At 33.9% G+C, this 115,343-nt stretch carries 112 protein-coding genes and 3 pseudogenes (1 of these 115 cut by a window edge); 77 read left to right on the forward strand and 38 right to left on the reverse strand.

Going from position 1 to position 115,343, the window contains the following annotated elements:
* Positions 1-113 precede the first annotated feature (113 nt).
* From AB4865_RS08165 to AB4865_RS08200, 8 genes are all read left to right on the forward strand, one after another.
* Entirely contained in the window at positions 114-839 is a 726-nt protein-coding gene (locus tag AB4865_RS08165; protein WP_372472788.1) for an acyl-[acyl-carrier-protein] thioesterase, read from the forward strand.
* A 70-nt stretch (positions 840-909) separates the two neighbouring features.
* Entirely contained in the window at positions 910-1,122 is a 213-nt protein-coding gene (locus AB4865_RS08170; protein WP_372472789.1) for a hypothetical protein, read from the forward strand.
* Between the two features lie 95 nt (positions 1,123-1,217).
* Positions 1,218-1,661, forward strand: a complete 444-nt coding sequence (locus tag AB4865_RS08175) for a DUF4268 domain-containing protein (RefSeq protein WP_372472790.1) — start codon at positions 1,218-1,220, stop codon at positions 1,659-1,661.
* A gap of 4 nt (positions 1,662-1,665) precedes the next feature.
* Positions 1,666-3,492 (forward strand): POTRA domain-containing protein, encoded by a 1,827-nt coding sequence (locus tag AB4865_RS08180; protein ID WP_372472791.1) that lies wholly within the window; start codon positions 1,666-1,668, stop codon positions 3,490-3,492.
* 198 nt (positions 3,493-3,690) lie between these two features.
* On the forward strand, positions 3,691-4,245 hold the full coding sequence (locus tag AB4865_RS08185) for a TlpA family protein disulfide reductase (RefSeq protein WP_372472792.1): 555 nt from the start codon (positions 3,691-3,693) through the stop codon (positions 4,243-4,245).
* A 3-nt stretch (positions 4,246-4,248) separates the two neighbouring features.
* Positions 4,249-5,001 (forward strand): triose-phosphate isomerase, encoded by a 753-nt coding sequence (gene tpiA, locus AB4865_RS08190; protein WP_372472793.1) that lies wholly within the window; start codon positions 4,249-4,251, stop codon positions 4,999-5,001.
* Between the two features lie 10 nt (positions 5,002-5,011).
* Complete coding sequence (gene rocD, locus AB4865_RS08195; RefSeq protein WP_372472794.1) at positions 5,012-6,250, forward strand: ornithine--oxo-acid transaminase; 1,239 nt, start codon at positions 5,012-5,014, stop codon at positions 6,248-6,250.
* A 220-nt stretch (positions 6,251-6,470) separates the two neighbouring features.
* A complete protein-coding gene (locus tag AB4865_RS08200) occupies positions 6,471-7,085 on the forward strand; it encodes a hypothetical protein (protein WP_372472795.1) in 615 nt (204 codons plus the stop codon).
* 546 nt (positions 7,086-7,631) lie between these two features.
* On the opposite strand, the gene AB4865_RS08205 is transcribed toward AB4865_RS08200, so the two are convergent.
* The 11 genes and pseudogenes from AB4865_RS08205 to AB4865_RS08255 all read right to left on the reverse strand — a co-directional run bounded on the left by AB4865_RS08205 (position 7,632) and on the right by AB4865_RS08255 (position 20,474).
* Positions 7,632-8,135 (reverse strand): NUDIX domain-containing protein, encoded by a 504-nt coding sequence (locus AB4865_RS08205; protein ID WP_372472796.1) that lies wholly within the window; start codon positions 8,133-8,135, stop codon positions 7,632-7,634.
* Positions 8,132-8,416, reverse strand: a complete 285-nt coding sequence (locus AB4865_RS08210) for a type II toxin-antitoxin system RelE/ParE family toxin (RefSeq protein ID WP_372472797.1) — start codon at positions 8,414-8,416, stop codon at positions 8,132-8,134. The genes AB4865_RS08205 and AB4865_RS08210 overlap by 4 nt, the downstream gene beginning before the upstream one ends.
* On the reverse strand, positions 8,409-8,600 hold the full coding sequence (locus AB4865_RS08215) for a hypothetical protein (RefSeq protein ID WP_372472798.1): 192 nt from the start codon (positions 8,598-8,600) through the stop codon (positions 8,409-8,411). Before AB4865_RS08215 ends, AB4865_RS08210 begins: the two co-directional genes overlap by 8 nt.
* A gap of 119 nt (positions 8,601-8,719) precedes the next feature.
* Positions 8,720-10,516 carry an acyl-CoA dehydrogenase family protein gene (locus tag AB4865_RS08220; protein ID WP_372472799.1) on the reverse strand — a complete coding sequence of 599 codons (1,797 nt, stop codon included), beginning with the start codon at positions 10,514-10,516 and terminating at the stop codon, positions 8,720-8,722.
* Between the two features lie 245 nt (positions 10,517-10,761).
* A complete protein-coding gene (locus AB4865_RS08225) occupies positions 10,762-11,943 on the reverse strand; it encodes an acetyl-CoA C-acyltransferase (RefSeq protein ID WP_372472800.1) in 1,182 nt (393 codons plus the stop codon).
* Between the two features lie 126 nt (positions 11,944-12,069).
* Complete coding sequence (locus AB4865_RS08230; protein ID WP_372472801.1) at positions 12,070-14,460, reverse strand: 3-hydroxyacyl-CoA dehydrogenase NAD-binding domain-containing protein; 2,391 nt, start codon at positions 14,458-14,460, stop codon at positions 12,070-12,072.
* 213 nt (positions 14,461-14,673) lie between these two features.
* Positions 14,674-16,220, reverse strand: a pseudogene (locus tag AB4865_RS08235) (Rne/Rng family ribonuclease).
* A gap of 246 nt (positions 16,221-16,466) precedes the next feature.
* Positions 16,467-16,757, reverse strand: a complete 291-nt coding sequence (locus AB4865_RS08240; protein ID WP_372472802.1) for an HU family DNA-binding protein — start codon at positions 16,755-16,757, stop codon at positions 16,467-16,469.
* Between the two features lie 218 nt (positions 16,758-16,975).
* Positions 16,976-18,571: a G-D-S-L family lipolytic protein gene (locus AB4865_RS08245; RefSeq protein WP_372472803.1), complete on the reverse strand. Its 1,596-nt coding sequence runs from the start codon at positions 18,569-18,571 to the stop codon at positions 16,976-16,978.
* Between the two features lie 11 nt (positions 18,572-18,582).
* Positions 18,583-19,830, reverse strand: coding sequence for an OmpP1/FadL family transporter (locus AB4865_RS08250; protein ID WP_372472804.1), 1,248 nt, complete (start codon positions 19,828-19,830; stop codon positions 18,583-18,585).
* Positions 19,831-19,904: 74 nt separating this feature from the next.
* Positions 19,905-20,474, reverse strand: coding sequence for a hypothetical protein (locus AB4865_RS08255; RefSeq protein WP_372472805.1), 570 nt, complete (start codon positions 20,472-20,474; stop codon positions 19,905-19,907).
* 336 nt (positions 20,475-20,810) lie between these two features.
* Between AB4865_RS08255 and AB4865_RS08260 the strand changes: the two genes are divergently transcribed.
* The gene (locus AB4865_RS08260; protein WP_372472806.1) at positions 20,811-21,290 is read left to right on the forward strand and encodes a TolC family protein; all 480 of its coding nucleotides are present in this window, start codon (positions 20,811-20,813) and stop codon (positions 21,288-21,290) included.
* The gene (locus AB4865_RS08265) at positions 21,277-22,098 is read left to right on the forward strand and encodes a TolC family protein (RefSeq protein WP_372472807.1); all 822 of its coding nucleotides are present in this window, start codon (positions 21,277-21,279) and stop codon (positions 22,096-22,098) included. The genes AB4865_RS08260 and AB4865_RS08265 overlap by 14 nt, the downstream gene beginning before the upstream one ends.
* Positions 22,099-22,216: 118 nt before the next feature.
* Here the strand turns inward: AB4865_RS08265 and AB4865_RS08270 are convergent, their stop codons facing one another.
* Both AB4865_RS08270 and pyrE read right to left on the reverse strand, forming a co-directional pair.
* Entirely contained in the window at positions 22,217-22,609 is a 393-nt protein-coding gene (locus tag AB4865_RS08270; RefSeq protein WP_372472808.1) for an SRPBCC family protein, read from the reverse strand.
* A gap of 144 nt (positions 22,610-22,753) precedes the next feature.
* Positions 22,754-23,395: an orotate phosphoribosyltransferase gene (gene pyrE / locus AB4865_RS08275; RefSeq protein ID WP_372472809.1), complete on the reverse strand. Its 642-nt coding sequence runs from the start codon at positions 23,393-23,395 to the stop codon at positions 22,754-22,756.
* 8 nt (positions 23,396-23,403) lie between these two features.
* On the opposite strand from pyrE, the gene AB4865_RS08280 reads away from it, so the two are divergent.
* The 3 genes from AB4865_RS08280 to AB4865_RS08290 all read left to right on the forward strand — a co-directional run bounded on the left by AB4865_RS08280 (position 23,404) and on the right by AB4865_RS08290 (position 26,036).
* Positions 23,404-23,991: an NUDIX hydrolase gene (locus AB4865_RS08280; RefSeq protein ID WP_372472810.1), complete on the forward strand. Its 588-nt coding sequence runs from the start codon at positions 23,404-23,406 to the stop codon at positions 23,989-23,991.
* Positions 23,992-24,281: 290 nt separating this feature from the next.
* Positions 24,282-25,451 carry a proline dehydrogenase family protein gene (locus AB4865_RS08285; RefSeq protein WP_372472811.1) on the forward strand — a complete coding sequence of 390 codons (1,170 nt, stop codon included), beginning with the start codon at positions 24,282-24,284 and terminating at the stop codon, positions 25,449-25,451.
* 132 nt (positions 25,452-25,583) lie between these two features.
* Positions 25,584-26,036, forward strand: a complete 453-nt coding sequence (locus AB4865_RS08290) for a DUF4442 domain-containing protein (RefSeq protein ID WP_372472812.1) — start codon at positions 25,584-25,586, stop codon at positions 26,034-26,036.
* A gap of 30 nt (positions 26,037-26,066) precedes the next feature.
* On the opposite strand, the gene AB4865_RS08295 is transcribed toward AB4865_RS08290, so the two are convergent.
* Complete coding sequence (locus AB4865_RS08295; RefSeq protein ID WP_372472813.1) at positions 26,067-26,846, reverse strand: copper resistance protein NlpE N-terminal domain-containing protein; 780 nt, start codon at positions 26,844-26,846, stop codon at positions 26,067-26,069.
* A 169-nt stretch (positions 26,847-27,015) separates the two neighbouring features.
* Here AB4865_RS08295 and rfbC point away from each other — a divergent pair, with 169 nt between their 5' ends.
* The 25 genes and pseudogenes from rfbC to AB4865_RS08420 all read left to right on the forward strand — a co-directional run bounded on the left by rfbC (position 27,016) and on the right by AB4865_RS08420 (position 50,606).
* Positions 27,016-27,564 (forward strand): dTDP-4-dehydrorhamnose 3,5-epimerase, encoded by a 549-nt coding sequence (gene rfbC, locus AB4865_RS08300; protein WP_372472814.1) that lies wholly within the window; start codon positions 27,016-27,018, stop codon positions 27,562-27,564.
* A complete protein-coding gene (rfbD, locus tag AB4865_RS08305) occupies positions 27,565-28,413 on the forward strand; it encodes a dTDP-4-dehydrorhamnose reductase (RefSeq protein WP_372472815.1) in 849 nt (282 codons plus the stop codon).
* Positions 28,414-28,426: 13 nt separating this feature from the next.
* On the forward strand, positions 28,427-28,768 hold the full coding sequence (locus AB4865_RS08310; protein ID WP_372472816.1) for a phosphomannose isomerase type II C-terminal cupin domain: 342 nt from the start codon (positions 28,427-28,429) through the stop codon (positions 28,766-28,768).
* A gap of 12 nt (positions 28,769-28,780) precedes the next feature.
* Positions 28,781-29,769: pseudogene (locus tag AB4865_RS08315) on the forward strand (SDR family oxidoreductase).
* A gap of 59 nt (positions 29,770-29,828) precedes the next feature.
* Entirely contained in the window at positions 29,829-31,118 is a 1,290-nt protein-coding gene (locus AB4865_RS08320; protein ID WP_372472817.1) for a nucleotide sugar dehydrogenase, read from the forward strand.
* A gap of 130 nt (positions 31,119-31,248) precedes the next feature.
* Complete coding sequence (locus AB4865_RS08325) at positions 31,249-32,235, forward strand: mannose-1-phosphate guanylyltransferase (protein WP_372472818.1); 987 nt, start codon at positions 31,249-31,251, stop codon at positions 32,233-32,235.
* A gap of 89 nt (positions 32,236-32,324) precedes the next feature.
* The gene (locus tag AB4865_RS08330) at positions 32,325-33,560 is read left to right on the forward strand and encodes an oligosaccharide flippase family protein (RefSeq protein ID WP_372472819.1); all 1,236 of its coding nucleotides are present in this window, start codon (positions 32,325-32,327) and stop codon (positions 33,558-33,560) included.
* A 30-nt stretch (positions 33,561-33,590) separates the two neighbouring features.
* Entirely contained in the window at positions 33,591-35,393 is a 1,803-nt protein-coding gene (asnB, locus tag AB4865_RS08335) for an asparagine synthase (glutamine-hydrolyzing) (RefSeq protein WP_372472820.1), read from the forward strand.
* Positions 35,394-35,395: 2 nt separating this feature from the next.
* The gene (locus AB4865_RS08340) at positions 35,396-35,911 is read left to right on the forward strand and encodes a DapH/DapD/GlmU-related protein (RefSeq protein WP_372472821.1); all 516 of its coding nucleotides are present in this window, start codon (positions 35,396-35,398) and stop codon (positions 35,909-35,911) included.
* A 21-nt stretch (positions 35,912-35,932) separates the two neighbouring features.
* On the forward strand, positions 35,933-37,219 hold the full coding sequence (locus tag AB4865_RS08345) for a hypothetical protein (RefSeq protein WP_372472822.1): 1,287 nt from the start codon (positions 35,933-35,935) through the stop codon (positions 37,217-37,219).
* Between the two features lie 35 nt (positions 37,220-37,254).
* Positions 37,255-38,316 (forward strand): glycosyltransferase, encoded by a 1,062-nt coding sequence (locus AB4865_RS08350; RefSeq protein WP_372472823.1) that lies wholly within the window; start codon positions 37,255-37,257, stop codon positions 38,314-38,316.
* Between the two features lie 137 nt (positions 38,317-38,453).
* Positions 38,454-38,882 (forward strand): acyltransferase, encoded by a 429-nt coding sequence (locus tag AB4865_RS08355; RefSeq protein WP_372472824.1) that lies wholly within the window; start codon positions 38,454-38,456, stop codon positions 38,880-38,882.
* 3 nt (positions 38,883-38,885) lie between these two features.
* A complete protein-coding gene (locus AB4865_RS08360; protein WP_372472825.1) occupies positions 38,886-40,049 on the forward strand; it encodes a glycosyltransferase in 1,164 nt (387 codons plus the stop codon).
* The gene (locus AB4865_RS08365; RefSeq protein WP_372472826.1) at positions 40,050-41,111 is read left to right on the forward strand and encodes a hypothetical protein; all 1,062 of its coding nucleotides are present in this window, start codon (positions 40,050-40,052) and stop codon (positions 41,109-41,111) included.
* Between the two features lie 74 nt (positions 41,112-41,185).
* Positions 41,186-42,343 carry a glycosyltransferase family 4 protein gene (locus AB4865_RS08370; RefSeq protein ID WP_372472827.1) on the forward strand — a complete coding sequence of 386 codons (1,158 nt, stop codon included), beginning with the start codon at positions 41,186-41,188 and terminating at the stop codon, positions 42,341-42,343.
* Between the two features lie 96 nt (positions 42,344-42,439).
* Positions 42,440-43,630, forward strand: a complete 1,191-nt coding sequence (locus AB4865_RS08375) for an ATP-binding protein (RefSeq protein ID WP_212901298.1) — start codon at positions 42,440-42,442, stop codon at positions 43,628-43,630.
* A 39-nt stretch (positions 43,631-43,669) separates the two neighbouring features.
* Positions 43,670-44,275 (forward strand): sugar transferase, encoded by a 606-nt coding sequence (locus AB4865_RS08380; protein WP_212901297.1) that lies wholly within the window; start codon positions 43,670-43,672, stop codon positions 44,273-44,275.
* Entirely contained in the window at positions 44,275-44,886 is a 612-nt protein-coding gene (locus tag AB4865_RS08385) for an acetyltransferase (RefSeq protein ID WP_372472828.1), read from the forward strand. Before AB4865_RS08380 ends, AB4865_RS08385 begins: the two co-directional genes overlap by 1 nt.
* A 61-nt stretch (positions 44,887-44,947) precedes the next feature.
* Positions 44,948-46,075: a DegT/DnrJ/EryC1/StrS family aminotransferase gene (locus AB4865_RS08390; RefSeq protein WP_372472829.1), complete on the forward strand. Its 1,128-nt coding sequence runs from the start codon at positions 44,948-44,950 to the stop codon at positions 46,073-46,075.
* Positions 46,076-46,168: 93 nt separating this feature from the next.
* A complete protein-coding gene (gene rpsF / locus AB4865_RS08395; protein WP_372472830.1) occupies positions 46,169-46,510 on the forward strand; it encodes a 30S ribosomal protein S6 in 342 nt (113 codons plus the stop codon).
* 5 nt (positions 46,511-46,515) lie between these two features.
* Positions 46,516-46,812: a 30S ribosomal protein S18 gene (gene rpsR, locus AB4865_RS08400; protein WP_372472831.1), complete on the forward strand. Its 297-nt coding sequence runs from the start codon at positions 46,516-46,518 to the stop codon at positions 46,810-46,812.
* 82 nt (positions 46,813-46,894) lie between these two features.
* Positions 46,895-47,338: a 50S ribosomal protein L9 gene (rplI, locus tag AB4865_RS08405; RefSeq protein ID WP_372472832.1), complete on the forward strand. Its 444-nt coding sequence runs from the start codon at positions 46,895-46,897 to the stop codon at positions 47,336-47,338.
* 103 nt (positions 47,339-47,441) lie between these two features.
* Complete coding sequence (mnmA, locus tag AB4865_RS08410) at positions 47,442-48,638, forward strand: tRNA 2-thiouridine(34) synthase MnmA (RefSeq protein WP_372472833.1); 1,197 nt, start codon at positions 47,442-47,444, stop codon at positions 48,636-48,638.
* A 262-nt stretch (positions 48,639-48,900) separates the two neighbouring features.
* Positions 48,901-49,350 carry an adenylyltransferase/cytidyltransferase family protein gene (locus AB4865_RS08415; protein ID WP_372472834.1) on the forward strand — a complete coding sequence of 150 codons (450 nt, stop codon included), beginning with the start codon at positions 48,901-48,903 and terminating at the stop codon, positions 49,348-49,350.
* A 317-nt stretch (positions 49,351-49,667) separates the two neighbouring features.
* Positions 49,668-50,606, forward strand: coding sequence for an NAD(P)H-dependent flavin oxidoreductase (locus AB4865_RS08420; protein WP_372472835.1), 939 nt, complete (start codon positions 49,668-49,670; stop codon positions 50,604-50,606).
* 201 nt (positions 50,607-50,807) lie between these two features.
* Here AB4865_RS08420 and AB4865_RS08425 read toward each other — a convergent pair whose 3' ends face one another.
* On the reverse strand, positions 50,808-52,022 hold the full coding sequence (locus AB4865_RS08425) for a porin (protein ID WP_372472836.1): 1,215 nt from the start codon (positions 52,020-52,022) through the stop codon (positions 50,808-50,810).
* Between the two features lie 130 nt (positions 52,023-52,152).
* Here AB4865_RS08425 and prmA point away from each other — a divergent pair, with 130 nt between their 5' ends.
* From prmA to AB4865_RS08465, 8 genes are all read left to right on the forward strand, one after another.
* The gene (gene prmA / locus AB4865_RS08430) at positions 52,153-52,992 is read left to right on the forward strand and encodes a 50S ribosomal protein L11 methyltransferase (protein WP_372472837.1); all 840 of its coding nucleotides are present in this window, start codon (positions 52,153-52,155) and stop codon (positions 52,990-52,992) included.
* A 12-nt stretch (positions 52,993-53,004) separates the two neighbouring features.
* The gene (locus tag AB4865_RS08435; protein ID WP_372472838.1) at positions 53,005-53,277 is read left to right on the forward strand and encodes an ATP-dependent Clp protease adaptor ClpS; all 273 of its coding nucleotides are present in this window, start codon (positions 53,005-53,007) and stop codon (positions 53,275-53,277) included.
* 59 nt (positions 53,278-53,336) lie between these two features.
* Positions 53,337-54,239: an EamA family transporter gene (locus tag AB4865_RS08440; protein ID WP_372472839.1), complete on the forward strand. Its 903-nt coding sequence runs from the start codon at positions 53,337-53,339 to the stop codon at positions 54,237-54,239.
* A gap of 81 nt (positions 54,240-54,320) precedes the next feature.
* Positions 54,321-55,445, forward strand: a complete 1,125-nt coding sequence (locus AB4865_RS08445) for a cysteine desulfurase family protein (RefSeq protein WP_372472840.1) — start codon at positions 54,321-54,323, stop codon at positions 55,443-55,445.
* A 178-nt stretch (positions 55,446-55,623) separates the two neighbouring features.
* Complete coding sequence (locus tag AB4865_RS08450) at positions 55,624-56,802, forward strand: AIR synthase related protein (RefSeq protein ID WP_372472841.1); 1,179 nt, start codon at positions 55,624-55,626, stop codon at positions 56,800-56,802.
* A 13-nt stretch (positions 56,803-56,815) separates the two neighbouring features.
* Positions 56,816-57,217: a Holliday junction resolvase RuvX gene (ruvX, locus tag AB4865_RS08455; RefSeq protein ID WP_372474894.1), complete on the forward strand. Its 402-nt coding sequence runs from the start codon at positions 56,816-56,818 to the stop codon at positions 57,215-57,217.
* A gap of 35 nt (positions 57,218-57,252) precedes the next feature.
* Entirely contained in the window at positions 57,253-58,740 is a 1,488-nt protein-coding gene (locus AB4865_RS08460; RefSeq protein ID WP_372472842.1) for a malate:quinone oxidoreductase, read from the forward strand.
* Between the two features lie 32 nt (positions 58,741-58,772).
* A complete protein-coding gene (locus AB4865_RS08465; RefSeq protein ID WP_372472843.1) occupies positions 58,773-58,952 on the forward strand; it encodes a hypothetical protein in 180 nt (59 codons plus the stop codon).
* A gap of 105 nt (positions 58,953-59,057) precedes the next feature.
* Here AB4865_RS08465 and AB4865_RS08470 read toward each other — a convergent pair whose 3' ends face one another.
* The 3 genes from AB4865_RS08470 to AB4865_RS08480 all read right to left on the reverse strand — a co-directional run bounded on the left by AB4865_RS08470 (position 59,058) and on the right by AB4865_RS08480 (position 61,931).
* Positions 59,058-59,510, reverse strand: a complete 453-nt coding sequence (locus tag AB4865_RS08470; protein WP_372474895.1) for an HAEPLYID family protein — start codon at positions 59,508-59,510, stop codon at positions 59,058-59,060.
* Between the two features lie 292 nt (positions 59,511-59,802).
* Entirely contained in the window at positions 59,803-61,089 is a 1,287-nt protein-coding gene (gene metK, locus AB4865_RS08475; RefSeq protein ID WP_372472844.1) for a methionine adenosyltransferase, read from the reverse strand.
* 170 nt (positions 61,090-61,259) lie between these two features.
* On the reverse strand, positions 61,260-61,931 hold the full coding sequence (locus tag AB4865_RS08480) for a DUF2490 domain-containing protein (protein WP_372472845.1): 672 nt from the start codon (positions 61,929-61,931) through the stop codon (positions 61,260-61,262).
* 73 nt (positions 61,932-62,004) lie between these two features.
* Between AB4865_RS08480 and AB4865_RS08485 the strand changes: the two genes are divergently transcribed.
* The 19 genes from AB4865_RS08485 (at position 62,005) to AB4865_RS08575 (ending at position 79,663) form a co-directional block, all read left to right on the forward strand.
* Positions 62,005-62,892 (forward strand): YihY/virulence factor BrkB family protein, encoded by an 888-nt coding sequence (locus tag AB4865_RS08485; RefSeq protein WP_372472846.1) that lies wholly within the window; start codon positions 62,005-62,007, stop codon positions 62,890-62,892.
* Between the two features lie 28 nt (positions 62,893-62,920).
* Positions 62,921-63,052, forward strand: a complete 132-nt coding sequence (locus AB4865_RS08490) for a hypothetical protein (protein WP_372472847.1) — start codon at positions 62,921-62,923, stop codon at positions 63,050-63,052.
* A 4-nt stretch (positions 63,053-63,056) separates the two neighbouring features.
* Positions 63,057-63,434, forward strand: coding sequence for a GLPGLI family protein (locus AB4865_RS08495; protein WP_372472848.1), 378 nt, complete (start codon positions 63,057-63,059; stop codon positions 63,432-63,434).
* A gap of 671 nt (positions 63,435-64,105) precedes the next feature.
* Positions 64,106-64,246, forward strand: coding sequence for a hypothetical protein (locus AB4865_RS08500; RefSeq protein WP_372472849.1), 141 nt, complete (start codon positions 64,106-64,108; stop codon positions 64,244-64,246).
* Between the two features lie 239 nt (positions 64,247-64,485).
* Positions 64,486-64,725 (forward strand): hypothetical protein, encoded by a 240-nt coding sequence (locus tag AB4865_RS08505; protein WP_372472850.1) that lies wholly within the window; start codon positions 64,486-64,488, stop codon positions 64,723-64,725.
* Between the two features lie 243 nt (positions 64,726-64,968).
* Positions 64,969-65,538, forward strand: coding sequence for an L-threonylcarbamoyladenylate synthase (locus tag AB4865_RS08510; RefSeq protein WP_372472851.1), 570 nt, complete (start codon positions 64,969-64,971; stop codon positions 65,536-65,538).
* A complete protein-coding gene (locus tag AB4865_RS08515) occupies positions 65,538-66,977 on the forward strand; it encodes a CCA tRNA nucleotidyltransferase (protein ID WP_372472852.1) in 1,440 nt (479 codons plus the stop codon). The genes AB4865_RS08510 and AB4865_RS08515 overlap by 1 nt, the downstream gene beginning before the upstream one ends.
* A gap of 5 nt (positions 66,978-66,982) precedes the next feature.
* A complete protein-coding gene (locus tag AB4865_RS08520; RefSeq protein WP_372472853.1) occupies positions 66,983-67,981 on the forward strand; it encodes a heme A synthase in 999 nt (332 codons plus the stop codon).
* Between the two features lie 46 nt (positions 67,982-68,027).
* Entirely contained in the window at positions 68,028-68,249 is a 222-nt protein-coding gene (gene yidD, locus AB4865_RS08525; RefSeq protein WP_372472854.1) for a membrane protein insertion efficiency factor YidD, read from the forward strand.
* A 103-nt stretch (positions 68,250-68,352) separates the two neighbouring features.
* Entirely contained in the window at positions 68,353-69,294 is a 942-nt protein-coding gene (gene lgt, locus AB4865_RS08530) for a prolipoprotein diacylglyceryl transferase (protein WP_372472855.1), read from the forward strand.
* A 135-nt stretch (positions 69,295-69,429) separates the two neighbouring features.
* Positions 69,430-70,524 carry a redox-regulated ATPase YchF gene (gene ychF / locus AB4865_RS08535; protein WP_372472856.1) on the forward strand — a complete coding sequence of 365 codons (1,095 nt, stop codon included), beginning with the start codon at positions 69,430-69,432 and terminating at the stop codon, positions 70,522-70,524.
* A 457-nt stretch (positions 70,525-70,981) separates the two neighbouring features.
* Positions 70,982-71,437, forward strand: coding sequence for a hypothetical protein (locus tag AB4865_RS08540; protein WP_372472857.1), 456 nt, complete (start codon positions 70,982-70,984; stop codon positions 71,435-71,437).
* Between the two features lie 781 nt (positions 71,438-72,218).
* Positions 72,219-74,006 carry a DEAD/DEAH box helicase gene (locus tag AB4865_RS08545; protein ID WP_372472858.1) on the forward strand — a complete coding sequence of 596 codons (1,788 nt, stop codon included), beginning with the start codon at positions 72,219-72,221 and terminating at the stop codon, positions 74,004-74,006.
* A gap of 79 nt (positions 74,007-74,085) precedes the next feature.
* Positions 74,086-74,778: a hypothetical protein gene (locus AB4865_RS08550; RefSeq protein ID WP_372472859.1), complete on the forward strand. Its 693-nt coding sequence runs from the start codon at positions 74,086-74,088 to the stop codon at positions 74,776-74,778.
* Between the two features lie 146 nt (positions 74,779-74,924).
* Positions 74,925-76,178 (forward strand): dihydroorotase family protein, encoded by a 1,254-nt coding sequence (locus AB4865_RS08555; RefSeq protein ID WP_372472860.1) that lies wholly within the window; start codon positions 74,925-74,927, stop codon positions 76,176-76,178.
* Entirely contained in the window at positions 76,178-76,504 is a 327-nt protein-coding gene (locus tag AB4865_RS08560) for a hypothetical protein (RefSeq protein ID WP_372472861.1), read from the forward strand. The genes AB4865_RS08555 and AB4865_RS08560 overlap by 1 nt, the downstream gene beginning before the upstream one ends.
* 233 nt (positions 76,505-76,737) lie before the next feature.
* Positions 76,738-77,379: an alpha/beta hydrolase gene (locus AB4865_RS08565; protein WP_372472862.1), complete on the forward strand. Its 642-nt coding sequence runs from the start codon at positions 76,738-76,740 to the stop codon at positions 77,377-77,379.
* Positions 77,380-77,840: 461 nt separating this feature from the next.
* Complete coding sequence (gene aroC / locus AB4865_RS08570; RefSeq protein WP_372472863.1) at positions 77,841-78,899, forward strand: chorismate synthase; 1,059 nt, start codon at positions 77,841-77,843, stop codon at positions 78,897-78,899.
* Between the two features lie 2 nt (positions 78,900-78,901).
* Positions 78,902-79,663, forward strand: a complete 762-nt coding sequence (locus AB4865_RS08575; protein WP_372472864.1) for a TIGR02757 family protein — start codon at positions 78,902-78,904, stop codon at positions 79,661-79,663.
* Between the two features lie 45 nt (positions 79,664-79,708).
* On the opposite strand, the gene AB4865_RS08580 is transcribed toward AB4865_RS08575, so the two are convergent.
* Genes AB4865_RS08580 through AB4865_RS08590 form a run of 3 tightly spaced genes read right to left on the reverse strand, consistent with a single transcriptional unit; the run spans position 79,709 to position 81,691 of the window.
* Positions 79,709-80,317, reverse strand: a complete 609-nt coding sequence (locus AB4865_RS08580) for a GNAT family N-acetyltransferase (RefSeq protein ID WP_372472865.1) — start codon at positions 80,315-80,317, stop codon at positions 79,709-79,711.
* Between the two features lie 23 nt (positions 80,318-80,340).
* Positions 80,341-80,682 (reverse strand): hypothetical protein, encoded by a 342-nt coding sequence (locus tag AB4865_RS08585; RefSeq protein ID WP_372472866.1) that lies wholly within the window; start codon positions 80,680-80,682, stop codon positions 80,341-80,343.
* Between the two features lie 52 nt (positions 80,683-80,734).
* Positions 80,735-81,691, reverse strand: a complete 957-nt coding sequence (locus tag AB4865_RS08590; RefSeq protein WP_372472867.1) for an FKBP-type peptidyl-prolyl cis-trans isomerase — start codon at positions 81,689-81,691, stop codon at positions 80,735-80,737.
* An 80-nt stretch (positions 81,692-81,771) separates the two neighbouring features.
* Here AB4865_RS08590 and AB4865_RS08595 point away from each other — a divergent pair, with 80 nt between their 5' ends.
* The 3 genes from AB4865_RS08595 (at position 81,772) to AB4865_RS08605 (ending at position 86,048) form a co-directional block, all read left to right on the forward strand.
* Complete coding sequence (locus tag AB4865_RS08595; RefSeq protein WP_372472868.1) at positions 81,772-82,146, forward strand: RNA-binding S4 domain-containing protein; 375 nt, start codon at positions 81,772-81,774, stop codon at positions 82,144-82,146.
* Between the two features lie 94 nt (positions 82,147-82,240).
* Positions 82,241-84,820: a DNA gyrase subunit A gene (gyrA, locus tag AB4865_RS08600; protein WP_372472869.1), complete on the forward strand. Its 2,580-nt coding sequence runs from the start codon at positions 82,241-82,243 to the stop codon at positions 84,818-84,820.
* The gene (locus tag AB4865_RS08605) at positions 84,807-86,048 is read left to right on the forward strand and encodes a tetratricopeptide repeat protein (protein WP_372472870.1); all 1,242 of its coding nucleotides are present in this window, start codon (positions 84,807-84,809) and stop codon (positions 86,046-86,048) included. Before gyrA ends, AB4865_RS08605 begins: the two co-directional genes overlap by 14 nt.
* A gap of 52 nt (positions 86,049-86,100) precedes the next feature.
* Here AB4865_RS08605 and AB4865_RS08610 read toward each other — a convergent pair whose 3' ends face one another.
* A complete protein-coding gene (locus tag AB4865_RS08610; RefSeq protein WP_372472871.1) occupies positions 86,101-86,496 on the reverse strand; it encodes a DUF937 domain-containing protein in 396 nt (131 codons plus the stop codon).
* 217 nt (positions 86,497-86,713) lie between these two features.
* On the opposite strand from AB4865_RS08610, the gene AB4865_RS08615 reads away from it, so the two are divergent.
* From AB4865_RS08615 to AB4865_RS08630, 4 genes and pseudogenes are all read left to right on the forward strand, one after another.
* Positions 86,714-89,470, forward strand: coding sequence for a 2-oxoglutarate dehydrogenase E1 component (locus AB4865_RS08615; RefSeq protein ID WP_372472872.1), 2,757 nt, complete (start codon positions 86,714-86,716; stop codon positions 89,468-89,470).
* Between the two features lie 290 nt (positions 89,471-89,760).
* A complete protein-coding gene (gene odhB / locus AB4865_RS08620) occupies positions 89,761-90,975 on the forward strand; it encodes a 2-oxoglutarate dehydrogenase complex dihydrolipoyllysine-residue succinyltransferase (RefSeq protein WP_372472873.1) in 1,215 nt (404 codons plus the stop codon).
* A 292-nt stretch (positions 90,976-91,267) separates the two neighbouring features.
* Positions 91,268-92,567, forward strand: a pseudogene (locus AB4865_RS08625) (glycosyltransferase family 4 protein).
* Between the two features lie 60 nt (positions 92,568-92,627).
* Complete coding sequence (locus AB4865_RS08630) at positions 92,628-93,149, forward strand: hypothetical protein (protein ID WP_372472874.1); 522 nt, start codon at positions 92,628-92,630, stop codon at positions 93,147-93,149.
* 85 nt (positions 93,150-93,234) lie between these two features.
* Here AB4865_RS08630 and AB4865_RS08635 read toward each other — a convergent pair whose 3' ends face one another.
* From AB4865_RS08635 to lipA, 14 genes are all read right to left on the reverse strand, one after another.
* On the reverse strand, positions 93,235-93,591 hold the full coding sequence (locus AB4865_RS08635) for a DNA primase (protein ID WP_372472875.1): 357 nt from the start codon (positions 93,589-93,591) through the stop codon (positions 93,235-93,237).
* A 192-nt stretch (positions 93,592-93,783) separates the two neighbouring features.
* Entirely contained in the window at positions 93,784-94,758 is a 975-nt protein-coding gene (locus tag AB4865_RS08640; protein ID WP_372474896.1) for a deoxyhypusine synthase family protein, read from the reverse strand.
* 4 nt (positions 94,759-94,762) lie between these two features.
* Positions 94,763-96,169, reverse strand: a complete 1,407-nt coding sequence (locus AB4865_RS08645) for an arginine decarboxylase (RefSeq protein WP_372472876.1) — start codon at positions 96,167-96,169, stop codon at positions 94,763-94,765.
* A gap of 522 nt (positions 96,170-96,691) precedes the next feature.
* Complete coding sequence (aroB, locus tag AB4865_RS08650; protein WP_372472877.1) at positions 96,692-97,765, reverse strand: 3-dehydroquinate synthase; 1,074 nt, start codon at positions 97,763-97,765, stop codon at positions 96,692-96,694.
* A gap of 250 nt (positions 97,766-98,015) precedes the next feature.
* Complete coding sequence (locus AB4865_RS08655; RefSeq protein ID WP_372472878.1) at positions 98,016-98,561, reverse strand: hypothetical protein; 546 nt, start codon at positions 98,559-98,561, stop codon at positions 98,016-98,018.
* Positions 98,551-99,831 (reverse strand): ABC transporter permease, encoded by a 1,281-nt coding sequence (locus AB4865_RS08660; protein ID WP_372472879.1) that lies wholly within the window; start codon positions 99,829-99,831, stop codon positions 98,551-98,553. The genes AB4865_RS08655 and AB4865_RS08660 overlap by 11 nt, the downstream gene beginning before the upstream one ends.
* Positions 99,832-100,109: 278 nt before the next feature.
* Positions 100,110-100,736, reverse strand: coding sequence for an ABC transporter ATP-binding protein (locus AB4865_RS08665; RefSeq protein ID WP_372472880.1), 627 nt, complete (start codon positions 100,734-100,736; stop codon positions 100,110-100,112).
* An 80-nt stretch (positions 100,737-100,816) separates the two neighbouring features.
* On the reverse strand, positions 100,817-101,551 hold the full coding sequence (locus AB4865_RS08670) for a DUF4197 domain-containing protein (protein WP_372472881.1): 735 nt from the start codon (positions 101,549-101,551) through the stop codon (positions 100,817-100,819).
* A 193-nt stretch (positions 101,552-101,744) separates the two neighbouring features.
* Entirely contained in the window at positions 101,745-103,403 is a 1,659-nt protein-coding gene (menD, locus tag AB4865_RS08675; protein WP_372472882.1) for a 2-succinyl-5-enolpyruvyl-6-hydroxy-3-cyclohexene-1-carboxylic-acid synthase, read from the reverse strand.
* Between the two features lie 443 nt (positions 103,404-103,846).
* A complete protein-coding gene (locus tag AB4865_RS08680; protein ID WP_372472883.1) occupies positions 103,847-104,131 on the reverse strand; it encodes a hypothetical protein in 285 nt (94 codons plus the stop codon).
* Positions 104,132-104,294: 163 nt separating this feature from the next.
* Positions 104,295-104,873 (reverse strand): glutathione peroxidase, encoded by a 579-nt coding sequence (locus tag AB4865_RS08685; protein ID WP_372472884.1) that lies wholly within the window; start codon positions 104,871-104,873, stop codon positions 104,295-104,297.
* 27 nt (positions 104,874-104,900) lie between these two features.
* Positions 104,901-105,482, reverse strand: a complete 582-nt coding sequence (locus tag AB4865_RS08690) for a PhnA domain-containing protein (RefSeq protein ID WP_372472885.1) — start codon at positions 105,480-105,482, stop codon at positions 104,901-104,903.
* A 67-nt stretch (positions 105,483-105,549) separates the two neighbouring features.
* Entirely contained in the window at positions 105,550-106,590 is a 1,041-nt protein-coding gene (gene gap, locus AB4865_RS08695) for a type I glyceraldehyde-3-phosphate dehydrogenase (RefSeq protein WP_372472886.1), read from the reverse strand.
* An 81-nt stretch (positions 106,591-106,671) separates the two neighbouring features.
* Positions 106,672-107,541, reverse strand: a complete 870-nt coding sequence (gene lipA / locus AB4865_RS08700) for a lipoyl synthase (protein WP_372472887.1) — start codon at positions 107,539-107,541, stop codon at positions 106,672-106,674.
* Between the two features lie 188 nt (positions 107,542-107,729).
* Between lipA and AB4865_RS08705 the strand changes: the two genes are divergently transcribed.
* The 5 genes from AB4865_RS08705 to AB4865_RS08725 are packed head-to-tail and all read left to right on the forward strand — an operon-like array spanning position 107,730 to position 113,509.
* Complete coding sequence (locus AB4865_RS08705) at positions 107,730-110,159, forward strand: YfhO family protein (protein WP_372472888.1); 2,430 nt, start codon at positions 107,730-107,732, stop codon at positions 110,157-110,159.
* 35 nt (positions 110,160-110,194) lie between these two features.
* On the forward strand, positions 110,195-111,205 hold the full coding sequence (gene porQ / locus AB4865_RS08710) for a type IX secretion system protein PorQ (RefSeq protein WP_372472889.1): 1,011 nt from the start codon (positions 110,195-110,197) through the stop codon (positions 111,203-111,205).
* Entirely contained in the window at positions 111,205-111,894 is a 690-nt protein-coding gene (cmk, locus tag AB4865_RS08715) for a (d)CMP kinase (protein WP_372472890.1), read from the forward strand. The genes porQ and cmk overlap by 1 nt, the downstream gene beginning before the upstream one ends.
* Before the next feature lie 43 nt (positions 111,895-111,937).
* Positions 111,938-112,294, forward strand: coding sequence for a hypothetical protein (locus AB4865_RS08720; RefSeq protein ID WP_372472891.1), 357 nt, complete (start codon positions 111,938-111,940; stop codon positions 112,292-112,294).
* Between the two features lie 12 nt (positions 112,295-112,306).
* Entirely contained in the window at positions 112,307-113,509 is a 1,203-nt protein-coding gene (locus AB4865_RS08725) for an NAD(P)-dependent oxidoreductase (protein ID WP_372472892.1), read from the forward strand.
* 313 nt (positions 113,510-113,822) lie between these two features.
* On the opposite strand, the gene AB4865_RS08730 is transcribed toward AB4865_RS08725, so the two are convergent.
* Positions 113,823-114,857 (reverse strand): hemin-degrading factor, encoded by a 1,035-nt coding sequence (locus tag AB4865_RS08730; protein WP_372472893.1) that lies wholly within the window; start codon positions 114,855-114,857, stop codon positions 113,823-113,825.
* 30 nt (positions 114,858-114,887) lie between these two features.
* On the reverse strand, positions 114,888-115,343 hold the 3' portion of the coding sequence (locus AB4865_RS08735) for a heme ABC transporter ATP-binding protein (protein ID WP_372472894.1). The gene runs 318 nt beyond the window's last position; 456 of the gene's 774 nt are visible here — the last part of the coding sequence; its start codon lies beyond the right edge, outside the window; it ends in the stop codon at positions 114,888-114,890.

Below are 115,343 nucleotides of genomic sequence, written 5' to 3' on the forward strand. Positions count from 1 at the left end.
ACACAGCAACCTATGTTTTCTTTCAAAGCGAAGTATCTTTGTTTTTTATAGTCTGCTCCATAGAAGCAATCTGTTAGTAACCAAGCTCCGTTAGGAGCGACCCATTAGTTAGAATGAAAAAGTTAAAATATACCGAAGATTGGAAAATAAATTTTCCACAATGTGACATCAGTTCACGGTTGAAAATCACAGAAATAAGCAATATTTTTCAAATCATAGCCAACAATCACGCCCATTTGTTAGAAATGGATTACCGACAGATGAGTGCCTACAATCAAGCGTGGGTGCTATCGGCTATGAGAATAGAATTGGAAAAACTTCCCACTTGGAATCAGACCATCAGCAATCACACATGGATACAAGAATATATCGACGGTAGAGCCATTCGAAATTTTGTGCAAAAGCACAACGACAAACCCTTTGCGAGTTTGTCCAGTCTTTGGGTGGTTATCAATACCGAAAAACGCAGACCTGAACCTTTGGCTGTTGATATCAGTGGCATTGAATTTTTTCCCCATGAAAAAGTAACACAATCGCCCATTCAACGTTTGAATATACAATTGGAAGCTCAAGAGATTCAACAACGCAAAGTTCTATATTCAGATTTGGATGTAGTAGGACATGTAAACAATATCAAGTACATGGAGTGGTGCTTGGATTTATTGCCCATAGACTTTCACCTAAAGAAAAAAATTAAAGCCATTGATTTGAACTACCTACGCGAACTAAACTTTGGCGCTGAAGTAACCATCTATCAAACCCAACAAGAAGATGGGATATATTTTTACATAAAAAAAGCCGAAACCATCGTTTTTGCGATGAGAGTAGAGGAGAGGTAAAATTTATCGAAAGAAGAAAAAAAATCAAAAAATAATAGTAAATTTGTAAAAATATTTAAATAAACACACAATGGAATTTACAGAAAACTTCAAAAAATCAAACAATTTTAGAATAGAAGGTCAAATGTTGTATATTATTGACGAAAACGGAAAAGAATTAGAACTTTTCGTAGGTTTTGACGTATTGACAGCAAGATGGTCAGAAGAAGGACGTTTAATCGTAGTATCTACTGGAGGAAATGTACGTTCGTATGAAAATGAAACAGAATACATCTCAATCTAAAGATAAATAATAATTGTTTGTAATACAATAAAATAATCACATTAGCTGTTTGAAAAGCAATACTAACGATTTCAAACAGCTTTTTTTATGAAATTATGTACAGTAAAGAAGAAGTAAGATTACTCAAAAAAAAGTTTTGGACAGATTTTGCATCGGCATATCCAAAAAAATGGTTGTTATTTGATACAAAAATCAAAGATTTTGCTTTTAAGTTTTATGTTGATAACAAAAAGGCTCAAGTAGCTCTTGAAATTGAACCCAAAGACGAAAATCTAAGAAAAATCTATTACGAAAAAATAGAATCTTTACGTACATTGCTTTGGGAAAATCATGTACCAGATGCTATTTTAGAACGAAATTATCATCTAGACAACGGCAAATGCATTAGTCGTATATGGGTAGAAATGCCCAATGTATCCTTGCACAAACCCGATACCTGGAAACAAATTTTTGATTTCTTTTATAAAGAAATGACCAATTTCGAAGAGTTTTACGAAGAATATTCAGATTATATCAAAGACCTCGAACTCAATACGTAATATTATGAAGGTAAAGATTTTCATCCTCATTTTCTTTGCGTTGCTCTTTTCAACAAAGAGTACGGCTCAGTATGACGATTCTTTACCTTCAGATCAGTACATGGACTCCTTTGTACGTGCTCCACGTACTACCAAAATAGGCAAATTGTTAAAAAAATACACCTATAGAATACCCAATAAACCATTGACAAGCAAGCCTAAAGCCTCACAAGAAGTACAACCAGATTACGTGGTACAAAACGGAAAAGTGATACGTAATATCATCATCAACAGTTACGATCCCTTTGGAGCTAATTTTAAAAATCCCAATCGTAAAACCAATAAATTTGAAAAAATAGGAAATGTTCTACATGGTAAAACGAAAAATTTTACCATTCGAAACCTCCTGTTGTTCAAAAAAAACGACACATTTTCTGCTGATAAAATAGTAGAATCCGAACGATTGTTACGTAGTTTGGGTTACATACGCACAGCAGAAATTTCTATAGATTCTACTTATGTAAGCAAAGATTCTGTTGATGTGATCATCAATACACTCGATGCATGGGCAATTTATGCAAACGGTTCTATGTCCACTTCTTCTTTACGACTCAATACCTATACGAGAAATTTTGTAGGTTTAGGTCATTATTTTTCAGTACAATACCGTACCCGATTTAAAGAAGATCTTCATGGGTATAATTTTCGTTACATCATCCCAAATATAGCAAAACAGTACATAACGTTTCACACGCAATACCATAAGGATTTAGGCGGAAATTATAATAAGTTTATTCAACTCAACAGAGATTTTTATTCCCCATTAGCAAACTGGGCAGGAGGTATCTATCTCGCTCAGACTTTTTACAGAGATTCAGTACCTGATCTGACCAATTCGTATTTTATCAATCAAGATTTTAAATACAACGAATACAATACGTGGGCAGGTACAGCCATACCAATTTCTGAGAAACAAGACATCAACAATCGGGTAAATTTGTATATAGCTGCAAAATACAATCATCGAAAATATACTTCAGAACCCAATTTGTATTACGATCCATACAATCATTTTTCAGACCATCAGTTGCTATTATTTGCAACAGGAATCAACTCGTATTCGTATAAAAAAGAACGCTATCTCTTTTATGACAATAGGGTAGAAGACATTCCAGTAGGAAAGCGACTGAGATTTACGTATGGTTTTCAGTGGAAAAATCAGCAAAAATTACCTTATTACAGTTTGTCGTACACTTATGCAAACCAGTATTCGTTTGGATATATCAGCAATACGTTGCAGTACGGAACTTTCAGACAAAATCAACAAAATACCCAAGGCGTATTTCGAGCAGAAACACTATATTTTTCTCATTTACAACAATTGGGCAATTGGAAATTTAGACATTTTATTTACCATGATTTTGTCTATGGAATCAATCGACTTGATTACGAAAAGGATCGAATCAGTATCAACGGACATCACGGGATTACAGGCTTTTCGAGCTATCATCTCAGAGGTACTCAAAAGACTACACTCACTTTGCAAACACAGAGCTATTCTCCTTATTCCCTTATGGGATTTAGGTTCAATCCCTTTATAAATCTGTCCGTTGGAATGATCAATTCGCATCAGTCACAGCTCTTTAAAAATGAGCCTTATACAAAAATAGGATTAGGCGTCCAGATTACCAACGATTATCTAACCCTTAGTAGGTTCAATCTGTCCATTTCCTATTTCCCACACATCCCCGATAGAGGATATAATATATTTGAATTTAATAAATTGCGAAATGATGATTTCAATTATCACCATTTTCAAATCGGCGAACCCAACTCGGTTCCCTATCACTGATTTGGGCGTGCCCCGCCCTATATTCTCAACGGTGTTAAAGGGCGGGTCGCGTCGTCCGCTGTATCTTTTGTGTTGGCTATCGCCTCCACAAAAGGATGTCGCTCCCATCGCTCACGCGTAGAAAGATTTTAGTTTAGCATTTTTTATATTTTTAATATTACGATTTAAACCCTATCTTTGTAGAAATAAAGATTTACCATGAAAAAAATACTATTTGCAGCATGTATGGCTATTACAATGATAGCATGTAAAGACAAAAATACCACGCAAACTTCAGATAATACAGAAATAGAGCAAACTATGAATGCTGAAAAACACTATTTTTCTGACGAAACCAATCGAGAAATTCTCACCACATTGGAGGGAAATCAACTTTCTTTCGAGGAAATTATCAATCAACAAAAAGGAAAATTGACCGTAGTAGAAATTTGGGCAAGTTGGTGTCCTGATTGTATCAAAGGCTTTCCAAAGTTGGAAGAATTACAAGAAAATTTCCCAGATTTAAACTTTGTTTTTGTTTCATTAGACAAAACTCCAGAAGATTGGAAAGCAGCTATTGAAAAATACAACTTGAAAGGAAACCATTTTTATATCCAACAAAAAATGAAAGAATCATTCGGAACATCGGTTGCTCTGGATTGGATTCCTAGATATATTTTGGTGAACAAAGACGGAAGTATCATCAATTTCAAGGCAATTACCGCAGACGAAGAAGCCTTTATCAACGATATTAAAGCACATTACAACAATTAATTTATGAGACATACCATTGTAGCGGGTAACTGGAAAATGCACAAAAATGCAGCAGAAACTCAGCAATTTGTAAACGATTTAATCGAAAATATGCCCAACGGAAAAGAAGTGGAAGTAATCATTGCTCCACCTTTTACCAATTTATTAATTGCAACCCAAACTTTAGAGCATACCAATATAGGAGTAGCTGCTCAGAATATGCACCAAGCAGAAGGCGGTGCTTTTACGGGCGAAATTTCTGCCGATATGTTGAAAAGCGTAGGGGTAAATACTGTAATTTTGGGTCATTCGGAAAGAAGACAATATTTCAAAGAAACCAATGCTTTGTTGGCAAATAAAGTAGATACCGCTTTGAGACACAATATGCGCGTAATTTTCTGCGTAGGAGAAGAGCTAAACGACCGCAAAAACAAGCAACACCTCAATGTGGTGTATTATCAATTGAAAGATTCTTTGTTTCACTTGCCAAAATCGGCTTGGAACAACATTGTTTTGGCTTATGAACCTGTATGGGCAATTGGTACAGGCGAAACAGCAACACCCGAACAAGCCCAAGAAATGCACCAATACATCAGAGAGCAAATCGCTATTCAATATGATAAAGAAGTGGCAGAAAACACTTCAATTTTGTACGGAGGTAGCGTAAAACCAGAAAATTCTAAAGAGATTTTCTCAAAACCAGATGTTGACGGCGGACTCATAGGAGGTGCTGCCTTGAAAGTAGAAGATTTTGTAAACATTATAAACAACGGATAATTAATAAATTATGAGTACAAATTTATCATCACAACAATTAATAGAATTAGAAAACCAATACGGAGCCCACAATTATCACCCACTACCTGTGGTTTTGTCAAAAGGTGAAGGAGTATTTGTATGGGATGTAGAAGGTAAAAAATACTACGACTTTTTGTCGGCATATTCTGCTGTAAACCAAGGACATTGTCATCCAAAATTGGTTGAGGCTATGACCAAACAAGCTCAAACTTTAACATTGACATCTCGTGCATTTTACAACGACAAATTGGGTGTTTACGAAGAAAAAATCACAAAATTGTTGGGATTTGACAAAGTATTGCCAATGAACTCAGGAGCTGAAGCGGTAGAAACAGCTATCAAATTGACGAGAAAATGGGCTTACGAAGAAAAGCAAATTCCAGAACAACAAGCCGTGATTGTGGTTTGTGAAAACAATTTCCATGGGCGTACGACTACGATTATCTCGTTTTCAAACGACCCAGAGGCAAGAAAAAATTATGGACCATATACAGAAGGGTTTATCCGCATTCCGTACAACGATGTCAACGCATTGAAAGAAGTATTGGAAAATAACAAAAACATTGCAGGATTTTTGGTAGAGCCTATCCAAGGAGAAGCTGGGGTTTATGTGCCAAACGAAGGATTTTTGAGCGAAGCCAACAAATTGTGTAAAGCTCACAATGTGTTGTTTATCGCAGACGAAGTACAAACAGGTATTGCTCGTACAGGAAAAATGTTGGCAGTACAGCACGAAAACATTCAACCAGATGTGTTGGTATTAGGAAAAGCTTTGTCAGGTGGTATGTATCCAGTATCTGCGGTATTGGCAAACGACGAGATTATGAATGTAATCAAGCCAGGGCAACACGGTTCTACATTTGGAGGAAACCCATTGGCGGCGGCAGTTGCCATTGCAGCTTTAGATGTAGTAATTGACGAAAAATTGGCAGAAAACGCCGAAGAATTAGGACAATTGTTTAGAGCCGAATTGAACAAATACATCGAAACTTCAAACATTTGTACTTTGGTAAGAGGAAAAGGATTGTTGAATGCCATTGTAATCAACGACAGCGAAGAAAGCGACACCGCTTGGAACATCTGTTTGCGATTGAGAGACAATGGATTATTGGCAAAACCAACCCACGGAAACATCATTCGTTTTGCACCACCATTGGTAATGAACAAAGAGCAATTGCTAGATTGTGTTGCGATTATCACCAAGACTTTGAAAGAGTTTGAGAAATAAGAAGATGATTTAATTTTTTTGTAGTTTGACAAACTTGTAGAGATACTGAGCCTAGCCGAAGTATAAGTTTGTCAAACTTTTTTTAAAAGCGTAATTTAATTTTTTAAAAACAATGAAAACTTATGCGGTTGATGATATAAAAAATCTTAATGAGTTAGTTTCTATTATAGAAAAGTAGAATGAATTTAATAAAGATACAGTGGTCTTTTCATATATTGAATTGAATAAAAGAAATTTTAATTTTAATAGTGATTTACATCATCATATAAATGGATTTTGTTTTTCATCCAATATAAATGATATTAATGATTTTGCAATAAAATATTTAAGTGATTTTGTATATGAGGAAAGCATAATTATCAAGAATGATGCGAATTCTACTACAAAAATCTGTTCAAAAAATTCAGCTAAAAACAAAGTAAATAATATTGAAGTTGCTTCAAATAATCAAGAAACAAATTATATACAACAACATAGTTCTATTAATTTGAAATATCCAGCATTATTGACTATTAGTAACATTTTTAGGATATTAGGTTGGATTTGTGCTTTTCTAACGGTTGTTTTCTTTTTAAAAAGTTTGATAAAAGAAATCGAAATAAGTGAAAGGTTAAATAAAGAAACAGATATCTTGTTACAATTTGTATTTTTGTTCATCGGAGGATTTTTTACATTCGTACAATTTGCCATATCCGAACTCATCAAAGTATTTTTTTTGATTAGTAATCAAAAAAATACTACTATGAAACAATTTTTATACTATGATTTTGTCTTTGATATACAATTGTTTAGAAGCACAAAACTAAAAAGAACAATTAGAAGATTTCTTTTATAAAAAAATATAATACAACAATCAAAAGTCCTTCAACAATGGGAGCAATCTTCTGAGAAAAACGAAGAGTATTACATTGCAGCTTTTAATTTTTATGTAGATAAAAATTTCAATGAAGATATTACAATTGATATTCTAAATCGATGTTTTACCTTACAAAATGATGGGTATTGTACAGTTTGGACAAGTTCATTTGATTTTTATACAACGGATGCAGAAGTCGAAAATGCTCTCAAAGTCATTGAACAAGGAATTAAGTTGTATCCCCTTCGATTAGATTTGTGTTAAAGGAAAATTCATTTGTATTGGTTGACAAATGATTATTATAATGTTACAAAAGAATTGATTCGTTTATTGCAATTTTCCTACAAAAATAAAGTTTTCTGGTTGTGGGAAAATAATGTAAAACTAAAAAATAATCAAAATGTTTATCTCAAACTGATATATTTGTACCAAACTACTCTGATTATCAATTATCAGAATTGTACGAAGAAAACCACTAAAGAAAAACCGTTTGTCTGTATAAGTCAGATAAACGTTTTTTTGGTTTTAATACTCTTCGAAAAACATTTTTTGAGATTCAAATGCAATTTTTTCTATCGGAATATTATTTGCATCAATCCAAACAATTTCTGAAACTTCAGATAGCTCTAAATCGACTGAAAATTTTTCATTAACTTCATATTCATAAAACAAATCCAAAGTATTGTAATTTATATTTTTGTAATGATAAACATTTGGCAATGTTTTGATTAATATTAGTTTTGTTTTATCAATCGTAATGTTTAATTCTTCGAATAGTTCTCTTGCACAAGCCGATTCGGCTGTTTCTTTAGGATCGACAAATCCACCAGCTAAATCCAATTTACCTTTGGCAGGATTTTGATTTCTACGGGTGAATAGAATTTCATTACCACATTTTACGATTACAGCCACAGCAGGTGCACAATTGTGATACAAAACAAACTCACACGAGTTACAGGAAAATTTTCTATCGTTTTCAAAGACTAAGGTTTCGTTTCCACACTGTGGACAATATTTTAAGTGTTTCATAAGGTTCGATTTTCAAAATTTTGTTTTCCAATAATTGCAATTATTTCGACCTCATCATTTTCAAGTTTGAAATAAATGGTATTGGATTTACAAACACAATATCTGTAATTTTTATACTGATAATCAGGAAAGATAAATGGATTTGAAGCAATTCTTTTAAATTCTTCTAATAATAAATCATAGTAATATTCAGCTTGAATTTCACCAAAAGTTTTTACTCCACATTGATAAATTCGATACAAATCTTCTTTAGCATCTTTATTTAAAAAGTAATTATACATTGTTTAATCTCCTTTTAAATTCCGCTGACATTTCTTCTTTGGTTTGAAATTCTGCTCTTCCACTTTTTTCAGCTTTATCCACTTTCTTTTTCACATAGTTGTGATAGGCTTCTTCCGAAACAAATGTAGGTTCTTCTTCGTAAATAGAGTACGCTTCTATTCCGTGTTCTTTTAATACTTCCACAGCCATTTGGTGTTGTTCTGCAGTAATATCATGTTTTAATTCTATGGTTTTTATGCGATAACTGTTTTTACAAAGATAATAAAAAACTGCCCGATTTCCCAGGCAGTTTTTATAATTTATTAATAACAATATCTATTTTCCTTGATAACTTTATCAGCGATGATTTCACGCAATTCGATAACATTTGGATAGTTGTCGTATTTTGTAAATCTACGCAATCCCATCAACATCATGCGTTGTTCGTCGTCTGTTGCAAAGGAAACGATTCCTTCTTTTCCGCGTTGTGCAATGATTTCTACGGCATTATAGAGATACAATTTTGCCATAGCGATTTGCTCTTTTGCCGCTTCTTCTCCTTTTGATTTTGCCATTTTTTCGGTGCGTAAAATTGTAGATTCCGCCATATAGATTTCAATCAAAATGTCTGCGGCTGCCAATAACAACTGTTGGTGATTTTCCAAATCCATTCCGTATTTTTGAACAGCCGAACCTGCGACCATCAAGAAGGCTTTTTTCAGTTTTTTCAACATTGCCTTTTCTTCTGCAAACAATTTGTCGTAATCTGGTGTAGAAAAATCTGGAATTCCCATCAATTCTTCTCCTACAGCCATTGCGGGTCCTAACAAATCTACATGTCCTTTCATTGCTTTTTTGATGAGCATTCCCACAGTAAGCATTCGGTTGATTTCGTTCGTTCCCTCGTAAATACGAGTAATACGAGCATCACGCCAAGCGGCTTCCATCGGAGTATCTTCCGAAAATCCCATTCCTCCAAAGATTTGCAATCCTTCATCTGAACAATTTTGTGCATCTTCTGATACAGCAACTTTCAAAATCGAACATTCAATAGCAAATTCTTCCACACCTTTCAATTCTGCCTCTTGATGATTGTTTCCTGCGGCCAATCGTGCATTGATTCTCTTTTCAATAGCACCTGCTGCACGATAACTGGTAGATTCGTCGGCATAAAGTGAAGTAGCCATTTCAGCAATTTTCTTGCGAATGGCTCCAAAATTTGCAATTGGCTGATTGAATTGAATGCGTTCGTTGGCATATTCTACCGCTTTTGTAATGATTCTCCTTTGTGAATCCAAACAACCCGCTGCCAATTTAATACGACCAACATTCAAGGCATTCATTGCAATTTTAAATCCTTCGCCACGACCTGCCAACATATTTTCTACTGGTACTAATGTATCATTGAAAAATACTTGTCTTGTAGAACTTGCACGGATTCCCAATTTGTGTTCTTCTTCTCCCAATGTGATTCCGTTGGGATTGTTTGGATCGTATTCTACAATAAATCCCGTGATGTTTTTGTCGTCTTCAATTCTTGCAAAAACAATCATCACATGACAAAAACCAGCATTGGAAATCCACATTTTTTGTCCGTTAATCTTATAATGTTTTCCATTGGCTGTCAATTCAGCTTTGGTTTTTCCAGAATTTGCATCCGAACCAGCACCAGGTTCTGTCAAACAGTAAGCTCCAAACCATTCGCCACTTGCCAACTTAGGCACATATTTTTGTTTTTGTTCTTCTGTACCGTAAAGTGTGATAGGCATCGTTCCAATACCTGTGTGAGCTCCGAATGCTGTTGAAAACGACCCCGAAGCACCTGAAATATAATCACAAGTAAGCATTGTAGATACAAATCCCAATCCCATACCTCCATAATTTTCTGGTACAGCTACACTCAAAAATCCGAGTTCACCTGCTTTTTTCATAACCTCTACCGTAAATGCATAGTCTTTACTTTCAAAACGGTGTTTGTTTGGCCATAATTCTTTATCCACAAACTCAGTGAGGGATTCTTTCATCATGATTTGCTCTTCTGAAAAATCCTCTGGAGTAAAAGTATTTTCTGCTAATGTCTCTTTTACAATAAATTGACCACCTCTTGTTAAGTTTTCCATAGTTGCACCCTATCCCCCAAAGGGGAAAACCTGCTAGGGTAAACAGGGTTTTAAAGATTATTTATTTTTTAAATTGTGTGAAAAATCTATTTAATTATTTTCACGCTGATTTGAAATGATTTTTAATTATTTTTTCTATCAAAAATTTAAACAGTTCAATTAATATATCTGCATCATCTGCTAAAATTAAATAAGCGTGATATCAAAAAAAATTATTATCTGCGTGAAACTTGAAGGAGGGGTTTTTACAACAATTCAAAAATCCCCGCTGTACCTTGTCCAGTTCCTACACACATCGTTACCATTCCGTATTTGTTACCACGGCGTTGCATTTCGTCAAACAATTGTACCGATAATTTTGCTCCTGTACAACCTAATGGATGCCCTAAAGCAATGGCACCTCCGTTTACATTGACAATTTCTGGATTTAAATCCAATTCCTGAATTACCGCCAATGATTGTGCTGCAAAGGCTTCGTTTAATTCAATTAGCACAATATCATTTTGATTCAAACCGGCTTGTTTCAATGCTTTTGGAATGGCTTTTACTGGACCAATTCCCATAATTCTCGGTTCGACCCCTGCTGAGGCAAAAGTTACCAATCGTGCGATGGGTTCTAAATTGAATTCTTTTACCATTTCTTCCGACATAATCAATACGAAAGCAGCTCCGTCTGACATTTGAGATGAATTTCCTGCTGTAACTGTTCCATCTGCGGCAAAAACAGGTTTCAACTTTCCTAAGGCTTCTAAATTGGTATCGGCTCTTGGTCCTTCGTCTTGTGAAACAACATAGGATTTAGTTTCTTTTTTACCTTGCTCGTTTACAAAAGTTTGTTCAACCGTAATTGGAACAATTTGCGATTGAAATTTATTTTCTTGTATGGCTTTCAATGCTTTTTGATGCGATTGAAAGGCAAATTCATCTTGGGCTTCTCGTGAAATATTGTATTGTTTGGCAACAGCCTCTGCTGTGAGTCCCATTCCCCAATAATAATCTTCATTTCCTTTGGAAACTGTCTCATAATTTGGCGTTGCACGGTATCCTCCCATCGGAATAAAACTCATCGATTCTACTCCTCCTGCAATGATACAATTTGCCATTCCTGATTGAATTTTTGCCGTTGCCAATCCGATGGTTTCCAGTCCTGATGCACAATAACGATTGACCGTTACTCCTGGTACATCGGTTACTTTCAATCCCATAAGGGAAATCAATCGTCCTACATTCAACCCTTGCTCGGCTTCTGGCATGGCGTTTCCTACCATTACATCGTCAATACGGGTTTTGTCGAAATTAGGTAATTGATTCATCATAAAATCAATGGTTTCAGCTGCCAATTCATCGGGCCTTTTGAATCGGAACAAACCTTTTGGGGCTTTTCCTACAGCTGTTCTGTATGCTTTAACTATGTATGCGGTTTTCATATTTCTTAATGTATTAGGTATTAGCTATTAAGTATTAGTTATTAAGTATTAGCTATTAAGTATTAGCTATTAAGTATTAAGTTTTTTTCAATTCTTAACACTCTGTACTTAATACTTTTTACTTAACTAATTTCTCAACGGTTTTCCTTTTGTCAGCATGTGTTGGATGCGTTCCAAGGTTTTACGTTCGGTACACAATGATAAAAATGCTTCCCTTTCAAGGTCTAACAAATACTGTTCTGATACCAAAGTTGGTTCAGACAAATCGCCTCCTGCCATAACATAAGCCAGTTTATTTGCAATTTTTTTGTCGTGTTCTGAAATGTAATTTCCTACGGTCATTCCATCTGTTCCTACAAAAAACGCTCCTAAGGCTTGTTTTCCTAATACCAAAATATCCTTGCGTGGTATCGGCTGTGTGTATCCTGCCTCTGCCATCAACAAAGCGTGTTTTTTGGCTTCGGCTATCTGACGATCTTTGTTTACAACTACAATGTCTTTTCCTTTTTGTAAATAATTTAAATCAAAAGCTTCATAAGCCGAAGTAGCCACTTTTGCCATTCCTATGGTCAAGAAATGTTCTTGAATGACATTGAGTTTTACATCGTTTTTCTTAAACAAATCCGAAGCTCTCAACGCCATTTCTTTCGAACCTCCTCCGCCTGGAATTACTCCAACTCCAAATTCTACCAATCCGATGTAAGTTTCGGCGGCAGCTACAGCTTTGTCGACATGCATTGTCAATTCGCAACCTCCACCCAATGTCATTCCGTGTGGTGCTGCAATCACAGGAATTGCTGAATACCTCAATCGCATCATCGTCTTTTGGAAGGCTTGGATAGAGAAGTTCAATTCGTCGTATTCTTGCTCTACCGCCATCATAAAAATCATTGCCAAATTGGCTCCCACCGAGAAATTTGCCGCTTGATTTCCGATAACCAATCCATCGTAAGATTGTTCTGCAATATCAATCGCTTTATTGATTCCGCTGATGACACCGCCACCAATAGAATTCATTTTTGAATGGAACTCTAAATTCAAAATTCCATCACCTATATCAAACAAGGTTGCGTCTTTATTGCCCCAAACTTTTTTAGTTTTGCGGATATTATCCAAAATAATAAAGGCATCTTGTCCTGGTATTTTTTTGTATGATTTGCTTTCGATGTGATAAAAATAGGTAGCCCCATCTTTTACCGTATAAAACGATTTACAACCAGCGTCCAACATTTCTTGTACCCATTTTGCAGGTGTTTCGTTGACATCTTTTATATATTGCAATGCGGTTTCTACACCGATTGCATCCCAAATTTGAAACGGTCCGTGTTCCCATCCAAAACCAGCTTTCATAGCGTCATCGATTTTGTACAAATCGTCTGATATTTCAGGAATTCTATTGGACACATAGGCAAACAATCCTGCAAAAGATTTTCTGTAAAATTCCCCCGCACGGTCGGTAGAATTGGTCAAAACCTTATATCGGTCTATCACTCGATCGATGTTTTTTGTAGCTTCTAAAACAGAAAATTGAACTTTTTGTTTAGGTTTGTATTCAAAAGTATTCAAATCCAGTGCAAGAATATCTTTTCCTTCTTTTTTGTAAAATCCTTGTTTGGTTTTATTTCCCAACCAGTTATTATCCATTATTTTTTGGATAAAATCGGGCAATTTAAACAATTTGTGTGCTTCGTCTGTAGGGCAATTTTCGTACAATCCATTGGCCACATGCACCAAAGTATCCAATCCCACCACATCTACCGTACGGAAAGTAGCCGATTTGGGTCTTCCGATGACTGGACCTGTCAATTTGTCGATTTCTTCAACCGAAAGATTCATTTCTTTTACCAAGTGAAACAAACTCATAATTCCATAAATTCCGATGCGATTTCCTATAAACGCTGGAGTATCTTTGGCGATAACGGAAGTTTTTCCAAGGAATTTTTCACCATATTCATTCAAAAATTCCAAAACTTCAGGTTTGGTTTTCGAGCCAGGAATTACTTCAAACAATTTCAAATAACGCACAGGGTTGAAGAAATGTGTTCCACAGAAATGCTCTTGAAAATCCTCACTGCGACCTTCGCTCATAAATTGAATAGGAATTCCCGAAGTATTGGAAGTAACCAATGTGCCTGGTTTTCTGTATTTTTCGATTTGTTCGAACACCGATTTTTTGATATCCAATCGTTCAACCACCACTTCGATAATCCAATCAACTTCGCTGATTTTATGCAAATCGTCTGTTGTATTTCCAACAGTAATTCTATTGGCAAATTTTTTATCGTAAATCGGCGAAGGATTTGATTTTAGGGCATCGGCTAAATTTTGAGAAACGATTCGATTTCTCACTACTTTATCTTCCAACGAAAGTCCTTTTTTTTCTTCGATTTCGGTCAATTGATTAGGAGCAATGTCAAGAAGAAGTACTTCTACACCAATATTGGCAAAATGACACGCAATACCCGAACCCATGATACCCGAACCGATTACTGCAACTTTTTTGATTCTTTTTTTCATAGTTATAGATTATAAAAATAGTATTCGTAATTTGTGAAAAGAAAGAAATAATAGCAGTATTATTTCATCTTTCTCAAATTTAATGAAAAAAAGTTAGAAAATAAATAGTGTAATTTGAAATATTAAAAAAAATGATGATATACTATGTAAAATAGTAGTGAAGAGGACAAAAAAACCAGTTTTATTAATTTAAAACTGGTTTTTAGTAAATAATTATTCGATTATGTTTCCTTCTTTATCGAGGAAATGATATTCTAAATAAGTGTAGGCATCACGAGGCACTACTTTAATCCATTTTTTGTGTTCAAGGAGCCACTTGGTACGGATAGAAAACAAGCCTTTAGTAATATATGCAGCCACAAATGGGTGTGCATTGAGTACTACATTTTTATGCTCTTTGATGATTCTTTCAAGGTCAGACGAGATTTTGTCAATCACTAAAATAGGCGCTTCGATTTCACCGTTTTCGTTGTTGGGATTTTCCTCTTTAGTTTTGATGTTTACTTCAGGTCTCACTCTTTGTCTAGTAATTTGTATCAAGCCAAATTTACTAGGAGGCAAGATTTTGTGTTTTGCTTTGTCATCGCTCATTTCTTCTTTGAGATGGTCGTAGAGTATTTTTCTATTATCAGGATTTCCCATATCAATAAAATCTACTACGATGATTCCTCCCATATCACGCAAACGCAATTGACGGGCAATTTCGGTTGCAGCGATTAAATTTACCTCAAGAGCAGTTTCTTCTTGAGATTGAGCTTTGTTGGAGCGGTTTCCACTGTTTACGTCTATGGCATGAAGGGCTTCGGTGTGTTCGATAATCAAGTAAGCACCTTTGCTCATAGATACGGTTCTACCAAAAGAAGTTTTGATTTGTCTTTCGATATGATATTTTTCGAAAAGCGGTACTTCTTTGTTGTTGTAATGTTTTACGATGGAAACTTTAGAAGGGGCTATTTCTTGCAGATAGTCCTTCGTTTGATAGTATAAATCTTCATCATCAATATGTATTCCTGTAAAAGAGTCGTTAAAGACATCTCGGAGGATAGAAGAAGCTCTGTTTACCTCTCCAAATACTTTTGATGGATGATGTGCTGTAGTCAATCTGTTGCATAATAAACACCATTTGTCATACAATTGCTGTAAATCTTTTTCTAGTTCTGCAACATGTTTGCCTTCGGCTACTGTGCGAATGATGATTCCAAATCCTTTGGGTTTGATAGAAGAAATCATTTTTTTAAGTCGATCTTTTTCTGCTTTTGAATCTATTTTTTGTGAAATAGATATTCTGTCTGAAAAAGGTACTAATACTAAGTATCGACCTGCTAATGATAGTTCAGAACTGATACGAGGAGCCGTTTGGTAGAGATAGGTTCTTTGACCAATTGTACCAAAATAGATTGGTTGGCACTCAATACATCAGATATTTTACCATCTTTGTCGATTTCTTCTTCAAAAGTGAAATTTTTTAATGAATAATCACGCAGTTTGCTCGAAGTAACCAATTTGGTAAACTTCATTAAAGAGGGTAGGTTAGGGCCTAAATCATGATAATGAAGAAAGGCATCTTTTTCAGAACCCACATTTACAAAGGCAGCATTGAGACCAGGTACGGCTTTTCGGATTTTTGCAATGAAAATATCACCAACCTGAAATCCTTTTTTGTCTTCGTTATCTCTGTGGAGTTCTACTAATTTTCCTTCTTTTAACAAGGCAAAATCTACAACATTTGAACTAGCTCTGATGATTAATTCTTTGTTCATCTGTCGTATGTTTTGATTATAAAACTATCTATGTGATAGTAATTCTAAGAACGTTATTCAAACTATGTTTCTAATTTTAGTAAGAAGTATTTTCCTACGTTTAGAAAAACGAAAAAGTAGTTTTAAACTACTTTTTCTTTTTGTGACGATTAGCTCTTGCTCTTTTTTTACGTTTGTGAGTAGCTACCTTATGTCTTTTTCTTTTTTTACCACTTGGCATAATACTATATTTTTTAAGTTAATAAATTATTTTACAGTTGTTTTAGTTTTTACACCCTCCATAAATACTTTCGCTGGTTTGAAAGATGGAATGTTGTGTGCTGGTATTTTGATTGAAGTGTTTTTAGAGATGTTTCTTCCGATTTTTTCAGCTCTAGTTTTGATAATAAAACTTCCAAATCCTCTTAAGTAAACATTTTCTCCGCTTTCTAAAGCTCCTTTTACTTCTTCCATGAACGATTCTACTGTAGCTTGAATATCATCTTTTTCAAGTCCTAATTTTTGAGAAATTTTAGCTACGATATCTGCTTTTGTCATTTCTGATATAATTAATGTTAATAATTTTTTTATTTTTCGGATTGCAAATATATGATATATATTATTTATAATCAATAGGAAATGATAAAAAATATTAGAAATTATTTTTTTTGTGTTTTTTCCTATTGTTTCAGTTACAGTAGATTGTCATTATTATAAAAGAAAAAGTGGCTATTATTGATATATAACCACTTTTTATATTTCATAAAATCAATTAATTAGTTTGATGTAATGATTTTGATTCCTGGATAATTTGCTACTAATACTCTTGGTAGATTTGCTTTGTATTTTTCATTGATTACTTTGATTACTTCGTTTGCTACAAAGGCATAACCTCTCGCATTTGGATGAATTCCGTCTAAAGAAAACAACACAGTATTCATATTTGCTTGACCTTGGAAGTAATTTGCTGTATATCTTTGACCATCTCCAGTGTAAATTCCAGATAATAAATTTCTCATAATTGCATTCATATCTGCTACAGCCAAATCTTTTTGCGAAGCTATTGTTCTGATGATGTTATTATATGAGTTCGTCGCTGTTTCTACTGACAAACGTTCTGATGCTGTCAAGGTAAATTGATCTCTAAGAGGATAAGTAACTCCATGTACTCCAAAAATTTCTTTGTACTGTTCAGGCAGTAATGACAATTCTGGTGCTACTGTTTCTACAACTCCTATGATATTCATAGCTCTTAATACAATCAAATCTTGTTCTGTAGCATGTCTTGCTTGACCGTACAATTGTCCTAAAGTTGTTGCAAAAGGAGCCAATTGTGGAATCTGACTAGCAACAGCTTTAATTTGATTGGTCAAATCTGGTAAAGTTTCATCGATAATCAACAATGGATTTGCTCCTGTCAATGAATATTCTTGAATACGATCACCAGCTCCTAAGCTCGTTAATACCATTTTTAATGGAGTAAACAAACGAGAATTAAGATTGTTGATATTTGTTTCGCCACCAGCTCTTTCAGGAGTAATCACATTGTATGGAATCGTTGTAAAATACGGAATAGATGTTACATCTGGAATAGTTGCTACTACACCTTTTGCACCGTTGGTAGTCAATGTATTGATTATAGTGTTGTATGCATGTGCAAAAACATTTGGATCTGTAATATCATTAGGCCCATACGATGCTACATTCAGATTTCCTGTTTGATCAACACCAATTCCTCCTGATATAGCGTAAAACAATACGTCATTAGAACCAATCCAGTTGGTAAAAAAGGTAGGATTTTGCGAAGCAGCATCACCTAAGATAGTAGCTGTTTCTGAAGTAGCATGTCTTACGAAGTATGGATTTGCTGTACCAGTTGCTAATCCGGCCAGATTTCCGTAACCAGTTGCTAAAAGATGAAAAGATTTTGCACCAGGTACTCCCATATTGTTATAGGCTTTCTTTTGCAAGTTTGTCAATTCTATAGTAGGTGTCCCCGAAACATTTACAGCAGAAGATTGTCCACCATTCATTAAAATAGTCATACGAGTAGTTCCTATTATATTTCCACCAAGAACCAAACCTCCGATATCATTGATATCTTCTTCAAAAGAAGGTTGAGTAAATTCTCCACCACCCACTACTTTCATTTGAGCAGCCAATATGTTTGGGAAAGAAAACTTTTGTCCCGAACGGAACACAGTTCCATCCATATATCCAGCAGTAAGCGAATTTCCTACGGCTACATAGGTTGAAAAATCCGCTTCTCCACTATAGTAGGTTTGCTCATTAATTGGATCTTCAAACTCTGGCTTACAAGCTGTTGTAGCCAAAATTGCTGATAAAATTCCTATTGAATATATTTTTTTCATTGTATTACAGATTAAAAGTTATACGATACACCGATTCCTGCTGTTACTGCAGCCGATCGATAGGTTCCACCAAATGACACAGGATTTCTGTCTTCTATATAATGGTTGTACGACTCGTTGATTTCTTTAAAGAATACAGACATTGCAGAAACATCAACAGACAAGCGGTCGTTTATTTGGTATGTAAAACCTAAGGTACCTGCAAACGCATCGTTTCTTGGTGTTTCTGGTGCAAAATAACCTGTTTTTATTGGAGATTGGTCGTAGTAACCACCAATTCTTGCAGAAAAATTGTCCGTTGCTTGGTATTGTAATCCTGCTCTAAAAATACTTGAGTTTTTGTAATTGCGTTGGTTTACCGATGTACCAATAGGTGAATCTACAAATTCGATTCTCAAAGCGTCATAAGCATTCCAAAAGGCGTGATTGTATTCTACAGCAGCCAAAACTTTGTCAGAGACTTGGTATGAGAATCCAATACTCAATTCGGCAGGTAAAGGCATTGTTGCATTGAAGTATCCATTTTTGAAATTTGCTTGAGCAAAGGCAGGTAAGTTTTCAAAAGTTGTTGTACCATTTTCCGCTTTCATATCAATTTGTGAGCGATAATTGATTCCCATATTTACGTATTTGTCCAATTTTGCTGCCAAACCTACGTTGTATCCCCATGCCGAAACTCCAGATGCATCCAATGTTACATTACTGCGATTTCCATTTTCGTCCACCATATTTCTCGATAAGTTGCGGTTGAAATTTACTCCACCATTTACATAAATTAGTCCTGCACCCAAACTCACATCTTTAGTAAGTTTGTATGAAACAGTAGGCTGAACATAAATTGCCTGCAACTTGATGTTGTTTACCAAATGAGAACCTTCCCAATCTTTATCCCAAGCAACGCTACTTCCGTAAGGAGTATATACAGCCAATCCTACAGAAAATTTATCAGTTGCTTGATAGTTTCCATAAAAATAAAAGGGAGTACCTACATTTGTAGTTTCTCTACTCCAATTGTAATCTTTATTTTGAAAAATTACATCAGATTTTAAATAATTTACTCCTCCAGAAAAACTCCATTTATTTTTCATAAAAACCCCACTTGCAGGGTTAAAAAATAGTGCTTCTGCATTTTGGTTAAAAATACTTACACCTGTATGCCCCATCCCCAATTGTCTTTGACCTTGCATAGCGATACGATATCCACCAGCATAGGCATTGGTCGCTAAAAGAGCTAATAATGATACTGCGATTTTCTTCATAATGTTAAAATTTTCTTACAAAGTCAAAAGTACTATATTTTTTTGTGAAAAAATATAATTTTTTTGAAAATAATTTATTCCTTTATAATTAGATAATTGGAATAGTTATAAAAAGTTTTGTTTAGATGCAAGTTGATGAGAATATTGGTAAATGTTTCTACATCAATTGCAGGTGAAAATTGTATTACGGTTTGTCTTGTAAAAATAAGTTCTTGAACATCATCCAAATTGTTGATTTTTACTAATGATTGATGCTCATTTAAAGGAATGTTTTCTGTTGTAATTTTTTTAAAATGAAAGGGTACAAACGCGTTTTGTTTTTTCAATGTATCACTGTATATAAAAAGTATATTTTTATCATCAGGATGCATTGCATCATCTTTGTATTTTTTGTTAGTCAGATATATCAATTCTTCAGTAATGTCGCCTAAAGTCAGATCTCTGTCAGCAGTAATTATCCAGTGGGTATTTCCAATGATATTATTGCGATTACTTTTTGCTACACCTTTTATATTGTCGATAAAAATTGGGCTAAAATCGTGTATTTCTTCCAATATAGTTTCATTGGCACGACTGATTTTCATTTCTTTTTTGCAAGAAACGAAAAGTGTAATGCATGATAAAAGAATAAATATTTTTTTCATGTGGAATTTTTTATATATTTTGCAAAGATACTATATTATTTTTCTATCTTTTTGCAATGTATTTAATGAAAATTAAAACATTTCATTTTATAGTCAAGTTTTTAGTTTTATTTCTATATTTAAAATTTCTTATAAAATCCTTTGATTTCTCTATATATTTGCTGAAAAGTCTCTATTTTAATAATAATTTTGAAAAAAGAATGGCTTCAGCCCTATTAATCAACTTATTAAGATAAGTTTTTTAATTTATTATTTTCAGTTATTTAAAATTGTATTTAATTTTAGCTAATATAAAAATAAGGATTTTCTTTGTTTTTTAATTATAATTTTGTCAAAGTGAACAAAAATTCAAATTCCAATGAAAAAACAATCACAATATTATTAGGTTTAATCTCCATGATTTCCTTTTCCCAAAAGAAATGGACATTACAGGAATGTGAGGAGTATGCGGTGGAAAACAATTTGCAGGTCATCGCCAATAAACACAAAAAATCCCTTCAAGATGCCAATTTGAAGATGTCTCAAAATGAATATCTTCCTACTGTGGGAGTCAATATCGGAAATTCGATGAATTTTGGACAAACGCAAGGTTTTCAAGGAAGTATCGGACGAAATGATAATTTTAATAATTCGGCAAATATCGGAGTAAATGTCTTGATTTACAACGGAAATAGAGTAGCGAAGAACATCCGAAAAACGAAATACGATGTAGAAGCTTTGCAGTACGATTTGGAAACGGTGAAAAATAATATTTTGTTGCAAATTGTGCAGCAATATTTGGCGGTTATGCTCAACAGAGATTTTGAAAATCAATAAAACGGCGTTGGAAAATGCCCAAAAACTTTACGATAGAGCCAAAATCACCACGGAAGTGGGGACAACTGCACAAACGCTTTTAGCCGAAGTCGAATCAGCTCTTGCCAGAGAAAAACAGAGTTTTACCAATGCCGAAATAGAAATCAAAAGAAATCTTTTTGCATTGGCTCAGACGCTCCAACTGAAAGATTATGAGAATTTTGATTTAGAAGATTTTCCTATTTCTGACACCATAGACAATGCTCATTTTTACAATTTACAATCAGTAACTGAAACGGCTTACGCTCAGCAACCGCAAATTCTGGCTACGCAGAGCAGAATAATAGCTGTCGAATCTCAAACAGAAATTGCCAAAACGGCTTTTTACCCCACAATTTCAGCATCGGCATGTGTAGGTTCGTTTTATTTTAACTCGTTGGTAACGGATACCGTAGGCTTTGATATGTTTGGAAATATCATCCGTGAGAAAGGATTTTTCGAACAATATAAAACCAAATTCTTACAACAAATCGTACTGCAAATAAACATCTCGATTTTCAACAAAGGGAATACTAAATTGCAGGTAGAACAAGCCAAAATCAGTGAAGACATTGCGAGAAATAATTTGTCGATTAAGAAACAGGAACTCTTTCAATCCATTCAGAAAGTATTTTTTGATTTAGACACCAATTATGAAAATCATCAAGCGGCGTTGGAAGCCGAAAAAAGCACGAAGTTGGCATTGGATTTTGCAGAGAAAAGTTATAATGCAGGTCGCAGTACCATTTACGATTTAAACATTGCGAGAAACAATTACGCTAATGCCTAAGGCACTGTAGCACAGACCGAATACAATTTCCTATTTAGTATAAAATTGTTGAGTTTTACGCGGAGGGAAAGTTAAAGCTATAAAAAAAGGCTGTCCGAAAATGGGCAGCCTTTGGTTTTTATAATTTAGTCATATTATGAACCAATGTTTCAATAAATTTTCCGATAGGACCTTTGATCATCATTGCCATCATAGGATTGAATTCGCCTTGGAAAAACAATTGTACAGCAGAAGAATCAGAGGCAACTTCATCGATTTTAGCAGTCAATGTAAAAGGTAATTTGCTTGAAGCTGCACCCAAAATAACTTCAGATGTAGGTGTAGCCGATTTTTTTACCAATTTGATTTCGGGCATACCTTTCAAACCAAATTCAAAGCAATTTTCGTCAATTACTTCAAATTTTGAAGTGTTTTCAGGCATTAATTTTTCAAAATTTTTAATATCTGTCAATTGTTCGAAAATATATTGAGCAGATTTTTGTATCGTTACTTTTGGACTTTCTAAGTTCATTTTTTATGATGTTAGATGGTTATGAAATACTGTAAGCAAAACGCTGGAGGTAGGGGGTAATAAATGATTTCTTAATAGCAATTGTTCATTTTGTAATAAATCCCCTTCTCGCTACTTACTATCTACTTCTTACTGTTTACAAAATTATTTTCCCCAATTTGCTGGATCTTTGCTCCAAGCGTTTAAAGTATCTATTTCCTCAGATGAAACATACGATTGGTTGGCAGCTGCTTGAATCAAAGTAGGGTAGTTGCTCAAGGTAAACAAATCGATTCCTGTTTGTTTGAAGTTTTCTGCAGCTACATCAAATCCATAAGTAAATATTGCAGCCATACCTAAAATATTAGCATCAGCAGCTTTCAAAGCCTCAACTGCTTGCAAGCTACTTTTTCCAGTACTGATCAAATCTTCGATTACAACCACAGATTTTCCAGCTTCGAAATGTCCTTCGATTTGGTTTTGTCTTCCGTGTTTTTTAGGCTCAGGACGCACATATACAAAAGGAAGATCCAACGCCTCTGCAACCAACAATCCGATACCAATAGCACCCGTTGCAACCCCTGCAATCACATCAGGTTTGCCAAATTGTTTCAAAATGTTTTCAGAAAATTCTTTTTGAAGAAATTTTCTAATCTCTGGAAATGAAAGAGTTATACGATTGTCACAATAAATTGGCGATTTCCAACCCGAAGCCCATGTAAAAGGATTTTTTGGATTCAATTTTATTGCGTTAATTTGTAACAGCAATTTTGCTGTATTTTCTGCAGTTGTAGTATTAAAAATCATATCGTAAAATGTATAAAATTTTTATAAAGGATAAATTATTGGTTTTGACAAATCAATTGGAACAAGAGACTGATTGTCAAGTCTATTTGTTGGAAACAGTCAATCTGAAACAATTGTTTACCAAATATTTTGACGAAACCATTGACAAAGCTATTCTATATCATCCAAATAAAAAAATATTACTTGAAAAATTTCTCAAAAAAGTAGATGTAGAGCGAGCAGGTGGTGGTCGTGTTTACAATGATAAAGGCGAAATATTATTTATTTTTCGCAATGGACGATGGGATTTACCAAAAGGTGGAGTAGAAAAAAACGAAAAAATCGAGCAAACGGCAATGAGAGAAGTAGAAGAGGAAACTGGTTGTAAAAAATTGACAATCAAAGATAAAATTGCTGTTACCTATCACGTATTTAAGAGAAATGGTCGCTTCAAACTCAAAGAAACCCACTGGTTTAACATGAAATCTACTTATACTGGAAAATTGGCTGCACAATTGGAAGAAAATATCGAAAAAGTAGAATGGATTCAACCCAATGAGGTAACTGAAAAGCTGAAAAATTCTTTTGATAATATTCGTTTGTTGTTTGAAAAATAATTTTTTGTTGAGAAATGTATTATTAACCTAAAAACGTTTAACCTATTATAAATATGATTTTTAATGAAAGGGTTTGAGGAAAATCATTTTTTAATCTAAAGACGTTTAACCTATTTTAAATATGGTTTCTATTAGAAAAGATGTTTGGCTATTCCATTTTTAGTCTAAAATATTTTACATATATAAAAATAGAATTAACGATAAAAATTCATTCTTTTTCACAATAAATATTTTTATACAATTAGAGAAATATCGTACCTTTGTAAGGTTTTTTAAAGAATCATCCATAAATGGAAAGAATATTTGACAATACAGAACATGCGTTTGCATTGAAAAACAATGCTGAACTACAAAAGGCTTATTTTTTATTTAAAATGATAAGCAGTAATACTTTGGTAAAAATTGGTACTTCGTTGACCAATTTTGCTATAAAAACAAAACTACCTGTAAAAGGATTGATAAAATCTACTGTTTTTGATCATTTTTGTGGCGGTGTTACAGAAGAAGATTGCCTAAAAGTGGTGGACAAAATGTACACAAAAGGGGTTTCGTCTGTATTGGATTATTCGGTGGAGGGTAAAGAAACTCAAGAACAATTTGACCATGCGTTGGAGATGACCTTGCGTACCATTGACTTTGCGAAAAAAAGACAAGCTATTCCTTTTGCGGTATTCAAACCTACAGGAGTGGGGCGTTTTTATTTGTTTGAGAAAAAAGGAGAAAACAAAGCTTTTACAGCAGATGAACAAAAAGAATGGAATCGCATCGTAGAACGATTTGATATTATTTGTAAAACAGCTTTTGAAATGGATGTATTACTTTTGATAGATGCTGAGGAAAGTTGGATGCAAGATGCTGCTGATGAGTTGGTTTTGGATATGATGAGAAAATACAACCGCGAAAAATGTATCGTTTTCAACACTGCTCAAACATATCGTTGGGATAGATTGGATTTTGTGAAAAAGGTACACCAAATCGGATTGGAAGAAGGTTTTCATACTGGTTTTAAAGTAGTTCGTGGGGCGTATATGGAAAAAGAAAGAGCTCGTGCTGCTGAAAAAGGTTATAAATCGCCAATTTGTGCTACAAAAGAAGAAACTGACAAGACTTTCGATAGTACAATGACCTACATCGTGCAAAATATTAACAATAAAATGGCATTGTTTGCTGGTACTCACAACGAGGAAAGTAGCTATTTGTTGATGAAATTGATGAAGGAAAATAATATCAATCAAAAAGATGCAAGATTGTGGTTTGGTCAATTGTACGGAATGAGTGATAACATTAGTTACAATTTGTCTCATCATCAATACAATGTAGCCAAATATTTACCATTTGGACCTGTGTATGATGTAGTTCCTTATTTGATTCGTAGAGCTCAAGAAAACACTTCAGTTGCAGGACAAACCAATAGAGAATTAGACTTATTGGAAAAAGAATTGAAGAGAAGAAAAAAATAGTTGTTTTCAACTATCATTTCTTTATCTATTTATTGATAAAGTCAAAGAGAGAGTATAATTTTGCTTTCTTCTTTGACTTTTTTTTATTTTTATGAGAAATTTTATATATTGTAATCAAAAAAATGTTTGAAAATGTTTACACCAAATAAAACCAATATTTTTTTGTTGTTCAATTTGCCATCTGCTTTTTTTAGTGGAGTAAGAGCTGTTGAGATAGACGAATTTCACTCAAAAGTAAAAGTGCGTCATAATTGGTTTAATAAAAATCCGTTTCGTTCAATGTATTTTGCTGTTCAAGCAATGGCAGCCGAATTATCAACAGGTGTTTTGGTAATGAATGCTATCAAAAAAAGTATTGAAAATATTTCGATGTTGGTTGTTTCAAATGAATCTACCTTTTTGAAAAAAGCAACAGGAACCATCATTTTTACTTGTAACGAAGGAAAAGAAGTGCAATATACGATTCAAAAAGTCTTGCAAACAGGGCAACCACAAACGATTTGGATGGAAAGTGTGGGCGTAAATCAAAAAGGAGAGGTGGTGAGTAAAATGCGATTTGAATGGGCTTTGAAAATAAAAAAGTAGAATGAGTAATTTTCATTCTACTTTTAGGTTTTAATTTGTTTTTTTGTACGTACCCTCTACAGAAAAAGTAGGGATTTCTTTGCAAAATTTTGGAACTTTGTCTACCGTAATATCTTCGTAAAAAGCGTGCATATTGTTTTTTATGAAAATGAAACTCAATCGACCGTTTATGGTGTCGTTTAATTTATTGAGATTGACAGACAAGCGGTCTAAATCATTGATTTTTCCATTTAACTGAAATTGACAATATGATTTCAATGAGTCTTTCACCTCAGTTCCAATGAAATTTAAGGTGTAAATATCTTGTTTTGTCTTAAATATCTGAATTCTATTGTGTGTGCTAATGGTGTCTCCCAAAACATATGTTCCTAAAAACAAATCGTCAGTAAGTATATCAGAAGATTTGAAGGTATATTGAGATTTTAAATCGCCTTTAATATCCTTTAAATCAGATCCAACACGCATTATTGTTTGTGCATTTTTTATTTTATAAAACAATTTTTCATTGTCAAACGATGCAATAAATACAGAATCTTTCAGCTTCCATTTTCCATAATAGGTTTCAGGAAATTTGCTTTTTCCATCATAATAAATGGTACGTACCATAGTACTATCTTTGAAAAATTTGATAGAAGTTTCGATTCCATCACAATCAGGACAAGGCAACGTTGCGTCGTATTTTTTTGTAAAAATAGAATCTAATAATTCTGGTTTTATAAAAATATCAGAATCTTCCTTAGTTTTTTTATCACAAGAAGTATAAAAAACTAAAAATAAAGCAGAAACAAGAAATAAAGTATTTTTTTTCATAATGAAAATTTCTAATTGTCAAAATATTTTGTGAAATTATGAAAAGTATTTCAATTTCAAAAAGTTTGGGATAAAAAATGTGGAAAAAATGAAAGGATGTAAAATATACGAAATAATATTTTTAATTTTATTTTTAAAATAAGTATCTTTGCGGTTAAAACTGTCGATAATGAAAGTAGAAGAAACAAAACTGAAAGGTTGTTATGTCATAGAGCCAAATTTATATAAAGATGAAAGAGGTTATTTTTTTGAAAGTTTTAATGAAAAAGTTTTCAATGTGTTGACAAACAATACGATACATTTTGTGCAAGACAATCAATCTTTTTCAGTGAAAAATGTTATCAGGGGGTTGCATGCTCAATCGGGGAAACACGCCCAAGCAAAGTTGGTTCGTGTGATTCAAGGAGAAGTTATTGATGTAGCAGTGGATGCAAGAAAAGATTCACCAACATTTGGACAGTATGTAGCGGTAAAACTTTCTGCAGAAAATAATAGACAGTTATTTATACCACGAGGATTCTTACATGGATTTTCTGTGCTTTCAGAGACAGCAATTTTCTTTTATAAATGTGACAATTTCTACAATAAAGAGTCAGAAAATGGGGTACTATTCAATTCGCCAGAACTAAATATTGATTGGGGAATAGAACAAGGAAAAGAAATTGTTTCTGAAAAAGATTTGATTTTACCAACCTTTGATCAATTGTTTAGAAAGTAAATGAGAGTATTAGTAACAGGAAAAAATGGACAGTTGGGGTCAGAACTCTTTGAGTTGACAAATAATGATACCAATACATATGAATATGTATTTGTAGATAGAGAAAAAATGGATTTGAGTGATACTCAATCTATTTTGAAGGTGTTGCAATCTGTTCAACCACAATTGATTATTAATGCTGGAGCTTATACCGCTGTTGACAAAGCTGAAAGTGAATCAGAACTGGCAGATGCTATCAATCATCAAGCGATAAAAGCTATAGGTGAGTGGAGTAAGCAAAACAAAGCAAAAGTAATCCATATTTCTACAGATTATGTGTTTGATGCCAAAGATGATACTCCAATAAAAGAAAATCATGAAGTTTTTCCAATCAATGTGTATGGAAAAACAAAACAATTAGGAGAAAAAGCGTTGGAACAATCAGGAGCTGAGTTTGTGATTATACGTACAGCTTGGGTTTATTCAACGTATGGTACAAATTTCGTAAAAACTATGATCAAATTGATGGAAGAAAGAGACGAATTGTCTATTATCAACGATCAGGTTGGTTCGCCAACCTATGCACGAGATTTGGCTCAAGTGATTCTAAAAATCGTAGAAGGAGAATTTCATTCTGGTTATTATCACTATAGTAACGAAGGGAAAATTAGTTGGTTTGAATTTGCGGAAGAAATAAAAAGAATAAAAGGTTTGGAATGTCGTTTAACCCCAATTGCAACAGAGCAATATCCAACACCAGCATGTAGGCCAAAATTTTCTTTATTGGACAAGACAAAGATAAAAGAGACCTATAAAATCGAAATACCTTTTTGGAAAGACAGTTTGAAGGAAATGATGAGAAAGCTATAAATGAGAAAAAAGTATGGAACATGATAAAAGACCTTGGGGCGAATACTGGGTATTGGAAGATGCCGAAACCCATAAGGTAAAAAAAGTATTGGTAGAACAAGGAGGAAGATTGTCCTTGCAATATCACAAATTTAGAAGCGAAGTATGGACGATCGTTTCGGGAGTCGCTACAGTAACCATCGAAGGAGAAGTAAAAGAGTACAATGTAGGAGAGGTGGCTTATATTCCTCAAGGAGCATTGCATAGAATAGCAAATTATAGGGATAAACCTTTGATCTTTATCGAAGTACAATATGGTACTTATTTCGGAGAAGATGATATAATCCGAGTAGAGGATGATTATAGTAGGGAATAAAAATAAAGGCAAATGAATTTTAACATATTACAAAACAAAAAAATATTAGTAACAGGTGGAGCAGGATTCATTGGTTCTAATCTTACAGAAAAATTATTGGAGTTAGGAACGATTGTTACAGTTTTAGACAACTTTGCAACAGGGCATTATCATAATATTGAAGCATTTTTATCTAATCCTAATTTTACTTTGATAGAAGGAGATATCCGTGATTTAGAAACTTGTAGAAAAGCTTGTGAAGGACAGGATTTTGTCTTGCACCAGGCAGCTTTAGGTTCTGTACCGCGTTCTATTCATGATCCAATTACTAGTAACGATGTGAATGTAGGCGGTTTCCTTAATATGCTGGTAGCTGCGAGAGATGCGGGAGTAAAACGCTTGGTTTACGCAGCGAGTTCTTCTACTTATGGTGATTCTAAATCGCTACCTAAGGTGGAGGATGTCATCGGAAAACCTCTTTCTCCATATGCGATTACCAAATATGTGAATGAACTCTACGCCGATGTTTTCAAAAGAACTTATGATTTTGACACCATCGGATTGAGGTATTTTAATGTGTTCGGAAGAAGACAAGATCCCAATGGAGCATATGCGGCGGTCATTCCGAAATTTGTGATTCAGTTGATGAACCACCAATCGCCAACGATCAACGGAGATGGTACCTATTCAAGAGATTTTACCTATATTGATAATGTAGTGCAGATGAATCTTTTGGCGATTACTACTGAAAATCAAGAAGCTTTAAATCAAGTGTACAATACAGCAGTAGGAGACCGAACAACTATTAAAGATATGGCGGAACTGCTCAAAAAATACCTATCGGAATACGATCCAAAAATTGCCGATGTTGAAATTCTTCACGGCCCAATCGTCAAGGGGATGTACCACATTCATTAGCAAGTATAGATAAAGCGAAAGCTAATTTAGGTTACAACCCAACGTATATTTTTGCACAAGGATTGAAAGAAGCTGTAGATTGGTATTGGAAAAATTTGAAATAATCACAATTATCACCATAATGTATTTATAATAAAGTAAAAAGATTTGAAGTAATAAAATTATGGAAAATAAAAAAATTGCCGTTATTGGTCTTGGATATGTAGGATTGCCATTAGCAAGACTTTTTGCAACAAAATATTCAGTAGTTGGATTTGATATCAACACTGAAAGAGTTTCAAAACTCAATCAAGGACACGATGATACTTTGGAAGTATCAGATGAATTGCTTCAATCGTCATTAGTAAAAGAAAATCCTTTTTCTAAGAATGTTAATGGATTATTGTGTTCTTCAAATTTAGAAGATATCAAAGACGCAAATATTTACATCATTACAGTGCCAACTCCTGTGGATAAAAACAATCGTCCTGTGCTTACGCCTTTGATAAAAGCTAGTGAAACGGTTGGAAAAGTGTTGAGTAAAGGAGATATAGTTGTTTATGAGTCGACGGTTTATCCAGGAGCGACGGAAGAAGACTGTATTCCTGTGGTGGAGCGAGTTTCTGGAATGAAGTTTAACGAAGATTTTTTTGCAGGATATTCGCCAGAGCGTATCAACCCAGGGGATAAGGAACATACAGTTGATAAAATTTTGAAGGTAACTTCGGGTTCTACACCAGAAATTGGAAAAATCGTAAACGATATTTACAAATCGGTGATAACGGCAGGAACGCATTTGGCTCCGACGATCAAAGTTGCCGAAGCAGCTAAAGTGATTGAAAACTCTCAAAGAGATATTAACATTGCTTTTGTTAATGAATTGGCAAAAATCTTCAACTTGATGGATATTGATACCCATGCTGTATTAGAAGCTGCAGGAACAAAATGGAATTTCTTACCTTTCAAACCAGGGTTGGTAGGTGGACATTGTATTGGCGTTGATCCTTATTATTTAGCACAAAAAGCACAAGAATATGGTTATCACCCAGAAATTATTTTGGCAGGACGCAGACTGAACGATTCTATGGGGAAATATGTTGCCGAGCAAGTGGTGAAAGCAATGATTAAGAAAAATATCAATGTAAATGGTGCTGAAGTGTTGATGTTGGGAATTACTTTTAAAGAAAACTGTCCTGATGTTCGCAATACCAAAATCGTTGATGTGATTGCTGCTTTGGAAGACTTCGGTGTAAAAGTGACTACTTATGATCCTTGGGCAAATCCAGAAGAAGTTATTCATGAATACGGAATTGCCAGCCACCAATCATTAAATGCTAACCAAAAATTTGATGCAGTTGTATTAGGTGTCGCTCATAATGAGTTTAAAACATTAGATATCAATTTATTGACTAAGGAAAATGTAGTTGTGTATGATGTGAAGGGGATTTTGAATACTGTTGATGGAAGACTTTAATTGAGAGTGTGAGAGTATGTGAAGGTGTGAGCGTGAGATTGTGGAAATATGAGGCAGTATTTTGATAAAGACAATTAACCATAAAGATTCTCCTCCATAGGAGAGTTAGAGAAGGATAAGTTATAACATTATGAAAATTATCAATGTAGTTTTGACAGGAGGTGTAGGAAGTCGCTTGTGGCCGCTTTCTCGTAAAGAAAAGCCAAAACAATATCTCAATTTGCTAGCGGGAAAATCCCTGTTCCAGCAAACAGTGTTGAGAAATCAAACTGTGGCTACGGATTTGATGATTGTGGGGAATAAAGACAATTCTCACTTGTCAAAGTCACATTTAGAGGAACTTAATATTGCACAATATACAGAAATAGTAGAAGCTGAACCGAGAAATACAGCAGCAGCAATTGCTTTTGCAACCTTAGCGGTTGATAAAGAAGATATATTGATTATAACGCCATCGGATCATTTGATTGAGGATTTGGATTTGTATAATCAATGTTTGGAACAGGCAATACAGTTGGCAAAAAATGATGCGATTGTAACCTTTGGGCTAAAACCTACCAAACCAGAAACAGGCTACGGATATATTCAAATTCGTGATAACAAAGTATTAGGATTCAGAGAAAAACCAAATGGAGATACGGCTAAAGATTTTATTAAATCGGGTGATTTTTATTGGAATTCTGGAATATTTTGCTTCAAGGCAGGTACATTTCTTAAAGAATTAGAACAATACGAACCGGAGGTTTATCAAAAATCTAAAGAAGCCTTTGAAAAGAGTAAAAATGGTGTTTTACCATTAAAGGAAAGTAAAGAAATTCCTTCTATTTCAGTAGATTACGCTGTGATGGAATGCACCAAGAAATTACAAGCAGTTATAGGAACCTTTCGTTGGTCGGATATGGGGTCGTTTGAATCTATTTACGAATACTTGATTTCCAAAGGATATCCAACAGACAAAAATGGAAATATGGTCATTGGAACGGATATTCAAACAGAGTTTTTAGGAGTTGAAAACACCATTTTTGTTTATACCTCAGATGCTATTCTTATTCTGAAGAAAGAAAAAGCACAGGATGTGAAGAATGTGTATGAAAAGTGGGAGAAGTTGAGAAGGTAACAAAGTAAAAATATGGGAGAGTATGAGGTATAAAGGAAGAAATTAAAACTAAAAATTAAGTAGTGACAATAAAAGATAAATTGAATAAAATGAAGAATTTAATTCTCAATAATAAAAAAATTATTGAAAACTATTCTTTTATGACTGTTTTACAAGTGCTAAATTCATTTTTTTATTTCATTATTTTTCCATATTTGATAAATACATTAGGTAAAGAAAACTACGGACTGTTTGTTTTTGCTACCTCTATCATGTCCTATTTTATATTAATTATGAATTACGGATTTGATGTGCCAGCGATAAAGGAAGTAGCGAAAAATAAAGAAAATAAAGAAAAACTTAGCGAAATCGTTTCGAGTATTTTTACGGCTAAAAATTATCTATATGGAGTAAATATTCTTATTTTTTTAGGGTTGTTGTTTTTTGTTCCTATTTTTAGTCAAAATAAGATTTTATTTATTTCTTGTTTTGTTTTAGTTTATAAAGATATTATATTTCCGCAATGGTTTTTTCAAGGGGTACAGGAAATGAAATTAGTTACATTCATACAATTGGGGTGTAAGTTGATTTCGTTGCCTCTAATTTTTCTTTTTGTCAAGATTCCTACTGATCTACCTGTTTTTTCAATAATAGTAACTTTAACTACATTATTTGGGGGAAGTTTTGCTTTTTTTTTATTACAAAAAAGATATGGGGTAATAGTAAGAATAGCTACTATTGATAAAATAAAACCTTGGTTTAAAGAAGGAGCACATTTTTTTTATAGTTTACTTTTTGTCTCTATCAAGGATTATAGTGTCCCTGTTATTATTGGAACTTTTTTAGGAATGAAGGATGTTGCAATTTATGATTTAGCTAGTAAATTAGTTGCTGTTCCAAGGCTTCTTTCAGCAAATATAAATAGAGTGATTTTTCCTAAGTTGATTGTAAATATAAAAAATCAAATGGTTAAAAAAATTATTAGATTTGAAACTATAGGGGCTTTGATAGTAATGTTGCTTATTATATTTTTAGGGAAATATCTTGTATTATTTTTAGGGGGCGAAGATATGGACGGGGCATATTATTTATCTATTCTGCTCAGTTTTACAATTATGTCTTGGATGTTGGTAGGGGCTTATACATATTTTGTTTTTATTCCTAATAATGTAAATTATTTATTAACAAGAAATCAGTTTTTATCATTAATAAGTTATTTTGTTTTTGTAGCAATAGGGCTATTGATTTATAAAAATATTTTAATTTTAGGTGCAGCCATTGCATTTTCAGCCTTAATAGAGCTTATTTATTGTTATTTTGCAATAAAAAAACACAAATTACTATAAATATAATTAGCAGAGATGTGTGGTATATATATGACAAATCTACCTTATGAAACAACAGAGGTAGAAAAAAAAATAGAAAAAATTAGATTCAGAGGTCCTGACAATCTTTCTGTAAAAAAGATAGGAGATTTGTTATTGGGGCATCTTAGACTTGCTATTTTAGATTTGGATTCAAGGTCAAATCAACCTTATTCTTATAAAGGTTATCATATTTCATTTAATGGAGAAATATATAATTTTGGAGAGGTAAAATATGAGTTAGAAAATTTAGGATATACTTTTGATACTGAAAGTGATACGGAGGTTCTTGTAAAAGGGTATGCTCAATGGGGAAAAGGTGTATTGCTTAGATTAAATGGAATGTTTGCTTTTGCGATTTATGATGAGCTAAAACAAGAAGTGTTTTGTGCAAGAGATAGATTAGGAGTAAAGCCTTTTTATTATTTTTGGAAGGATGGGAAGTTTGAAATTTGTAGTCAATTGAAACCAATACATACCCAAACATGTAAGGTTTCTTCCGAAGCGATATCTATTTATTTAGATTGCGGGTATATACCGAGTCCTTTTACAATTTATGAAGATGTTTATAAATTGCAACCAGGGTCGTATATGTTGATAGATTTAAACAAAAAAGAGAAGTATATTGAGCGTTATTGGGATTTACAAGAGGTTAAGCAAACAAGTTTATCCTACAGTGAAGCAAAAGAAAAATTGCATCAATTGCTGATCGATGCGGTAAAGATTAGGATGCAATCAGATGTGCCGTTAGGAACATTTTTATCTGGAGGTATTGATTCTGCTTTAGTTTCTGCTATTGCCAGCAAATTATCGAAACAAAAAATAAATACTTTTACAATTTCTTTTGATGATCCTAAATATGACGAAAGCAAGGTGGCAAAGCAATATTCTCAAATTATAGAGAGTAATCATATAGAAACCCTTTGTAAAGCATCAGATGTATTGGAAAGAATACAAGATATGATTAAGGTGTATGATGAGCCTTTTGCAGATAGCTCTGCATTACCTTCTTTGTTATTAAATAAAGTAACTAAAGAAAAAGTAACGGTTGCTCTTTCTGGTGATGGTGGAGATGAAAGTTTTTTAGGATATTTACATTTTAAAAACACTCAAAAGTTTAAAAAAATATCTTGGATTCCTTTTTTCGTTAGAAAGGCAATAAGTAGGTTGCCAATTTATAAACTGATTAAATCGCGACCTGAAACAATAAAAGGTTTCTTATCTTGTAAAGACGAGGAAGACTTTATAAAAAAATGGTTTCTAACAAATGATAGCCAATGTTTGAAACCTGACTATAGTTGGATAGATACTTATTATCCTCAGTTTAAAAGATTGTCTTCAGATAGTATACAAAAAGCGGCAGATTTGAATATAAAATTATGGCTTGAAAACGACAGCAATGTGAAAGTAGATAGGGCGAGTATGGCATCGTCTGTAGAGATAAGGAGTCCATTTTTGGATTATAGAATAGTTGAATTTGCAAGAACATTGCCTATAGAATTTCGTTTAGATAAAGGACTGAGTAAAAAAATAATAAGAGATATTTTAAAAGAGTATATTCCCGAAAAAGTATTTACTCAACCTAAAAAAGGTTTTGCAGTACCAATGGGGAGTTGGCTTAGAAATGAACTAAAACAAGATGTATTGAGTAAATTGAATGATGAGTTTTTAAAAACAATTCCCAATTTAGATATTCCAAAATTTAAGAAGAAATTACAGCAGCATATGGATGGAAAGTATGATTATTCATTTAATATTTGGAAATTGTTCGTTTTAGCGTTATGGACAGATGAGTATCAAATAAAATTGAGATAAGGATGATTAGTAAGTTAGTTCGTTTATACCGTAAGTTTTTTTGGACAGATGAAAAATTTGCCAGGTTTGTAGGAGTTAAAATAGGTGAAAATTGTGCTATTGCAACAAGAAGTTTTGGTTCGGAGCCTTATCTGATAGAAATAGGCAATAATGTGCAAATTACCAAAGGAGTTTCTTTTGCTAATCACGGAGGTTCTTGGGTATTGAGAAAATACGATTCTAAATTTGATTTTTTTGGAAAGATAAAAATTGGTAATAATGTGTATATTGGCAACAATGCTATTGTTTTGGCTGGGGTTACTATAGGAAATGATGTACTTATAGCAGCTGGAAGCGTTGTTACAAAAAGTGTTTCAGATGGTTGTATTGTCGGTGGTAATCCAGCGAGAGTTATAGGAAATATTGAATCTTTTTATGAAAAAAGTAAACCATATAATGTACAAGCAAAAGGTTTGAGTTATCAAGAAAAAATGGAGTTGTTGTTATCGTTAGAAGAGAGTAAGTTTATAAAAAAATAAACTATAGTAGAATGTAAAAAAATGAGAGAATTATCGGGGCTTTTTTTGTTATTAGTATCATTATATACTACATTATCTGTTTTTTCTCTAATGAAGAGAGGAAGATTTTCTGGATATCTATATGTGATATTTATCGTACTTATTTTTTTTGTGTCTCATTCTATTTTAGATACTTTTGGACAAATAGTTTTTTTAGATTATTATCCAGAAATTATTAAAACATTAGAAGACGATACTGTTGCTATAGTGTACGATATTTATATTTCATTATTTCTAATTTTATTAGTAAAAGGAGCAAAAAAGAATATAAATAATGAAAGAAAAATTATATTTGACAATATCGCAAGGGAAACAGGAATGAGATTATATATATTATTTAAAAAATATAATTTCATTTTTTGGTTTATTTTTATTCTTCCTTTATTGGTTACTTTATTAATAGGAGATTATGGATATTATTCTTCTTATTTAGAAAGGTATTTTATTGAGGATGTACCAGAATCTCATTCGATAATTGATAAGTTAGTCCTTATTGGAGTTTTATTAGGAGGATTTATGGCGGTTTCCGTACTGTACAAGAAAAAAATGAATCCTCGAAGTGTTGTATTACCAACAATGCTCTTTATTTTTGTTGTAGAAGGTGTTTATTTTTGGATTTATGGGAAAAGGAGTATTGTAGTTCTATTTTTCGTTTTATACATAATCCTTTTGTCGATAACAAAGGCGATTTCTACCAAAAAACTTTTGAGATATGTTTTTATTATATTCGTTTTTTTTATTTCCTTTATGAATTTTTACGGAAAAGGGATAAAAGAAAATATAGAAGAAACTTATGTAGGGATGCGTGTGGATTTTGGTCGTGATTACGGATTAAAGTATGCTATACATAATGATTTGATATTAGATAGAAATATAGTGCCTTATAAAATGGCTTCATTTATTTTTACGGGAACTTTTTTTCTCCCTAGAGAAATATGGGCAGAGAAGCCTCATCCTTATGCTGTTTATTTTACAAATTCAGCATTTGGAAATTTTGGAGAAAGTCGTATGTATGGATGGGGGCTAACTACCTCTATACTTTCGGAAGCAATATCCAATATAGGATTTTTAGGTTTGTTTATTGGACCTTATATCATATTATATATATTGAAAAGAGAGGTGAGGAGTTCTAATCCCTTTTTTAAACTGTTCTCTATTTTAGTAGCAATCCTTTTATTGCTATTAGAAATAATTGCATTTATGCCTTTGTTTTTACTGTATTTGTGGATGTTACTAAAAGAAAAAAAGAGTCATAATTTTAGAATTTAATAACAATATTAAATATGAAAAAGGTTGTGTTTTTTGTGTCACATTTAGATAGCGGTGGAATAGAAAATTATTTGCTGAGATTTTTGCAATATAAAGCCAATTCTTTTTCAGAAATTGTAGTTTTTTGTAAGAGTGGTAAAGATGGGCAGTTAGATAATGAGTATTTACAAATTCCTAATGTAAAATTAAAAAAACAATATATTAGTTTTTTCCATCCTTTACACTATATAAATCTAATACAGTTTTTTAAACAAGAAAAATTTGATGTGGTTTGTGATTTTACAGGAAATTTTGCAGGACTTGTACTTTGGAGTGCAAAACAAGCAAAAATAAAAAATCGTATTGCATTTTATAGAGGAGCTACTGACCATTTTGCACAAAGTTTTTTCAAAACAAAATATAATGATTTTGTAAAGAATAAAGTTTTAAAAACAGCTACACATATCTTGGCTAATTCACAAGCTGCATTAGATTATTTCTTTGGAAGTAAGAAAGATAAGAGATTTCAAGTGATTTATAATGGATTGGATATTTCTAAATTTGAAGTGGGGAGTACAAACCTTAGAAAAGAGTTTAATATTTCCGAAAACGCTTTTGTAATTGGACATACAGGACGATTGAATGAAGCCAAAAACCATCCAACTATTTTGAAAGTAGCAGAAAAATTAATTAAGAAACATCAAGATATTTATTTCATACTTTGTGGAAATAATGTAAAAAATGGCTTGGAACAAAAGGTCAAAGAATTAGGGATATCTGATAAAGTATTGCTTTTTGAAAATAGAAGAGATATACCGCTGTTTCTCAATACAATGGATACTTATTTTTTCCCGTCTATTACTGAAGGACAACCCAATGCCTTGATTGAGGCGATGATAATGGGACTTCCTTTTGTAGCTTCTGATATTGCACCTATAAAGGAAACCGTTTTGGAGCAAGATAATCTTTACAATCCTTGGGACGAAGAGGGATTTATGAAAGCATTGGAACAATTGTATTTTTGTGGAAAAAAGAGAAATGAAGAAACAAAAGTAAAGATTAGAGAAAAGTTTAATCATAAAGAAAGATTTGAAGAATTTTATAGAAAATTGATATGAAAACAGGAAGACAAAGATTTTCCAAAAATAAAAAAATAATCAATTTATTTGTGAAAATATTTAGGCTACTACCTAATTTTATTTTACACTTCTTATGGGATTGTGTCTCTCGATATTCACAAATTATTTTTGTAGGTTTGAGATATATCATTTTAAAGTCTCGTATTAAATCTTGTGGAGATAATGTTAAAATTGGTACGAATGTACAAATTTTAGCGTGGGACAAGTTATCAATAGGAGATAATGTGAGTATTCATAGCAATTGTTACATAGATGCCAATGGAACTATTGAAATAGGCAATAATGTTTCTATCGCTCACAATACATCTATTTTATCTACAAATCATGATTGGAAAGATACCAATTTACCAATCAAATATAATCCGATTATTTTTGGAAAAGTAGTCATTGCCGATGATGTTTGGATAGGCTGTGGTTGTAGAATCTTAGCAGATGTATGTATTTCGAATCGTTCCGTAGTAGCGGCAGGAGCTGTTGTCAATAAAAATGTAGAAAAAAATACAATAGTAGGCGGAATACCTGCTAAACTAATCAAACAAATCTAAAAGATGAAATTGCTTTTTGTTCACGACCATCCATTTTTTAGTGAAAATAAATTAGTTTATAGTGGAGGAGGATTGCCTCATACGGCTTGGAAAAATTATTTAATTAATTTTACAGAAGTAGCAATCTATGCTCGGTTGAGTGATAATGTCAAAAATAAGAAAATCATTTCATCTACAGAAAATGTTTCTTTTCATTTGACACAAAAGTACAGTTCTGCTTTCAGTTTGCTAAAAAATAAAAAAGAAATAGAAAAAGAGTTGTTACCATTGGTGCAACAAGCAGATGTGGTATTGGTAAGATTGCCCAGCATTTTAGGAATAATTGCAGGAAATATTGCGTATAGTAAAAAAAAGCCCTTATGGGTAGAAGTAGTGGGTAATGCAGAGGAAGCCATGGCTGCACAAGGGTCTTTGCTAGGAAAAATAAGTGCAAAGCCTTTGGAATTTTTAAATAAAAAACTCATTCAAAAAGCAGATTTTGTAACTTATGTTACTAAAAACAAATTGCAGAAAGATTATCCTGCACATCCTAAGGCTGTTAGTTTTTCTCTTTCTGATGTTATTGTGTCAAAAGTTTTATGTATAGATGAGTTGGACAAGACAAGGTTTTCAGGCGATATATTCCACATTGGCTTAATTGGAGGGTTTGATGCAAAATACAAAGGACAAGATGTACTTTTGAAAGCAATAGCTCTGTTGGACAAGGAGATACAAAAGAATATCAAAATCCATCTCGTAGGGAAAGGAGATTATTCGTGGGTATTGGAACTTGCAAAACAATTAAATCTTATCTCGAATTTGGACTATATAGATCCTTTGGAAGCAGGAGAAGAGGTTAACAATTTTTTGAAAACACTATCCTTATATGTACAACCATCTTTGACTGAAGGGATGCCAAGAGCTACAATAGAAGCAATGGCAATGGGATGTCCAGTTATAGGGAGTCGTGTAGGAGGAATTCCAGATATTGTTTCCTCAGAATTTTTACATGAAAAAGGTGATTATAAAACACTTAGTCGCCATATAATGCGTTTGTATTTGGATAGAAAAGTGCTAGAAAAAGAAGCTGAACAGAGTCTGGATAAAGCTATCCCTTATTTAAAAACGAATCTTGATAAGATTAGATTGGATTTTTATAAAAAAATGAATCAATATTTGCACAAATAAATGTTTAAAATCTTAAATAAAAAAGTAAAAGGAGTAGAATGGTTTATTCCTATAATTTACGGAATGGTTATTTGTATTTATCCATTTCCTGAAACATTTGACATTGCAAGATTCTTTAAATTTTATGATATTTTTTCGAATAATCCCTTTTTGTCTGATATACAGATAAATATTCTTATAAATTCTCCAGATATTATTGCTAAATTAGTTTTGTTATTTTTAGCAGAATTGGGTTTGCCTATTGAGATATTTTTATTTTTTTCGGCATATATTACTGGGGTATTGTTTCTATTGGTTTTTAAGGAAATTTATATTTCTTATAATAAGATTTATCCTTCTATTGGAGGGTATTTATTGATATATTTTCTGTTGTCGGTAGCAGGGATTTTATCAGGGATAAGGAACATACAAGCATGGGCTTTTGTAATGTTAGCAATGGTATTTTTAGAAAGCCGTAATGAAGTAAAAATAAAGTCTTATATTTATTTGTTATATGGAGGGTTGGTACATTATGCCGCTTATGCTTTTTTACCGATTTTTTATTTTAGAAATCGTCTGAATAATATTTCTATAAATCAAATTTTAAAGATCGGTAGTATAATTTCCATTGTTCTTTTAATAGGTGTTTTAAATATAGAACATACATTTTTCAATAGGTTTGGAAATGCCTGGTATCATAAGTTTGACTTTTATTTTTATAAAAGCGAATTTTTAATTTCAAGCTTTAGAAAAGGATATTTAAGTTTTTTATATAAATTTTCGTATACTTATTTGCCTTTTATTATCGGTGTTTATCTTTTAGTAAATGCACCATTAAAATTTCAAAGTCATTTGATATTAAAAACAGGAATGTTTTTAGGATTGATATTTCTATTTTTTCCAGACATAATGAATCGTTATACACTTTTTTTAAAAATTGGTACGCTATTTTATGTTATATCATCGAGGTTGTATAGAGAAAGTATAATAGCTAAAATATATTTATATGTTATTGTGATATTTGCATTATTAGAACAATATTTTTTTTGGAAACAGGTGTTGTTTTACAATACTTCCCTATAAAATGATATAAATTATTATTTTCTTTAGATGATTTTTTTAATTGGGTAATTTATTAGAGTTTAATAAGTTTAATAATGAAAAAACTAATTAGAATAACCACCGTCCCTATTTCTTTGAAAACCTTACTGAAAGGACAACATCGTTTCATGTCTGATAATGGATTTGAAGTGGTGGGAGTGTCTTCTTTTGAAAAAGAATTAGGTGAGGTTTCAGAAGATGAGGGCATTCGTACCGTGGCTATTGAAATGTCAAGGCAAATCACTCCTTTACAAGATTTAAAGTCGCTTTGGAAAATGTGGAGTTTTTTGAGAAAAGAAAAACCACAAATCGTTCATACACATACTCCCAAGGCAGGTATTATAGGAATGTTGGCAGCAAAGTTGGCAGGAGTTCCTCATCGTTTGCATACCGTAGCAGGGTTGCCATTGATGGAAGCTAAAGGAAATAAAAGAAAAATACTCAATTTTGTAGAAAAACTCACCTATGCCTGTGCTACAAAGGTTTATCCCAATTCCAAAGGGTTGTATGATTTTATTTTGAAAGAAAATTTTGCAGAAAAAGAGAAATTAAAAATCATTGCCAATGGTTCTTCCAACGGAATAAACACAGAGCACTTCTCTCCAGAGAGCATTTCTGACCAAGAAAAACAAGAGTTAAAAAAGACATTGAATATACAATCTGACGATTTTGTTTTTATTTTTGTAGGACGATTGGTCGGCGACAAGGGCATTAATGAACTCATAACCGCCTTTTCAGAATTGAATTTGCCTGATATAAAACTCTTATTGGTAGGGACTGAAGAAAAAGATTTAGACCCACTTAGTACAAAAACTATTGAGGAAATAGAAAGAAATAAAAACATTATTGCAGTTGGTTTTCAGAAGGATGTTCGTCCGTATTTTGCCATTGCTGATAGTTTGGTTTTTCCCAGCTATCGCGAGGGTTTTCCTAATGTAGTAATGCAAGCGGGGGCGATGGGATTGCCAAGTATTGTTTCCAATATCAATGGATGTAATGAAATTGTAGCAGAAGAGGCAAATGGTCTGATAGTTTCCTCTAAATCTGTACAAGAACTAAAGCTAGCAATGAAGAAAATGAAAGAAGATCAATCCTTATGCTATTCGTTGCAGCGAAATAGCCGTAGAATGATTGTGGAAAGGTACCAACAAGAAATAGTTTGGAAAGCTCTTTTAGAGGAATATAACTTTTTAATAGCAGCGAAAAAAGTATAAAGTGTTTTTTTGTAAGTCGAATTTTACAAAATCGAATCTTTTTTGTAAAGTTTATTTTATAATTTGCTATCTTTGCTGAGAAATAAGCAGTGGATAATGGAGAAATTGATTGAAAAATTTTATCGAAAAATAGCATCTGTTGAGACATCTTTTGTTAGAAATAAGATGCACGAAATCAATTGGAAAGCAAGATTGATTGGCATCAAAGGGCAAAGAGGAGTAGGAAAAACCACATTTCTTTTGCAGTATATTAAACTTTATTTTTCTGAAAATCTGAAAAATGTTTTGTATGTAAGTTTAGATGATTTGTGGTTTACGGAAAATAAATTGGTAGATTTGGCGGATACTTTTGTAAAACACGGAGGGAAAATTCTGTTTTTAGACGAAGTTCATAAATATCCTCTGTGGTCTCAAAGTATTAAAAATCTGTATGATGATTATCCAGAATTAAAAATTGTTTTTACAGGATCTTCGATGCTTGAAATTCTAAATTCTCGTGCGGATTTAAGCCGTAGGGCAATTGTTTATCAGTTAGATGGATTGTCATTCAGGGAGTATATTCATTATGTTTCGGGGGTAAAATTAGAGACATATTCTTTACAGGAGATTATTGAAAATCATATATCTATATCTAGTGAGATTGTTCAGAAGATAAAACCTCTTGAATATTTTCAAGAATATTTGAAATATGGTTATTACCCTTATTTTAAGGAAGACCCTTCTTTGTTTTTGATTCGATTACAAGAGGTTATCAATTTTATTTTGGAAATAGAAATTCCTCAACTCAAAGAAGTGTCTATTCATTTTTTACCGAAAATCAAACAGTTATTGTTTGCCATTTCTGAGTCGGCACCTTTTATGCCAAACATAAGTAAATTGAGTGAGAGGATAGGTGTATCGAGAGAGACTTTGCTAAATTATATCCAGTATCTTAATGATGCACAGTTGATTAATATATTATACAAAGATACCAAAGGGATTACCCGTTTGCAAAAACCAGATAAGATTTTTATGCAAAACACCAATTTGTCTTACAGCTTTGGAAATGTGGAAAAGGGAAGTCTTCGAGAAACTTTTTTCGTCAATCAAATTCGCAATACGCATCAGATTTCCTACTCTGATATAGGTGATTTTAAGGTAAATAATACTTGGATTTTTGAGATTGGAGGAAAAAACAAAACGAAAAGGCAAATTAAAGAGGTACAACAATCATTTATTGTAGCCGATGATATTGAATTTGGAATTGGTAATAAAATACCACTTTGGTTGTTTGGTTGTATGTATTAGAATGGTTTTGATTAAGAAGTATAGTAACGAATAAAAAAAATGTATAAAACTTTCATAAAACCCTTATTGGATTTCATTTTGGCATTAATAGGATTTTTACTATTGAGCCCTGTGTTTATTATAGTGACTATAGGTTTGTTTTTTGCCAATCAGGGTAAGCCATTTTTTTTTCAGCTTCGCCCAGGAAAAGATGGGAAAATTTTTAAAATCATCAAGTTCAAAACTATGAACGACAAAAAAGATGAACACGGGAACTTGCTTCCCGATGCAGCTCGATTGACAAAAATTGGTAGCTTGGTAAGAAAGACGTCTTTAGATGAAATTCCACAATTGTTGAATGTTATCAAAGGAGATATGAGTTTGATAGGACCTCGACCGCTATTGCCTCAATACTTGGAACTTTACAACGATTTTCAACGCCGAAGACACCAAGTGAAACCAGGCATCACGGGGTGGGCTCAAATAAATGGACGCAATGCCATTTCTTGGGATAAAAAATTTGAATATGATGTTTGGTATGTAGATCATATCAGTTTTGGATTAGACTTGAAAATATTATTTTTAACAATAAAAAAAGTGTTTGTTCGCGAAGGAATTTCGCAAGATGGACAAGCAACAACCGAAGAATTTAAAGGGAATAAATAATGTTGTTATTTGGAGCAAGTGGACATGCAAAGGTAATTATTGATATTTTACAAAAATCAGGGGGTAAGATTGATAAAATTCTTGACGATAATCCGAAATATAGTAATATTTTCGGAATTTCTGTAGAAAAAAATTCCAATCATGTTGTCTTCGATCAAGAAGCTATTATTTCTATTGGGAATAATGAGATTCGTAAAAAGATAGTAGAAAAGTATCATTTCAAATACATTAAAGCCATTCATCCTTCGGCTGTAATTTCTCCTCATTCTAAATTAGGGGAAGGTACGGTGGTGATGGCAAATGCTGTATTGAATCCCGATGTGCAAATAGGTAAACATTGCATCATAAATACCGGAGCCATTGTGGAACATGACTGCAAGATAGAAGATTTTGTACATATATCTCCTAATGCCGCTCTTGCAGGGAATGTGCAGGTAGGAGAGGGAACACATATTGGAATTGGGGCAAGTGTGATACAAGGAGTGAAAATAGGAAAATGGGTAACCATAGGTGCAGGTGCTGTGGTGATTAGAGATGTTCCTGATTATGCTACAGTGGTAGGAAACCCTGCCAAGGTGATAAAGGTAAAAAACAATGCTCATGCACTATAATAGTGCAAAAAAATAAATAAAATGCACTTAGGTAGTGCAAAATTGCGAAAAACAAAATAAGATGAACACAAAAATATGGCTTTCCTCTCCGCATATGGGAGGTAATGAACTCAAATACGTACACGAGGCTTTTGATGAAAATTGGGTAGCACCTCTAGGGCCGAATGTCAATAATTTTGAGCTAGATTTAGAGAAATTTATTGGAGAAAATACTAAGATTGTTGCTCTCTCGGCAGGTACGGCTGCTTTGCATTTGGCATTGATTATTCTTGGAGTAAAGGCAGGAGATGAGGTGATTTGCCAAAGTATGACTTTCTCGGCGTCGGCAAATCCTATTGCATATCAAGCGGCAACACCTATATTCATCGATAGCGAACCCAACACTTGGAATATGTGTCCAGTAGCATTAGAGGAAGCCATTAAAGACCGTATTGCTAAAGGGAAAAAGCCCAAAGCCATCATCGTGGTACATCTCTATGGAATGCCTGCGAAAATGGACGAAATTTTGACCATTGCCCAAAAATACCAAATCCCTGTGGTGGAAGACGCTGCCGAAGCCTTGGGAAGTAGTTATAAAGGACAAAAATGCGGTTCGTTTGGCGAAATGTCTATTTTGAGTTTCAACGGAAACAAAATCATTACCACTTCGGGCGGAGGAGCATTGGTCTGCAAAACGCAAGAACAAAAAGACCAAGCTGTATTTCTTTCTACACAAGCCAGAGACAATGCACCTCATTATCAGCACTCTCAAATTGGGTACAACTACCGAATGAGCAATATTTCGGCAGGAATCGGTCGTGGACAAATGGAAGTGTTAGAAGAGCGAATTGCCCAACGAAGAGCCAATCACGCCTTTTACAAAGAACTTTTTAAAGATATGGAAGGCGTTACGCTTTTCACCGAACCAAGCGAAGATTTTTATTCCAACCATTGGCTTTCGGCGATTGTCATTGATGAAGACAAAGCAGGGTTCCATCGTGAAGACTTGCGTTTGAAGTTTTTAGAGGAAAATATCGAGTCGCGTCCGTTATGGAAGCCGATGCACTTACAGCCCGTATTTGCCAACGCTCCTTATTATGGAGGAAATGTTGCCGAAACGCTTTTCAACAACGGACTTTGTTTGCCATCAGGAAGCAATTTGACCGAGGAGGATAGGGAGAGAATAGCAAAAGTGGTAAAAAAATGGTAAAATAAAAAAAAGAAAAAACACACCAATATTTGGAAATTCAAAATAATATCCCTACCTTTGCCGTCAATTTTAAACAAACTAAAATTTATTTATATGAATCATTATGAAACTGTTTTCATTTTGAATCCCGTTTTATCTGAAACTCAGGTAAAGGAAACAGTAGCAAAATTCGAAGAATTTCTTGCTTCTAAAGGGGCTCAATTTGTATCGAAAGAGGATTGGGGCTTGAAAAAATTGGCTTACGAAATCCAAAAGAAAAAAAGTGGTTTTTATCACTTGTTTGAGTACAAAGTAGAAGGTTCTGCAATCAAAGACCTTGAAACTGAATTCCGCAGAGACGAAAGAGTAATGCGTTATTTAACAGTTACTTTGGATAAACATGCTATCGCATGGGCTGAGAGAAGAAGAGAGAAATTAAAAACTAAAAAAGCGTAATTATCATGTCAAACATTGAGCAATCTGCAAAAGGAAGAAAAGACGGAGATATTAGATATTTAACGCCTTTGAACATTGAAACAAATAAAATTAAAAAATATTGTCGTTTCAAAAAATCAGGAATCAAATACATCGATTATAAAGATGCTGATTTCTTGTTGAAATTCGTAAATGAGCAAGGTAAAATTTTACCTCGTCGTTTGACAGGAACTTCTTTGAAATTCCAAAGAAAAGTGTCTGTAGCTGTAAAAAGAGCTCGTCACTTAGCATTGATGCCGTATGTGGCTGATTTGTTGAAATAATCAATAAAAACATTTATTCGTTGTTGGTTTTCTGCTCTGTAGAAACCTAACTTCACTAATTTTAATAAAAAAGGACAACAACATGGAAATTATCTTAAAACAAGATGTTCAAAACTTAGGGTTCAAAGACGATGTAGTAAAAGTAAAACCAGGATATGGTCGTAACTATTTGATCCCTCAAGGATTTGCTATTTTAGCAACTCCATCTGCAAAAAAAGTATTGGCTGAAAACTTGAGACAAAGAGCTCACAAAGAAGCAAAAATTATCGCTGACGCTAAAGCACTTGCTGAAACTTTGAAAGCTATCGAATTGAAATTGGTAGTAAAAGCAGGAGGAGAAAGATTGTTTGGTTCTGTAACAAACGCAGACATCGCAGCAGCTTTGGAAGCTAAAGGTCAAAACATCGACAGAAAATTCATCACTTCTGGTACAATCAAAAGAACTGGTAAATATACAGCTTCTGTGCGTTTGCACCGCGAAGTAATCGTTGAATTGGATTACGAAGTAGTAGCTGAACAACAATAATTTATTGTTTTCACACAAATAATAAAAAGCTATCTGATTTTTCAGGTAGCTTTTTTACTTTGTTCTATATACAAAAGAATAGAATTCTTCCTATATTTGCAAAATGAGAAAAAAAGTAGTAGTCGGACTTTCTGGTGGTGTAGATTCGAGTGTAGCTGCTCAGTTGTTACTCGATCAAGGATACGAGGTCATAGGACTGTTTATGAAAAATTGGCACGACGATTCGGTAACAATTTCCGACCAATGTCCTTGGCTGGAAGATAGTAATGATGCCTTGTTGGTTGCCGAAAAATTGGGTATTCCTTTTCAAACTGTAGATTTGAGCGAACAATACAAAGAGCGTATCGTGGATTATATGTTCAACGAATACGAAAATGGTCGTACTCCAAATCCAGATGTATTGTGCAATAGGGAAATAAAATTTGATGTGTTTTTAAAAATCGCAATAGAACTCGGAGCTGATTTCGTAGCAACGGGGCATTATTGCAGAAAATCAGAAGAAATCATCGATGGAAAAACCGTTTATAAATTATTGGCTGGAAAAGATGACAACAAAGATCAATCGTATTTTCTTTGTCAATTGTCTCAAGAGCAATTGTCAAAAGCTTTGTTTCCAATAGGGGAATATCAAAAAAGTGAAGTTAGAGAAATTGCTGCCAAACACGAATTGATTACTGCTACCAAAAAAGATTCTCAAGGTTTGTGTTTTATTGGAAAAGTTCGCCTACCCGAATTTTTACAACAGCAATTAAAACCTAAAAAAGGAGTGATTTACGAAATTGATACAAACCATGAAATCTATCAATCCGAAGAAAAACAGTTTAATACGATAGAAGAGCAATTGTATCACGAAGCAAAATCTTTTTCATATACTCCAGAAATGGGAAATGCAGTTGGCGAACACAATGGTGCACATTATTTTACCATTGGTCAAAGAAAAGGATTGAATGTGGGAGGAAAAAAAGAACCATTGTTTATCATTGATACCGATATTACAACCAATAGTATTTATACCGGACAAGGGAAAGACCACCCAGGATTGTTTAGAAAAACTTTATTTGTAAAAGAACATGAAATACATTGGATTCGTGAAGATTTGCGATTGCAAAACGGAGAATCTGTAGAAAGAATGGTAAGAATTCGTTACAGACAACCTTTGCAAAAAGCGAAATTGTACAAAGTAGAAAACGGATTGTATGTTCAGTTTGATCAACCACAATCAGCCATTACCGAAGGTCAATTTGTTGCATGGTATGAAAACGATGAATTGATTGGTTCGGGAGTTATTTCAAAAATATAAAATAGACTATACTAGAGACTTTGTAAATCAATTTTTTTTTTCACGCTGATGAAAACAGATTTTTTTTGATTTTCTTTGTTCTGATTTGATTATCTCAGATATTTTTTTTGATTTATCAAAAAAATAATCAGTGTAGTCATTATATCCGCGTTATCTGCTATAATTATAGTAAGCGAAACGAGAATAAAATTAAAAATCCGCGTGAGACAAAATAAAATTCTATTTACAAAATTTTACCTTTATCATAAATAAACAAATTAAAATGGAAAAAAATTTAGACAAAAATACAAGAGTAGGAATTACATTCAGTGCATTTGATTTATTACATGCAGGGCATATCAAAATGTTGGAAGAAGCCAAAAGACAATGTGATTATTTGATTTGTGGTTTGCAAACCGACCCAACATTAGACAGACCGGAAAAAAATAAACCCGCTCAAACTGTGGTTGAAAGATACATACAATTGAAAGGATGTAAGTTTGTAGATGAAGTCGTTCCTTATGCAACCGAGCAAGATTTAGAAGATATTTTGAGAGCATTCAAAATCGATGTTCGCATATTGGGTGAAGAATACAAAGAAAAAGATTTCACAGGTCGCCAATATTGCGAAGAAAAAGGTATTGAATTGTATTTCAACAAAAGAGAACACCGTTTCTCAAGTTCTGGTTTAAGAAAAATTGTTTCTGACAAAGAACGATTGAAAGGGATTTGATTTTTCGCTGATGTTTTTTTGATTTATCAAAAAAAACAAAATCTGGGGTAATCTGTTTTAAACTGTAGGTTTAATCGTATATATGTGCAGTTTTCTCAAATCATTTTCAGAAAAAATCTGTGATTATCTTCGTTAAACACACCCTGCCTTTCAGGCACCCCTCTCAGTAGATGGGAAATGCGTGAGAAAAAGATTCAGTATAAATTCTAAGTAAATAATAAGAAGTTTCCGTATAGAACGGGAATAGAGGGATATAGAAGTACTTTGTCAGATTTTATCGTTTGGCAAAGTCTTTTTATTTTAAACAAAAAAATAACATGAACAAAATCACTCAACTTTTCAATATAAAATACCCCATCATTCAAGGGGGAATGGTTTGGCATAGTGGATATAAATTGGCTGCAGCGGTAAGCAACTCAGGTGGTTTGGGATTGATTGGTGCAGGGTCGATGTATCCAGATGTGCTGAGAAACCACATTCAAAAATGTAAAAAAGTCACCGATAAACCTTTTGGTGTCAATGTACCTTTGTTGTATCCCAATGTAGAAGAAATCATGCAAATCATTGTGGAAGAAGGTGTGAAAATTGTTTTTACTTCAGCTGGAAATCCTAAGACATGGACGCAATGGCTAAAGGAAAAAGGAATTACTGTGGTGCATGTGGTAAGTTCGTCTAAATTTGCCTTGAAAGCTCAAGAGGCTGGTGTAGATGCTGTGGTCGCCGAAGGTTTTGAAGCGGGCGGACACAACGGTCGTGAGGAGACAACTACCTTAACCTTACTTCCTATTGTTAAAAAGCAATTGTCCATTCCCTTGATTGCCGCTGGTGGTATTGCTACAGGAAAAGGTGTACATGCGGCAATGGTTTTAGGTGCCGACGGTGTACAAATGGGAACTCGATTTGCTATGACCGTAGAAAGTTCTGCTCATCAATCATTTAAAGATTATTGTGTACAAGCTCAAGAAGGTTCCACTTTTCTTACTTTGAAAGAATTGGCTCCTGTGCGATTACTGACGAATGATTTTTATTACCAAGTACAAGAAGCCTACAAAAACGGAGCTACTATAGAAGAGTTGAAAGAATTATTAGGTAAAGGAAGAGCCAAAAAAGGAATGCTCGAGGGTGATTTGGTTGAAGGAGAATTGGAAATTGGTCAAATTGTGGCGTTAATTGATAAAATTCAAACGGTAAATGATGTTTTTAATGAAATTTTAGAGGAATTTAACCAATCGATTCAAAAAGAATTTGTTTTTTAAAATAAATGTTGTAAGATTTTAGATAATAATAATATCTTAAACTGTTTTTTTTCTTAGAAATTAAACTTTACATTTTTATCATAAGCTAAAATCTTAAGTAATTAAGGAAAAATAATATTAACTGTTATAAATTTTATTACTTTAAAAACATAAAAAACGTTTCCCCTAAAAGAAACGTTTTTTATGTTGAAAATCACTTAATTATATCCCAAATTCTATCTGAAATCTTGCATACCAATTATCATCTTTTCGTCCGTCGAAATATTTAAAATTATTTTTGCTTACTTCCAATTGTATTTTGAACAAATGTTCCCATAGATATTTTGTCACACCAAAGGTGATTTGTTCTTGTTGTGGTAAATATTTCTCAATATCCTTATGAGGATTGTTGAAGGAATATCGACCAATGATTTCCAAATTTGAAGGAAAGTTATAACTCAACTGAGCGTCGTATCCATGCCCCACGCGTACAAAATTCAGTTCTTGTAAATTACTTCCTACCGTATATTTTGGATTGAAAGTCAATGGGTTGTCAGTAGTTCTACTCATGTATGAAAGCGATCCCGCCCAACCTTTATATTTTAGTAAAGCATCTATCAATACCGAGTTCAAATCTCTACCTTCAAACAATGCAGTTCCTATTTGACCTTGAGATTTTCCAGCATTTTGGTTGTGGTGATAGGTGGCACCCAAATATAATTTTGGCGTTTGTTCTCGTACCAAATCTCCTTCGAAAAACACTCCGTTTTTTTTGAATTTTCCCAAAGGATACAATTCCAATCGCCCCGTATACGCCAATCCTGTTCTTTTTTGGGTACTATTTCTTCCGTGTCCAGTAGAAATTGCCATTTTTATATCGTATCCAAAATCATTTTCTTTTTGATTGCTATACACTGCCTGAAAACCAAAGTCACGATCTATGTTGAACATAGCACTGTTGATACTCCTATCGGTTAAATTCAATGCACCTGATGAATTAATTTTCTGACGGTTACCTGGTAATTTGGTCTGACCAAAACCGATACTCAATTTATTTGTAGCTTGATAAAAAACGACCGCATCACGGATGATATTCAATACGTCTTTATTATCCAATTTTCCAATTTCTTCTGGTGTAAAAGACAATTGTAGGGAATATAAAAATCGAGGATCGATTGCATAACCGTCAAATCGTAAGCGTATATCACGTATATTTCCCTTGTATTCTATAGCTTTGTCATCGTCAAAATTTGCTTCTAAACGCTTTTTCATTCTAAAGCGAATATTTACTTGATACAAACTGTCGGGAGAAGTAACTCCCAAGCCTTTTTTGTAACTGTAATAAGGTAAATTGGCAATTTTGTAATTTTCTTTTTCTTGTGCAGTTGCTTTTCCTACTGCTAAAAGCAAACTTGCAAGAATTAATGATTTTTTCATGTGTTTTTTAGGTTAATTTGTGAAAATTAAAATTTTTTTTCGTGATTATTTAATAATTTTGCACAAAAGTAGAGATTGATTAGAAAAATACTAACTTTTTTATGTTACCAAATTATTAAGAATACAATATATGGAGTCGAAATATGTGTGTTATGAGTTTACAGTTTCTCCATTAGAAATTGGAAGTGAAATACTTATAGCAGAATTAGGGCTTTTGCCTTTTGAAAGTTTTGAAGAAACAGAAAATGGTGTAAATGCTTATATTCAAGAAGCTGAAATCTATGAAAATATGCTCGATGAAGTCTATATTTTGACTAATCCTGAGTTTGAAATTTCGTATCATTCGTATGCCATTGAACAGATAAACTGGAACGAAGAATGGGAAAAAAATTTCGACCCAATAGATGTAGACGGACAGTGCTTTGTGAGAGCTCCCTTTCACGAAAGTAAAGATGTACCATTTGAAATTGTTATCGAACCCAAAATGAGTTTTGGAACAGGACATCACGAAACCACCTATTTGATGATGAAACACCTTTTAGAAATGGATTTTTTAGAAAAATCGGTGTTGGATATGGGTTGTGGAACGGCGATTTTGGCAATTTTAGCCTCTATGAAAGGAGCAAAAACAGTAGATGCGATTGATATAGACAATTGGTGTTACCTCAATTCGATTGAAAATGCACAGCGAAATGGTTGCACAAATATCGAAGTTTTTGAAGGCGATGCAAGTTTATTAGTCAATGTATCTAAATACGATGTAATCATTGCTAATATCAACAGAAATATCTTGTTGAACGATATGGAGGCGTATTCAAAATCTTTGAAAAATGGCGGAACTATTTTGTTCAGCGGATTTTATGTAGAAGATATACCTTTTATTCGAGAAGCAGCCGAAGCCCAAAATTTACAATTTGTATCACAATTGGAAAAAAACAATTGGGTAGCGTTGAAGTTTGTGAAGAATTAATTTCGTTTTATTATGAGCAAAGAACAATTATTAGAAGAAATATTAACTGAAGAAGTAGTTGCTAAAAATCACGAGTTGATTTTATACAACGACGATTTCAATACTTTTGACTATGTGATTGAAACATTGGTACGCGTATGCAAACACGACGAATTACAAGCAGAGCAATGTGCGTTTATCGTACATTACAATGGTAAATGCACTGTAAAAACAGGAGCCTATGAAAAGCTAATTCCGATGTGTGTAGCTTTGCAAAACGCAGGATTGAGTGCAGAGATAGAGTAATAAATAAATTTGAAAATTAGCACATTTTCAAATTTTCAAATCTCTCAATTATTTTCCCAATGAAACCATACAAATATCAGATTATTGCTTTTTTAGCCTTTTTTATCTGGGGATTTTTTAGTTTGGCATTAAAGCCCATTGCCCACGAATCGTCGTTTGATATACTATTTTTCAGAATATTGATTTCGGCAGGAATCATCACTGCAATTGCGGCAACTGTCAAAAAAGATACGATAAAAAAATCGGTTCAGCAGTACAAACTTTTGCCTAAAGAAGATAAGCGAAAAGCTTTGAATATAAATTTATTAGGTGGAGGGATATTGGGTGTGAATTGGTTTTTGTACATTTTTGTAATCAATCAAATCAATGTGCAAACCGCCTCGTATGCCTATTTGATTTGTCCGATTATCACTTCTTTTTTATCCTTTTTCATCTTGAAAGAACGAATGGATAAAGTGCAGTGGTTGGCAATAAGTATGTGTTTGTTTGCCATAGGATTGTATTATATAGCCGCACCTGGTGATTTGTTTTGGGCGGTAATTGTGGCATTGACCTATTCTTTTTATCTAATTTCTCAAAAGAAAAACACCTATTTTGACAAATTTTCGACATTGGTTTTCCAACTATTCGTCGTTTTGACATTAGCAATACCGTATTATTTGGTAAAAGGATTTTCGTTTCCAACCGATGCGTTGTTTTACCTTTGCGTATTTATTGTAGCTACATTATTTACAATTATACCGTTGTACATGAATTTGTACGCCTTACAAGGAGCTAACGCATCAACAATAGGTATTATGTTGTATATTAATCCGGTAATAGCCTTTTCTTTGTCGATTTTTTATTTTGGAGAAACCATCAATTATTTGCAAATAGTCGCCTATTTGATTATTTTATGTTCAATAGTGATATTCAACCATAAAATTTTGTTTTCTAAGAAAATGAAAACCATACGAGCATAATGATTATTCGTTAAATATGTTTAATTTTGCTTTTTAAATTTACAGATAAAAATAAATTTTTAAAAACATAAAAAAACAACAATGACACAAATTTATTTAGACAACGCAGCAACGACCTCGGTAAGAAAAGAAGTTGTTGATGAAATGGTAAAAGTATTGACCAATGATTTTGGAAATCCATCATCAACTTATGCAATTGGTCGTCATTCAAAGGCGTTGATCGAATCGGCTCGTAAAACCATTGCAAATCAATTCAATGTATCTTCTTCGGAAATTATTTTTACTTCGTGTGGTACAGAAGGAAATAACTGGATTATTCGTTCGGCTGTGAAAGATTTGGGGGTAAAACGCATCATTTCTACCAAAATGGAACACCATTGTACGCTATATGCTATTCAACAATTTGCAGCAGAATATGGGGTAGAGGTTGTGTATCTAAATATTTTGCCAAACAGCGAAATCGACTACAATCAGTTGGAAGAATTGTTGAAAGATGAAGTACCAACTTTGGTGAGTTTGATGCATGTAAACAACGAAATCGGAACAATTCTCGACTTGAAAAGAGTAGGGGAGTTGTGCAAACAATACGGAGCTTTATTCCACTCAGATACAGTGCAATCGGTAGGAAAAGTTGAAATTCCATTAGACGAATTAAACATTGATTTTATAGTTGCCAGTGCACATAAATTTCATGGGCCAAAAGGAGCAGGATTTGTGTATATCAGAAAAAACAATGTTTTGAAACCGTTAATCGTAGGAGGAGAGCAGGAAAAAGGAATGCGTGCTGGAACAGAAGCTCCACACCAAGTGGTAGGAATGGCAAAAGCATTGGAATTGTCTTATCAAGATTTGAACAAAGATAGAGAAACCATTACATCGTTGAGAGATTATTGCAAGGCACAATTGGAAGAAAATTTCCCAGGAGTAAAATTCAACGGAAGCGAAAATCCATTTTACAATGTGTTGAACATTTTATTGCCATTTTCACCTGAAAAAACAGCGATGATTTTGTTTCAATTAGACATGAAAGGAATTTCAATCTCTCGCGGAAGTGCGTGTCAATCAGGTAGTCAAAAACCTTCGCATGTATTAGCTGAGTTTCTTTCAGCAGAAGATTTGACAAAACCAGCATTGCGTATTTCATTCGGAAGCGACAACACCAAAGAAGAAATCGATTACCTAATCGATGTGTTGAAAGCAGTGTAAGAAAATTAATTATTTAAAAATGCTCCGCCAAAATATTATATTTGGCGGAGTTTTTTGTGGAGAGTTGTCAACCACATAAAGACAGATGACATATAAGCCCCTATTCATCATTCCCCAATCTTAAATTTGGAAATTATTAATAAATGCTATAATTTTGTAGCAAATACGACAACTTAATATGAGTACCAACAATAACGAACGCTATGCTATGCGTGGAGTATCTGCCCAAAAGGAAGATGTTCACAACGCTATCAAAAACATTGATAAAGGGCTTTTTGCAAAGGCTTTTTGTAAAATTGTACCCGATTATTTGACAAACGACCCTGAATATTGCTTGATTATGCACGCCGATGGTGCAGGTACCAAGTCTTCTTTAGCTTATATGTACTGGAAAGAAACAGGTGATTTGTCTGTGTGGAAAGGTATCGCTCAAGATGCTTTGATTATGAATATCGATGATTTGTTGTGTGTAGGTGCTACAGACAATATTATGTTGTCTTCTACCATCGGAAGAAACAAGAACTTAATCCCAGGTGAGGTAATCGCTGCGATTATCAACGGGACGGAAGAATTAATTCAAGAATTGGCAAAGCACGGCGTAAAAATTCACAGTACAGGTGGCGAAACTGCCGATGTGGGAGATTTGGTGCGTACCATTATCGTCGATTCTACTGTTACGGCTCGTATGAAACGCTCTGATGTGATTGACAATGCCAATATACAAGCAGGTGATGTAATTGTAGGTTTGGCTTCGTTTGGTCAGGCTACTTACGAAACCGAATACAACGGTGGTATGGGAAGTAACGGACTTACTTCGGCTCGTCATGATGTGTTTGCCAACTATTTGGCTACCAAATATCCAGAAAGTTTTGATGCATCTGTGCCAAGCGAATTGGTGTATTCTGGAGGAAAACAATTGACAGATACGGTTGAAAATAGTCCAATCGATGTAGGAAAATTGGTGCTTTCGCCTACAAGAACTTATGCTCCGATTATCAAAAAGATTTTAGAAAAATACAACGCTCAAGATATTCACGGAATGGTACACTGTAGCGGTGGTGCTCAAACAAAGGTATTGCATTTTGTTGATAATGTGCATGTAATCAAAGATAATTTATTCGATGTGCCGCCATTGTTCCAATTGATTCAAGAGCAATCAAAAACAGATTGGAGAGAAATGTACCAGGTGTTTAACTGCGGACATCGTATGGAATTGTATGTAAATCCAGCTATTGCAGAAGAGATCATTGCTATTTCTCAATCGTTTGGCGTTCCAGCTCAAATCGTGGGTAGAGTTGAGGCAAACGATACTAAAAAATTGACTATTCAATCAAAATACGGAACTTTTGAATACTAATCATTCACGCCTAATGGCAATCGATTACGGTAGCAAACGGGTAGGTTTGGCAGTTACCGACCCTATGCAAATCATTGCTTCGGGCTTGGACACTGTGCCTACAAAAGAAATTTTTTCTTATCTAAACGATTATCTGTCAAAGGAAAAAGTTTCTAAAATCGTCATAGGCGAACCCAAACGATTAAACAATGAACCTTCGCAAATTGCAGAAGAAATTCAAAAGTTTTCTGATAGATTACAAAAATTGTATCCCACAATAGAAATTGTGAGATTAGACGAAAGATTTACTTCAAAAATGGCATTTCAAACCATGATTGACAGTGGATTAAAGAAAAAACAAAGACAAAATAAAGCATTGGTTGACGAAATTGCAGCTACTATATTGTTGCAAGATTATCTCAGCTATTACAATTAAATTTCTGATTATCAATAAATACATTACCAATAAAAATGTCTTCAAAACAACCTATAGAAACAGATATCGTACTGATAGGAGCAGGTATTATGAGTGCTACTTTGGGCTTGTTGCTCAAAGAGTTGAACCCTGCGTATCGCATTGAAATAGTAGAGCGATTAGATGCCGCAGCTACCGAAAGTTCTGAGGCTTGGAACAATGCAGGTACAGGTCATGCCGCTTTTTGTGAGTTGAATTACACTCCAGAAAAAAACGGTCAAATCGATATTACAAAGGCATTGAATATTTGTCAACAGTTTGAAGAATCACGCCAATTTTGGTCGTATTTGGTAAATAAAAACATTATTGACAATCCGAAAAGTTTTGTAAACAATGTACCTCATTTGAGTTTCGTTTGGGGTGAAAACAATGTAAAATTCCTTAAAAATCGTTTCGAGGCATTGAAAAAAGCTCCTCTTTTCGATGAAATGGAATATACCGAAGACAGCGAAACTATCAAAACATGGGCTCCGCTGTTGATGCGTTCTCGCAAAAATAATACGCCTGTTGCAGCTACCAAAATGCACCGTGGTACGGATGTGAATTATGGTGAATTGACCCGCAAAATGATTGCTCATCAGACCAATCAAAATGGGGTAAATGTTTCGTTTAAAACGGAGGTTTATGATTTGAAACGCCAAACCGATGGCAAATGGAAAGTATTGGTAAAAGATTTGACAACAGGTACAAAACGCACCATTATTTCAAACTTTGTATTTATCGGAGCAGGTGGTGGTTCGATATTATTGTTAGAAAAATCAGGTATTCCAGAAGCAAAAGGTTACGGAGGTTTCCCTGTGAGTGGACAATGGTTGGTGTGTACCAACGAAGATTTAGTAAATCAGCACCAAGCCAAAGTATATGGAAAAGCAAGTGTAGGAGCTCCACCTATGTCAGTTCCGCATTTAGATACTCGTTATATCAATGGTAAAAAAGCCTTGTTGTTTGGGCCTTACGCTGGTTTTTCAACAAAATTTTTGAAAACAGGTTCGTATTTAGATTTGCTAAAATCGTTGACTTGTAGCAATTTGAAGCCGATGATTCAAGCGGGATTGAGCAATATAGATTTGACTAAATATTTGATAGGAGAAGTGTTGCAATCAGATGACAAACGCATCGAATCGTTGAGAGATTATTTGCCAGACGCAAAGAAAAACGAATGGAAGTTGGAAATTGCAGGACAACGCGTACAGGTAATCAAGAAAAAAGACGGAAAAGGTGTGCTGGAATTTGGTACAGAAGTAATCAATTCAGCAGACGGTTCGTTAGCAGCTTTGTTAGGAGCGTCTCCAGGTGCATCTACAACGGTGAGTATTATGCTAAATTTGATAAAGAGATGTTTCCCAGAGCAATACGCATCGGCAGAATGGCAAGCAAAATTCAAAGAAATGATTCCATCGTTTGGAAAAGCATTGAATGAACATCCAGAATTGTTGAAACAAGTTCGCACAGAAACTTCAAAAACGCTACAATTGGGAGAATAATAAAATCGCCACAATTATCAAATACTGTATAATTGTGGCGATATTTTTATTATTACAATCAATATGGTTCGTATATCAAACGAAGAAAAGTACTAAATCGTTCGTTTTCTTTACTTATGGGAATTCCTATTACAATTCCTAACATGATATTTTCGTTGACAACCAATCGCATTTGCGGTCGATTAATCAGCGAAAAAATCATCTTTTCTTAGTTCTTTGTTTAGCTCTATACCAACAAAATTTCTCGTACTAGGAATCATATAATGAAAATTACTATTAACTTGAGTATATGAATTCCAAGTATTGGTTTTAAAAACTTATTCGATTGCAGGACCTGCATAAATCAGTGTATGAAAATTATTTCCCCATCTTTTGGCATCAACAAAAAAAGGTTTGATTTCGTTGTGAGAGAAAAGCGTTTGCTTTGACAGTTCTCCAAATGCTGACATACCTAATTTGTGTAAATAGCCCACAACAAGTGAAGTAGTGTGTTTTTCATTGACTAAAAACGTATATTGAGTAGCCAATTGTAATCCATTGATTTTACTTTCAGGACTATACCCATTATTATTTGCTGAATAAAAAGTAAAAGGAACTTCAATTTCTACTCCCAAACGATCTATCGGAGTCCATTCGTATTCAATCAGTCCTTCGTATTCGTCGTAGTCATTTTTGTCATTGATTCCAAAGCCAATATTCCATTCTTTTTCACCTTTTCTAGCCCCTAAATCTCTAATTAAATCAATATATAAAGATTCGGCATGTAGAATTTTTGGTTTTCATTGGGAATATTTTCTACTTCATGAATAAATTTAATATCTTTTTGTACGTTTTTAGAAGTATTTTCCTTCTTGTGCAAACATCGTTTGACAGAATAGTATTGTTCCAATGATGAAAAAATGTTTTTTCATAGATCTATTGTATAACTTATTAAGGTTAAAAAATAGAATCTATGTGTCTAATTACAAATTTAAAGGAATATTGTTTTTAAGAAAAGGATTGATTTTTAAAATTTAGATAAAAAAATCCGAATGTTATAAATACACTCGGATTTAATATTTACTATAAAGAAAACAATTGTTTGATTTCTTCTACTTTGTCCAATTTTTCCCAAGTAAACAACTCTACATCCAAAACGATGGTTTCGCCGTCTGGGTTGGTAAACGATTTGGTTACCACTTCGTTTTTTCTTCCCATATGACCGTAAGAAGCTGTCTCAATGTACATTGGCTGGCGTAACTTCAAGTTTTTCTCGATGAAATACGGACGCAAATCAAAAATCGATTGGATTTTTTCAGCGATTTGTCCATCGGTAAGATTTACTTTCGATGTTCCGTAGGTATTTACAAAAACGCCCATCGGATGAGCCACACCAATTGCATACGACACTTGTACCAAAATTTCATCTGCTATACCAGCCGCAACCAAATTTTTGGCAATGTGACGAGCTGCATATGCCGCTGAACGGTCAACTTTTGAAGGGTCTTTTCCAGAAAAAGCACCACCACCATGAGCACCTTTTCCACCATAAGTATCCACAATGATTTTTCTACCTGTCAATCCTGTATCTCCGTGAGGTCCTCCGATGATAAAAACACCAGTCGGATTTACATGATAAATGATTTCTCCGTGGAAATACTTCTGATATTGAGGGTATTTTTCTAATAGGCGAGGAATCAAAATCGACTGAATGTCCGATGCAATTTTGTTTTGCATTTGCTTTTCGGCTTCGAATTTTGCTTCTTTGCTATCGTTGGCTGGTTTGATGAAATCATCGTGTTGTGTAGAAAGTACAATCGTGTGTACGCGTTGAGGCTTGTTGTCGTCGTTGTACTCCAAAGTAACCTGCGATTTTGCATCGGGACGCAAATAGTTGATTTGGTTGTTTTCTCTGCGTAAAGCTGCCAATTCGATTAACAATTTGTGTGATAAGTCCAATGCTAAAGGCATATAATCGTCGGTTTCGTTGGTAGCATATCCAAACATAATTCCTTGATCTCCTGCACCTTGTTCTTCTTTATTGACCTTGTCAACTCCTTGGTTGATTTCAGAAGATTGCTCGTGAATTGCAGATAAAACTCCACACGAATTTGCCTCAAACATGTATTCACTTTTAGTATAACCGATTTTTTTGATTACATTTCTTGCAATGGATTGCACATCGAGATAGATGTTTGATTTTACCTCTCCGGCCAAAATTACTTGACCCGTAGTAACCAAGGTTTCACAAGCAACTTTAGATTCTGGGTCAAAAGCCAAAAAGTTGTCAATCAATGCATCTGAAATTTGATCTGCAATTTTATCCGGATGTCCTTCGCTTACAGATTCGGAAGTAAATAAATACGACATAATGATTTTAATATTTTTATCAAGAAGAAAAATTCGTTGAAAAAACAGCATAAATCATCTAAAGAATTTCTGCTTTAGCATTTTTTCATGAGGTTGCAATCAGACAAATTTTTCCTCTTGTAGTGATTTGTAAAATTTTTTTTTTGCAAAACTACAAAATATTTTTTATTCTACAAAGTATGATGAACAGAAATCATCCATTGTTGATAGGATTGTTTTTGCAACATTTGGTTCATCCACCCCAATTGAAACGATAAATTTGAATTGTGCTTGTATCCCAATCCAGTGTATAGTCGATTTCGTTCAAATACATTAGTTTTTCTCGATTTGTCTGTGTTGATAAACAATTCGTTATAGGCAGTTGCATACAAAAATTGTTTATCTTTTTCAAACTGATAAAATGGAACATCTATGGTCATTTGATGACGCAAACGTGTACGAAAATCAGCATTTTCAATAAAGCGTTGTTCCCAGCGAAAACGTTGTTTTAGTGGTACATTTTCAAAAATTTGTTGTTGTGTCAAAACTTCTTGAAAAATTCTATTTTCTTTAAAAGGCAAGTCAGGTTCACCAAAAGCCTCAGTTTGTACAAAAGCATAACCAATACCTGTTGTTATATTTGGATTGATTTTATATTGAATAGCTCCTCGAATCAACAATTGATTGAGGTCATTAAATAGTTCGTGCGTACGATATTGTACATCATAAGAGGCTCTAAATTTACTGTCTTTCAATTGATAGGTGCCAAAATACATCGTCCAACTGCCTGAAGGAGGATTGGAAGCAAATAGCCCCAACGAAGATAAAGAGAATGCTACCAAAGAGTATATTTTTTTCTTCATTATTTAATTTTTTGGCAAAAATACCTTATTTTCGTCAATTAATACGTACACTAACAAATTTTTAATAAAAGCTATGAAAAAACTACAACTTTTTTGGGATTCATTAAAACAAACAGCTAAAACTTGGAATGATACAGACTTGTTTAGAGAATCTGCAAGTATTGCTTATTATGCTATTTTTTCGATACCTGGTTTGTTGATTATTATCATGTGGGTTTCTGGGTTTATAATAGGGGAGGATGCTGTAAAAGGTGAAATCAGTGATCAAATTTCCAGTACAGTGGGAAATGATGCTGCAAAAAGTATTCAAGAGATTGTTGCCAATGTATTTGTAGATAATCAAAATATTTTCATGAAAATCATCGGTATCTTTTCGTTGGTATTTGGTGCTACAACCTTGTTTTTTCAATTGCAAGTAACACTCAATAATATATGGAAAATAGAAGCTGCCCCAAAAAAAGCTATCTTTAAATTTTTACTTAATCGTGCCAATTCTTTGGGTATGATATTGGTTATTGGATTTTTGATGATTATTACTACCACTTTATCGTCATTTATTAGTTTTTTTAATAATTATATTACAAAATCCTTTGGATTGGAAACGTACTATTTGATGCAAGCAATCAATTTTTCAGTTGGATTTTTATTGACGGTTTTTATATTCGCATTTATGTTTAAGGTGTTGCCAGACATAAAAATAAAATGGAAATCAGTGATTCCAGGAGCATTTCTTACCGCTTTGTTGTTTACAATAGGTAAGTTTTTGCTCAATTATTATTTTGTTTCTTTCAAACCCGCTTCGGCTTTTGGTACAGCAGGAACAATCATTTTGATTATGATGTGGGTCAATTACTCTTGTGTATTGTTTTTCTTGGGAGCATTATTTACAAAAAATTATTCGTTACTTTCGGGAGATACTATTGAACCTACCCGTTTTGCGAAATGGAAGGAAAGTTGTTGATATAAAAGTTTTTATATTTTTTTACACTATGAAAATAGCATCTATTTTTTTATTTGTCTTTTCATTTTTAGGGTATTCTCAAGGAAATGCAGGATACATAGTTTACGAATCAATTGTAGATGGTTCTATTGGTACAGAACATCATCTCTTTATTCAATGATTCATTGAGTGTTAATATTACAGGTTCTACGAGATTTCAAAAAACATCACTTTCAAATAATGTACAGTTTAAAGACGGTGCTTTTTATGTTTCTATTGATACATCTGATGAAAAAGGATATGTTATTTGCAGAAATTTCAATGAAAAATCTATGTTATTGCGTAATACAAAATATCCTGTGCATCCACCTCATGTTGTAATAGAAAATTGGTTGGAAATCAAATGGAAATTGACCGATAAATACAAAGAAATAGAATCACTAACTTGTAGAAAAGCCATAGGAGAATTTAATGGACGAACTTACGAAGCGTGGTATGCAATAGATTTGCCTATTTCTATAGGTCCTTGGAAATTGTTTGGATTACCAGGGATTATATTATAACCCAAAGATAAAAAAGGCTTTGTACATTTCAAGATGAAAAGTATAGAATTTCCTAAAAAAGTTGATGATGACTTGTTTGAAAAACCTAATGAAGAAATGGTAAAAACAATGTAAGAAAATGTACGAGATAATGACAATTTTTGGGAAGATTTTCGTGCAGTGTTGTCTTTAAAGATTCATAAAATTCTGGTATAAGAATAGGAAAAGGTAATTATGATACTGTAAAAACAACAAAGAAACAAATCGTTTGAACGCGTGTATGAATGGGAAAAGTAGTTTGCTTCATATTTTGTTTATTTACAATTAGTTTGTTTGCATAGATAAAAATTCACGGTTTCGTTACAGATAACGAACCCCCAAAACCTGTGCTTGGTCGTTTGATTGCTAAATCAAACGAAGGGAAAACACTTGCTATTTCTCAAACAAAAAACAATGGTAGCTATGAATTAAATTTTTAAAATCAATCTTCTATAGTTTTGGTTGTTTCTTCGCAAGGTTTTGAAAGGCAGGAAATTAAAATCCCTGTTTAGGAACCTACAAAAGAAAAGCAGATTAATGTACAATTGCAACCTAAAGTTGTTGAATTTCAATAAATTGTAATTGTCATTGAAAAAAACAGACTTATTACGATAAAAAAAGATACCATTGTCTTTTATGCAGCTTCGTTTCTTATGGGAGAAGAGGAAGTAGCAGAAGAATTGTTGAAAAATCTGCCAGGTGTGAAAGTATCGAGCGATGTTACGGTTTCTTTTGAGGATAAACCCATTGAAAAAGTGGAAGTTTATCAAAGATATTCGCATAATAAATTATAGAAAATGGAAGCATTTCCAATTCTCAATTTGAAAATATTGTAAATAATTCAAGACAAAGAACTATTGATGAGTGGAATTGGAAATATGGTGTGGAAGCTCGTCCGGCATATAAGGGGAAATTCAATTTTTCGGTAGGAACACAATGGAATTTTACAGAATTTCAATCTGATAGAAATAGACAAATTCACCACAACGAAACCTTTTTCGATTTTGAATATTAATTTCATAAAAAACTCAGTTTGAACACACAATTTGAGCGAATTACATTTTCAGGGTTGCAATCACAATTGCATCATTTTATGGATTTTCAACCCAATTATTCGGTTAAAGAAAATAAATGTACACTTTCCTTGATTGGTAATAATTTGTTTAATATCAGTCAAATATCAAGATATTCGATTGATGATATGAATCTTTTTCAACACCAAAATTTTGTTTTACCACGATATATTATGTTGAAAGGAGGATATAGATTTTAGTTTTTATTTTAGTAACTTAAAAATCAATTATTGTACGCTTTTGTTTCTGCTTTTTTCCGTATTTTTGCAGGTTGAAATCAAATTTTGAAATTTGAAAATGTATTTTTGATAAATCAAAAAAACAAAATCTGCGGTAATCTTTTTTACCCCCTAGGTTTAATCGTTTTTAAGTGCAATTTTTTTAATCATTTCAGAAAAAATCTGTGATTAACTGTGAAATATGCGTAAAACAAATAAAAGTAAATGGAAGATATTAATAAAGAAGTAGCAACTGCCTTTGAGGTAATAAAAAACGGAGGCGTACTATTGTATCCGACCGATACCGTGTGGGGATTGGGATGTGATGCAACCAATGCCGATGCTGTAAAAAAAATTTTTGAAATCAAACAACGCATGGAAAGCAAAAGCATGATTTGCTTGGTCAATGGCGACCGTTTGTTATATCAATTATTTCCAGAAATTCCTCAATTGGCATTCGATATATTGGATTGCTCTGACAAACCTACCACTTTGGTACTCGACAAGCCTAAAAATGTAGCTAAAGAACTCATTGCTGAAGACGACTCTTTGGGAGTGCGTATCGTAAAAGAAACTTTTTGCTACAAACTCATCGAACGTATGAAAAAACCTTTAGTTTCGACTTCGGCAAATATCAGCGGACAACCTACTCCTACTTGTTTTGCAGAGATTTCGCCTGAAATCATCAATGCCGTGGACTATGTGGTAAACCTCGACAAACAGAAAGTTTGTAAAAAATCCTCTGTGGTCATCAAACTGACACTTGACAGTCAAGTGAAAATATTAAGAAAATAATGATTATAAAACAAAATTATAAAGAAGCTCTCAATCTTCCTATTTTTGATATTATTTCTCGTGCGGCTCAAGAGCTAAATATCGATGCGTTTGTCATCGGTGGTTTTGTGCGTGATTATATTTTGGAAAGAGAAAACAACAAAGATATTGATGTGGTTGCCATTGGTAGCGGTATCGATTTGGCTTTGAAAGTTTCGGAATTATTGCCAGAAAAACCTAAAGTTCAGGTGTTTAAAAACTACGGAACAGCTATGTTGCATTTCAAAGGTACAGACATCGAATTTGTGGGTGCAAGAAAAGAATCTTACCAAAGAGACAGCCGCAAACCTATTGTTGAAGATGGTACGCTACAAGACGACCAAAACCGCAGAGATTTCACAATCAACGCATTGGCTTTTTCGTTAAATCAACACAATTTTGGAGATATTACCGACCCTTTTGGAGGCATAGAAGATCTTCAAAATCAAATCATTCGCACACCATTAGATCCGGATATTACCTATTCAGACGACCCATTGCGTATGATGAGAGCTATTCGATTTGCTACGCAATTGCAATTTATCATAGAAAAAAAATCTTTAGAAGCCATTACGAGAAATGCGGAGCGAATCAACATTATTTCAGGAGAAAGAATTTCTGAAGAATTAAACAAAATCTTGCAAACCGACAAACCGTCGATTGGGTTTTTATTGTTGTACAAAACAGGATTATTACAGTTGATTTTACCCGAATTGACCGCTTTGAATCAGGTGGAGGAAATCGAAGGACATACCCATAAAAACAATTTTTATCATACACTGGAAGTAGTGGATAATATATGTCCAAATACTGATGATTTGTGGTTGCGTTGGGCGGCGTTGTTGCATGATATTGGGAAAGCTCCGACGAAAAAATTCAACAAAAAACAAGGTTGGACTTTCCATGGGCATGAATTTTTGGGAGGAAAAATGGCAAAAAAAATCTTTCAACGATTGCACATGCCTTTAAATCATAAAATGCGTTTTGTACAAAAAATGGTATCGATGAGTTCGCGTCCGATTGTCATAGCCGAAGACCAAGTTACCGATTCTGCGGTGCGTCGTTTGGTATTTGATGCAGGAGACGACATCGAAAATCTTTTAACTTTGTGCGAAGCTGATATTACCACAAAAAATCCCAAGAAATTCAAAAAATACCACAACAATTTCAAAATTGTGCGTCAGAAAATCGTGGAAGTTGAAGAAAAAGACCATGTGAGAAATTTTCAACCACCTATTACTGGAGAGGAAATTATGGAAATTTTCGATTTGAAACCTTCACGAGAAATTGGAATTATTAAAGAAGCAATCAAAGAAGCGATTTTGGAAGGAGAAATTGGAAATGATTATACAGAGGCATATCATTTTATGATGAAAATAGCCCAAAAACTCAATTTACAAGCTGTAAATCCTAAAATATAAACGATATGAATGCTACATTTATCAAATGGAGTAAAGTTACCTTGATTTCTATTTATTTAGTAATCATAGCAGGTGCTACGGTACGTATGACAGGCTCTGGAATGGGCTGTCCCGATTGGCCAAAATGTTTTGGATATTACATTCCACCTACAGAAGAAGCTCAATTGATTTGGAATCCAGATCGAAGTTACAACAAAGGTCAAGTAATCATAAAAGACGAAAAATTGTGGGTTGCCAACGAAAATCTTTCACCTTCGCCACAGTACAATCCTGAAAATTGGAACGAATATACCAAGCATGATTATGCTATATTCAACGTTTATCATACTTGGACAGAATATATCAATCGATTGTTTGGAGCGTGGGCAGGTATTGCCTGTTTAGTCCTTTTTGTATTGGCTATACGTACCCAAAAAATGACTTTTATCGTTTGGTCGGGAATTGCTTTGTTTTTGTTGGGATTCAATGCGTGGTTGGGAGCAACAGTGGTTTTTTCGGTATTGAATCCAGTGAAAATCACTACCCATATGATTGCTGCTTTGCTCAATGTAGCTGCCGTCATTTATTTGATACATTTAGCAAAAAAACAACCCAAGAAAACCTACAGTAAACAATTTTTCAACCTATCGTGGATTGCCTTGATTTTAACATTGATTCAGATAGGTTTAGGAACACAAGTACGACAATACATTGACCAATTTTCCCACAGTGGAATGGTAGAAAAAAGTTTGTGGTTGAGCAATCCCGATGTGTTTTTTTACATTCACCGTACATTTTCTTATGTTATTTTAGGAATCATAGCCTATTTGTTTATGGTAAATAAAAAACAAAATTTGCAACATTCCACAATTTACAAAATTGTAGGATTGGTAATCCTTGAAACCATAATAGGAATCATTATGCAATATGCACATTTCCCATTTGGTACACAAGCTTTGCATTTGGTTTTTGCAGCTATTTTGTTTGGATATATGATGAAATTATCGTTGGAGGCGAGCAGGTAGCAAAACGTATTGATATAATTATTAAATTTGCGATTTTAATCAAAAAATGAAAAAACTACTGATTTTACCCTTTGTGGGATTGATACGATTTTATCAAACGGCAATTTCGCCATTTACACTATCGAGTTGTAGATTTTCGCCTACATGTTCGCAATATACATTAGAGGCGTTACAAAAACACGGACTCATCAAAGGCGGTTGGTTGGGAATAAAACGCATCTTGAGTTGTCATCCGTGGGGAAAATCAGGCTATGATCCAGTACCGTAGGTATATCACATCGATATTTCATATTAGGAGATTGATACTTTAGTTCTCTATCTCTAATACTATCAGGCTTTAATTTGCGAAGTAACTTAATTAAAAAAAGATTATGATTTGGAATCCATCAGAAGGAATCTCAATAGGTGGTTTTACCTTGAGATTCTACAGTTTAATGTTTGTAATAGCCTTTTCATTAGGTTCTTACATCATGAAAAAAATTTACGATAGAGAAGGTCGTACACAAGACGAATTAGATAAATTAGTTCTCTATACATTTATTGCAACACTTTTAGGAGCAAGGTTGGGGCATGTGTTTTTCTATGATTGGGATTATTTCAAAAACCATTTGTCGGAAATATTATTCCCGTTTAAATTTTCTCCGTTCGAGTTCACAGGTTTTGCAGGATTGGCAAGTCATGGGGCAGCGGTAGGAATCATTATAGCGATGATTTATTATCAAAAATCGGTTGTAAAAGATCGTCCATTGTTGTGGATTTTAGACCGTGTGATTTTACCGATTACGATTGGAGGAATGTTTGTGAGATTTGGAAATTTTTTCAATTCAGAAATTTATGGACACATTACCAATTCGAGCAATCCATTTGGAGTAAAATTTATCCGTGAAAGCGAATTTTGGAGAGAAAAAGGAATTTCAGCTCAAATGATTACACAGCAAAACGACCCAAACGAAGCTTATCATTTGATTGCTACTGACCCAAGATTTGCAACTGTATTGGAAGAAATACCATTCCGTCATCCTACGCAATTGTACGAAGCAGCAGGATATTTGGTATTGTTTTCGGTATTGTTTTTCCTGTATTGGAAAACCAATATTCGTCAATATTTAGGAAAAATGTTCGGAATATTCTTGGTGTTCTTGTGGGGAATTCGTTTTGCAGTAGAATATGTAAAAGAAAGCCAGGGAGGATTTGAATCTGTATTGGGAATATTTTCAACAGGTCAATGGTTGAGTATTCCATTTATCATCGCCGGAATTTATTTGTGGGCAACAGCGAAGCGTGTAGGGGCGAATAGCAATTCGCCCAAATAAATTGTAAGGGCGAATAAATATTCGCCCCCTACAAAAAATTAAAATAATAAATAATTAAAAATAATAATTAAGTTCAACGTGTTTGATAGAATAATAATCTTAATACTTGATACTTAATTCTTAATTCTAAAAAAAATGAAAGCAGGAATTGTAGGATTACCAAATGTAGGTAAATCAACTTTATTCAATTGTTTATCAAACGCAAAAGCACAGAGTGCCAATTTTCCGTTTTGTACGATTGAACCCAACATCGGAGTAGTAAATGTACCCGACCCAAGATTGGAAAAATTAGAAGAATTGGTAAAACCAGAAAGAGTTTTACCTGCAACTGTAGAAATTGTTGACATTGCTGGCCTTGTAAAAGGAGCTAGTAAAGGAGAAGGATTAGGAAATCAATTCTTAGGAAATATCCGTGAATGTCATGCAATTATCCATGTATTGCGTTGTTTCGACAATGAAAATATTGTGCATGTGGACGGAAATGTAAACCCTATCCGAGATAAAGAAACAATTGATATTGAATTGCAATTAAAAGACCTTGAAACAGTAGAAAAACGCTTAGAAAAAACTCGCAAAGCGGCTAAAACTGGAAACAAGGAGGCTCAAGCAGAAACGGCATTGTTGGATAGAATCCGCGAAGCCTTGTTGGCAGGAAAATCGGCTCGTACTGTAGAACCACAAAATCAAGATGAGGAAGAATTGATACAATCCTTCCAATTGATTACTACAAAACCTGTTTTGTATGTGTGTAATGTGGACGAAACAGCGGCAGTAAACGGAAACCAATATGTTGATCAAGTAAAAGAATTGGTAAAAGACGAAAATGCCGAAGTGTTGATCTTGGCAGTTGCTACAGAAGCGGATATTACCGAATTGGAAACTTACGAAGAGCGTCAAATCTTTTTGGAAGATATGGGATTGACAGAGCCAGGAGTTTCAAAATTGATTCGTTCGGCTTATAAGTTGTTGAACTTACAAACTTATTTCACGGCAGGAGTAAAAGAAGTAAGAGCATGGACTATTCACATAGGAGATACTGCACCAAAAGCAGCAGGTGTCATTCACTCAGACTTTGAAAAGGGATTTATCCGTGCAGAGGTTATCGCTTATGATGATTATGTACAATACGGTTCGGAAGCCAAAGTAAAAGAAGCAGGAAAACTCCGTGTAGAAGGAAAAGAATACATCGTAAAAGACGGTGATGTGATGCACTTCCGTTTTAATGTGTAAAAAAGCTGTAGGCGATAGCCTTTAAGCAGGATGCAGGAAGCAGAACAACGAAGTGTTTAAACAAATAAATGAAATTATCTCGATTTTTAAATTTAGTTTTATTTCACGCTGATTAAGATAGATTTTTATGATTTTTACTATATGATATGATTTTCGCTAATGTTTTTTTGATTTATCAAAAAAACAAAATCTGAGGCAATCTGCTTTAAACCATAGGTTTAATCGTTTATAAGTGTTATTTTCTTAAATCATTTCAGAAAAAAATCTGTGATTATTTGCGAAATCTGCGTGAGACAAAAAAGTGAAGACGACTTCAATGATAACGGCTATTCAATTTAGTGTTGAATGGTCGTTTTTTCATTGAATAAATGTAATATTTTCGTATTTTTTCATTACTTTGATCTTTTAAAGAGATGTTGTAAGTGTACGCAAGAAATCTCGTTTAATCTAAATTTTTATGCAAGAAAAATCACTTATTAAACAAAATATTTTACAATCTGTTGATTTTAAAGGTGTTGCTAAATGTAAATTTTATCAAGAAACTGGAATAACTCGCGGTATTCTTGACCAAAATAATGGAATGAGTGAAGAAAATACGTTAAAATTTCTCGCTTATTATCCAGAAGTAAATGTCGAATGGTTACTTACAGGTAATGGCTCTATGCTTAAAAGTGAGCAACCCCAACCATCGAAAGAACTAATAAATGATAATGAGATAGTCGCTTTGTTAAAAGAAAAATTAGAGGACAAGCAAAAACAAATTACCTTATTAGAGGAAAACAAAGCCTTGTTACAAGAAAAAGTAGCCAAGTTAGAGTCTGAGATACAGGCGTTAAAGTCGGCACAAAGTAAGTCAGTCAATAAATCCAGCCAACCAAGTCAATCCCAACCTCTTATTCGATCACGCCGTTAATTATTGCCCTGCCTGTGGATTTAATAGTACCAATTTAGGTGAGGCGTAGTGTGTAAATAATATGTTTTATAACGCCGTGTGTAAATAAAAAAATATCTATTTTTATCCAAATTATTAATTATCAATATTTTACATAAAAATATTTATGTAAATACGTGTTATTAAAGGGGGGTGAGTTTTTGTAAAACGCTTAAATCAGCTACTTTTTTAGCTGTTAAATACCTTTCAGTAGGTTTTAAAAAATTTAGTTTTGCAACCCCAACTGCAACCCCAACTCAAAAAATAGGTTTTTTAGGGGTGGGTACTACCATTTTCGTAGGCTCACGTAAATGGTCGCTCGGCAGGTCCAAAAGTGGGGGCGTTTGAGTATAAAAAAAGCCCCAAAAGGGGCGGTTTTATTGGGGTTATGTACATTTTATGGGGTTTTCTTTGTTGGGCTGTACAAAAGGCTTATATTCGTACAATAACCCACATAAAAAAGTGACATTTTTTGCATATAAATGTACAGTTTTGTACATTTTGTTTTTTGTACATTTCCGTTTTTTTTGGTTGTAACTCCTTTGTTTTTACGGATTTCAAAGGCTTTTTTTATTGTATCTTTTGTACATTACATTTTACTCCCCCCCCCCTATAAAAGTTTGGAACCCAAATGATAAGGATAAAGAGGAGTTGAAAGGGAGGTGATAACTAACTTTTGTTATGCTAATTATATTTATTTCAAATTTATAACCATTCCTATTATTTATTGTTGTACCTTTGTAGCTGTTTTTTAAAATTTTATATGAATACATTCAGAGAATTAGGATTGAATGAATCGTTGTTACAAGCGATTCAAGATATGGGATTTGAAACCCCTTCAGAGGTACAACAGAAAGCTATTCCAGTGCTTTTGCAACAAAAAACAGACATTGTTGCATTGGCACAGACGGGTACCGGTAAAACAGCGGCTTTTGGTTTTCCTCTTATCCAAAACATTCAGGCAGAGAGCAAAAGCACGCAGGCATTAATCCTATCGCCTACTAGAGAATTGTGTTTGCAAATTACTAACGAAATCAAGCAGTATTCTAAATACATCAAAGGATTGCATACTGTGGCAGTGTATGGTGGAGCAAGTATTACCGAACAAGCACGTGAGGTGAAAAAAGGTGCTCAAATCATCGTGGCTACTCCTGGTAGAATGCAAGATATGATTAATAGAAACTATGTGAATATCAAAAACATAGAAATTTGTGTGCTTGACGAAGCCGACGAAATGCTCAATATGGGCTTTTACGAAGATATTACTTCTATACTTGCAGACACTCCAAAGGATAAACAAACTTGGTTGTTTTCTGCTACGATGCCAAACGAAGTGGCAAAAATCGCTAAAGAGTTTATGCACAAGCCTCAAGAAATTACCGTAGGACACAAAAATCAAGGTTCTACCAATGTTTCTCATGAGTATTATTTGGTAGGTGCAAGAGATCGTTACCCAGTATTGAAGCGTATTGCAGACATGAATCCAGAGATTTTCTCGGTGATTTTTTGTCGTACCAAACGTGATACGCAATCAATTGCAGAAAAGTTAATCGAAGATGGTTACAATGCAGCGGCATTGCACGGAGATTTGTCTCAGGCACAACGAGATAGCGTAATGAAATCGTTCCGTCAGCGTCAGATTCAAATGTTGGTAGCTACTGATGTAGCAGCTCGTGGAATTGATGTGGATGATATTACCCATGTAATTAATTATCAATTGCCAGACGAAATCGAAACCTACAACCACCGCTCGGGACGTACAGGTCGTGCGGGTAAAACAGGAACTTCGATTGTGATTATTACTAAAAGCGAATTCCGTAAAATCCAACAAATTGAGAGAAATCTCAAAACAAAATTCATCGAAAAAGACATTCCAAAAGGTATCGAAATTTGTGAAGTGCAGTTGTTGCATTTGGCAAACAAAGTTACAAAAGTGGAAGTAGCCGATGAAATGGATCAGTATTTGCCAAAAATCGAAGAATTGTTGAGCGGATTTACCAAAGAAGAATTGATTCGTAAAATGTTTGCGGTAGAGTTTAACCGTTTCTTGGAATATTACAAGAAAAACAGCAACCTCGAATCGCCAAAATCTTCAAAAGGAAAACGCGATGGAGGAGAGACAAACAACGATGGAACGGTGAGATATTTCTTAAATTTAGGAAGTAGAGATAATTTCGATTGGATGAAATTGAAAGATTTCTTGAAAGAAAACCTCGATTTAGGAAGAGATGATTTGTTTAAAGTAGATGTAAAAGACAGTTTCTCATTCTTCAATACAGATGCCGAACACAGCGATCGCGTAATGGATATTTTGAACAATTTGCATTATGAAGGTCGTTGTGTAAATGTAGAAATTTCTACAAACACAGGCGGAGGTCGTTCTTCGAGAAGAGACCGAGGAGGCGATAGAGGTAGAGACAAATCTCCAAGAAGAAGAGAATCTATTTCAGATAAAGCTTCATCAAAATTTGGAAGAAGACGCGAAGAAACACGAGCTCCAAAAAACGAACGCACCAGCAGAAGAGGTGATCGCCCAAGAAGGAGTAAGTAAAAAACTGTTAATTTATTCGTAACACGATACAGAAGTGTAAAATAACTCGTACATTTGAGAATATTATTATTCAAAACAAATGATGAGAAATTTTACACTTTTAATTTTGTGTATGTTGAGCATTACCACTATGGCTCAACAAAAATTGCATGGAATTGTTAGAAATTTACATACAACAGACCCAATGTCAAAGGTTTCGGTCATCAATATGACTACATTAGAAGTTGTAACAACAAGTTCTAATGGGGATTTTATCATTTCTGCACAAAAAAATGATGTATTGCATATTTCAAAAGCCGGATTTGTGACACTAAAGACTATCGTTGATGACGAATGGATAAACGAACAAAAGAAAGCTATTTTTTTAAGTGAGGATATTGAGGAGTTAGAAGAAATTATCATCAATAATTTGCGATTGACAGGAATATTGCAAATAGATTCACGATTGATTGCTTTTGACGAATTGCCTTATACCAAAGATTTGAGCATAACAGGATATACGCCTTTTACAGGGGTAGATGTTATTGGAAGTATCTATAGAGGTGTAAAAAATAAATCAGCAAAACAACAGCAAATCAAACGATTACAGGAAGAAAATCAGATTATGGAATTGATGAAAACAAGATTTGATAGAGAATTGGTTTCGAGTTTGTTGGATATCGATAAAACGAAAATCATCGATTTGTTAAAAACTTGCAATCATACCGAAGATTTTATTTATACAGCAACAGATTATCAAATTTTTGATGCATTAAATAATTGTTTAAAATAAAATTCAAATCCCTTTTTATATATAGTAAAAAGGGATTTTTTATTGGTTAAAATTTTTTGTTTTAAAGTACTATCACTTTATAAAATGAAATATTTTTCCTACTTTTGAAGGTTGAAATCATTACACATATAAAATATTCAATTCAGATGAATCACATTATAAAAAATGCTACATTAATAGCTAAAAATCATCCGTTACACAATCAAAAAATAAACATTCATATTGTAAATGGTGTCATAGAAAAAATTTCAAAAGATGCCATTGATGTAAAAGATGCTACTGTTATTGAAAAAGAAAATCTTCACATTTCTGAGGGTTGGATGGATAGTTCGGTTTCGTTTGGCGAACCTGGATTTGAAGACCGCGAAACCATTGCCAATGGATTGACCGTAGCTGCAAAAAGCGGATTTTCTCATGTGGCAGTAAATCCAAACAATCAACCGGTTACAGACAATATTACTGCGGTAAAATACTTGATTAGTGAGGGAAGAGACAATGCAACTACACTTTTGCCAATTGGTGCTTTGACCAAAGAAGAAAAAGGTTTGGATTTGGCTGAAATGTACGATATGCAAAACTTTGGTGCTGTGGCATTTGGAGATTATAAAAAATCAATTGAAAACGCCAATTTGTTGAAAATCGCTTTGCAATATGCTCAAGATTTTGATGCAACGGTACAAACATTTTGCAACGATGCAACCATTAAAGGAAAAGGTGTGGTACACGAGGGAATTGTTTCTACTCGCTTGGGATTGAAGGGGATACCTTCTTTGGCAGAGGAAGTTATCGTAGAGAGAAATCTTTCGCTTTTAGCTTACACAGGCGGAAAATTGCACATACCAACGATTAGTTCGGCAAAATCTGTAGAATTGATTCGTGAGGCAAAACAACAAGGCTTGAATGTTACATGTAGCGTAGTGGTTCACAATTTGGTATTGACAGACGAAGTTTTGGACGGATTTGATACAAGATTCAAAGTATTTCCTCCATTGAGAGACGAAAATCACAGAAAAGCTTTGATTGCAGGAGTAATCGACGGAACGATTGATTGCATTACTTCAGACCATTATCCGTTGGACATCGAACATAAAAAAATGGAGTTTGATTTAGCAAAAAACGGAACCATTGGTTTAGAATCAGCATTCGGAGCATTGAATACCGTATTGCCTTTGGAGGTAATTGTAGAAAAATTAACCGCTGCAAAACGCATTTTCAAAGTAGAAAAAACGGAGATTGAAGAAGGAAAACCAGCTTGTTTCACATTGTTCAATCCAGAGGGAATTTCTACATTTGACAAAGAAAATATCTTGTCAAAATCTAAAAATTCAGCTTTTATAGGTCAGGAATTGCAAGGAAGTGTTTACGGAATTATCAACAACGGAAAAATAGTTTGTAACTAATGAAAAATCAAACAGGTAAGGACGGAAAGTTGGCGGCAATCATTGCACATTTAACCTTTTTAGGCCCAGTGATTGCGTGGTTTATCAATCTAGATGAAAAAGATGCTTTTGGAGCGTTTTACATTCGTCAAAACTTAGGATTGGTTGCCTTGTTTTTCGTTTTGGGAGCGTTGGTGGCGATGATTCCCAATGAATTTGCGTTTTATGGATTTAGCTTGTTTATTTCCGTTTTATGGTTGTATAGTTTTTCAGGAGCTATTTCCAACCAATACCGTTTGATACCTATTTTTGGAAATTTGTTTCAAAAGTTGTTTGCAAGAAGATAGTTAATCGAGTTAAATTTTTCTCACACAGATTTCACAGATTGATACAGATTTTTTTAATTAACAGCATTAAAAACGATAACACCTACGATTTAAAACAGATTATCGCAGATGTTTTTATGTATAAAAAATCAACTTAACTAATATTAATTGCTAAAAAAATGAGTTATAGAATTTGCGTAAATTCGTGAAATCTACAAGAGGAAACTCAAGAGAAGCTTAAAAAAATAAAAATCATGTCTTTACATTATATACTAAAAAAACCCAAAACTATCAAAGAAAAAAATCCGTTACTATTGTTGTTACACGGATTTGGTAGCAATGAAGAAGATTTGTTTTCATTTGCAAGTGAGCTGCCCGAAGACTATTTTGTTATTTCGGCGAGAGCTCCTAAAGAATTGTACAATGGAGGTTATGCGTGGTTTGATATACAATTTGATATTTATGGAAACAAAACCACTAATGACCAAGAAGCCTTGGTTGCCAAGCAACAAATTATTGATTTTATAGACGAAATCATAGAAAAATATCCAATCGACAAAGAAAATGTCAATTTGATAGGCTTTAGTCAAGGAGCGATTTTGAGTTATGCCATTGCCTTGACTGTACCAGAAAAAGTGAATAAAATTGTGGCATTGAGCGGATATTTCAAAGAAAATTACATCACGGATTATTTACCAGACGAAGCCTATAAGGACTTGTCGTTTTTTGTATCGCATGGTACAGTAGATCAGGTGATTTCGATAGACGAAGCACGACAAATAGCACCGATTTTGGAAAAGCGAAATATACAATACGAATATCACGAATACCCCGTAGGACACGGAGTTTCTCCTAAAAACTTTTTTGATTTTAAAGCTTTTTTGGAGAGGGAGTAGTATTTTTTGCATCACAACTTCGCCAAAGTTTTCAACATAATCCTGATAACTTTGGCGAAGTTTTTTTATTTTTTTTTAACATATATTTCCGATAGCTATCAGAAACAAAGTTTTTCTACACACAACAATCTATGTTTTCTTTAAAAGCGTAGCGTCTAATATTATTGCAAAGTTAGTTCTATGTTTCTACTGTTTCCTATGTGGATCAAAAATAATCTACCCCACAGGTGTAAAATAAGCGTCAATCTCTAAAATCTGCGAGAGAACTTTAAAAACGTAGAGTCTTTGTTTCCTCTAAAAGCAAAGCGTCTCTGTTTTTCAGTAGTGAAAAGAAAATCTAAAATCCTAAGTAGAAAAAAATGAAAAAAATCTGTGCAAATCTGTGAAAGAAACCTTTTCGAAGAAAACAAAAATTGCCTATTCACAAATAAAATAGTAGTTTTGAGCTAAATTTTAATAAAATGAGCGGAAATACCTTTGGAAAAAATTTTCGATTGACGACTTTTGGCGAGTCACATGGTGTAGTTATTGGTGGAATCATCGATGGTTGTCCGTCTAATGTTGTGTTGAATTTTGAAAAAATTCAACAAGAATTGGATAGACGCAAACCTGGGCAATCAACCCTCGTTACACAACGAAAAGAGTCGGATACTGTTTCATTTTTATCAGGAATTTGGGAAGAAAAAACCACAGGAACGCCCATTGCTTTTCAAATCTCAAATGAAAATGTAAAATCGAAAGATTACGATGTTTATGCCGATGTGTTTCGTCCAAGCCATGCCGATTATACCTATTTTCAAAAATATGGCATTAGAGATTATAGAGGAGGAGGTCGTAGCTCGGCTCGTGAAACCGCTTGTAGAGTAGTTGCGGGTGCTATTGCTAAACAATTGATTCCAGCTATTGAAATTCAAGCATTTACTTCGTCGATTGGTAAGATAAAATTAGAAAAAGATTATACTCATTACGATTTATCAACCGTAGAACAATCGTTGGTTCGCTGTCCTGATGCTGAAAAATCAGCCGAAATGGAAGCATATATTCAAAAATTGAAAAAAGCAGGTGATACCACTGGTGGTGTGATTACCTGCGTGATAAAAAATGTTCCCATTGGTTTAGGAACTCCTATTTTCGACCGTTTGGAGGCAGATTTAGCAAAGGCAATGTTGTCTATCAATGCGTGTAAAGGTTTTCAAATAGGAAGTGGTTTTCAAGGTACGGAATTATTGGGAAGTCAGCATAATGATTTGCAAAACGAAGACGGAACTACAAAAACCAACCACGCAGGTGGAATTTTGGGTGGCATTTCCAACGGAATGGATATATATTTTGATGTCGCATTCAAACCCGTTGCCACTTTGTTACAAAAACAAAACATGCTTTCCAAAGACGGAACTATCGTGGAAGTGCAAGGAAAAGGCAGACACGATGCCTGTGTAGTACCTCGTGCTGTTCCTATTGTCGAAGCAATGGTTGCGTTGGTATTGGTAGATGCAATGTGGGAATTTAATAAAAGATAATCATGTTGGAAATAAACGAATTGAGAGATTTTTTGGACGAAAAAGTAGATTATTACAATTGTCCAAAATTTATTGAAACCGACCCTATACAGATTCCTCATAGTTTTCAGTTGAAAGAAGATATTGAAATATCTGGATTTTTGACCGCACAATTGGCATGGGGCAATCGGAAAATGATTATTTCCAATGCGAAGAAATTGATGAGTATTATGGGAAATAGTCCATATGATTTTATTATGGAATATAATGATAACCAAGAAGATAAAATTGATTTTGTACATCGGACGTTTAGCAGTGTAGATTTGGATTACTTTTTTCGTTCGCTTAAAAACATTTATCAAAAATATAATGGATTGGAAGCAGTTTTTTCACTAAATAATTCAAAGGAATTGCAAAGTAGAATATCTGAATTTAAACAATTGTTTTTTGAATTGGAACACCAGCAACGCACTGAAAAACACTTGTCTGATCCTGCAAAAGGTTCGGCAGCCAAGAGGATTAATATGTTTTTGAGATGGATGTGTAGAAAAGATGATAGAGGAGTCGATTTTGGAATATGGAATAGTATTTCGCCTTCAGAATTGTCGTGCCCTTTAGATGTACATTCGGGAACGATTGCAAGAAAATTAGGATTGATACAACGCAAACAAAATGATCAAAAAGCGTTGAAAGAATTGGATGATAATTTGAGAATATTAGATGCCAATGACCCAGTGAAATATGATTTTGCTCTTTTTGGATTGGGGGCAATTGAAAAATTTTAAATAAAATGTCCGAAGAGATCGATATCTTTTCGGACATTTTATATTTTACAACTTGAAATACAGTTTTTTATATAACATTTCTCTTACACCTTCGTTCCATTCAGGTTTTAGAATACTCAAAACCATTGTATCTCTACGTTCGCCCGATGGAGTGATGGCATTTCCTCTCAAAACCCCTTCGATTTCGCAACCAATACTTCTTAAAGCGTTGATACTGCGTACATTTTCTGTATATGCTCTATATTCGATACGATGCATATTCATAAACGAAAAAGCAAAATCCATCAAGAGAAATTTGCAATGTTTGTTTACATACGTTCCTTGAAATTCTTTGCCATACCAAGTGTAACCAATTTGCAGACGATTGTTATGTAAAAACACTTCGGTAAAACGTGTGGCACCACACAAACGTTCTTTCAACTTGTCATAAACAACAAAAGTATATTCTTGTTCCAATGCACGTTTTTCGAGTGCAATTTCAATATATCTGCGTAAATTTTCTGGAGAATCGGCTTTTACCATCGAAAATTGCCAAATTTCAGGTTCATTGGTAGTGAAATAAAGTAACTCATCATAATGTTCCATTGAAAGAGGTACTAATTTTACACAGTCGTTTTCCAAAATATAATCTTCCGAAAAAGAAAAAGTAGTCATTTAATATGTAAGGGAATTAAAAATTAATTATTGATTAATTGAGAAAAATAATTCTTTGATTTTTGGTCAAATGAAATGTCTTTTAACAATTCGAGCGATTGTTTTGAAATAGTCATGAAATCTTCTTCTGTGAATTGATTTTCAAAACTTTCGTTTAACCAATTACTGATGATTCCTAAAACTCCGTTGATTTCAGCAGTTGAAATTGATTTTTGTTTCGCATAAATAATTCTCATAAAATTGGCAGCGATGTATGAACTTAAAGTACAAACTTCGTCTATCGTCAATCTTTTTTTTTCTTGTAATGCCAAGACGAAAGTGTCTAAATCTTTGGCAATCAATTGTTCTATAGGGGGTGTTTTCATTTTGTTTAGATAAATAACACCTGCTTGAAAACAAACAGGTGTTGAGAATTTATTATTGACAATTTGGGTCTAAATGTTTTTTGATTGTTCCACTAGGGCAAGTAGGAATGCTTTCAAATTCGTATAAAAACTGTTGACCATCAATTGTATAAGTAATTTCTTCACGAGTCAATTTACCATCAGCATCATCATCAGAATCTAAAAAATTTGGTTTTCTATCACCATCAGTATCGTCATTCCAAATATTTCCATCTCCGTCAACATCTTCATATTTTGTCAAAATACCATCGTTGTCGTGGTCGATTTCTTTCAATGACAACAAAGTAATGTCAAAAATCAGCGGAGTATATGCAGAAATGTTGTTTTGTGCATGGTTGAAATACCCTAATCCCGAAGGTAAAAATACTACAACTCTTCCTGGATTAGTTGCGGTATAAGAACCATCTGGATTTACACTGATAGATTCAGCGGTTTTTATCTGTGACAAAATTTGTCTAAAACCTGAAATTACCTCTGCATAAGATCCATTTCCTTGATTTGGAAACGAACTCCAAAATCCTATATTGTTTTTATCAACCAATTTGTTTTCTAAAGTATAAGCAGAATAATTGGTATAAACATCATCATAACTTACAGGCGAGTTTCCACCTCCTTCATTAATCACAAGATAATACACTTTGTAGATAACTTTATCATCTGTTTCTCCACTCGTAGTATATTTGGTTTTGCTATCATTGGAGCGACTATCGTTGGTCAATTCGATTGATTTCAGAACATAATCAGGCTGATCCCATATCGTACCATTAGTCGCTTGACTATAAGAAATGTCATTAGCTCCGTTTACCGTGATTTTGTGAGATTTTAGAAAACTTTCGATAGATTCGATATCTTTGGCATAAACTTCAGCATAATCTCTTTTTACAATCTTTGATGAATTGTCATCTTTTTTACAACTAAAAAGTCCCAATGTGATGCATGCAAGAACTAATGTTTTATATACAATTTTCATTTTTAGATAAATTTAAAGGTGCAAGTTACAATTTTACTTTATTTTTGCGACTATAAACAACAAAATTTTATCAAATATATATGAGAATTGATAAATATTTATGGTGCATACGTTATTATAAAACGCGAAATATGGCAACTGAAGCAATCAAAAAAGGGCATGTTTCAATCAATGGACAAACGGCAAAGCCCTCTCGAGATGTGTATGCAGGAGATGAATTGAGTGTGAGAAAAGACCAAATTAATTACAAGTTACAGGTTTTGGATATTCCACAAAATAGAGTAGGAGCTAAATTGGTAGATATGTATAGAAAAGATACTACTCCAGCCGAAGCATTTGAACATTTAGAATTGCTAAAATTGGCAAAAGAACATTATAGAGCCAAAGGACAAGGGCGACCTACGAAAAAAGATCGACGAGATATAGATGATTATTTGGTAGAGGAGGGTAAATAATAAATTATCACTTCTATATCCTTTGATAATTTTAATTTTTACCGTATCTTAGCACTTTTAAAAAAATAAAAAGAGAAAATAAAATTTCAACAATATGATAGAAGGAGAAAAGTTAATTCCAATCAATATTGAAGAGCAGATGAAATCTGCCTATATAGACTACTCTATGTCTGTAATTGTGTCTCGTGCATTACCCGATGTAAGAGACGGTCTAAAACCTGTACACAGAAGGGTTTTGTACGGAATGCACGAATTGGGAGTAACTTCAAACAAACCTCATAAAAAATCTGCGAGAATTGTAGGGGAAGTTCTTGGTAAGTACCACCCTCACGGAGATTCTTCGGTTTATGATGCAATGGTACGTATGGCTCAAGAATGGTCTATGCGTTATTTATTGGTCGATGGTCAGGGTAACTTTGGTTCTGTCGATGGTGACAGCCCAGCAGCGATGCGTTATACCGAGGTGCGTATGCGTAAAATCGCAGAAGAAATGCTTTCGGACATTGAAAAAGAAACTGTAGATTTTCAGTTAAATTTTGATGATACTTTGGAGGAACCAAGAGTTTTGCCTACGCGTATTCCTGCCTTGTTGGTAAACGGTGCTTCGGGGATTGCCGTGGGTATGGCGACCAATATGGCTCCGCACAATTTGTCAGAGGTAATCGACGGTACACTTGCTTATATCGACAACAACGACATCGAAATCGATGAGTTGATGAAATATGTAAAAGCTCCAGATTTCCCTACAGGTGCTGTAATTTATGGTTACGAAGGGGTAAAAGAAGCTTACAAAACAGGTCGTGGTCGTGTGGTAATGCGTGCCAAAGCAATAATCGAAGAGGTGGACGGAAGAGACTGTATCATTGTTTCTGAAATTCCATACCAAGTAAACAAAGCCGAGATGATTCGCAAAACTGCCGAATTGGTAAACGACCGCAAAATAGAGGGAATTTCTACCATTCGCGACGAATCTGACCGCAACGGTATGCGTATCGTGTATGTATTGAAACGCGACGCAGTTGCCAATGTAGTATTGAATACCTTATTTAAATATACACAATTGCAGTCTTCGTTTAGTATCAACAACATTGCGTTGGTAAACGGACGACCTGAACAGCTGAACCTCAAAGATTTGATTCTTCACTTTGTTGATCATAGACACGATGTGGTTACCAGAAGAACGCAATTTGAATTGAGAAAGGCAGAAGAAAGAGCTCATATCTTAGAAGGTTTGATTATCGCTTCTGACAATATCGACGAGGTAATTGCTATTATTCGTAGTTCAAAATCTACAGAAGAAGCTCGTGAACGCTTGATTGAAAGATTTAAATTGACTGATATTCAAGCTCGTGCAATTGTAGAAATGCGTTTGCGTCAATTGACAGGATTGGAGCAAGAAAAATTGCGTACAGAATATGACGAAATTATGCAATTGATTGAAAAATTGAAAGAAATCTTGACTTCGAAAGAATTGCGTATGAACATCATCAAAGAAGAATTGACCGAAATCAAAGAAAAATATGGTGATGAGCGTCGTTCGGTAATCGAATATGCAGGTGGAGAAATGAATATCGAAGATTTGATTGCAGATGAGCAAGTGGTAATCACGATTTCACACGCAGGATATATCAAGCGAACTCCACTTACTGAATACAAGACACAGAATAGAGGTGGAGTTGGTCAAAAATCTGCGGGTACAAGAGATCAAGATTTCTTGGAGCAAATGTATGTGGCTACAAACCACCAATATATGTTGATATTTACTCAAAAAGGTAAATGTTATTGGTTGAGAGTTTACGAAATCCCAGAAGGAAGCAAAACTGCCAAAGGTAGAGCTATTCAAAACTTGATAAACATCGAACCAGACGATAAAGTAAAAGCATTTATCTGTACACAAGATTTGAAAAACGAAGAGTACATCAACAACCACTTCGTAATTATGTGTACGAAAAAAGGTGTGGTAAAGAAAACAGCTTTGGAGCAGTATTCAAGACCTCGCCAAAATGGTATCAACGCCATTACAATTCGCGAAGAAGACGAATTATTGGATGTAAAATTGACCGATGGTAACTCAAAAGTGTTGGTAGCTGCCAAAAACGGTAAATTGGTTCGCTTCGATGAGGCAAAAACGCGTCCAATGGGTCGTACAGCATCGGGGGTAAGGGGTATTACCTTGGCTGATGAGCAAGACGAAGTAATCGGATTGGTAGCCGTTTCTGATTTGGAATCTGAAATCTTAGTAGTTTCGGAAAATGGATACGGAAAACGCTCAGCGTTAGTAGAATACCGCGAAACCAACCGTGGAGGGAAAGGGGTAAAAGCCATGAATATCACGGAAAAAACTGGTGCTTTGGTATCCATCAACGCTGTAACAGATATGGACGATTTGATGATAATCAACAAATCTGGATTGACGATACGCATTCGAGTTTCAGACCTTCGTGTGATGGGAAGAAATACACAAGGAGTACGCCTTATCAACATCAAAGGAAACGATGCCATTGCAGCCGTTACCAAAGTGATGAAAGAAGAGGACGAAGAAATAGAAACAGACTTGTCTGTATTGGTTTCTGAAGAAGAACAAATGGAAGAATTGAAAAATCAAGTTCCTATGCAAGATGATGTAGAGGAAATTGAAGAGGATATTCAAGAGGATGAAAATGAAGAGATTTAATATTTTTTATGTTATATTTTTGGGAATGATGGTATCGTCATTCCCTTCTTTTTCTCAGGATAAAGAACTCCGAGAGGTAGAACGCTTGGTAAAAAATGAAAAATATACCGAGGGATACACGGCTTTGCAAAATCTTTTTCCTACAATCGAACAATTTTCAGACGAGCAAAAAGTTTGGTTTTATTATTTACAATCGAAAATCCATTCGGAAAGTGCTGTTGAATCGGATGAAAATAAAAATTTTACAACCATAGTAAACGCTTTCGAACAAATTGAAAAATTGGAGAAAAACAACAAGGTAACACGATTTGTAAAAACTACTGCCAATGCAAAAAATCGATTGTTGTCCAAAATCGTTAATGCCGCAATAGACGATACTACTAATCAAGATTGGGAAAAGGCCTCTCAAAATTATTTCAATGCATATCAATTGAGCAAAACAGATACTTTGTTTTTGTATCATGCTGCCAATCAAGCACTAAAAGCTGATGATAAAAAGACGGCAATCAAGCATTACAAAGATTTGGTTAAACTCAATTACAAAGGCAAAACCACTCTTTATACCGCAGTAAATCGCAGCAATGGAACGGTAGTTTCATTCGGAAATGATCAAAGGAGAAGAGACCAACAAGTGCGAAATTTGTTGTATGATCAACCAGAAGAAATTGTATTAGAATCATATCAACCCATAATTTACAAAAATTTAGCGTTGCTATTGGTCAATCAAAATAATTATTCCGAAGGAGAACAATATCTGATCAAAGCTTTTGAACTCAATCCAAACGATTACGATTTGTTAATTTCACTTTTTTATGTCTATATGGACACCAATCGTCGTTTCAGATTTGAGGATTATATGCGACAAGGTGTGAAGAAATTTGTTGAGAATCCCTCGTTGTATTACAATATTGGAGCTGTGTATTTCAATTTAGGAATCAAGGATAAAGCCAAGGAATATTTTGAAAAAACATTGCAACTCGACAAAAATAATTACCATGCCAATCACGCATTAGGAAATTTATTGTTGGAAAAAGACAAGGATATTTCAACTCAAATCAACAATTTGTCCAACAACAAGGCAGATCGTCAGAAAAAACAACAATTGCTAAATGAAAAGGCAGAAAACTACAAGCAAATAATTGTGTATTTTGAGAAAGCTTTACTAAATAGCAAAGAAGATACTAAAGAATTAAAACAATTGATAAAAGATATCAAGGAATTAATATAAACAAGAAGGAGAATTTCAATTAGAAATTCTCCTTCTTTGATAAAAAATCTGACTATTTTTTTCCAAAAAATCCTCCTAAAGGATTATTTTTACCTAAAATCATTTCAGAAATATCATCTACAACATTACCGTCATTGTTTTTATCTAACAAATTTGAAATCATTGAACCAATATTTTCATCACCTTTTTTAGAAATCAATTCACCTAACATAGGAGTAAGTGAACCTAATACCTTAGAAACGATGTCTTGAGAAATTCCTGTTTTTGTACTAATAGATTCTGCAAATTGTTGAGTATTGTTGTTTTCTAGTAATCCTTGGATATTATGAGAATTAGAAGAAAGCAAATTGTTTACTACATAATTGATTTGCTCTGTAGAAATACCTGTTTGTTGAGAAACTTTTTCAATAATCTGAGTGCCACCTAAAGAGTTTAATAAATTTGTCATTGTGTTTTTTGTTTATTTTAAAAGAAATGTTAAGCAAATATGATACCAATTTACTCAAAATAAAAAAGAATTTATCATTAAAAAAATCTTCTTTTCTCGTATTGTAAAAAATTAAAAAAAGACAATCAAAAAATTGGTTAATTTCTATAAAGTATTGTATTTTTGTAGAAATTTTCATTTTATACAAACAACTAAAATCTATAGACAAACATACATTATGGATAGATTTTCCTTTTTAAATGCTGCACATACCTCGTTTTTTGCAGATTTATACGACCAGTATTTGGTAAGTCCGGATAGCGTTGAACCAAGTTGGAGAAGTTTTTTTCAAGGGTTCGACTTTGCAAATGAATACAATGGAGGTGCTGTAGATCAATTAAATACAATGTACTTAGGTAATGATAATGCTGGTAACGAACATCTTCGCAAGGAGTTTGCAGTATTGAAACTCATCGATGCCTACCGTACTCACGGACACCTTTTGACGAAATCTAATCCGTTGAGAGAGCGTACGGTTGATGCTCCAGATTTGTCAATTGAAAAATTTGGTTTGAACGCCAACGATTTGAATACTGTATTCGAGGCAGCTCAAACTGTACATTTACAAAAAAGCACTTTACAACAAATAATTAATCACTTACAAGCAACTTATTGTACTACCATTGGGGTAGAATATGCATATATTCCAAATGAAGAAAAAGTACAATGGATTGCTAACTATTTTGAAAGCCAAAAGAGCGAAATTTCTAATGATGAGAAAAAACATTATTTAAAAAAATTGGTTCAAGCAGCCGCTTTTGAAAACTTTTTCCATACAAAATATGTTGGTCAAAAACGCTTTTCATTGGAGGGATTGGAATCTACAATTCCTGCTTTGGACGCAATGATTAATGCAGCAAATGCTCAAGGAGTAAAAGATGTGGTGATCGGTATGGCTCACCGTGGTCGTTTGAATGTTTTGGTAAATATCATGCAAAAACCTGCAAGAAAAATCTTTACAGAATTTGACGGAAAAGACTACGATAATGTGTCAGAATCTTTCGACGGTGATGTAAAATACCACTTAGGATATACTTCAGAAAAACAAACTCCTACTGGAACTATTACTTTAAATCTTGCACCTAATCCTTCTCACTTAGAAACAGTTGGAGCAGTAATCGAGGGAGTGGTTCGTTCAAAACAGGATAGAGAATATGCAGACAATCCATCGGCTGTATTGCCAGTGGCTCTTCATGGAGACGCAGCGGTTGCAGGTCAAGGAATTGTTTACGAAATCGTACAAATGAGCAAATTGAGAGCTTATAAAACGGCTGGAACGATTCATTTGGTATTGAACAATCAAGTAGGATTTACTACAAACAATAAAGATGCAAGATCATCTGTTTACTCTACTGATATTGCCAAAGTTGTCGATGCTCCTGTAATCCATGTAAATGCAGATGACACAGAAGCAGCGGTAAAAGCTTTGATTTTTGCAGTTTCATACCGTATGAAATTCAAAGAAGATGTATTTGTAGATTTAGTTGGATATAGAAAATATGGTCATAATGAGGGGGATGAACCAAGATTTACTCAACCTATTTTGTATAAATTGATTTCAAAGCATACCAATGCAAGAAATATTTACAATGCTCGTTTGATTGAAAACAAAGTATGTGACGCAAATTATGTCAATACTTTGGAAGAAAAATACAAATGCTTGTTGGAAGAAGAACTTTCTACAGCAAAAGCAACAGAAAAGGCAGAAGTTATCCCTTTTATGCAAGATATATGGAAAGGGTATTCAATAGCTACTGTAGATAAAATGCTTCAAACTATTGAAACTAAGGTTGATAGAAGTTTGTTGGATGAACTTGCACCAGCATTGACTACTTTGCCATCAGATAAGAAATTTATCAGTAAAGTTTCAAAGTTGATCAAAGACAGAAATACAATGTATTATGACACCAACAAGTTGGATTGGGCTATGGGAGAACTTTTAGCTTATGGTACATTGATTTCAGAAGGATATGATGTTCGTTTTACAGGACAAGATGTACAAAGAGGTACTTTCTCTCACCGTCATGCTGTGGTGAAAGTTGAAGAGACAGAGGAAGAATACACACCTTTGAACAATATTCCACAGCAAAACGGTACAATGCGTATTTTCAATTCGCATTTGTCCGAATATGCAGTGTTGGGATTTGAGTATGGATATGCAATGGCAAGTCCGAAAACTTTGACCATTTGGGAGGCTCAGTTTGGTGATTTCTCAAACGGTGCTCAAATTATGATAGACCAATACATTTCGTCAGGTGAAGACAAATGGGGTAACCAAAACGGTATTGTAATGTTGTTGCCACACGGATACGAACACCAAGGAGCTGAACACTCTTCGGCAAGATTGGAGCGTTACTTACAATTGTGTGCAACAGAAAATATGTTTGTAGCAAACTGTACGACACCGGCCAACCATTTCCACCTATTGAGAAGACAGATGTTGACAGATTACAGAAAACCATTGGTGGTAATGTCACCAAAATCGTTGTTGCGTCATCCAGAGGCTACTTCGCCAATTGAAGATTTGACTAATGGACAATTCCAGCCAATCATAGACGATCCAAAAGTAGAGGATAAGTCGGCAGTAAAAACATTGGTTTTCGTTTCGGGTAAATTCTATTATGATTTACAAGCCGAAAAAGAAAAATTAGGAAGAAAAGACATTGCTTTCGTACGATTTGAACAGTTGTTCCCAATAGCAAATGATGTGCTACATCAAATCATTGCGTCGTATTCAAATGTAGATGATTTTGTATGGGCTCAAGAAGAACCAAAAAATATGGGAGCTTATGGATTTATGTTGATGAATTTAGATGTACCAAAATTCAGATTAGCAGCACCACCAGTAGCATCAGCTCCAGCAGCAGGTTCGTCTGTTCGTTCTAAAAATCGTTATGCTTTAGCAATTGCAAAAGTATTTGATAAAAATTTATAGGCAATATTAAATCTTTGTGAAATAATTGATTGAATATTTTCACTCAGAAATGAAATGATTTTTTGATTATCTTTGTGAAGATTTGATTATCGCAGATATTTTTTTGATTTATCAAAAAAATGATTTACGCCCTCAATAGTATCTGCTTCATCTACTAAGATAAGTAAGCGTTTAGTAGATGTTATTTAAATCTGCGTAAAACCAATAAAAATCAATTCATAGATATTTTATAAAAGCCAATTTATAGAAGATTATTAATTTAGTAAAACAATAGTAAAATAGATATACTCATGAGTATCTTAGAAATGAAAGTCCCTTCTCCGGGAGAATCAATATCAGAAGTTGAAATCGCTACTTGGTTAGTAAAAGATGGTGATTATGTAGAAAAAGATCAAGCTATTGCAGAAGTAGATTCTGACAAAGCTACATTAGAATTGCCTGCAGAAGTAAGTGGAATCATCACTTTAAAGGCTGAAGAAGGTGATACAGTAGCGGTAGGTCAAGTAGTATGTTTGATCGATACAAGTGCTGCAAAACCAGAAGGTGGTGCTGCTCCAGGTGAAGAAACTAAAAAAGAAGAAGCAAAAGTAGAAGTGGCACCTGTGGCGGTTCCAACAGCTACGACTTATGCAACTGGTACGGCATCTCCTGCTGCAAAGAAAATATTAGACGAGAAAAACATTGACCCTGCTACTATCCAAGGTACAGGAAAAGATGGAAGAGTAACGAAAGAAGACGCTATCAAAGCCGTTCCATCTATGGGAACACCAACAGGAGGATCAAGAGGAACTGAGCGTAAGAAAATGTCTATGCTTCGTAGAAAAGTAGCAGAGCGTTTGGTAGAAGCTAAAAACACTACCGCTATGTTGACTACTTTCAACGAAGTAAACTTGACAGAAGTAAACAAATTGCGTGCTGAGTTCAAAGATGCATTCAAAGCGAAACACGGAGTATCTTTAGGATTTATGTCGTTCTTTACCAAAGCGGTAACTCGTGCATTGGAGTTGTTCCCAGATGTAAACTCAATGATTGATGGTCAAGAGCAAGTAAAATTTGATTTTGCAGATATTTCTATTGCAGTATCAGGTCCAAAAGGATTGATGGTACCAGTATTGAGAAATGCAGAATTATTGTCATTCAGAGGAGTAGAAGCAGAAATCAAGCGTTTGGCAACTCGTGCAAGAGACGGACAAATCACAGTTGATGAAATGACGGGAGGTACATTTACCATCACAAACGGTGGTGTATTTGGTTCTATGTTATCTACGCCAATTATCAACCCACCACAATCAGGAATCTTAGGAATGCACAACATTATTGAGCGTCCGATTGCTGTAAACGGTCAAGTGGTAATTGCTCCGATGATGTACATTGCATTGTCTTACGATCACCGAATCATCGACGGTAGAGAATCTGTAGGTTTCTTAGTAGCTGTAAAAGAAGCATTGGAAAACCCAGTAGAATTGTTGATGAACAACGATCCGAAAAAAGCATTGGAATTGTAATATTAGCAATCATATAAATTAAAAGCTGTCTGTAAGGGCAGCTTTTTTTATCTAATCATTCTAATTATTTTTTTAAATTTCATTTATATAACATTTTAATTCTTCTCTTATTTGAATCTATGAATAAAAAGAAAAGTTTTATAAACAGGTATGCAAATAAAGAATTTTCGCCTGAAAACATTTTGTATTAGGAGGGTAAATGTTTAACTTTGAACATAGTTTTTTGTTGAATATAAATGTGAAAAACTATTTTTACAGAAAAATTCAACTACTATTTAGTAAAGCTTTTTTCATGCAAACAACACATTTAAAAAATAAAAAAGTACTCATAATTACTTATTATTGGCCTCCAGCGGGTGCAGCGAGTGCAACGTTGGTTGAAATTTGTGAAATATTTACCAGAATTTTCAATTCAACCGCATGTTTTTGTACCTGAAAATCCTAACTATCCTTTAGTCGATCATCAATTAGAAAATGAAATTTCAGCTCATGCTATTGTTTTAAAGAAGAAAATAGCAGAACCTTATCAATGGGCAAGTATTTTCTCAAAAAATAAAACAAAAAATCTCAGTGCTGGAATTATTTCCAACAAACGCAAACAAACTTGGATAGAAAAAGCTTTGCTTTGGGTAAGAGGTAATTTCTTTATTCCTGATGCACGTGTATTATGGGTAAAACCTTCAGTAGATTTTTTACAATCGTACATAAAAGAACATTCTATTGATACGATTATTACTACAGGTCCTCCGCATAGTTTGCACTTGATAGGAATGGAATTGAAAAAAAGAAATGAGATTCAATGGATTGCTGATTTCCGTGATCCGTGGACGACAATCGGCTATCATAAAGAATTGAAATTGACTTCGTGGGCTGATAATAAACATAAAAGAATGGAAGCTGAAGTACTCAATACTGCAGACGAAATCATTGTTACAAGTCCAAGTACAAAAAGGGAATTTGAACAAATAACTCAACAGCCAATTACATTGATAACTAATGGTTATGATATAGAAAGGATAGAAAAGAAACCATTGGATGAAAAATTTACTCTTTCTCATATTGGTACATTGCTTTCTAATCGAAATCCGAGGATATTATGGAAAGTATTGTCTGAAATCATTCAGGAAAATGAAATTTTTGCCAAGGATTTTGTACTTCAATTTATTGGAAAAGTTAGCGATGAAATAATAGATACATTAAAAGAATTTCGATTGGGTACATATTTACAAAAGAGGGGATACCTTTCACACGAAGAGGCCATTGTAGCTCAAAGGAGTAGTCAGGTTTTGTTGTTGATAGAGATAGATTCACCCGAAACTGTTGGTATTATTCCAGGGAAATTGTTTGAATATTTGGCGGCCGAAAGACCAATTTTGGCTTTAGGACCTGAGGATGCAGATTTTTCAAAAATTATTTTCAATACCAATACAGGAACATTTTGTACGTACGATGACAAAGAACGAATAAAGCGAACAGTTTTACATTATTATAATTTATACAAAAACAATCAGTTGCAAATAAAAGGTATCGGAATACAATACTTTAGTAGAAAAAAATTAACAGAAAAATTGGTTTTATTATTAAAAAAATAATTTTTGGTACAATTTGTGATTAATAACTTGTGTATATATTAACGAGTAATTGAAAGAAAGATGAAAAAGTTTATTACATTAGCAATAACAGCAATTTCCACATTAGGTTTGTTGAATAGCTGTGTATATGATAGAGGTAGTGATACTACAATTGTAAATAATGTTGTTTTGCCAATACACGAGGTAAAAGCAGATTTTTCTGTAAATGACAAGCATCTATTTAATATCAATCCTGTAATGCATAGTACAGATAAATTGCTTGTGTATCGTTTATGGGGAAAAACAGATAATAATAGAGATATTTGGCGAATGGTTCCAAACTCAGTATATTTCAACAATGGTGAGATTTTGAGTTATAACTACGATTTTACCGTAGCTGATATCAATTTGTTTATCGAAGCAAATTTTAATGTTGATACTTTCAGCAATTTTGACAAAGAAAAATATTTAAGAAACCAATATTTTAGAATTGTTGAATTGCCTGCTGGGACAGCCTCTAAAGCTCCAATCGATTATAATGATTACGATCAAGTAATTGAATTTTACGGATTGAAAGATGCTCCAGTAATTAAAAATTATTAAAAGAATAGGGTGAGAAAAAAAGAGAGAGATTGAACTATAAAAATTCAATCTCTTTTTTTATTTTGTCGTTTGTTTTATAAAGGAATTATTTTTCCTCCTCATCTTCCTCTTCAGGCAAATCTTCGGTATCATTTTCTTCCTCATCGTCGTCATCAGATGATTCGTCTTCGAGGTCTATGTCTTTTGCGTTGATGTTTTCTACAGGGATGATTTCGTCATCTTCCTCTTCTTCGTAGTTTCCTATTTTGTCTTGAAGTTTGGTGCTTACTTTTACCAAATAAATTGTGTCTTCTGTAGAAACTTCAACAGCTTCTACCAATTCACCTTTGGCATTGGTAAATCTTACAATATCAGATTCTTCGTATCCATCAGGAAATTTTTCAACCAATAGTGATAAAATTTCGTTTGTCAATTTAGCGTAATCAACAATTATTCGTTTCATTTTGCAATTAATAAAATTTAGAGTTCAATAATCCCAATTCCACATAAACACTCATGTTGTGATAATGTCCCTGTGAAATTGGGATTCAAAAATACTATCTTTCTTTTATATGAACGATGAATTTTTAGTACTTTTTTTTACTGAATTCTATTATTTATATTTATTCTTTTTTATGAAGGAATTTTTCCTTAATTATTGTCCCAAAACCCACGCAAATACCAATGGTGCTACAATAGTAGCATCTGATTCAATCACAAATTTTGGTGTATCTACATCAAGTTTACCCCAAGTGATTTTTTCGTTTGGTACTGCTCCAGAATAGGAACCGTACGAGGTAGTTGAATCTGAAATCTGACAGAAATATGACCAGAATGGTACATCTTCCCATTCCAAATCTTGATACATCATTGGCACAACACAGATAGGGAAATCTCCAGAAATTCCTCCTCCGATTTGGAAGAATCCAACTCCTTTTCCTTCCGAATTTGTTCTGTACCATTCAGTAAGATAAATCATGTATTCGATACCATTTTTTACAGTCGATGCTTGTAATTTTCCTTTGATTACATTCGATGCAAATATATTTCCTGTTGTAGAATCTTCCCACCCTGGACACACGATTGGCAAGTTTTTCTCAGCTGCTGCTACAATCCAAGAATCTTTAGGGTCGATTTCGTAATATTGCTCCAACACTCCAGAGTTTACTACTTGATATAAAAATTCGTGTGGAAAATAACGCTCACCGTTTGCTTCAGCTTTTTGCCATACATCTTCCAAGTGTTTTTGCAATCTACGGAAAGCCTCTTCTTCTGGAATACAAGTATCTGTAACACGGTTGTAGTGGTTGTCAAGCAATTCTCTTTCTTGCTCTGGTGTCAAATCTCTGTAATTAGGAATTCTTTTGTAGTGAGAATGAGCTACCAAATTCATCACATCCTCTTCCAAGTTTGCTCCTGTACATGAAATGATATGCACTTTGTCTTGACGAATCATTTCTGCCAAAGATACTCCCAATTCTGCTGTTGACATAGCTCCTCCAAGAGAAACCAACATTTTTCCACCTTCCAATAAGTGGGTTTCATATCCTTTTGCTGCATCTACCAAAGCTGCTGCATTGAAGTGTCTGTAGTTGTGTTCGATAAATTGACTGATTGGTCCTTTCATAATTGTTTTATTTTTCTTTTTTATTATATCCTAAAATTTTTAATACATCTTCTGCTGTTTGTTGTTCTGAGAACACTTCGGTTGCCAAAATTCCATTTTCATCACGGTCGATTAAGATGTGTTTTGGTTGTGGAATTAGACAATGGTGTATACCTCCTTGACCTCCAATGGTTTCTTGATAGGCTCCCGTGTTGAAAAAACCTATATAAAGAGGTTTGTCTTTATTGAACTTTGGTAAATAGATTGCATTCCAGTTTTGTTCAGAATTATAGTAATCGTCTGAATCACAAGTTAATCCTCCTAATAATACTCTTTCATACGAATCATTCCAACGATTGACTGCCAACATGATAAATCTTTTGTTTATAGCCCAAGTATCTGGTAAAGTCGTGATAAATGACGAATCAATCATATTCCATTTTTCACGGTCGTTTTGTTGTTTTTGATACAATACTTGGTAAATGGCACCACCAGATTCTCCTACGGTAAACGAACCAAATTCCGTGAAAATATTTGGCACAGGTACATCTGCTTCTTCACATGCCATTTGTATTTGATTGATGATTTCATCTACCATATAGGCGTAGTCATAATCAAAATTCAATGAATTTTTGATAGGAAATCCACCTCCAATGTTCAAGCTGTCCAATGTAGGGCATTCTTTTTTCAAACTGGTATAAACTTTCAAACATTTGTTTAATTCGTTCCAGTAATAGGCTGTGTCTCTGATACCTGTGTTTATAAAGAAATGCAACATTTTCATTTCTACATTGTTGTTTTCTGCAATGTTTTTTCTGTAGAAAGGCAAAATGTTTTTGTATCCTATCCCCAAACGAGAAGTATAGAATTCAAATTTTGGTTCTTCCTCAGAGGCGATGCGAATACCAATGTTGAATTTTCCTTTGATTTGCTCTTGCAACAAGTCCAATTCTTCGTAATTATCGATGATTGGAATGGTATTTTTATGTCCGTTGTTAATCAATCGAGCGATGTTTTCGATGTACTGGTCGCGTTTGAAACCATTGCACAAAACGAAAGTTTTCTTGTTGATTTTTCCACTTTCCAATAAGTTTTCTACAATATTGATGTCAAAAGCAGACGAAGTTTCTACATGAATATCGTTTTTAAACGCCTCGTTCATCACATACTCAAAATGCGAACTTTTGGTACAATAGCAGTAGTAGTATTTACCTTCGTATTTGCGTTTGTCCATCGCTTTTCTAAACCAACCTTTCGCTTTGTTGATGTTGTTTGAAATTTGAGGCAAATAAGTGAATTTCAATGGAGTACCGTATTGTTCCACCAATTTCATCAAGTCGATGTTATGAAACATCAAATTGTCTTTATTTAAAGTGAATTCTTCCTGAGGGAAGTAAAATGTTTGATTGATTAGGTCAAAATATTTTGTATTCATTTTTTTTAATTGTGTAATGATTAATTTGATTGAGTCACGATTTACATTCTTGAATATAAAAAGTTAAATCGTGTGGATTTGTTTTGATTGGATTGTATTTTCAATAAAAAAGAGCATACAATTGTATCAAACTCTAATATTGGCAAAAGAAATGATGCGTTTTTCTTTGTGAAAACTTGCATTTTTGTTTTCCTCATCATTGGTTAGAAATAAATATTGAAAAATATTATTTCTCACAATCCATTTTTTAGAAAGAGATTGTAAAATTTTTCTACAGAGGAAATGATGTTTTTTGAATATTTCTTTCACTTAATTACACATTAATTTTGTTGCAAATATAATAAAATAGTTTGTCTATTATTAGGAACATTAAAATATATTCTGTTGTTTATTTCCAAAGCCCTCTATTGTGAGCATTGGGTTAAGTATGGTTCAGCTCTTCCGAGTTGTTTTGCGGAACATAAACTATGTAATGATGTCACTTCGCCGTTTACTCCGTAATTGACACGGAGTGATAATCAATTAGTGATGCGTAACAACATACTCCTCAAATCCTTCTACAATCCACTGATTTTCTACGGTTTGGTTTACAATACCTTTTCCTAAGTCTTCCAAAAGGGTAAAGAGTATTTCTCCTTGTTCGTTTTTCTTGTCATAAGACAATAATTCTATGCAAGAGGCAATATCTTTTTCGTTGAAATCAATCGGAGGGTACATAGAATGCAAAACTTCTTTTACTTCATGATATTTTTCTTTTGAAATCAATCCTTTTTTATACGAAAGATAACTCTCGATAATCATTCCTATCGCGATGGCTTCGCCGTGTAATAGGGGAGTCAGTTCGTTGTTTTGCCAACTATACGATTCTATGGCGTGTCCGATGGTATGACCAAAATTTAATAATTTTCGTTGATTTTTTTCTTTTGGATCAGACAAAACAATTTCATTTTTGATAGAAACCGAATGATAAATCAACAATTCCAAATCTTCTGTAGTCAATTGGTCTAAATTCTTCAATTGATTCCAATACGAAACATCAGCAATCAATCCGTGTTTGTACATTTCTGCTAAGCCCGAACGCATTTCATTTCCTGGTAAGGTTTCTAGAAAATTGACATCAATCAATATCATTTTTGGGTTGTAAAATGTGCCGATAATGTTTTTTAATCCGTTGAAATCGATTCCATTTTTTCCGCCTACAGATGCATCAACCATTGCCAAAAGCGAAGTAGGAATATGTACACAATCGATGCCTCTTTTGTAAGTTGCAGCAATAAATCCGCCGATATCGCACACCACCCCACCACCCAACGAAATCAATAGGGCTTTACGGTCTATGTTCAATTCTATGAGGCTTTCCCACAGTTGATTACATGTTGATAAATCTTTGCTTTGTTCACCAGCTTCGATTTCGATAACTTCGATTTCTGTTTCGATTGCCAACAAAGAAAGAAAGCTGTTTAAACAATTTTGAGCCGTATTTTCATCGACTAAAACAATGGTTTTTGAATATTTTTTTTCATTGATAAAATGGATCAATTCTTCGTAGCCATTACTTCCAAAATAAATAGGATAATCTATGGATTGAATGTTCATTTGATGTCTTTTTTGAATTAATTTTTACGCAGATTTTAAATATTATTTTCGTTATGCTTACTTTATTTAAGCAGATGACACAGATATATTGATAGCGTTGATTTTTTTGATTTATCAAAATAATAAAATCTGAGATAATTTGATATAAACCGTAGGTTTAATCGTTTTTAAGTACTGTTCTTACATCATTTCAATAAAATCTGTGAAAATTTGTGAAATCTACGTGAGTAAAAAATATGAATCAGAAAGTTTATTTTTTCTCTGTAATTACAGCATTGTCAATATGATAAATCCAATCATCAACATTGGAATCGTTGTAGCGAAATTCGCCTTCTATGGTTACATAAGTATCTGTTTTCAATTTGGGAGTAGTTCCTTTGAAATGAATCCCCATAATGGTTTCAGGTCCTGCATTTCCACAGAAAAAACACTGAGCAAATACATTTTTACTCAAAGCATAATTTTTATTGTCAATCGGTACAATAAATCCTTTGGCAACAATTTTCTTATTTTGTAGTTTTTTCAATTGTGCATTGACGACAGGGTACATCACTTCACCATAAGTTTTGTGCTTCTTTTTTACAAAATCAATTTGCCCCAATTGTCCCCAAGTTATGGAAGTTTTATCCTTAGATTGTATTTTGGGTTGATTGTTTTTTTGAGTTTGCACTTGATTTTTTGGTGTAACTTTCTTTTGCGTTTTAGATTGATCTTCCGAACGAATTGGAAGGGTAGTAAAAGCAGATAATGCTCCTGCTAAAACTAAACTTATAATTACTAATGTTTTAATTTGCATTGGATAATGTTTTTGAAATATTTAGTGAATAGGCTCTAAGAGCTGGCAATAATGCCGATACAATTCCTACGAAAAGTGTACTAAAAAATACGATTCCTTCTTTTTCTGGAATAAATTCCAATGGATTGAAGGCTATTTTAAATTCTTCTGTCGATGATAGTGAGATGAAATACAAGGCAATACGACCTAAAATGGCTCCGAAAAGGTATCCGATGATACACAAGAATAAACCCTCGAGCAAAATCAACCATAGCAGTTGTGATTTTTTTGCACCGTGGATTCTCAACAATACCAATTCATATCTTCGCTCTTTCAAAGTATTGTACAACGCGATAAAAATACTGATTCCTGAAAGCATCATAATTCCGAAAGCCAAATATTGCAAGGCTTGTAATCCTACACCAAACAAACCAAACAATCGGTTGATTTCCAGAATAGGAGAGGCAGCTTGCATATCGGTATTTTGAGGAATGAGGCGTTGCCAGTTAAGTTTCGCCATATTGTTTTTCATTTTTATCAATACAGCGGTAAATTCTTTTTCCTCGCTATGGTCGTGGTTGTACGTAGCTGAATGTACATGTTCTTCGTCGTGATCGTGGTCGCAATCTTCTGTATGTACATGGTCGTCTTCCTCGTGGTCGTGGTCGTGGTCATGTTCGTGTGAGTGTACATTCCACACCGACGAAATATTGGAAACAATCAAGTTGTCTATCAATCTTCCAGTGGGTTGTAAAATTCCAACCACGGTATATGGGTGATCTTTGTGTACCTCACCATCCGCAGAATCGCCGTGTGCCCCCCAAAAGGTATCATTGATTTTTAAATCCAATTTTTCAGCAATCGTCGCACCTACTACCACTTCAAAATCATCTGTAAAAAGGTGTCCTTCGGCATATTGACCATCGTATTTGGTGATGTAATCTTCAGTAGTTCCGATGATTTTGTACCCCATATAATTGTCGCCATATGCCATTGGGATTGCTTTTTCTACAAATGGATGATTCATCCATTCTTGGGCTTGATCGTAGGGAATATTCCCCGGAGGAGCATCGATTTGATACACCGCCGATAGCACCAATTGCAATGGACTACCTTTGGCACCTAATACCAAATCTACATCGTCCATATTGCGACTAAATTGTTCTTCAAATTGTTTTTGAAGTAAGATTATTACGGTTATAATAGCTACTGATGCTGTGAGTAATAGGATACTGAGTAGGGTATTGAGTGGTTTGAACCAAGTGTTTTTCCAAGCTATTTTTGTAATCATGTTGTTTTGTTTTTTTGCTTTATCGTTTCGCTTGTTATTCTCTCGCAGATTTCACAGATTTGCGCAAATCAGTTTTTTACTTGTTTTTATTCACCGTAAACATAGCCAACACTTTTCAGAAAAATGTATTCACAACAGTCTGTGTTCTCTCTAAAAGCATAGCGTCTTTGTTTCTCAGTGGTAAAAAATCTATGTGGCTATGTGGTTAAAAAATGTGTTTTCTCTATTCTTTTTTTTGACATTTCTTTTTGTTATGTAGAAATGTGAGAGAAAAAAATCTATAAATTAATGTAATTTGAAAATACATCTTTCAATCGTTGGTCGTGTGTTACAATCAGCAAAGCAGCGTTGTATTTTTTTGCTAAATCTTGCAACAATTGAGCAACGATTTGTGCATTTTCATCATCTAAACTAGAGGAGGGTTCGTCTGCTAAAATGATTTTTGGTTCGTTGATTAACGCTCGAGCAATATTTACTCTTTGCTGTTGTCCTACGCTCAATTCCGATGGATTTTTAGTGATGTGATCGCTCAATCCCAACTGTTGTAGCAATTCTTTAGCTTTTTCAGTATTTTTGTTTTTGTTGCTCAACCACGAAGCGGTTTCTATGTTTTCCAATACATTGAGTGCATTGACAAAATACGATTTTTGCAATACCAAACCGATGTTTTTTCCTCTAAAACTGTCTAAATCTGTACCTTTTAACTTCGTAATATCCTGATTGTTAATTTTTATTTCTCCAGAAGTTGGAGTTAATAATCCAGACAAAAGATGTAGAAAAGTTGTTTTTCCTGTTCCTGAACTTCCTGTAATTAAAAGAGTTTCTCCTGCATTACAAGTCATCGCAGGAAACGAAAACGAACTTCCTTGTGGATATGAAAATTGTATTTCAGTAGTTTGAATCATTTTTTATGGTTGATAAATAAAATGCAAGTTAAGAAAAAAATAAGGTTGCCCATAAACAAAAGGCAACCTTAACGATTATTTTACTTTTTATCCTGCAATTTGAATACATTTTTCAAGAGCTCTGTAGAACGAGCAGATATATTTTCTCTGATGTTTTTTTCTTCTAATTCTATCATTTTGAAAACTCCGTTCAAAGCTTGGGTGGTTACATAGTCCGTAATATCGGAATTTACTTTGTTTACCATTGGCACTTGGTTGTATCTCGAAATCAAATTGTTCCAAATTTTATCAGCACCTACTTTTGTAAATGAATTGTTGATGATTGGATAAAATTTGCTGTACAATTGCTGTGTAGTTGTGCGTTGCAAATAAGCTGTTGCCGCATTTTTTTCACCCATTAATATATTGGTTGCATCGGCAATGGTCATTTGAGTAATCGCTGTTGTAAAAACTGGAATAGCTTCTTTTACAGCATTTTCTGCTGTTTTGTTTAAAGCTTTGATTCCTTCGTCTGCCAAACTTCCCAATCCAATACTACGCAAAGTACTTTCTACTTTTTGCAATTCGCTTGGCAATCCGATTCTTATCAAATGATTGTTGTAAAATCCGTTGGTTGTAGCCAAATTGTTTACTCGCTGGTTTACGCCTTGCGTCAAGGCTTGTTTCAATCCAGAGGCGATGTATGCATTGCTGTTCAGCGATTGGTTTGCCAATGATTCGTCTAAAATTTTCATTCCTTGTTGAAGGGAATCGCATGATGTAGCCATAGTCAATCCTAAAGATACTATGGCAATTGGGGCTAAAATCTTTTTCATATTGTACTTCGTAATTTAAAAAATTAAGGAATTTAGAAATTGTGTAATTTCTAAATTTTAATTATTTATATTTTTTACCACGGAGGTGCAGAGATTTTTTTAATAAATCATTGACAATCCGTTCGTTTCACTCTTATTTAAGAGGATAGTTTCTCTCCTATATCCCCTCTACTGAGAGGGAAAAACATAAAACCTAAAAATCCCCCTTAACACTTTTAAAATAATTTCGTTGTATATCTTGATTGATTTTTTCTGGAGTGAAAATTTCCAAAATTATCGGTTGTTCTGTTTGATAAATGGTCGAAATTCCATTGATAACTTCTTCTTCGTTTTTGGCTGTAATATATTGAAAATTATACATTTCTGCTAAATGTTTTGCCGTGAGATTGTGCGATGTTTCAAAGTAGGTTTTGAATACTTCGCTTTCTTGATGTCCAGGTAATATTCTAAAAATTCCACCGCCGCTATTGTTTACCAATATGATTTTGAAATGTTTAGGTATGTATTGATTCCATAAAGCATTGCTATCGTAAAAGAAACTAATATCTCCTGTAATCAAGGTCGTTGGTCTGTTGGATGCGACTGCTGCTCCGATTGCTGTGGTAGTTGAGCCGTCGATACCTGATGTTCCTCTGTTGCAAAACACTTGTATATTTTTCTGAAAATCAAACAACAAAGCATATCGAATACCTGCACTATTGCTGATTTGTAAATCTATATTCGAAGTCAAATGTTTTGATAATAATTCAAAAACTTTCAAATCAGAAAAAGGAATGTTTTCTAAATATTTTTTTCCTTTTTCAACTTTTTTCTTCAATTTTTCAATATAAATCGATTGATAATGACTTTCTATTGAATGATTTTCCTTATAAACTTGTTGTAAAAATTGTTCAGGTTGCATTTCAATAGCATCGGTCAATTTTGAAAAAGTATCGTAATGACGTAATTCGTCTATGTGCCAATGCTCTTTGATGGGTAAATTTCTCAGCAGCTTTTTGATGTGTTTTGAAATCACCATTCCACCCATCGTTACTAAAATATCAGGGCAAAATTCCTTTTTTTCTTCGTCGGTAAAACTCGCAATCAAGGTGTCGATATGACTGATGAAATTTGGATGATGAACATTGCTCGTAATTTCAGTAAAAACCAAAACAGAGTTATCTTCTCCCAATTTCTTTATCATTTCATCAGAAATTTCATGGGGGGGGTGTACTCCTATCAACACCATTTTTTTAGTTGATGAAGTCCATTTTTTTACGATATTTTTATCGAGTATAGGAGTAATTTTATCGTGTATATAAATTTGTATATTAGGAGTATAAGTGTAGTTACTTAAAGTATTATATAAAGGTTCTTCAAAAGGCACATTGATATGCACTGGTGCTTTTTTATACATACATTCGTGCAATGCTTTTTGAATCAAATCATCGTTTAGTTGCGAGGCATCGGCGGTGAGGTTCACATCATATACCGTGTGATTTGCCAACACATTTTCTTGACGAATGGTTTGTCCGTCGCCAATGTCGATTTTGTCCAACGGTCTGTCTGCCGATAGTACAATCAACGGAATTTGACTATAAAATGCTTCTGCAATGGCAGGATGATAATTCAACACAGCCGAACCTGAAGTGCATACCAACACCACAGGTTCTTTGGTTTGTTGGGCGATTCCCAAAGCAAAAAAACCTGCACAGCGTTCGTCCACTATGCTATAACACTGAAAGGCTTTGTCTGAAGCAAAACCTATAGTGAGCGGTGCGTTTCTCGAACCTGGAGAAATCACGATATGTTTGATTTGATAGGCTTTGAGTATTTGCAAAATACTCTGTGCTAAAGGTATTTCAGGAATCATTGATATTTTAGTTTAAGAGCTTCGCTCGTTTGAACACTAAGTGCGTTTAAAGCCTTTGGCTGTTTGAGGTTCTCTCGCAGATTGCACAGATATTCATACATTATTACATTGAGAAAATGTTAGATATAGATTTTACTCATCTTTTCCATATGTAAAAATTTATCTACAACAAACTTCTCAGAAGTTAATTATGAGATCTTTATATTCTTTTGAGAAGTTGAAAATTGTTCAGAGTCAATTTTATACAGAATCAATTTAATTTTTCCGTCTGCTAAACTATTTAAAACATATTTATGGTTTTATTTTTTAAATAGCGGAATACTTTTATGGTCTCTACAAATATTTTCTTCAATATCAGTTGTGATCAAATTCCAATTGTTTGTTTTTGTTAGTGCAAGTAAAACCTCTGATGAAAGTTCTTTAGTTTTGAAGCATGGAGAAATTTAGGTTACCTCTAAACTATATGTTTCACTATTATTTGATAAATATCTATAATGCTTGATTATATATTTACCTAAATCTATCCCCTCATAATTAATTTCGGCAATAAATGCAATGGTTTTATCAATATTATATTGTTTAGCTTCATCTGTTTTAGCATTGTATCCCCAACAATTAATTTTATAGGAAATAAAATTAATTGTTTGATCTGAAACTTTTTCAATTTTCACTTGTCCAAATGTTATTGAACTTACTAAAAACGATAGACTTAAAAGTATCTTTTTCATTTTTTTATTTTTTTAATTCTCAAAGGTTGCTCTTGATGTAGGAATATCAAAATTTTCAAATTATCTAAAAGATTTCTCCTTTCGTCGGAATGATAATTTTTTCTCATTTTCTTAATTCTTTTCCCATCAAATACGGAATTCAATTCTACAATTCCTTTTTGAATCAATTTTCAATCCACTCAATAATTTCTTTGTCTAAAGGTGATGTTTTAGGGTGAATAGTTTTCACAACTCTACCGTTTTCATTAATTAAGAATTTTTGAAAATTCCATACAATTTCATCTCCATTGATAAGATTTTGAGATTTGTCTGTTAAAAACTGATACAATGGTGCTTGGTTTTCTCCTTTTACTACTATTTTTTCCATCATAGGGAATGAAACTCCATAGTTGATTTGGCAAAATTCTACAATTTCTTCATTACTACCTGGATCTTGCTCCATAAAATCATTTGACGGAAAACCAATGACAACAAAATTTTTGTCTTTGTATAATTGGTACAATTTTTCTAATTCCTCAAACTGAGGTGTTAAACCGCACTTTGAAGCTGTATTGACAATCATCAATTTTTTTCCTTTTAAATCCGATAAATTGATTTCTTTTCCTTCGATCGTTTTTACCGAAAATTTGTGAATACTGTTGGTATGTTGCATAGTATTTATCGTTGTAGGTTGGTTGTATTTGCATTGAACTACAGAAAATCCTAATAGTACAGCAAATGATAATATGGTTAGTTTTTTCATAGTTTTTTAGATTAAAAGATTTTGTGTCTACGACTGCTTCTTCACATATTTCGTTAAAATCACAATCATTTGTCCGTCAATTTTCCCTTCGATTTGTTCTGTGTTGTCGTGTACCAATCGAATATTTCTTACAGCGGTACCAATTTTTGCGTTTAATGTCGAACCTTTTACGTCCAAATCTTTGATAAGCGTTACCGTATCACCTGCTACTAAAATATTTCCATTACAATCTTTGTGTAGCGCAATACTTCCGTCGCCTTCGTGGTCGCCTGTCAATTTTGCAAACTCTAAACTTTCGTCGTCTAAATACATCATATCCAATAAATCGGCTGCCCAACTTTCGTTTCTAAAACGATTGAGCATACGCCAACTAACTATCTGAACGACAGGAAACTCACTCCACATAGAGTTTGATAAACATTGCCAATGATTCGCGTCTAATTCGGCTCTTTTTTCGATTTGATCTGCACAAGTTTCACAAATATAAATGTCTTTATCAGCCTCGTTACTTGCCGCAGGTGGTACATTATATATGGCTAAATTTTCTTTATTTCCACACAATTCGCATTGATTACCACTTCTTTCTATTAATTTATCTATCAGTTTCATTTTTTAATATATTTTAAATTCAAGCGAAATTACTGAAAATACCATTAGTATGCAAAAGTATATTTGTTCAGTTTTTCACTATATTACAATTATTTTTTTGAATATTTGAGTTTGTTTTGTTTAAATGAATAATCAAATCAATTAATCGGGAAGAATATCCGATTTCGTTGTCGTACCAACCTACGATTTTTACCATTCTATCCAATACGGTTGTCAATTGAGCGTCGAAAACGCAGGAATGACTATTTCCCAACACATCTACCGAAACTATTGGGTCAGAAGTATATTCCAAAATACCTTTCAATTCGTTTTTCGAAGCGTTTTCAAATGCTTGATTGATTTCTTCTACTGTTGTCGATTTGGATACATAACAGGTAATATCTGTAAGTGAACCATCGGGAACGGGAACTCTAATGCCACCACCTCCAATTTTTCCTTCATATTCTGGAAAAATTTTTGTCAACGCCTTGGCAGCTCCTGTTGTAGTTGGAATAATCGACTGTACTGCGGCTCTGGCTCTTCGCAAATCTTTATGTGGTTGATCGTGCAGACTTTGATCAGTAGTATAAGAATGAACCGTAGTAATAAAGGCAGTTTCCAATCCACATAATTCTTTGATAATCTTTATCATTGGAGCGGCATTGTTGGTGGTACAACTGGCATTAGAAACGATGGTTTCGCTTCCGTCTAAAATGTGTTCATTTACTCCCAAAACTACCGTTTTTATCTCTTTATCTTCAGGCGGAACCGACAATATTACTTGTTTTGCCCCATTTTGTAAATGATTAGCGAGTAGGGCAGTGGTCTTGTGTTTTCCTGTGCATTCTATTACAAAATCTACATCAAAAGGTTTCCAGTTGATTTTAGAAACGTCTGCTTGGTGCAAAAATGGAATCTTTAGATCATTTACGATTAAATATTCCTCTGTAAAAGAAATATTTTGAGATAATTTTCCGTGTACACTGTCGTATTTTAGCAAATGAGCCATAGTGGAGGTGGGGGCCAAATCATTAATTGCAACTACTTCTATTTCGGTGTGATTGATCAGCAATCTGAAGAGGTTTCTTCCTATTCTCCCAAATCCGTTGATAGCGATTTTTATTTTCATAGATTCTAATAAAAAAAGACACACCCTGGTACGCTGTTCAAATGGGTAGCGTGGTGTGTACTATTGTAAAACATTTATGGATTATAATATATGCTTTTGTGCTTTGTAAGACGAGCGAACCAAAGCTCCACTTTCTACATGTCTGAATCCTAAATCCAAACCAATTTCTTCGTATTTTTTAAATTGCTCGGGTGTAATGAATTCTTTTACAGGCAAGTGTTTTTTACTTGGTTGCAAATATTGTCCTATGGTTATGACATCCAAATCTACCGAACGCAAATCTTTCATCGTTTGGATGACTTCCTCTTCGGTTTCACCTAATCCCAACATAATTCCCGATTTGGTACGATGAGCACCATTGGCTTTCAAATATCTCAAAACTTCCAAACTACGGTCATATTTTGCTTGAATACGTACTTCACGAGTCAGACGACGCACAGTTTCCATATTGTGAGAAATCACCTCTGGGGCAACTTCCAAAATACGGTCTATGTTTCTTTCAATACCTTGAAAATCTGGAATTAATGTTTCTAATGTAGTTTCTGGACTCATGCGACGAATGGCTTTTACTGTTTCTGCCCAAATGATAGAACCACCATCTTTTAGGTCGTCTCTATCTACAGAAGTAATCACCGCATGTTTGATATTCATCAACTTAATAGAACGAGCCACTTTTTCGGGTTCGTCCCATTCTACGGTTTCAGGTCTTCCGGTTTTTACACCACAAAATCCGCACGAACGCGTACAGATATTGCCCAAAATCATAAAAGTAGCTGTCCCTTCGCCCCAGCATTCGCCCATATTTGGGCAGCTTCCCGAGGTACAAATGGTATGTAATTTATATTTATCGACCAATCCACGCAATTCGGTGTATTTTTTTCCTGTTGGCAATTTTACACGCAACCATTTTGGCTTGTTGGTGATTGGTTTGTTTTCTACTGTTGTTTCCATTGATTTAAGTCAAAAGTTCTTGCAAAGATAGTGAAAAAGTTTATGATAAATAGTTCTTGATTACGAATAAAATTTTTTGAATGAAAATTTATAATTCGGTTGAAAAAATCTTCCACAAAATTGTTTTTTTTAGAGAAATAGTAGAATTTTTTAATAATATCTTTTACTTTAGCGAAAAAATTTTTTCAATGGAAAAACTCAAACCGTATTTTGCACATATTATTGCCTTTTTAGGTTTTATTTTGGTATCGTTGATTTATTTTTATCCTGTTTTGCAAGGGAAAGAAATTTTTCAAAACGATATCGTTCAATACATTGGAATGGCTCGTGAAACCAACGAACATCGTGAAGTATTTCAAGAGGAAAGTTATTGGAACAACAGTGCTTTTGGTGGTATGCCTACTTATCAATTGGGGGCAAAATATCCGCACAATTACATCAAAAAAGTAGATAGTGTATTGCGATTTTTGCCACGCCCTGCCGATTATTTATTCTTGTATTTTATCGGATTTTATGTGTTGTTGTGCAGTTTGAGGGTAAAACCGTTGCAATCTTTTATCGGTGCTTTGCTCTTCGGATTTTCTACTTATTTGATTATCATCATCGGAGCCGGACACAACGCCAAAGCTCATGCAATTGCCTACATGCCTTTGTTGATTGCAGGAATTGTTTGGGTGTTTCAGCGAAATTTATGGTTGGGTGGAATCATTGCATTTTTCGGAGCATCCTTGGAAATTCAGGCAAATCACTTTCAAATGACCTATTATTTGTTGTTTCTTATTGCCATTCTCATCGGATTTTTCACTTTGAAAGCTATTAAAAATCAACAATTTGTGCCTTATATCAAAAGAATTGGTATTTTGTCAATCGCTGCAATTTTGGCAGTGGGTGTCAATGCAACCAACTTGATGGCAACTAGCGAATATGCGAAATTTAGTACGCGTAGTACCAGTGAATTAACCCTAAATCCTGATGGTTCTCCAAAGGAAAATTCCAATGTAATGTCAAGGGAATACATTACAGAATATAGCTATGGAATTTTTGAAACATTGAATTTGGTTTCGTCCAAAGTTACAGGAGGAGCCAATCACGAAAACATCGGAACCAACTCCAATTCGTACAAATTTTTAGCACAATACGACCCAGAATTTGCAAAGGATTTTTCAGAAAATGCAGCAACCTATTGGGGAGCTCAACCTATCGTGGCGGCACCTGCGTATATCGGAGCGGTAGTGGTATTTTTAGCGATTTTAGGCTTATATATCGAAAAGCGAAGAATCAAATATGCCTTTTTAGCAGGGGCAGTAGTTTCCATTGTTTTATCATGGGGAAAGCACTTCTTTTTGACAGATTTATTGATTGATTATTTGCCAATGTACGACAAATTTCGAGCAATTGCATCGATTCAAGTGATTGCCGAATTGTGTATTCCTGTTTTAGCAGTTTTGGGGTTGAAAGCCTATTTTGAAAGCCATTCAGAAGAGCAAAAAGAAGCCTTGAAAAAAACAGCAATTTCTTTTGGAGGAATTTTTATCTTGTTGATTTTAGGATATGTTACTTCAAATTTTCAAAGTGCAAACGATGGATATTATGCCCAAATGTTAGGAGAAGACGGTTATCGTTTTGTCGAAAATTTGATAGCCGATAGAAAGTCAATGTATTTGAATGATTTATTACGAACTTTCGTTTTCGTTGCTATTTCTGGAGGAATTTTATTTGTTGCAATCAAAAATGAAGGATTGAAAAAATACGGTGCAATTGTCTTAGGTTTACTGGCTGTCGTAGATTTGGTGATGATTGATAAACAATATGTAAACAATGAAAATTTTGTTGCGGTTCACATTATGAAAAATCCTTTCCAAAATGGATTTTCACCAGCTGATGAGATGCTCAAACAAGACACAACGCATTTTAGGGTATTTGATGCCAAAGGAATGTTCAACAGTGCTTCAGCTTCATATTTTTATCAAAATTTTGGAGGGTATCATGCCGCTAAGCCAAAGAAAGTTCAGGAATTGATGGATTATCAATTGCAAAATGATAATGCCGAAATCTTGAATATGTACAATGTAAAATACATTTTTGTTCCTCAAGAACAAGGTTTGTTGCCTATGCTAAATGAAGATGCCAATGGTAATGCGTGGTTTGTTTCGGAAGTAAAAACGGTAAACAATGCTGATGAACTAATGCAAAAAATGAAATCATTTGATTCGAAAAAAACAGCCTTAGTTGAAAAGAAATTTGCTAACGGTTTGAAAAATTCGTACGCAGTAGATAGTTTAGCAAATATTCAAATGGTTAAAAATCTACCGAATGAATTGGTTTACAAAACACAAAATACCAACGACGGATTGGCAGTTTTTGCGGAAAATTATTATCCAAAAGGTTGGCAAATCACAATTGATAATCAACCAGTAGAAATGTTGGAAGTAAACCACACCTTGAAAGCTTTGCCAATTCCAGCAGGAACTCACACGGTTACATTCAAATTTGAACCCGAAGTAATTAAAACAGGAAGTACCATTGCATTGATATTTTCTATCGTATCTTTGTTGTTTGTAATTGGGTTATTGGCTTTAGGCTTTAGACCTACCAGATGTGTTGGGACAGCTAAATAAGACACCCAAACTGCTTAAATTAATAGAATTTGAAAATGAAAAAAATCGCAATAGTAGCCGGAATGATGTTACCGCAATTGATGGTATCACAATCTATGGATAGGAATATTTATGATTTTCTAAATATTCCGGCAACACCGTATCAAAACGCATTGGGAGGCAACAATGTGACACACACAGGTTCCAATCCCAATCAAGTATTGTACAATCCTGCGTCTTTGTCAGACGATATGTCGGGAGTTTTGCAATTGAGTTATGGAAATTTGTACGGTGCTGTCAATATGGGGGCAGCATCGTATGCACATAATTTTGAAAGAGACCGCAATATACAGGTTGGGGTGATTTACCTCAATTATGGTTCGATGGATGGGTATAATGAACAAGGGCAAAAAACTCAGAGTTTTTCGGCATCAGATATAGCCTTGACTACAGGTTTTTCGTATAGAATTCAGGACAGTAATTTTTATGTAGGAGCCAATTTGAAAGGAATATCTTCAACGATCGAACAATACAATTCGTGGGCTGTAGCCGCTGATATCGGAGGTTTATATTTCAATCCAGATACAGGATGGAATGTAGGATTGACGTTTAGGAATATCGGATTTCAGTTGAAATCTTTTGAAAACGAAACTGAAAATATGCCATTTATTGTGATTGCAGGAATTTCAAAACAATTGGAAAATGTGCCTATCCGTTGGCATTTGACATTAGACAATTTGCAGAAATACAAAATAGGATTTCCCAATCCCAATCGTTCGAGTGTAGGTTTGGACGGAGTTGTAACTGAAGAAACGATACAGTGGCACGATCATTTATTGCGACATATAATAATTGGTGCAGAATTGTTTACAAATAAGAAATTTAATGCAAGGGTTTCTTACAATTTTAGACGAGGAGAAGAGATGAAAATTCTCGAGCAACGAAGCTTTGCAGGATTATCATTTGGATTTTCTTTAAAATTGAAAAAAATGACATTTGACTATTCTCACGGAAGAGTTACCCGAGCAGGAAATTCAAATTTTGTAGGATTAACAATGAAATTATAATGAAAAAAATAACGATTGCCATTGACGGATTTTCATCCACAGGAAAAAGTACGATAGCAAAACAATTGGCAAAAAAACTCAATTATAGTTATATAGACACAGGAGCAATGTATCGAGCAGTTGCTTATTTTGCCTTGGAACATCAATTAATTTCGGAAAAATATTTTGATATAGAAGAAATAGTCAATCAGTTGAAAAACATTCAATTGCATTTTGAATACAATGTTGAAAGTCAAGTGTCGGAAATTTATCTCAATGGAAAATGTATTGAAAATGAAATTCGCACGTTAAACGTTTCTAACTATGTAAGTAAAGTGGCTGAAATAGCCGAAGTACGCTCATTTTTAGTTGATCAACAAAAAGAAATGGGAAAAAACAAAGGAGTGATTTTGGATGGAAGAGATATAGGAACAGTGGTTTTTCCCGATGCAGAGTTGAAACTGTTTATGACCGCTTTACCCGAAATCAGAGCTCAGAGACGCTATGAAGAATTGATAGCAAAAGGGGAGAAGGTGGAATATGAAGCCGTATTGAAAAATCTTACAGAAAGAGATTTAATCGATGCTATGAGAAAAGTTTCACCTTTGAAAAAAGCATTAGATGCGGTGGAAATAGACAATTCGCATTTGACGATGGACGAACAATTAGAAAAAATTTATCAATTGTCAATAGAAAAAATAAAATTGTAAAATAAATTTAGTATATTGCAAAGAATTAAAAATACAAAACAATATGAAAAAAATTATACTAACCGCATTATTAGGATGTACATCATTGGTAAATGCACAATCATTTGAAATACAATTTAAAAATACCACAGAAGATGTACGAATGATTTGCATCGAAGGGTGTGATTTTGATGAAGTAATTATCAAAGCTTCAGATTTCACTTCACCGAGATTATTTAGTAACAAAGGAGAGGTAGAAAATGGAGAAAATGCAAAATATTTATTCTCTATTGAAAAAACAGACGAAAATACATTTAAAGTAAGTGGAATAGAAAACACTCATTGGGAAGAACTACAATTCAAATTAAAAGGTTTTTGGAAAAATTTTATCATCAATCATAAAGGAATTTATAGTTTATAATCTATTGAGCGTATGAAATTTGGAATCATTAGAGAAGGGAAAAACCCACCTGATAAACGAGTGGTTTTTTCGCCCAAACAATTAGACAATTTTAGAAAACAATATCCACAAGCGAGTTTTAAAGTTCAGACTTCGCCTATTCGTGTATTTGAAGATGCAGAATACGAAAAATTGGGTTTTGAAGTAACGGAAGATTTATCTGATTGTGACGTATTGTTGGGAGTAAAAGAAGTACCAATTGCTGATTTAATACCTAATAAGACGTATTTATTTTTTTCTCATACCATCAAAAAACAACCGTATAATAAAAAGTTGTTGCAAACTTGTTTAGAACGAAACATTCGATTGATAGACCATGAAACTTTGGTTGACGAAAAAGGAACGCGATTGATAGGGTTTGGTCGTTATGCTGGTATTGTTGGAGCGTATAACGGATTTAGGGCTTTTGGTATCAAGTACGAATTGTTTAACATAGCAAAGGCAGAAACTTTGAAGTCAAAAGCCGACTTGATTGAACGCTTGAGAAGACCGAATTTGTTGCCTCCTATCAAAGTAGTTTTGACAGGGACAGGAAAAGTGGGAATGGGAGCAAAAGAGGTGCTTGACGATATGAAAATGAGACAAGTATCGATTGAAGATTTCCTAACAAAAGAATACGACGAACCTGTATATGTGCAAATTGATGTAACGGATTACAACCGTAGAAAAGATGGAAAAGAAGGAAGTAGAGCTGATTTTAAAGCCAATCCATCTGAATATGAAAGTGATTTTGAAAAATTTGCCAATGTAGCTGACATTTTTATTGCAGGACATTTTTATAAGGAAGGTTCGCCAAATATATTGACACGAGAAATGCTCAATAATCCCTACAATCAAATCAAAGTGGTTGCGGATGTTTCTTGTGATATTGATGGACCTATTGCATGTACATTGCGTCCGTCAACGATAGCTGAGCCAATTTACGGATATTATCCACGTGAGCATAAAGAAGTTGTTGTAGAACATCCGGCAGCTGTAGTAGTAATGGCTGTGGACAATCTTCCTTGTGAGCTTCCTCGAGATGCAAGCGAGGGATTTGGTTTGGTATTTTTAGAAAAAATTATTCCTGCGTTTTTTAATGGAGATAAAGATAACGTTTTGGAGAGAGCTACTATTTGTGAAAATGGTAAGTTGACTCCAAAATTTGAATACCTATCTGATTATGTAGCAATGTAGTTCATAATTTATATATTTTTGCGTTAATAATGAAGAGAGACTGTCCGAAAAGGGCAGTCTCTTTTTTCTTTGAAAAAATAATCAATTGGCAACGATTTTTTGCGTGAGGGGGTGAGGTATTTGTTGGAGCTCTTTTACTACCGAGCGATAGCGAGGTTGCAAAAAGCGACTGACGAACATCCGACACGAAGCTTTTTTTTTCGATACATCTTATAGCGATAGCGGAAAGTGTATCGTAAAAAATGCGAGTGGCATGCCCAAAAAATAAAAAAAGCGAATTACATAAGTAATCCGCCTATGTGGGAAAAACGATTTATGAAATTTTTGCAATAATCTGTTTCCAACTTTCCAATTCTGGAAGACCTGGTTTGCGTTTTCCGAAAAATTGTACGATAATATCGCCCATTTCGTTATACACTTCTATTGCTGTAACCTCGCCATCTTCAGTTGGCTTGCGTACAATCCAAGTAGAAGCAATTGGGGTCATATCTAAATGCAAGTTGAAATCAGGATCCATTACATTGAACCAATTGTGATGCCATAGAGTTTTGTGAATTTCCCCTGTGTGAATCTGGATCATACCTCTGTTGCCAACAAATACCATAATCGGCGTTTGTGTAGCTGCAGCTTCTTCCAACATGGTTACGATACAATTTTTGTCTATCTGTTTTGCAAAATGCTCGGATGGAGCCAAACGCAATGCCTGGGTACGAGTTATCCCATATTTTCGCAACAATAAATAGAAATCGTGAGTATCTTTTAGCTCTTGCCATTCTTTCTGAAAACCAGCTACATCTATTTCATTATCAGGTTTTTCATCGAGATTTGGTACGATAGTTTCTACGCTTTCATCGGAGCTTTGATTTTCGGCTGAGTATTTTTTTACTAAAACTTCAAACTGTTCGTGATTACTGTCAGGAGTAAGGTAAATTTTGTGAATTGCCTCTCCGTCTTTTCCAAAAAACTGAATACTTTTTGAAGTGCCACGAGCGTTTTCTTCTTCAACAGCAAAGGCTTTTGCCCAATGCGATGGAAAAATACGCAAATCTATGTCTTCGCCAACAAATATATGTGCATGAGGCGATTTGAAATCAGGATTTTGATACACACCTTTTCGTTCGTGTACACATTCTTCGTTGCGAGTTAGTGCCATCACTTTGCCCAACGATTCGATTTCTAACAATAATTCTTTAAAATTATTGGTCAATCGAGTGACACCATTTCCGATGTTGGTAGCCAATAATTGCACTTCGCTAACTCCTAATGTTTGAGCAGCATTTCTAATTCTAAGATGAGGTTGTTCAGCTTTGAGAGCCTCCCATTTTTGTTTTAATTCGTTGGAATTCATTGTATTTTTGTTTTTATATTTTTTAAAGATTTACCCAAACACAATAATAGGTTGTTGAGTTTTTGGATGGTGAATAATATTACAAGGATATTTATACACTTTTGAAATTTTTTCTTGAGTCAGAACTTTTTCTGCAGTGTCAAAACTATCAATTTTTCCATTATTTAGCAATATTAATCGGTCGGCAAATTGGGTTGCAATGTTCAAATCGTGCAAAACTACCAATGCTGTGTGATTTTTTCTTGTAAACTCTTTGATGAGTTGTAGCGTATTGAACTGATGCGTAATGTCGAGATTGTTCAAGGGTTCATCCAGCAAAAGTAATTTGTTTTCAACTTCGTTGTCGAGCTGAGCAAAAACTCTCGCTAAGTGCAATCGTTGTTTTTCACCACCGGATAGCTGTTCGTATTCACGGTCGAGTAGGTGAGCGGTCTCTGTTTGATGCATCCAATAATCAACAATTTGTAAATCTTTTTCATTTGGCAA

The sequence above is a fragment of the Capnocytophaga sp. ARDL2 genome, from assembly GCF_041530365.1.
Taxonomy (GTDB): Bacteria; Bacteroidota; Bacteroidia; order Flavobacteriales; family Flavobacteriaceae; genus Flavobacterium.

Excerpts from the sequence above, each read along its gene's own strand:
- AB4865_RS08165 (WP_372472788.1), top strand. The coding sequence starts at position 114 with ATGAAAAAGTTAAAATATACCGAAGATTGGAAAATAAATTTTCCACAA.
- AB4865_RS08170 (WP_372472789.1), top strand. The coding sequence starts at position 910 with ATGGAATTTACAGAAAACTTCAAAAAATCAAACAATTTTAGAATAGAA.
- AB4865_RS08175 (WP_372472790.1), top strand. The coding sequence starts at position 1,218 with ATGTACAGTAAAGAAGAAGTAAGATTACTCAAAAAAAAGTTTTGGACA.
- AB4865_RS08180 (WP_372472791.1), top strand. The coding sequence starts at position 1,666 with ATGAAGGTAAAGATTTTCATCCTCATTTTCTTTGCGTTGCTCTTTTCA.
- AB4865_RS08185 (WP_372472792.1), top strand. The coding sequence starts at position 3,691 with ATGAAAAAAATACTATTTGCAGCATGTATGGCTATTACAATGATAGCA.
- tpiA (WP_372472793.1), top strand. The coding sequence starts at position 4,249 with ATGAGACATACCATTGTAGCGGGTAACTGGAAAATGCACAAAAATGCA.
- rocD (WP_372472794.1), top strand. The coding sequence starts at position 5,012 with ATGAGTACAAATTTATCATCACAACAATTAATAGAATTAGAAAACCAA.
- AB4865_RS08205 (WP_372472796.1), bottom strand. The coding sequence starts at position 8,135 with ATGAAACACTTAAAATATTGTCCACAGTGTGGAAACGAAACCTTAGTC.
- AB4865_RS08210 (WP_372472797.1), bottom strand. The coding sequence starts at position 8,416 with ATGTATAATTACTTTTTAAATAAAGATGCTAAAGAAGATTTGTATCGA.
- AB4865_RS08220 (WP_372472799.1), bottom strand. The coding sequence starts at position 10,516 with ATGGAAAACTTAACAAGAGGTGGTCAATTTATTGTAAAAGAGACATTA.
- AB4865_RS08225 (WP_372472800.1), bottom strand. The coding sequence starts at position 11,943 with ATGAAAACCGCATACATAGTTAAAGCATACAGAACAGCTGTAGGAAAA.
- AB4865_RS08230 (WP_372472801.1), bottom strand. The coding sequence starts at position 14,460 with ATGAAAAAAAGAATCAAAAAAGTTGCAGTAATCGGTTCGGGTATCATG.
- AB4865_RS08240 (WP_372472802.1), bottom strand. The coding sequence starts at position 16,757 with ATGACAAAAGCAGATATCGTAGCTAAAATTTCTCAAAAATTAGGACTT.
- AB4865_RS08245 (WP_372472803.1), bottom strand. The coding sequence starts at position 18,571 with ATGAAAAAAATATATTCAATAGGAATTTTATCAGCAATTTTGGCTACA.
- AB4865_RS08250 (WP_372472804.1), bottom strand. The coding sequence starts at position 19,830 with ATGAAGAAAATCGCAGTATCATTATTAGCTCTTTTAGCGACCAATGCC.
- AB4865_RS08255 (WP_372472805.1), bottom strand. The coding sequence starts at position 20,474 with ATGAAAAAAATATTTATTCTTTTATCATGCATTACACTTTTCGTTTCT.
- AB4865_RS08270 (WP_372472808.1), bottom strand. The coding sequence starts at position 22,609 with ATGAACTTAGAAAGTCCAAAAGTAACGATACAAAAATCTGCTCAATAT.
- pyrE (WP_372472809.1), bottom strand. The coding sequence starts at position 23,395 with ATGATTTTTAATACTACAACTGCAGAAAATACAGCAAAATTGCTGTTA.
- AB4865_RS08280 (WP_372472810.1), top strand. The coding sequence starts at position 23,404 with ATGTATAAAATTTTTATAAAGGATAAATTATTGGTTTTGACAAATCAA.
- AB4865_RS08285 (WP_372472811.1), top strand. The coding sequence starts at position 24,282 with ATGGAAAGAATATTTGACAATACAGAACATGCGTTTGCATTGAAAAAC.
- AB4865_RS08290 (WP_372472812.1), top strand. The coding sequence starts at position 25,584 with ATGTTTACACCAAATAAAACCAATATTTTTTTGTTGTTCAATTTGCCA.
- AB4865_RS08295 (WP_372472813.1), bottom strand. The coding sequence starts at position 26,846 with ATGAAAAAAAATACTTTATTTCTTGTTTCTGCTTTATTTTTAGTTTTT.
- rfbC (WP_372472814.1), top strand. The coding sequence starts at position 27,016 with ATGAAAGTAGAAGAAACAAAACTGAAAGGTTGTTATGTCATAGAGCCA.
- rfbD (WP_372472815.1), top strand. The coding sequence starts at position 27,565 with ATGAGAGTATTAGTAACAGGAAAAAATGGACAGTTGGGGTCAGAACTC.
- AB4865_RS08310 (WP_372472816.1), top strand. The coding sequence starts at position 28,427 with ATGGAACATGATAAAAGACCTTGGGGCGAATACTGGGTATTGGAAGAT.
- AB4865_RS08320 (WP_372472817.1), top strand. The coding sequence starts at position 29,829 with ATGGAAAATAAAAAAATTGCCGTTATTGGTCTTGGATATGTAGGATTG.
- AB4865_RS08325 (WP_372472818.1), top strand. The coding sequence starts at position 31,249 with ATGAAAATTATCAATGTAGTTTTGACAGGAGGTGTAGGAAGTCGCTTG.
- AB4865_RS08330 (WP_372472819.1), top strand. The coding sequence starts at position 32,325 with ATGAAGAATTTAATTCTCAATAATAAAAAAATTATTGAAAACTATTCT.
- asnB (WP_372472820.1), top strand. The coding sequence starts at position 33,591 with ATGACAAATCTACCTTATGAAACAACAGAGGTAGAAAAAAAAATAGAA.
- AB4865_RS08340 (WP_372472821.1), top strand. The coding sequence starts at position 35,396 with ATGATTAGTAAGTTAGTTCGTTTATACCGTAAGTTTTTTTGGACAGAT.
- AB4865_RS08345 (WP_372472822.1), top strand. The coding sequence starts at position 35,933 with ATGAGAGAATTATCGGGGCTTTTTTTGTTATTAGTATCATTATATACT.
- AB4865_RS08360 (WP_372472825.1), top strand. The coding sequence starts at position 38,886 with ATGAAATTGCTTTTTGTTCACGACCATCCATTTTTTAGTGAAAATAAA.
- AB4865_RS08365 (WP_372472826.1), top strand. The coding sequence starts at position 40,050 with ATGTTTAAAATCTTAAATAAAAAAGTAAAAGGAGTAGAATGGTTTATT.
- AB4865_RS08370 (WP_372472827.1), top strand. The coding sequence starts at position 41,186 with ATGAAAAAACTAATTAGAATAACCACCGTCCCTATTTCTTTGAAAACC.
- AB4865_RS08375 (WP_212901298.1), top strand. The coding sequence starts at position 42,440 with ATGGAGAAATTGATTGAAAAATTTTATCGAAAAATAGCATCTGTTGAG.
- AB4865_RS08380 (WP_212901297.1), top strand. The coding sequence starts at position 43,670 with ATGTATAAAACTTTCATAAAACCCTTATTGGATTTCATTTTGGCATTA.
- AB4865_RS08385 (WP_372472828.1), top strand. The coding sequence starts at position 44,275 with ATGTTGTTATTTGGAGCAAGTGGACATGCAAAGGTAATTATTGATATT.
- AB4865_RS08390 (WP_372472829.1), top strand. The coding sequence starts at position 44,948 with ATGAACACAAAAATATGGCTTTCCTCTCCGCATATGGGAGGTAATGAA.
- rpsF (WP_372472830.1), top strand. The coding sequence starts at position 46,169 with ATGAATCATTATGAAACTGTTTTCATTTTGAATCCCGTTTTATCTGAA.
- rpsR (WP_372472831.1), top strand. The coding sequence starts at position 46,516 with ATGTCAAACATTGAGCAATCTGCAAAAGGAAGAAAAGACGGAGATATT.
- rplI (WP_372472832.1), top strand. The coding sequence starts at position 46,895 with ATGGAAATTATCTTAAAACAAGATGTTCAAAACTTAGGGTTCAAAGAC.
- mnmA (WP_372472833.1), top strand. The coding sequence starts at position 47,442 with ATGAGAAAAAAAGTAGTAGTCGGACTTTCTGGTGGTGTAGATTCGAGT.
- AB4865_RS08415 (WP_372472834.1), top strand. The coding sequence starts at position 48,901 with ATGGAAAAAAATTTAGACAAAAATACAAGAGTAGGAATTACATTCAGT.
- AB4865_RS08420 (WP_372472835.1), top strand. The coding sequence starts at position 49,668 with ATGAACAAAATCACTCAACTTTTCAATATAAAATACCCCATCATTCAA.
- AB4865_RS08425 (WP_372472836.1), bottom strand. The coding sequence starts at position 52,022 with ATGAAAAAATCATTAATTCTTGCAAGTTTGCTTTTAGCAGTAGGAAAA.
- prmA (WP_372472837.1), top strand. The coding sequence starts at position 52,153 with ATGGAGTCGAAATATGTGTGTTATGAGTTTACAGTTTCTCCATTAGAA.
- AB4865_RS08435 (WP_372472838.1), top strand. The coding sequence starts at position 53,005 with ATGAGCAAAGAACAATTATTAGAAGAAATATTAACTGAAGAAGTAGTT.
- AB4865_RS08440 (WP_372472839.1), top strand. The coding sequence starts at position 53,337 with ATGAAACCATACAAATATCAGATTATTGCTTTTTTAGCCTTTTTTATC.
- AB4865_RS08445 (WP_372472840.1), top strand. The coding sequence starts at position 54,321 with ATGACACAAATTTATTTAGACAACGCAGCAACGACCTCGGTAAGAAAA.
- AB4865_RS08450 (WP_372472841.1), top strand. The coding sequence starts at position 55,624 with ATGAGTACCAACAATAACGAACGCTATGCTATGCGTGGAGTATCTGCC.
- ruvX (WP_372474894.1), top strand. The coding sequence starts at position 56,816 with ATGGCAATCGATTACGGTAGCAAACGGGTAGGTTTGGCAGTTACCGAC.
- AB4865_RS08460 (WP_372472842.1), top strand. The coding sequence starts at position 57,253 with ATGTCTTCAAAACAACCTATAGAAACAGATATCGTACTGATAGGAGCA.
- metK (WP_372472844.1), bottom strand. The coding sequence starts at position 61,089 with ATGTCGTATTTATTTACTTCCGAATCTGTAAGCGAAGGACATCCGGAT.
- AB4865_RS08480 (WP_372472845.1), bottom strand. The coding sequence starts at position 61,931 with ATGAAGAAAAAAATATACTCTTTGGTAGCATTCTCTTTATCTTCGTTG.
- AB4865_RS08485 (WP_372472846.1), top strand. The coding sequence starts at position 62,005 with ATGAAAAAACTACAACTTTTTTGGGATTCATTAAAACAAACAGCTAAA.
- AB4865_RS08490 (WP_372472847.1), top strand. The coding sequence starts at position 62,921 with ATGAAAATAGCATCTATTTTTTTATTTGTCTTTTCATTTTTAGGGTAT.
- AB4865_RS08500 (WP_372472849.1), top strand. The coding sequence starts at position 64,106 with ATGGGAGAAGAGGAAGTAGCAGAAGAATTGTTGAAAAATCTGCCAGGT.
- AB4865_RS08510 (WP_372472851.1), top strand. The coding sequence starts at position 64,969 with ATGGAAGATATTAATAAAGAAGTAGCAACTGCCTTTGAGGTAATAAAA.
- AB4865_RS08515 (WP_372472852.1), top strand. The coding sequence starts at position 65,538 with ATGATTATAAAACAAAATTATAAAGAAGCTCTCAATCTTCCTATTTTT.
- AB4865_RS08520 (WP_372472853.1), top strand. The coding sequence starts at position 66,983 with ATGAATGCTACATTTATCAAATGGAGTAAAGTTACCTTGATTTCTATT.
- yidD (WP_372472854.1), top strand. The coding sequence starts at position 68,028 with ATGAAAAAACTACTGATTTTACCCTTTGTGGGATTGATACGATTTTAT.
- lgt (WP_372472855.1), top strand. The coding sequence starts at position 68,353 with ATGATTTGGAATCCATCAGAAGGAATCTCAATAGGTGGTTTTACCTTG.
- ychF (WP_372472856.1), top strand. The coding sequence starts at position 69,430 with ATGAAAGCAGGAATTGTAGGATTACCAAATGTAGGTAAATCAACTTTA.
- AB4865_RS08540 (WP_372472857.1), top strand. The coding sequence starts at position 70,982 with ATGCAAGAAAAATCACTTATTAAACAAAATATTTTACAATCTGTTGAT.
- AB4865_RS08545 (WP_372472858.1), top strand. The coding sequence starts at position 72,219 with ATGAATACATTCAGAGAATTAGGATTGAATGAATCGTTGTTACAAGCG.
- AB4865_RS08550 (WP_372472859.1), top strand. The coding sequence starts at position 74,086 with ATGATGAGAAATTTTACACTTTTAATTTTGTGTATGTTGAGCATTACC.
- AB4865_RS08555 (WP_372472860.1), top strand. The coding sequence starts at position 74,925 with ATGAATCACATTATAAAAAATGCTACATTAATAGCTAAAAATCATCCG.
- AB4865_RS08560 (WP_372472861.1), top strand. The coding sequence starts at position 76,178 with ATGAAAAATCAAACAGGTAAGGACGGAAAGTTGGCGGCAATCATTGCA.
- AB4865_RS08565 (WP_372472862.1), top strand. The coding sequence starts at position 76,738 with ATGTCTTTACATTATATACTAAAAAAACCCAAAACTATCAAAGAAAAA.
- aroC (WP_372472863.1), top strand. The coding sequence starts at position 77,841 with ATGAGCGGAAATACCTTTGGAAAAAATTTTCGATTGACGACTTTTGGC.
- AB4865_RS08575 (WP_372472864.1), top strand. The coding sequence starts at position 78,902 with ATGTTGGAAATAAACGAATTGAGAGATTTTTTGGACGAAAAAGTAGAT.
- AB4865_RS08580 (WP_372472865.1), bottom strand. The coding sequence starts at position 80,317 with ATGACTACTTTTTCTTTTTCGGAAGATTATATTTTGGAAAACGACTGT.
- AB4865_RS08585 (WP_372472866.1), bottom strand. The coding sequence starts at position 80,682 with ATGAAAACACCCCCTATAGAACAATTGATTGCCAAAGATTTAGACACT.
- AB4865_RS08590 (WP_372472867.1), bottom strand. The coding sequence starts at position 81,691 with ATGAAAATTGTATATAAAACATTAGTTCTTGCATGCATCACATTGGGA.
- AB4865_RS08595 (WP_372472868.1), top strand. The coding sequence starts at position 81,772 with ATGAGAATTGATAAATATTTATGGTGCATACGTTATTATAAAACGCGA.
- gyrA (WP_372472869.1), top strand. The coding sequence starts at position 82,241 with ATGATAGAAGGAGAAAAGTTAATTCCAATCAATATTGAAGAGCAGATG.
- AB4865_RS08605 (WP_372472870.1), top strand. The coding sequence starts at position 84,807 with ATGAAGAGATTTAATATTTTTTATGTTATATTTTTGGGAATGATGGTA.
- AB4865_RS08610 (WP_372472871.1), bottom strand. The coding sequence starts at position 86,496 with ATGACAAATTTATTAAACTCTTTAGGTGGCACTCAGATTATTGAAAAA.
- AB4865_RS08615 (WP_372472872.1), top strand. The coding sequence starts at position 86,714 with ATGGATAGATTTTCCTTTTTAAATGCTGCACATACCTCGTTTTTTGCA.
- odhB (WP_372472873.1), top strand. The coding sequence starts at position 89,761 with ATGAGTATCTTAGAAATGAAAGTCCCTTCTCCGGGAGAATCAATATCA.
- AB4865_RS08630 (WP_372472874.1), top strand. The coding sequence starts at position 92,628 with ATGAAAAAGTTTATTACATTAGCAATAACAGCAATTTCCACATTAGGT.
- AB4865_RS08635 (WP_372472875.1), bottom strand. The coding sequence starts at position 93,591 with ATGAAACGAATAATTGTTGATTACGCTAAATTGACAAACGAAATTTTA.
- AB4865_RS08645 (WP_372472876.1), bottom strand. The coding sequence starts at position 96,169 with ATGAATACAAAATATTTTGACCTAATCAATCAAACATTTTACTTCCCT.
- aroB (WP_372472877.1), bottom strand. The coding sequence starts at position 97,765 with ATGAACATTCAATCCATAGATTATCCTATTTATTTTGGAAGTAATGGC.
- AB4865_RS08655 (WP_372472878.1), bottom strand. The coding sequence starts at position 98,561 with ATGCAAATTAAAACATTAGTAATTATAAGTTTAGTTTTAGCAGGAGCA.
- AB4865_RS08660 (WP_372472879.1), bottom strand. The coding sequence starts at position 99,831 with ATGATTACAAAAATAGCTTGGAAAAACACTTGGTTCAAACCACTCAAT.
- AB4865_RS08665 (WP_372472880.1), bottom strand. The coding sequence starts at position 100,736 with ATGATTCAAACTACTGAAATACAATTTTCATATCCACAAGGAAGTTCG.
- AB4865_RS08670 (WP_372472881.1), bottom strand. The coding sequence starts at position 101,551 with ATGAAAAAGATTTTAGCCCCAATTGCCATAGTATCTTTAGGATTGACT.
- menD (WP_372472882.1), bottom strand. The coding sequence starts at position 103,403 with ATGATTCCTGAAATACCTTTAGCACAGAGTATTTTGCAAATACTCAAA.
- AB4865_RS08680 (WP_372472883.1), bottom strand. The coding sequence starts at position 104,131 with ATGAAAAAGATACTTTTAAGTCTATCGTTTTTAGTAAGTTCAATAACA.
- AB4865_RS08685 (WP_372472884.1), bottom strand. The coding sequence starts at position 104,873 with ATGAAAAAACTAACCATATTATCATTTGCTGTACTATTAGGATTTTCT.
- AB4865_RS08690 (WP_372472885.1), bottom strand. The coding sequence starts at position 105,482 with ATGAAACTGATAGATAAATTAATAGAAAGAAGTGGTAATCAATGCGAA.
- gap (WP_372472886.1), bottom strand. The coding sequence starts at position 106,590 with ATGAAAATAAAAATCGCTATCAACGGATTTGGGAGAATAGGAAGAAAC.
- lipA (WP_372472887.1), bottom strand. The coding sequence starts at position 107,541 with ATGGAAACAACAGTAGAAAACAAACCAATCACCAACAAGCCAAAATGG.
- AB4865_RS08705 (WP_372472888.1), top strand. The coding sequence starts at position 107,730 with ATGGAAAAACTCAAACCGTATTTTGCACATATTATTGCCTTTTTAGGT.
- porQ (WP_372472889.1), top strand. The coding sequence starts at position 110,195 with ATGAAAAAAATCGCAATAGTAGCCGGAATGATGTTACCGCAATTGATG.
- cmk (WP_372472890.1), top strand. The coding sequence starts at position 111,205 with ATGAAAAAAATAACGATTGCCATTGACGGATTTTCATCCACAGGAAAA.
- AB4865_RS08720 (WP_372472891.1), top strand. The coding sequence starts at position 111,938 with ATGAAAAAAATTATACTAACCGCATTATTAGGATGTACATCATTGGTA.
- AB4865_RS08725 (WP_372472892.1), top strand. The coding sequence starts at position 112,307 with ATGAAATTTGGAATCATTAGAGAAGGGAAAAACCCACCTGATAAACGA.
- AB4865_RS08730 (WP_372472893.1), bottom strand. The coding sequence starts at position 114,857 with ATGAATTCCAACGAATTAAAACAAAAATGGGAGGCTCTCAAAGCTGAA.